The following is a 112,458-nucleotide window of genomic DNA, read 5'->3' on the forward strand; positions in this document are numbered from 1 at the left end:
ATCGACCCGGCGCGAGCGCGCGACCTGCACGACGTCGTCGAGCTGGGCGAGGCTCAAATCCGGCGCGATCTTGAGCAGCACCGGCGTGTCGCCGGCGCTCTCGCGCACCCGCTGGCGCGCGTCGATCACCCTGGCGAGGAGATCGTCGAGCAGCGCGCCTTCCTGCAGATTGCGCAGGCCCGGCGTGTTCGGCGAGGAGACGTTGACGGTGAAATAGCTCGCGACCGGCGCAAAGGTCTCGATCAGCTTGACGTAATCATTGACCCGATCGGGCGAATCCTTGTTGGCGCCGACATTGACGCCGACGATGCCGCCGTGCTGCGCGCGCGCCGCAAGCCGGCGCAGGGCTGTCTCCGCACCGTCATTGTTGAAGCCCATGCGGTTGATCACGGCCTCGTCGCGCTCCAGACGAAACAGCCGCGGTCGCGGATTGCCGCTTTGCGGCTTCGGCGTCACCGAGCCGATCTCGACGAAGCCGAAGCCGAGCCGCAGCAGCGCATCCGGCACTTCGGCGCTCTTGTCGAAGCCCGCGGCCATGCCGATCGGATTGGGGAAGTTGAGCCCGAACGCACGCACCGCAAGCTTGGGATCGTCAGCGTGCGGCTTGCCCGGCGGCAGGAAGCGCAGGCCCTGGATCGCGAGGCGATGCGCATCCTCCGGATCGAGCCAACGCAGCACCGGCAGCGAGAGAGCGTCGAAAGCGCGGATCACGGGGCAAGCTCCGGAACATCGTGGCCGCCGTCGGAGCGCGTGTTGAGGTTCATCACAGCCATCACCGCGCCGAGATCGAGCTCGCCATAGAGATGCGGAAACAGCTCCTCATTGCGCGAGCGCTCCCAGCGCAACGCGCTGCCGAGCGCATCGCCGTCGACCTCGACCAGGAACAGCGCGCGCTGCCCGACATAATGCTTCTGCAGGGTCTCGGGAACCTGGGCGGCGGTCGAGAAATGGATGAATCCGTCGCGCGAATCGTCCGCGCTGCCGCGATAAACGCCCTGCCGTTCCGCCTCGCGCCAGGCCGAGGCCGGACAGATTTTGTAGATCTTGACCACCGCTTACGCAGCCCTGTTTGCCCGGGGAGACAGCTCTTTGAGTCTCCTGGGGATTTTCGTCTCTCGTGGGTCGTTAAATCCCGGGCGGGACCGTAAAGGCCACCCCTGCCGAACTCAAGACTTAGACGCCGCCTCTTGCACCGAAAACGGAAAACCGATTGATTTGAGGATAGTTTTCCTGAGTTGCGACGGGCTGGACCTTCCATGGTCAGGCAGGCCAAAGCGCAGAGGATGCTCACCCACGACCAGATCTGGGGCGCGCTGGATCGGCTGGCGGCGCGTGCCGGCCTGTCGCCGTCCGGCCTCGCCAAGCGCGCCGGGCTCGATCCCACCACCTTCAACAAGTCCAAGCGCGTTACCTCCGACGGCCGCGAGCGTTGGCCCTCGACCGAATCGATCGCGAAAGCGCTGGCGGCGGCAGATTCGTCGATCGACATTTTTGCCAGGCTGGTCGGCGACGAGGCAGGCGGCGGCCGTTCGGTGCCGCTGCTCGGCTTCGCACTGGCGGGCGCGAGCGGCGCCTTCGACGAGTCCGGCTTTCCCGTCGGCAAGGGCTGGACCGAATTTGCCCTTCCCGCCTTCGAGGGCAACCATAGCTTCGCGCTGCAGATGTCCGGCGAAGCGCTTGCGCCCGCCTATCGCGACGGCGACATCATCCTGGTCGCGCCCGGCGCGCCGATCCACAAAGGCGATCGCGTGGTGGTGAAGACCAACGCGGGCGAGCTGACGGTGGCGACGCTGAAGCGCCGCACCGCAAAGGCTCTGGATTTGCAGCCGCTCGATGCGACGCAGGCCGAACGCAGGATGGCGGCGAGCGAGGTGGTGTGGATCGCGCGGATCGTGTGGGCAAGCCAGTGAGGCCTCGGTGTCGTCCTGGCGAAAGCCAGGACCCATTACCTCGGGAGAAGTTGTGGCACCAATTGGCCACTCCGAGTCTCCGTAACCACATCCGGCGGTGGCTATGGGTCCTGGCTTTCGCCAGGACGAATCGGGGAGATAGGTCGCGCCTACAACTCAGTTCCGTAGCCCTCACGCACTCCGCGCCAGCGCGCCGTCGATCATGTTGACCGCGTTCTGCACGCCATACACCGCGACAAAGGAGCCGAAGCGCGGGCCCTTTTCCTGGCCGAGCAGCACCTGGTAGAGCATGTTGAACCAGTCGAGCGTCACGCCCGGACGGCCGTCCTTGCCCTTCTTGACCTGGTCGAGGAACGGCTCGCGGCGGCCGATCTCGTAGACGACGTTCTGGATGTCCTCGGCCGAGGCGTCCTGCGGAAGCTGCGATAATGCATCCCGCAAATCCTGCAGCGCCGCGCGCTCGGTCTCGGTCGGTTCGCGGAACGTCTTCGTCGGCGCGACGAAGTCGCGATAATAGTTGATGGCATAGCCGACCATCGCGTCGAGCTTGGGATGCGTCTGCGGGCTCACACCGGGTCGGTAGCGACCAATGAAACCCCACAGTGTCTCGGCATTCTCCGCATTCGACGACGACACCAGCGTCAGCAGGAGCTGGAACGTGACGGGCATGTCGAACTTCGGCGGATGGCCATTGTGGACATGCCAGACCGGATTGCCGAGCTGCTGCCTGGCGTCCTGCTTCGCAAAGCCGTCGATGAACTGCTGGTAGTCGTCGACATTGCGCGGGATGACGTCGAAATACAGCCGCTTGGCCGCCTTCGGCTCGCGATACATGAACAGCGACAGCGATTCCGGCGAGGCGTAGCGCAGCCATTCGTCGATGGTCAGCCCATTGCCCTTCGACTTCGAGATCTTCTGGCCCTTGTCATCGAGGAAGAGCTCGTAGTTGAAGCCCTCCGGCGGCGTGGCGCCGAGCGCCCTGGCGATCGCGCCGGAGAGTTTGACCGAGTCGATCAGGTCCTTGCCGGCCATCTCGTAATCGACGCCGAGCGCGACCCAGCGCATCGCCCAATCGGCCTTCCATTGGCACTTGACGTTGCCGCCGGTGACCGGCGTCTCGACTTCCTGGTTGGTATCGGGATCGAGGTAGGTCACCGTGCCGGCCGCAACGTCGCGGCGGATCATCGGCACCTGCAGCACGACACCCGTGGTCTTGCTGATGGGGAGGAACGGCGAATAGGTCGCGCGGCGGTCGGGACCGAGCGTCGGCAGGATGATCGCCATCACCTTGTCGTAGGCCGCGAGCATTTTGAGCAGCGTCGCGTCGAAACGGCCGGACGTGTAATAGTCGGTCGAGCTCGCGAATTCGTAGTCGAAGCCGAAATGATCGAGGAAGGCGCGCAGCCGCGCATTGTTGTGGTGCCCGAACGACGGGTATTCGTTGGAGAACGGATCCGGCACCCGCGTCAGCGGCTTGCCGAGATGCGCGGCCAGCATCTCCTTGTTGGGGACGTTGTCGGGCACTTTCCGAAACCCGTCCATGTCGTCGGAGAACGCGAGCAGGCGGGTCTTGATCTTGTTCTCGGTCAGCACATGAAAAGCGTGCCGCACCATCGAGGTGCGCGCGACCTCGCCGAAGGTGCCGATATGCGGCAGGCCTGATGGCCCGTAGCCGGTCTCGAACAGCACCTCGTCCTTCGGGCTTTTCTTCAGCCGCGCGACAATGGCCTTCGCCTGCTCGAACGGCCAGGCGTTGGATTGTTCGGCGAGCGCACGCAGATCGCTCGGATTCGCGGCAAGATCGATAACAGACATCTAAGGGGCCTCCGGGCCGCGGAAAATAGCGATTTCCGGGCAGAATGCAATTTTGTGAGACCCTCATCCTGAGAGCTTGTGACGCTTTTGCTCGTTCGGAGCGCCTCCGCAGCGCATAAATGATAACTCATTGACGAACTCAGAGCCGCCATTTACCGCGATAAACAGCCCCACTCCGGCGGCAGCTAGAGGTCGGTGCCGTGCTTGGATTAACGAGCGCTCCATAGGAGCGGGTCTCGAAGGATGCCCGTGAAGGGCGGGCCGCGCTCCCCACCATGAGGGTCTTCTTGCGCCTCACGTCCCGCGCGGCTTGACCCGCCGGGTCGGCAGCGCATTCGCCGGATCTTCCGGCCAGGGATGGCGCGGGTAGCGGCCGCGCAAATCGGACCGCACGGCACTGTAGCTGCCGCGCCAGAAACCGGGGAGATCGCGCGTCACCTGCACCGGGCGCTGCGCCGGCGACAGCAGTTCCAGCACCAGCGGCACCTTGCCGGCGGCGATCGAGGGATGGGTGTTGAGGCCGAACAATTCCTGCAGCCGCACCGCGATGGTCGGCCCCTGCTCGGCTTCATAGTCGATCGCGAGCACGCTGCCGGTCGGGGCCTCGAAATGCGTCGGCGCCTCGCGGTCGAGCCGCGCGCGCATCTCCCACGGCAACAAAGCCATCAACGCGTCGGAGAGATCGCCGGCGGAAATATCCTTCAGCGCGATCATGTCGTAGAGCGCCGGCACCAGCCAATCGTCGCGCCGCGCGATCAATCCGTCGTCCGAGAGATCGGGCCAGCTGTCGCCTTCGGCCCTGCGCAAAAACATCACGCGATCGCGCCATTGTTTGGCTACCTTCGACCAGGGCAGCCGGTCGAGTCCGGCGGCGATCAACCCGTCGGCGAAGATGCGCGCAGTGTCCCCCGAGGGCGACACGGCGAGCGTCGCCTCGGAGAGCGTGATCGCGTGCAGCGCGCGCTTGCGCCGCGCCCGCAGCGCCATCGCGCCGCGATCGAACGAGATCTCCTCGACGGATTCGATATGCTCGGCGAAATGCCGCTCGATCTCGTCCTGCGAGATTTGCGCCGCGAGCAGAATGCGCCCGCTCGCCGCCGTGCCGGTCATCTCGCCGACCGCGATATAAGGCGTGCGCGCGAGCGACGAGGTCTGATCCACCGCAGCACCCCGGCCGTTGGCGAGCACGAAGCTGCCATTGCCGCGGTTGCGCGCGACGCGATCCGGGAAGGCGTAGGCGAGCATCAGGCCGGTCGAGAGGTCACCTTCTGCGGTCGCCGCCTTCTCTGACGCCGCCACCTGCGAAGCCCAGCGCCGGGCGAGGTCGCGCGCGCTTGCGGCACGCGGGGAACGGTCGCGGCGGAACTGATCGCGCCGGTGCTCGAGATCGACGCTGTCGCCGCCGAGCCCGCGCTCGGTGATGATGGCCGCGATCTCGGCGGCGGCCTCGCCTTCGCCGGCACGGTGCGAATCCACGATCATGCGCGCGAGCCGCGGCGGCAGCGCCAGCGCGCGCAGGCTCTTGCCCTCCGCGGTGATGCGGCCATCGCCATCGAGCGCGTTGAGCTCGGAGAGCAGGCTTTTTGCTTCCTTCCAGGCCGGCTGCGGCGGCGGGTCGAGAAACGACAGCGCGGCAGGATCGGCGACGCCCCATTGCGCGAGATCGAGCACCAGCGAGGACAGATCGGCGCTGAGGATCTCGGGCTGGGTGTAGGGCGCTAGCGAGGCTGTCTGAGGTTCGTCCCAGAGCCGGTAGCAGACACCGGGCTCGGTGCGGCCGGCGCGGCCGCGGCGCTGGTCCGCCGCCGCGCGGGAGACGCGCACGGTCTCGAGCCGGGTCAAGCCGATGTCGGGCTCGTAGCGCGGCACGCGGGCGAGACCGGAATCGACCACGATGCGCACGCCCTCGATGGTGAGCGAGGTCTCCGCGATCGAGGTCGCCAGCACCACCTTGCGCGTGCCCTTGGGCGCCGGCGAGATGGCACGATCCTGCACGGCGGCGTCGAGCGCGCCAAACAGCGGCACGATTTCAATGCTGGAATCGTGTATGCGTTCGGCGAGGAAATTCTGGGTGCGGCGGATTTCGGCGGCGCCCGGCAGGAACGCCAGCACCGAGCCGGCATCGGCCCGCAGCGCCGAGGCGATCGCATCCGCCATCTGCCGCTCGATCGGCGCGTCAGCCTTGCGGCCGAGATAGCGCGTCTCGACCGGAAAGGCGCGGCCCTCGCTTTCGACGACGGGCGCTTCGCCCAGCAATTTTGCCACGCGGGCGCCATCGAGCGTTGCCGACATCACGAGGATGCGCAAATCCTCGCGCAAGCCCAGCTGCGCGTCGCGCGCCAGCGCCAGGCCCATGTCGGCATCGAGCGAGCGCTCGTGGAATTCGTCGAACAGCACGGCGGCGATGCCCGACAGTTCGGGATCGTCGAGAATCTGGCGGGTGAAGATGCCCTCCGTCACCACCTCGATGCGGGTCGCGCGCGAGATCTTCGAGCCGAAGCGGACGCGATAGCCGACAGTCTCGCCGGCGCGTTCGCCGAGTGATTTGGCCATGCGGTCGGCGCTGGCGCGCGCCGCGATGCGCCGCGGCTCCAGCACGATGATCTTCTTGCCTTTGGCCCAGGGGGCATCGAGCAGCGCCAGTGGCACGCGCGTGGTCTTGCCGGCGCCAGGAGGGGCCACCAGCACGGCGGCATGATGCGCCTCCAGCGTGCGCGAGAGGTCGTCGAGCACGGCATCGATCGGGAGGGGCGTGTCGAAACTGAGGGGCAAGGCCTGTCCATTCGTCACGCCCGAGCAAAAAGCGCGAAGCGCGTCTTCGCACGGAAGTCGCCGGGCATCCACGTCGTCACACTAGAAAACAGACGTGGATGGCCGGGACAAGCCCGGCCATGACGGAATCGTTGCGAGGTCGGATCGCTAGCCCTGCACCGGCGGCCGTCCAACACTCTCATAGACGAAGCCGGCCGCAGCCATCTCCTCGGGGCGGTAGATGTTGCGCAAGTCGACAATGACGGGCTGTGCCATGGTTGCCTTCAGCCGGTCGAGGTCGAGCGCACGGAACTGCACCCATTCGGTGACGATCACGATCGCATCGGCGCCTTCCGCGCAGGAATAGGCGTCTTCGCAATAAGTGATGCTGGGCAGCTCAGTCTTCGCCTGCTCCATGCCGACGGGATCGAAGGCCTTCACCTTCGCGCCCATGTCGATCAGGCCGGTCACCAGCGGGATCGACGGCGCGTCGCGCATGTCGTCGGTGTCGGGCTTGAAGGTGAGCCCGAGCACGGCGATGGTCTTGCCGCGCAGCGAACCGCCGAGCGCCTGGCTCACTTTTCGCGCCATCGCCCGCTTGCGGTTCTCGTTGACCGCGAGCACGGATTCGACGATGCGCAAGCTCACGTCGTAGTCCTGCGCGATCTTGATCAGCGCCTTGGTGTCCTTTGGGAAGCAGGAGCCGCCGAAGCCCGGACCGGCGTGCAGGAACTTGGTGCCGATGCGGTTGTCCAGGCCAATGCCGCGCGCGACCTCCTGCACGTTGGCGCCGACCTTTTCGGAGAGGTCCGCGATCTCGTTGATGAAGGTGATCTTGGTCGCGAGGAAGGCGTTGGCGGCGTATTTGATCATCTCGGCGGTGCGGCGTTCCGTGAACATCAGCGGCGCCTGGTTCAGCGACAGCGGACGATAGATATCGCTCATCACCTTGCGGCCGCGCTCGTCGGAGGTGCCGACGACGATGCGGTCGGGGAATTTGAAGTCGCGGATCGCCGCGCCCTCGCGCAGGAATTCGGGATTCGAGGCGACGACGACGTCGGCTTTGGGATTGGTCTCGCCGATGATGCGCTCGACCTCGTCGCCGGTGCCGACCGGAACGGTCGACTTGGTCACGACGACGGTGAAGCCGGACAGCGACTGCGCGATCTCTTTCGCAGCGGCATAGACGTAGGACAGATCAGCATGGCCGTCGCCGCGGCGCGACGGCGTGCCGACCGCGATGAAGACAGCATCGGCATCCGCAACCGGCTTGGACAAATCGGTGGTGAACTCCAGCCGCTTGGCCTTGACGTTGGTCGCCACCAGCTCGTCGAGCCCAGGCTCGTAGATCGGGATCTCGCCGCGATGAAGGGCCGCGATCTTCTTCTCGTCCTTGTCGACGCAGATGACGTCGTGGCCGAAATCCGCAAAGCAGGCTCCGGACACCAGTCCCACATAGCCCGTGCCGATCATAGCAATGCGCATGAAAAACCCTGTTTGGCTTGGTTAACAAAACCCCAATTCCACGGCGGTTTAGCATTTTCCCGGGGTGAGGGAACAGCCCGCGTGCAAAAAACGGCACAGCAATTGTACCAGTAAAGAAATCGTAAGCCGCAAGGCGGCAAACTGCTCCGCGTTCACACAGATGCTGGCGGAACACGCCTCGAAAAGAGACACCATGGCACCATCAGGCACAATCGCCGCGAGCGGGGGACTCAAGGCCCCGGCTGCTGCGCGCGTCGATTGGGTCGATTACGCCAAGGGCATCTGCATCGTCATGGTCGTGATGATGCATTCGGTGCTGGGGGTCGAGCTTGCCGCCGGCGAGACCGGTTTCATGCATGTTTTGGTGGCCTTCGCGAAGCCATTCCGGATGCCGGATTTCTTCCTGATTTCGGGTCTGTTCCTGTCACTGGTGATCGACCGGGACTGGCGAACCTATCTCGACCGCAAGATGGTGCATTTCGCCTATTTCTATGTCGTCTGGGTGACAATCCAGTTCGGCTTCAAGGCCCCCGCATTCGCAGCGGAAACGAGCTGGCGCGACGCCGGATTGCTATATCTGGAATCCTTCGTCGAGCCGTTCGGCACGCTATGGTTCATCTACCTCCTGCCGATCTTCTTCGTCGTCACAAAACTGACACGGCGCATGCCGCAGCCCGCGATATGGCTCGTCGCGGCCGCGCTGGAGACGGCGCGCATTTCGACCGGCTGGACCGCGATCGACGAGTTCTGCGCGCGCTTCATCTATTTCTATTCGGGCTATCTGTTCGCGCCCTACGTGTTCGCGCTGTCGGACCGCGCGCGCAATCATCCCGCATGGGCGCTGACAGCGCTCGCGACATGGGTGCTGGTCAATGCCGGCCTCGTTGCGCTCGGCGCCAGCGAATGGAAAATCGTATCGCTCGTGCTCGGCTTCGCCGGCGCCTGCGCCATCATCACGATGGGCACGCTGCTCGCGCGCGTGCAATGGCTGAATGTCTTCCGCTTCTGCGGCGAGCATTCGATCGTGATCTATCTCGCCTTCTTCCTGCCGATGGCGGCGACACGGACGCTGCTCTTGCGCACGGGCATCATTCCCGACATCGGTGCGGTGTCGCTGATCGTGACCATCGCCGGCGTGATCGGCTCGCTCGCAATCTGGCAGATCGCACTGCGCCTTGGGGGCAACTTCCTGTTCGAGCGGCCCGATGCGTTCTGGATCGCGCCGAAGAAGACAAGCGCGGTGTTGCAGGCGGCGGAGTGATACTCTGCTGTCATCCCCGCGAAGGCGGGGATCCAGTATTCCAGAGGGCAGCAGTCGTATACGGAGAAGCCGCAGCGTACTGGATTCCCCGCCTTCGCGGGGAATGACAGCGGGGGATGCGGGAAATGACAGTGGGGATAGCGGCATCCGCAAGCCAAAAATCCACCTCCCAAGGCTGTCAAATCCCGCAAAAATTCATACATTGCGGCCATGCCCAAGAGCTCCCCAAAGACCACCGCCCAAGCTGACACCAAGGCTGCCGCGCCCAAGGCCGCCGAAACCAAGCCCGCTGCTGCGACAGCTGCTGCCAAGCCCGTTGCCGCGAAGGCGGCCGGCAAGGGCGATCATGTCTTCCTGGTCGACGGTTCCGGCTACATCTTCCGCGCCTACCATGCGCTGCCGCCGATGAACCGCAAGTCCGACGGCTTGCAGGTCAATGCCGTGCTCGGCTTCTGCAACATGCTGTGGAAGCTGTTGCGCGAGATGCCCGAGGACAACCGGCCGACCCATCTGGCGATCATTTTCGACAAGTCGGAAATCACCTTCCGCAACAAGATCTATCCTGAGTACAAGGCACACCGGCAGCCGGCCCCGGACGATCTGATCCCGCAATTTTCGCTGATCCGCGAGGCGGTGCGCGCCTTCGACCTGCCTTGCCTGGAACAGGTGGGCTTCGAGGCCGACGATTTGATTGCGACCTATGTACGGCAAGCCTGCGAGCGCGGCGCAAGCGCGACAATCGTGTCCTCCGACAAGGACCTGATGCAGCTCGTCACCGACTGCGTCACCATGTACGACACCATGAAGGACCGCCGCATTGGCATCCCCGAGGTGATCGAGAAGTTTGGCGTGCCGCCGGAGAAGGTGGTGGAAGTGCAGGCGCTGGCCGGCGATTCCACCGACAACGTTCCTGGCGTGCCCGGCATCGGCATCAAGACCGCGGCGCAGCTGATCGTCGAATATGGCGATCTCGAGCAATTGCTGTTCCGCGCCACCGAAATCAAGCAGCCGAAGCGGCGCGAGGCGCTGATCGAGAACGCCGAGAAGGCGCGCATCTCGCGGCAGCTCGTATTGCTCGACGACAAGGTCGACCTCGACGTCCCGTTGGACGATCTCGCCGTCCACGAGCCCGATGCGCGCAAGCTGATCGCGTTCCTGAAGGCGATGGAGTTTTCCACGCTGACGCGCCGCGTCGCCGAATTCTCGCAGATTGACCCGGCCAACGTCGATGCAGATCCCGGCTATTCCAGCGGCGCCAGCGTCTTCTCGCCGCTGCCGCCTTCGGACGTCGTGCCGGCCCCGGGACCCGGCGCGCCGGCGCAAGTTCCGGTGGGCCAGCGCAACCCTTCGGCGAGCAAGGAGGACAAGGCCGCGAGTCCGAAGGGCGCGCCGATTTCGCTCGCCGCCGCGCGGGAAGAGGCTTTGCGCAAGCTTCCGGTCGACCGCAGCAAGTACCAGGCCATCAAGACGCTCGCGGAATTGAACGCGTTCATCGCGCGCATTCACGATGCCGGCCATGTCGCGGTCGAGATCCGGGGAAACTCGATCGATCCGATGCAGGCCGACCTCTGCGGTATCGCGCTGGCGCTGGCGCCGAACGAGGCCTGCTACGTGCCGCTGGCGCACAAGCAGTCCGGCGGCGGCGCCGGCCTGTTCGACGCGGGCCTCGCGCCCGACCAGGTCAAGCACACTGATGCGATCGAAGCGTTGCGGCCGGTGCTGGAATCACCAGGCATTCTCAAGATCGGCTTCGAAGTCAAATTCACCGCGGTGATGCTGGCGCAGCACGGCATCACACTGCGCAACACCGATGATGCGCAGCTGATCTCCTACGTGCTCGATGCCGGCCGCGGCTCGCACGCGCTGGAGCAACTGTCCGAGCGCTGGTTCGGTCACGCGATGCTCAAAGACAACGAGCTGCTCGGCAGCGGCAAGGGCAAGATCACGTTCGACCAGGTGCCGATCGACAAGGCCGCGTCGCTGTCGGCGGAAGGCGCCGACGTGACCTTGCGCGTCTGGCGCGTGCTGAAGCCGCGCCTCATCGCCGAGCACATGACCACGGTCTACGAGACGCTGGAACGCCCGCTGGTCGCGGTGCTCGCACGCATGGAGCGGCGCGGCATCTCGATCGATCGTCAGGTGCTGTCGCGTCTCTCCGGCGACTTCGCCCAGACTGCGGCCCGTGTCGAAGCCGAGATCCAGCAGATCGCGGGCGAGCCGGTCAATGTCGGCAGCCCGAAGCAGATCGGCGACATCCTGTTCGGCAAGATGGGACTGTCGGGCGGCACCAAGACCAAGACCGGCGCGTGGTCGACCACCGCTCAGGTGCTCGACGAACTCGCCGAGCAGGGCCACGAGCTCCCGCGGAAGATCCTGGAGTGGCGCCAGGTCTCTAAGCTGAAATCGACCTACACCGACGCGCTGCCGACCTACGTCAATCCCCAGACCCACCGCGTCCACACGACCTACGCGCTGGCCGCGACCACGACGGGCCGACTGTCGTCGAACGAGCCGAATTTGCAGAACATTCCGGTGCGCACTGAGGACGGGCGCAAGATCCGGCGCGCCTTCATCGCAACGCCAGGGCACAAGCTGGTCTCCGCCGACTATTCACAGATCGAGCTGCGGCTGCTCGCCGAGATCGCCGACATTCCCGTGCTGCAGCAGGCGTTTCGCGACGGTCTGGACATTCACGCCATGACGGCATCGGAAATGTTCGGCGTGCCGATCAAGGGCATGCCGAGCGAAATCCGGCGCCGGGCCAAGGCGATCAATTTCGGCATCATCTACGGCATTTCGGCATTCGGCCTTGCCAACCAGCTCGGCATCGCGCGCGAAGAGGCCTCCGCCTACATCAAGAAATACTTCGAACGCTTCCCCGGCATCCGCGCCTACATGGACGAGACGCGCGACTTCTGCCGGAACCACGGCTACGTCACCACGCTGTTCGGACGGAAGATGTACTATCCCGACATCAAGGCTTCGAACGCCTCGGTGCGCGCCTTCAACGAGCGCGCCGCGATCAACGCCCGGCTCCAGGGCACCGCCGCCGACATCATCCGCCGCGCCATGACGCGGATGGAGGATGCCCTGGTCCTGAAGAAACTGTCTGCGCAGATGCTGCTGCAGGTGCATGACGAATTGATCTTCGAGGTACCGGACGCGGAGGTCGAGGCGACGCTCCCCGTCGTGCAGCACGTGATGCAGGACGCGCCGTTCCCGGCCGTGCTGCTCTCGGTGCCGCTGCATGTCGATGCACGCGCAGCGAACAATTGGGACGAGGCGCATTGATCGGACGGTACCGCCCCGGCGAAGGCACACGCACAAGCTGAATTGTCCTCCGAGCAATTGCGCGATGGCCCCACTGCGCCACGCATATTAGAACCGTGCCGTCTCCCGCACCGGTTCAGCCATGCCCCACGCCTCCGCCCTGCTCGGCTTCGCTCTCGTCTGCCTCGGCCTCGTGCTCACGCCCGGGCCGAACATGATCTACCTGATCTCGCGTTCGATCACGCAAGGGCCTGCGGCGGGCATCGTCTCGCTCGGCGGCGTGGCGCTCGGCTTCTTGTTCTACATGCTGTGCGCGGCATTCGGCATCACGGCGCTGCTGCTCGCCGTTCCCTTCGCCTATGACGCGCTGCGCTTTGCCGGCGCGGGTTATCTGTTGTGGCTGGCCTGGCAGGCAGTGAAGCCGGGCGGGCGCTCGCCGTTCCAGGTGAAGCAGCTTGCGATCGACAGCCCGCGCAAATTGTTCGCGATGGGGTTCGTCACCAATCTGCTCAACCCGAAGATCGCGATGCTTTACCTCGCGCTGCTGCCGCAGTTCATCGATCCCACCGCCGGCAGCGTGCTGGCGCAGTCAGTGGTGCTCGGCGCGATCCAGATCGCGATCAGTGTCAGCGTGAATGCGATGATCGCGCTCGCGGCCGGGTCGATCGCGCTGTTTCTCGCAAGCCGGCCAAGCTGGATGCTGGTCCAGCGTTGGCTGATGGGCACGGTGCTGGCCGGGCTTGCGGTGCGGATGGCGGTGGAAGCGCGGAAGGTGTGATTTTCCCCTCTCCCCGCTTGCGGGGAGAGGGAGAGAAAGATCAATCTAGCTTCGCCTCCATGCCCCGCTTCACCGCCGGGCGGGCCATCAGGGCCTCGTACCAGCGCTTGACGTTGGGAAAGTCGGCCAGGTCAACCTTGTGGCGAGGGTGACGCCAGGCCCAGCCCAGGATGGCAAAATCGGCGATCGAGAGCTCGCCGGCGACGAAATCGCTGGACTCCAGCCGGCGGTCGAGGACGCCGTAGAGCCGTCGCGTCTCGGCCATGTAGCGCTTGAGGCCGTAGGCGCGGTCCTGCTCGTTCTCGAGCGCGATGAAATGGTGCACCTGGCCCGGCATCGGCCCGAAACCGCCCATCTGCCACATCAACCATTCATAAACGGGAATGCGGCCCGAAAGCGATTTCGGCAGAAATTTGCCGGTCTTTTCGCCGAGATACAGCAGGATCGCACCCGACTCGAAGATGCTGACGGGCTTGCCGTCCGGGCCATCAGGATCGACGATCGCGGGGATCTTGTTGTTGGGTGAGAGCTTCAGGAACTCCGGCGCCATCTGTTCGCCCTTGCTGATATTCACCGGGATCCCCTTGTAGGGCAGCCCCATCTCCTCCAGCGCGACCGAGATCTTGCGGCCGTTCGGCGTGTTCCAGGTGTGCAGCTCGATGGTCATTTGTCGCGTGTCCTTGCCCAGCCTTCTTGCAGGTTTTCTTGCCCGAGATATCCGGCATCCACCTACCCCAGAACGTTGCACCCCCACAACCGGCCGCCCGGGATGGCCGATCCCTGTTGACGGGGGAAGCCCCCTCTGGAATGTCGAGGCCGTCGCGGATAAATTCCGCCACCTCCAAAAATGCTCCCGAGGGCCCGCCGTGTCTAAATCAGCCTCCCGCGCCCGCCTGTTCGAGATCATCCGCCGGCGCTCCTTCGGCCGCGGCGAGGTGACGCTCGCGTCGGGCCGCAAGAGCGACTTCTACTTCAACCTCAAGCCGACCATGCTCGACCCGGAGGGTGCGACCCTGCTCGCCGAGTTGACCTATGAGGCGCTGAAGGATGACCAGCTCGATTTCATCGGCGGGCTTGAGATGGGCGCGGTGCCGCTGGCCGGCGCGCTGGCGCAGATCTCCTGGATCAAGGGCCATCCCATCGCGGCCTTCTTCGTGCGCAAGAAGCCGAAGGAGCATGGCGCGAAGCTTGCGATCGAGGGGCTGCCCAGGGGCGAGACGCTGGAGGGCAAGCGCGTCGTGATCGTCGAGGATGTCACCACCACCGGCGGCTCGGCGATGAAGGCCGTGGAAGCGGTGCGCGAGACCGGCGCGGAAGTGGTGCTGGTGCTGACCATGGTCGACCGCGAGGAAGGCGCCGACGACACCTTTGGCGCGGCCGGGCTGCCGTTCCGCTCGCTGTACAAGGCGTCGGAGTTCTTGAAGGCTTGAGCGGCTAGACTTTTTCCGCCGTCGTGCCCGGGCTTGACCGGGCATCCACGTCTTTGCCGCACCAGAGATCCTGGATGGCCGGGACAAGCCCGGCCATGGACGAGGTCCACCCGTCCGGCGACACCGCTCCTCCCCCCTCAACCGCTCATTTACCATCCCGCCTTATGGTGAATCATGTGCTGAGACCTGATGGTCCCGGCCGGTTGGGTAGCGCCGGGTGGAGTAAGCGTTTGCGTACAGTCATGTCCCATGCGCGCCGGTGGCGTCGCGCGATGCTCGTAGCCGCCACATTGGCAGCACCGCTGGTTGCGGCTCCGGCCCCGGTTTCGGCCGAAGGCCTGTTCGACTTCTTCTTCGGCGGAATGCAGCAGCAGCAGCGGCCGCAGCGTGAGGTGCCGCAGCAGCCGAGCTCCTACGCCGATCCATTCACCGGCCAGCAGAACGGCGCAAGTCCGCCATACGTGCCGCCGACACGTTCGGCTGCGGCCGGCGGCTCGGGACCGGCGTTCTGCGTGCGCAGCTGCGACGGCAAATATTTTCCGCTGATGCGCGGTCTCACCTCGCCCGCGCAGATGTGTCAGGCGTTCTGTCCTGCAAGCGCCACCAAGATCTATTTCGGCTCCTCGATCGACGGCGCGGCGTCGCAGACCGGCGAGCGCTATGCCGATAGCGAGAACGCGTTCGCCTATCGCAAGGCGCTGCGCGCCGACTGCACCTGCAACGGCCGCGAGCCGGTCGGCCTTGCTCCGGTCGATCTGGCGCTGGACTCGTCGCTAAAGCCCGGCGACGTGATCGCCACCAGCGACGGTCTCGTCGCCTATACCGGGATCCGCGTCGGCAACGACCAGGCCGCGGACTTCACCCCGGTCGCCTCCTATCCCGGTCTCACCGCGCAGGTCCGCGCACGGCTCGGCGAGATGAAGGTGGCGCCGGTGCGCGCCGACACGGTGGCGGCGGATGCCCCTGCCGCGGAGATCGTGCGCGAGACGCTCCCCGACGTGACGGTGCCGAAAACGCAAAAGCCGGCGAAGCGGGCTGGGCTGGACTAGCTCAGGCTCGTCTGTAGCCAAGCCGTCATTGCGAGCGACTTGTCCGCCGAAGCTCGAAGAGCGAAGGCGGAAGCGAAGCAATCCAGTCTGGCTCCGTGGAGGCACTCTGGATTGCTTCGTCGCAAGAGGCTCCTCGCAATGACGGAGGATGGTGGGTCACCGTCCGATGATCACGCCGATCACGTTCGGCGCCGCCAGATATTTCTCCTCGATCGCCGCGCGCGCGGCGGCGCGGTTGTCTGCCGTGAGCAGGCCGCGCTTCTCGGCTAAAATCATCCAGCAAAAACCCCACCAGTCGGTGAGCATGCCTTGGTCGTCGACGAGATCATAACCCTGCTCGGCGGCGAAGATGCGCGCATGCGCTTCGTCAAGCGTGTCGAGGAACAGATGGTCCTGCGCCGAAAACAGATCGTCGCTGACGTCGTCGATGGTGTAGCCCCAGATCGACTGGCACACCGCGTTGAACTCGCGGTCGAACTGGTCGTCGTCGACCGCGTGGCGCCGCGCCGCCTGATGCAGCCGCGACAGCGAGCGCGCGAAATCGGCGATCCTGGTGAGGGCAAATTGATCGAAGGCAATGGTGGACATGTAGTCCTCGCGAAGTCTGGCAGACGCTAGATATGGTGTCGGCAACACGCCGAATCACAATGATATCAAAGACTTGCTAAAGTGTTCTTAATTTGTTCTGATGTTAGGCGCGATTGTTGGAGAGCGTCGTCCTGGCGAAAGCCAGGACCCATTACCCCGGTCAGTGTTGCTTTTGCGGGTTGGGCCATGAGCACGAGCAGCTACTTCGTCTACATTCTCGCAAGCCGCCATCACGACACGATCTATATCGGAATCACCAACGACGTCCGCGCGCGGCTTGAGCTACATCGTTCGGGTCGCGGCTCGAAGTTCGTGCACAAGTATAAAATCTTCCGCCTCGTTCATGTCGAAGCCTACGCAACACTGCAGGAGGCGATCGCGCGCGAGAAGCAGCTCAAGTTCTGGAAGCGGGACTGGAAGATCAAGCTGATCGAGGAAGAAATCCCGATTGGAATGATCGGTCAGGCCTCATCTGACAGGCGGGTAATGGGTCCTGGCTTCCGCCAGGACGACACCTTCTTCGTTGCACCAGCCCCTGCTCAATTCGCCGCTGACATCAACTTATCCCCGCACGCGCTTGCGTAAAATTTGCCGCCGCATTGGCGCTTGATGGCGGCGCAGCGGGCGGCGGAGGATGCGTTTTGCGGAAGCGTGACGGCGCAGCTCAGGCCGTCGGCGCTGCGGCCGATCTTGCCGGCGGCGAAGGCGGCGCTGGACGCGGTGATGCAGACGACGAGGAAGGTGGCGGCGGCGATTTCGATCAGCCGTCGCGTCACAGGTCTCATCAGAGAGTTCATCGGGCGCCTCCTCCACACTGATGGCTGAATTGGCCGCCATTCTAGCACCAAATCCACGTTTCCCCGTATGCGTCCGGGTTCCCAAATCGGCCCGTTCCTTGCATAATTTTACGCCAAACGCAGTGCACGGTCGCACCAGCAATGGTTCCGTACAGAGGCAAGATGCGTAGGGTCAGTAGTGTTCTCGCGACCAGGAAGTGACGACTTTGCAAGATTCATCGTTCCAGCCCAATTTCTCCGCCCCCAACCAGCCCATCGACGAACTCGCTCTGGCTGAGATCAAGGGCGCGATCCTGGCGAAGCTGCGCCTTGCCATCGGCAAGGATGCGGGCATGGCCACCAAGCACGACTGGTACCAGGCCGCGGCGCTGGCGCTGCGCGATCGCATCGTGCATCGCTGGCTCACGGCCGAGAAGCACAGCTACGATGCGGGGCGCAAGCGGGTCTATTATCTCTCGCTCGAATTCCTGATCGGCCGCCTCTTCAGCGACGCGCTGAACAATATGGGGCTATTGAAGATCTTCGAGGTCGCGCTCGGCGATCTCGGCGTTTCCTTGCCTGAGCTGCGCAAATGCGAGCCGGACGCGGCGCTCGGCAATGGCGGCTTGGGCCGTCTCGCCGCCTGCTTCATGGAAAGCATGGCGACGCTGTCGATCCCTGCGATCGGCTACGGCATCCGTTATGATTACGGCCTGTTCCGTCAGATCATCAATCAGGGCTGGCAGCAGGAATATCCGGACGAATGGCTCGGCTTCGGCAACCCTTGGGAATTGCAGCGGCCCGAAGTGATCTATGACATTCGCTTCGGCGGCGGTGTCGAGCATGTCGAAGACAAGGGCCGCGATCGCGCGATCTGGCATCCGTCCGAGACCGTGCAGGCGATGGCCTATGACACGCCGATCGTCGGCTGGCGCGGCCAGCACGTCAACGCGCTGCGGCTGTGGTCGGCACGCTCGCCCGATCCGTTGAAGCTCGATGCCTTCAACACCGGCGACTATGTCAGCGCCAGCGCCGAGCAGTCGCGCGCGGAAGCGATCTGTAAATTCCTCTACCCGAACGACGAGAGCCCGGCGGGCCGCGAGCTGCGCCTGCGCCAGGAATATTTCTTCGTCTCGGCTTCGCTGCAGGACCTGATCAAGCGGCACCTTGCGTCGGACGGCCAGCTTCGCAGCCTGTCGAGCAAGGTCGCGGTGCAGCTCAACGACACCCATCCGAGCCTGGCCGTCACCGAGCTGATGCGGATCCTGATCGACGACCACAATTTCCGCTGGGACGAGGCCTGGAAGATCACGGTCGCCACGCTGTCCTACACCAACCACACGCTGCTGCCTGAGGCGCTGGAGACCTGGCCGGTCGAGCTGTTCGAACGGCTGTTGCCGCGGCATCTCGAGATCATCTACCGCATCAACGTGCAGCATCTCGCGCTCGCAGAGGCGCGCGCCCCCGGCGACATCGACTTCCGCGCCTCGGTGTCGCTGATCGACGAGCGGAGCGGCCGGCGCGTGCGCATGGGCCAGCTCGCCTTCGTCGGCTCCCACCGCATCAACGGCGTCTCGGCGATGCATTCGGACCTGATGCGGGAGACCGTGTTCCACGACCTCAACCATCTCTACCCCGGCCGCATCACCAACAAGACCAACGGCATCACCTTCCGCCGCTGGCTGATGCTGGCGAACCCGAAACTGACCGATCTGTTGCGCGAGACCTGTGGCGACGCCGTGCTCGATGATCCGACGCAGCTCAGCCTGATCGAGGCCCGCGCCAGCGACGTCGAATTCCAGAAGAGGTTCCGCGCAGTCAAGCTTCACAACAAGACGGCGCTGGCGCGCCTGATCGGCGAGCGCCTCGGCATCAAGGTCGACCCGAACGCGCTGTTCGACGTGCAGATCAAGCGCATCCACGAATACAAGCGCCAGCTTCTCAATGTCATCGAGACGGTCGCGCTGTACCAGGCGATCAAGGACGACCCCAACGGCAACTGGGTGCCGCGGGTGAAGATCTTTGCGGGCAAGGCGGCGGCGAGCTACCGCTACGCCAAGCTGATCATCAAGCTGATCAACGACGTTGCGGAAGTCGTCAACAACGACCCCGCGATCGGCGGCAAGCTCAAGGTCGTCTTCCTGCCCGACTACAATGTCAGCCTCGCCGAGGTGATCATTCCCGCGGCCGACCTCTCCGAGCAGATCTCGACGGCCGGCATGGAAGCCTCCGGCACCGGCAACATGAAGCTGTCGCTCAATGGCGCCCTCACGATCGGCACGCTCGACGGCGCCAACATCGAGATCCGCGACCATGTCGGCGCGGAGAACATCGCGATCTTCGGCATGGAAGCCGGCGATGTCATGATCCGGCGCAAGCAGGGGCTGGACGCCTCCGACGTGATCCGCAATTCGCCGAAGCTCCAGCGCGCCATCAATGCGATCGGCGCCGGCGAATTCTCGCCCGGCGATCCCGGCCGCTTCGAATCGATCGCGCATGCGCTGCGCTATCTCGACCATTACATGGTCAGCGCCGACTTCGATTCTTATTACGAGGCGCAGCGCAGCGTCGATGCGCGCTGGCAGGTGGCGCCGGCCTGGACCCGCGCCTCGATCCTCAACGTCGCGCGCATGGCGTGGTTCTCCTCCGACCGCACCATTCGCGAATACGCCGAGGAGATCTGGAACGTGCCGGTCAACCCCACCACGCCGCTGCTGCCGACCTTGCGCGACGTCGCGGGCTGAATTTCCGCGACGTGAAATCGGTTACTCACGAGGTAATTGCACAAGCCGGCGGCGGACGTGATATGACGTCCGTCATTGAACGCCGGATCGAATAATGCACGCCAAGCTCCCGCACCCTTTCGACGACGCCACCCGCGTCACCGCCGGTGACTCCAGCTGGCAGGGACACACCAGCGACGATTACTGGGCCTTTGTCGGCCCGTTCGGCGGCGCCACCGCCGCGACTATCCTGCGTGCGCTGATCGAGCATCCGGAACGTGCCGGCGACCCGCTGGCGCTCACCGTGAATTACTGCGCGCCGATCGCGAAGGGGCCGTTCGATCTCGACGTGCGGCTGGTGAAGGCTAATCGCTCCAGCCAGCACTGGAGCGTCGAACTGTCGCAAGGCGGCGGCGAGGTCGCAACGCTCGCCACCGCCGTGTTCGCCGAACGCCGGCCGTCCTGGGAGCACAGGGTGGCGCAATATCCCGATGCAAAGCCGTTCGAAGAGACGATGCCGTTCCCGAAGATCGCGGCGTCCTGGGCCAACCAGTACGAATTCCGCTTCGTCGAGGGCGAGATGCGGATCGGCCCGCTCAAGCCCGAGCTCGCCAGCACTTACTCAAAGCTCTGGATCAGTGATCGCGAACCGCGCAAGCTCGACATGCCGTCGCTGATGTCGATGTCGGACGCCTTCTTCGGCCGCATCTTCCACGCGCGACGCGAGCTGGTTCCGTTCGGCACGGTGTCGCTGACGACGTATTTCCACACTGACAGCGAAGAGCTCGCCGCCGAGGACATCACGCGCGTGCTGGCGACGGCCGATTCAAAGATCATGCACAAGAGCTACGCCGACCAGAACGCCGAGCTGTGGTCGCCGAACGGAAGACTGCTCGCGACCACGACGCAGATCGCCTATTTCAAGGCGTAGCTGCTTCCGCGAGTTCGCCATCAATCCAGACTGTTTCCGCGGAGGGATTCTGGATTGCTTCGCTGCGCTCGCAATGACGGTGGAGAGACATCTTGAAAAGCAAAAGGGCGGCCTCGCGGCCGCCCTTTCGAATTTCAAACGACGCAAGCTTACTCCGCCGCGAGCTTCACGTCCGGTGCAGCGGCGCGGACCTCGGCGTCGACCTGGGCTTCGAACTTGGCAAAGTTCTTCTGGAACATGCCGACCAGCGCGCGGGCGGTCTTGTCGAACTCGTCCTTGTCCTTCCAGGTGTTGACCGGGTTGAGGATCTCGCTCGGCACGCCCGGCAGCGCGGTCGGGACCGCGAAGCCGAAATATTTATCGGTGCGGAATTCGACGTTGCGAAGCGAGCCGTCGAGGGCCGCGGTCAGCAGCGCGCGCGTCACCTTGATCGGCATGCGCGAGCCGGTACCGTACTTGCCGCCGGTCCATCCCGTGTTGACCAGCCAGCAGTCGACATTGTGCTGGGCGATCAGGTCGCGCAGCATGTTGCCGTAGACGGAGGGGTCGAGCGGCAGGAAGGGCGAGCCGAAGCAGGTCGAGAATTCCGGCTGCGGCTCATTGCCGAGACCGCGCTCGGTGCCAGCGACCTTGGCGGTGTAGCCCGACAGGAAGTGATACATCGCCTGCGCCGGCGAGAGCTTGGCGATCGGCGGCAGCACGCCGAAGGCGTCGGCGGCGAGCATCACCACGTTCTTCGGCTGCGGTGCGCGGCCGGTGCGCGAGGCGTTCGGGATGAACTCGAGCGGATAGGCCGAGCGCGTATTCTCGGTCTTGGAGCCGTCGTCGAAATCGACCACGCGGGTGTCTTCGTCCAACACGCAGTTCTCGAGCACCGCGCCGAAGCGGGTCGAGGCGGCATAGATCTCGGGCTCGGCTTCCTGCGACAGCTTGATGCACTTGGCGTAGCAGCCGCCTTCGAAGTTGAAGACGCCGTTCGGGCCCCAGCCGTGCTCGTCATCGCCGATCAGCGTGCGGTTCGGATCGGCTGACAGCGTGGTCTTGCCGGTGCCGGACAGGCCGAAGAAGATCGCCGCATCGCCCTTGGCGCCGACATTGGCCGAGCAATGCATCGGCATCACGCCGCGCTCGGGCAGATAGTAGTTCAGCGTGGTGAAGACCGACTTCTTCATCTCGCCGGCATAGTAAGACCCGCCGATCAGCACGATCTTGCGGGCGAAATCGATCGCGACGACATTCTCCGACTTGCAGCCATGGCGCTTCGGATCGGCGCGGAAGCTCGGCATGTCGATGATGGTGAGCTCGGGCACGAACGCCGAGAGCTCGATCGCCTCGGGACGGATCAGCAGCGTGCGGATGAACAGCGAGTGCCAGGCGAGCTCGGTGAAGACGCGGGTCTTGATGCGATAAGCCGGATCGGCGCCGCCATAGAGGTCCTGTGCGAACAGCGACTTGCCTTCGGCGTGCTTGAGGAAGTCCTGGTAGAGCGTCTCGAACTGCTCTGCGGTGATCGACTGGTTGCCGGCCCACCACATCTTCTTGTCGGTGGTGGCGTCACGCACCGTGAATTTGTCCTTGGGGCTGCGGCCGGTGAACTCGCCGGTGTCGGCGCAGAGCGCGCCATCGGCCGACAGCACCGCCTCGCCCGCGGAGAGCGCGTATTGATAGAGTTGCGGCGCACCGAGGTTCCAGTGAACCTGCTTGAGATTCTTTAAGCCGAATTTGTCGGCGCCGAAGGCACCGTTGCGCACGCCCGTCTCTTGCACGAAAAATCCTCCTAGAACCCACTCAGCGCGATCATGCTTGGCGCCGCCGCGGTCACCGTGATTACAGGCCGTTCGGCCTCGGTTGGAACGACCTAATACTGATGAACGCTGGCGTTGCCAAGCTGATCCCTTAGGATTTGGTTTATTCAAGGACCGCGCCAAACGTCGCGCATGTCAGCTCTGAGCAGGCGCATCAAAAAATCGACAATGATCGCGCAACCAAATGTGCGTTTCGGCGTTTCCTGAGGTTATTGCAACGCACAATGTCCAAGACAGCTGAAGGACAATCGCAGCCCGCCCTATCGTACCGCGCCTTCGCCGATGAGCGCGAAGGGCCCCCACATCGCTGGATAGGCGTTGCGCGGAGACGAGGTGTCGTCAACGTAGGTTAACATCGCGCGGCGCAAGGCTTCGGCACGCCCGATTTGTGGTTCGTTTTTGAGCAGCTCGAAAGTCATCGTGGTCAGGCGGGTGGCAGCTTCCGAATCCACGGCCCAATGCGAGACCAGGAGCGCGCGCGCACCGGCGTAGAAGAACGAGCGCGCCAGTCCCGACAGGGCCTCGGCGCCGGGCTTGTCGCCCGCGATGGTGTTGCAGGCCGACAGTACAACCCAATCCGCATTGAGCTTGAGCTGAGCGACTTCACTCGCGGTGAGTAGACCGTCGTCGAGTTCAGTGGGCTGATCGGGAATGGAGAGCGCGAGCGAGGGCTCACCCAGTCCCTTGATGTCGCCGGCAACGAGGCCGTGGGTGGCAAAGTAGATGATGCCGTATTGAGCAAGCGCTGCACGCTTGAGCGTCGTCTCGCTGGCGTCGCGGCCGAGATGAATGTCGGCCTCGGAAGCCCCGACATCCCTGGCCACCGCGTTCAACTCATCGGCGGTGTCGGGCAGTTGCGGCAGCGCCTGCGCAAGCCGCGCGCGATCGACGCCGGCACCGCGCCAGAAATCACTATAGGCGATGGTCGCGATGCTGCGCGCGGCGACCTTGCCGTTCGCGGCGCGCCGCTCGGCGGGCCCTTCCAGTGCAGGATTGAACACGGGATCGCCGAAGCCGGTCATCGGCTTCACGCTTTGATCCCGACGCGCGAAGGCCCGCAGCGATTTCAGACTGCCCACCGACGGCAGCACCGAGACGGCCTGGCGCCGCAGCAGCCAGGCGGCGCCGCGATAGCCTTCGAGCGTGTCCGGGATCGCAGCCTGCGGCTTCTCCGTGACGAGCAGATGAAACGGCAATGCGGTCAGCGCAGCCGACGGCACCACCAGCAGGCTGTGCTTGTGCTTTGTCAACGCCTCGACCGGACCGAGCAGCGCGACATGGAGCTCGTTGGCGAGCGCCAGATCGAACAATCCGGATTTGCCGGAGGCGTCGCGCGCTTTGCCGACGTCGAGTCCCTTGCGGAATGCCGTCACCTTCTGCGTCAGCGCATCCGCGCCGAGTGGGATGGCCTTCCAGTCGACGCCCTCGCGCGTGATCGCGATGACACAGCTCTGCTTGTCGACGACGGAATAGAGCACCATCGCCTCGTCGGCCGACAGCAGCAGCCGGATGTCCTTTGCCGTCAACGGCAGCGGATTGGAGAGTGACGCGTAGTCGGGAAACTCGACCGCGAGCGTCTTCTGCAAGCCCGCACGCTCGTTGGCAATCATTGCAATCCGCGCGCGGCTGCGCTGTTCGGTTGCGAGATCGCGCTGCGCGGATTGCTTCGACACTGCGGCAACGATCGCCTTGTCGAGTGCCTCTGACTCAGCCGCGAGATCCTGATCCCGGCGCACCAGCTCGGCGAGCCGGTCGCTGCCGGCGGCAAGCCGAACCGCGAGCTTGTTCACGGCGGATGCGGCGGAGGATTGCGTGCCGCGCTGGATCGCGGCGAGGGCCTCGTCGAGCGCCTTGTCGCCGGACAGCAGATCTTGTTGGCGCGCGGCGAACAGGACCGGCAAGACGATGCGCAACTGGGCGCGATCGCCCCGAAGAGTCCTTTCCGCGAAAGGCAATGCGTCCGCGGCGCGCCCGGCCACGTAGAGGAAATAAGCCAGATTGCCGGTCGAGGTCATGACCTCGGGATGATCGGGCCCGAGTGCATTTTCGCGGATGACCAGCGCGCGACGATAGAGCGGCTCGGCGTCACCGTAGCGCTGCTGGTGCTCGTAGAGGCCGGCGAGATTGTTCAGCGAGCGGGCGACGTCGGGATGATCCGGTCCCAGCACCTTATCCCGGATCGCGAGCGAGCGCTTGATCGGCGCTTCCGCGTCCGCATCGCGATTGAGATCGCGATAGACCTGGCCGAGATTGTTCAGGACGGTGGCCACCGCCGGATGCTCGGAGCCGCCAGCCTTCTGGTAGATCGCGAGCGCCCGCTGAAACAGCGGCTCGGCTTCGGCATAGTGCTGCTGCTTCACATAGAGCGTGGCGAGATTATTGAGTGACTGGCCGACATCGGGATGCTCGCGCGACAATCCCTTCTCGCGAACGGCGAGCGCGCGCTTGAACAGCGGCTCAGCCTCGGCGTAGCGGCTCTGCCGCTGGTAGAGCGCGGCGAGGTTGCTCAGTTCGGCTCCGATCAACGGGGTTTCGAGACCGAGCGACTTTTCCATCAGCATGATGGCGCGCTTGTAGAGCGGCTCCGCCAGATCGTCGTGGCCCTGACCGGCATGAACCTGGCCGAGGTTGTTCAGCGCGGCGGCGAGTTCGCGACCTGTGTCGCTCTTCTCCAGGTTCGCGACCATACCTTGCGCCAAAGGCAGTGCTTCCGAATATCTGCCGGCGCTCATGAGGGTGTTGATCCGCGCGCTCTCCGCGGCGAGACCTTTCTGGGCGACGCTAGGCGTGACAAGCGATGCGGTGATCGCGAGCGTCAAACCCGCAACCAGCGTCCGTCTATTCCATTCTGTCATGACGCTCTCGCCGCCGCCTTCTGACCGGTAACGAACTTGGGTCGCGGCGATGGGCAGCAGCGTTCAATGTGTTGCGCTCTGGTTCATCCTGGTGCGCGCTTCGCCGGCGAGGCGAACCAGCATCTTGCGCAGCGCCGTGCCATCAGCCACCCGCTCCGGAAAATCCAGCCGCAAGACGGTCTGGCCGTCCTGCATGTCGAGGCCCTCCGGGTCGCAGCCGGTGCAGCGCCAGTCGCCCGCGGCAGCACCGAGCAGTTTTGTTGCATAGAGGCCCATGGCCTCGCGGTGGTCGGCATTCATGTGCTCCACCGCGCCCTCCTCCGCCGTCAGCAAGTCCTCGGCCCCCGTGAGGTCGGTCAGGAATTGCTCCGGCTTGAGGTCGACGATCCGGCCGAAGCCGGCGACCAGATGGGTTCCCGTAGGCCGGATCCGAAAGAAAGAGAAATCTTTAAAGGAAACAAAGGCTCCCGCTGAGGGATGAGCATTGAGATACCGTCGCCGGAGCAGATCCTTGTCGGCATCGGCCGGCTCGGCATGGCCGGACAGCATGATCCGGGCACCTTCCAGCGGATCGCCCGCCGCCCGCTCGTCCAGCATCAAGGACACCCGGCTGTCGGCCAGGATGTTCCTGGTGTGCACGGCCAATCCTGAGATCAGCAGGATCGGAGAGCCATCCGGATGGCTCGCCAGATTGACCAGGGAACAATAAGGATCGCCGCTGCCGGCCATCAATGTCGCCAAGGCCCCCTGCCGTGACCGCCGCAGCAGCGATTTGGCGAGCTTTCCGGGGTCGAAGTCGGGGGTCGGTTGCATCGGCTTTCTCGGGTCAGGTGGTTGCATGGAGGGCCTTTTTTCGGGTAAACCGGGGCCCGGTTATGGGTCGAGATGCGGCGAATCTGCCGTGTTTCGTGGAACTTGGTCACACTTCAGCCTAGCTTGCATTGCTCGGTGACAAGGTTCGAATGCCAACATCGGCACCCATGTATGCGGCGCATCAGTGGATTGCTCGCCGTTTTCAAGCCACGACCCAAACGGAAAGCAGAAAGCAGAGGCTCATGCCCACAATCGCTTTGGTCGACGACGACCGCAACATTCTCACATCCGTCTCGATCGCGCTGGAGGCCGAAGGCTATCGCATCATGACCTATACCGACGGCGCCTCAGCGCTCGACGGTTTCCGCACCACCCAGCCCGATCTTGCCATCCTCGACATCAAGATGCCGCGCATGGACGGCATGGAGACGTTGCGCCGGCTGCGGCAGAAATCCGACCTGCCGGTGATCTTCCTGACCTCGAAGGACGAAGAGATCGACGAGCTGTTCGGCCTCAAGATGGGCGCCGACGACTTCATCCGCAAACCGTTCTCGCAGCGCCTGCTGGTCGAGCGCGTCAAGGCGGTGCTGCGCCGTTCGGCGCCGAAGGACCCGACCGTCACGCCGAAGGAGAACGACGCCAAGGCGCTCGACCGCGGCCTGCTGCGCATGGATCCTGAACGGCACACCTGCACCTGGAAAAACGAGCCGGTGACGCTGACCGTCACCGAATTCCTGATCCTGCAGGCGCTCGCGACCCGGCCCGGCGTGGTGAAGAGCCGCAACGCGCTGATGGACGCCGCCTATGACGACCAGGTCTATGTCGACGACCGCACCATCGACAGCCACATCAAGCGGCTGCGCAAGAAGTTCAAGGTGGTCGACAACGAGTTCGAGATGATCGAGACGCTCTACGGCGTCGGCTACCGCTTCAAGGAAGCCTGAGGCGCACGCGCCTCCACGAAAGACCGAGAGCATCGCCGGTTCTGATTCCATCGGGACCGGGATGGCTCTAGGATGCGGGGACCTTCGCACGAGCTGTCCTAACGCGGGCGTGAGCATTGCTTGACCGAACGCAGCCTGACGAGAACCAGAACGCCGAGGACGTCACCGCCCACGGCGCTCCGGATCAATTGGCTGAGGACAAGCTGGCCGTGCGGGGCTGGCGTCCACTGAACTGGTTGAAGCGCGCCGGGCAGTTCTTCTTCGCGCTGTCCTTCTCGAGCCTGACCCGCCGCATCGTCTCGCTCAACCTCGCCGGCCTGGTCGCGCTGGTGGCGAGCATCCTCTATCTGTCGCAATTCCGCGCCGGCCTGATCGACGCGCGCGCGCAGAGCCTGCTGGTGCAGGCGGAGATCATCGCCGGCGCGATCGCGGCGTCCGCGACGGTGCAGACCAACGCCATCACCATCGACCCCGACCGGTTGCTCGACCTCAAGCCGGGCGAGACCTATGGCGGCTCGGACGAGTATTCCCCGCTGGATTTTCCGATCAATCCGGAGCGCGTGGCACCGGTGCTGCGCACGCTGATCTCGCCGACCAAGACGCGCGCCCGCATCTACGACCCGAACGGCAGCCTGCTGGTCGATAGCCGCAGCCTCGATACCGTGGTGCGCTTCCCCCTGCCGTCAGTGTCCGCCGAGAAGCCTGGCATGGTCGAACGCGGCATGGTCGCGGTCCGTACTTGGCTCAATCGCGGCGACCTGCCGCTCTATCGCGAGCTCGGCCCCGAGAACGGCAATGGCTATGCGGAGGTCGGCGACGCGCTCCAGGGCCAGAAGCGCTCGATGGTGCGGGTCAATGCGCGCGGCGAGGTGATCGTCTCTGTCGCGGTCCCCGTGCTGCGCTCGCGCGCCATCCATGGCGCGCTGATGCTGTCGACGCAGGGCGACGACATCGACCAGATGGTCACCGCCGAGCGCCTCGCCATCCTCAAAGTGGGCGGCGTCGCCGCCGCGGTCATGATCATGCTGTCGCTGCTGCTCGCCAGCACGATCGCAGGTCCGGTCCGCCGGCTCGCCGATAGCGCCGAGCTGATCCGCCGCCGGATCAGGACCCGCGTCGAAATTCCCGACTTCACCCGTCGTCGCGACGAGATCGGCCATCTCTCCGGTGCGCTGCGCGACATGACCAGTGCACTCTACAGCCGCATCGAAGCGATCGAGATGTTCGCCGCCGACGTCGCGCACGAATTGAAGAACCCGTTGACCTCGTTGCGCTCCGCGGTCGAGACGTTGCCGCTGGCGCGCAACGAGAACAGCCGCGCGCGCCTGCTCGAGGTGATCGAGCATGACGTCAAGCGGCTCGACCGGCTGATCTCGGACATCTCCGACGCCAGCCGTCTCGATGCAGAACTGCAGCGCCAGGATGCGATTCCGGTCGACCTGCGCCGCCTGCTGACGACGCTCGTCTCCGTCGCCAATGAAACCAAGCTCGGCCATGACGTCGCGGTCGAAATGCGTTTCGAGGGCCGCAGCCCGACCGACAATTTCGCCGTGACCGGCCACGATTCGCGACTCGGACAAGTGGTCTCCAACCTGCTCTCGAACGCACAGTCCTTCTCCGAGCCCGGCAACAAGGTGCGCCTCACCTGCCGCCGCGTACGCGGAGAGATCGAGATCGTGGTCGACGACGACGGCCCCGGAATCCGCGACGACGCGCTGGAGCGCATCTTCGAGCGCTTCTACACCGACCGCCCTCATCAGGGCTTTGGCCAGAACTCCGGCCTTGGCCTGTCGATCTCCAAGCAGATCGTCGACGCACATGGCGGACGCATCTGGGCGGAGAACCGCCTCGGCCCGGCGGACGAGGACGGCGCGCCCAGTGTTGTCGGCGCGCGTTTCGTGGTGAGGCTGCCGGCGCTATGAGCGACGGTGGCCCCAGCGTTCACGCCTCGGCGGTCAAGGTTGGAGATCTGGCGGTGCTGATCCGCGGGCCCTCGGGCTCCGGCAAGTCGCGCCTTGCCTTCGATTTGATCATGGCAGGACGCAGCGGCGTGCTCGAAACGGCCGTTCTGGTCGGTGATGACCGTGTCCATCTGGCGACAGTCGGCCGCGAAATTGAGGTCCGCCCCGCCCCGGTTCTGGCCGGCCTGATCGAGATCCGGGGGCTGGGAATCCGCCGCTGCGACTTTGTGGAGCATGCGACCGTCGGCCTCGTGGTCGATCTGGACGCCGCGGATGCGGAGCGGCTGCCGCCGGCCCAATCCCTGAAAACAGCCATTTTAGGTGTCGAAATACCACGAATCCCAGTCGGCCGCGACTATTTGCCCCTTCCTCTGGTTGTCGCGGCCTTGACCACTACCAAGAGTTCATCTCCCGTTAACCCTTCAGGCGATTGTTTGAAGGGAAATGGTAACCATATGAACCCCACACTCGCGACCGAATAGACCGGCGCAGCTCCCCTTATCCATCCGTCTAGATTCAGGGAGATACGCAACATCCCCTCTTGCGCGGGGGCTCTGGATGGTCAAAGTGGCGCGTTCGTGCGGTGCACCAAAAGCGCCCGCGAGGAGTTTTCCGATGATTGGTCTAGTACTTGTGACCCACGGGCGCCTTGCCGACGAATTCAAGGCAGCGCTTGAACATGTCATGGGCCCACAAAAGCAAATCGAAGCGATCACGATCGGCGCCGAAGATGATTCCGATCTCTGTCGAAGCGACATTATCGAGGCGGTTAACCGCGTCGATTCCGGCGACGGCGTCGCGATCCTCACCGACATGTTCGGCGGCACGCCGTCCAATTTGGCAATATCCTGCATGAGCCGGCCGAAGGTCGAAGTGCTCGCGGGCATCAACCTTCCCATGCTGGTGAAGCTCGCCAAGGTGCGCGAGGAGCGTCCGCTCCCCGACGCGATCGCGATGGCCCAGGAAGCCGGCCGCAAATACGTCACCATCGCCAGCCGCGTCCTCGCCGGCAAATGAGCGACGAGGCGCCGCAAGCCGGGACGGGCGTGCCCGCGGGCGCGATCTCCAAGGACCTCCTGATCATCAACAAGCGCGGCCTGCACGCGCGGGCCTCCGCCAAGTTCGTTCAGGCCGTCGAGCGTTTCAGCGCGCAGGTCTGGGTGACGCGCGGCGGCGAAACCGTCGGCGGCACCTCGATCATGGGCCTGATGATGCTCGCCGCCGGTCCCGGCACCACCATCACGGTCGCCGCGTCCGGCGATGATGCCGAGGCCGCGCTCGCGGCGATCACCGAACTCGTTGAAAGCAAATTCAACGAGGAAGGGATTTAGGCGGATTCGCTTCGATCAATTCCCCGGCGGCGCGATGTAGATGTTCCAGCTCATCGACGGACCGGCTTTGCCGTGAGTGAAACGGCGCGTCGTCATTACGATGCGCTCGGCCTTCGGCGCAACTTCGGACACCCATTTTTCGAACGCCGGCAGGCGACCATCGGCCGGGTCGAACACGCCGATGAAGCCGTATCGCTTGACGTCATCGGGCGAAATCAATCCGGACCCCCAGGCCTCGAGCGGCGTGAACGCGGCCGGATGATCCGGGCTGTAGAACACCATCGGCTGGATCGATTCCATGGTGCCGGCGACGACCGCCCAGTGCGAGGCGAAGCGCGCGTGCCAGGCCTGCGTCAGCTCGCGCGCGAGATCCGAGCGCGCGCCGTAAGTCGCCGTATTGCCGGCATTGGCCGCCATCTCGCGGGCGGCGATCCAGGGCGAGGCAATGAGCGTGGCAACGCTGAGCACGAGCCAGATCGCGACAATGTTGAACAGCGCAGCGCTCTGCACCCGCAACGCCGGGATCGCGACCAGCGCCAAGGGCACCAGGAAGAACAGCGAGATGCCCCAATCGGTCTTCATGTAGATGCTGAAGGCCAGCGCGCCGAGCGCGGGGCCGACCGCGACGATGATCTGGATGAGCCAGACGTTGCGCGCCTGCGAAAGGTTCACGCTGGAATTCGCGCCGCGCGCCCAGTCCCGCGTGACGATGCGCAAGGGCGCACGCAGGAGCAGCCTGAACCAAGGTGGCACCAGCGCCATCGCCAGCGCGGCCAGCGCCACCGGCAATGCCAGCAGCGCGACATTATGCAGGGCATAGCCGGTCACGAGCTGATGCACCTGGCCGCTGTCCTCGAGGCTGTAGGTATCGCCGGCATAGGTCAGCGGCACGAAATGCGCGTCCGCCAGCCACACGATGTGCGGGATCATCGCCACCACCATCGTCGCGATCGCAACCCACGGTGCCGGCGACGACAGGAATCTCATTCGCTCCGGATGGATCAGCGCGGCAAGCCCGATGGCGCCGATCATGGTCAGCACCCAGTATTTGGTCATCAGCGCCAGCGCGCCGGCAAGGCCGAGCAACACTCCGGACTGCCAGCTCCGCTTCTCGAACGCATTGAGATAAGCGAGCACGAGGAGCGGCAAGGTGACGAGCTGGAGCAGGTCGGGATTGTACTTGAAACCCTTGAAATTGAAGATCGGGTAGAGCGCGACCATCACCACGACCAGGAACGCGCGCCGCGCATCCACGACGCGCAGCGCGATGAGCCAGCAGATCACCATACCGGTGCCGACGGTCGCCATCGCCAGCGCATAGGTCGCCCAGTCCGTCGGCGGGAACACTGTGAACCAGAGGCCGGCGACCCAGCCCGACAGCGGCGGGTGCTTGCCATAGCCCCAGAGGAATTTCTGCCCCCAGCCCCAGGCTTCCGCGACGTCCATGTGAACGTCCTGCGCTGCCTTGAGATTGATCAGGATGAAGGTCCAGAGCACCGCATGCAGGATGGCGAGCTGGATCACCAGCCAGAGGCGCGCCTCGGGGCGGGTCGCGCTGGCAACCAGCCAGGCGCGAAAGCGGGCATAGCTCACCCGGGTCTTCGCGCGCGCTCGGGCAGACGGGATCGAGGTCGTCGTCATGGGCCTGGACATCAGGCGTTGCGTAGCGCGTTTCGGGCCTTCGTGGAATCAGCTTGGCGTGAACAAAGGCCCTGAAATTACAGCAATATGGTTGCCGCACGGGGGTGTGAGTGGTATCCCGCGCCCATGACGACCGTCCCCATTTCCAACATCCGCAATTTCTCCATCGTCGCCCATATCGACCATGGCAAATCGACGCTGGCCGACCGCCTGATCCAGATGACCGGCGGCCTCACCGACCGGGAAATGGCGGGCAAGGAGCAGGTGCTCGATTCCATGGATATCGAGCGCGAGCGCGGCATCACCATCAAGGCGCAGACAGTGCGCCTCGCCTACCGCGCCAAGGACGGCAAGGATTACATCTTCAACCTGATGGACACGCCCGGCCATGTCGACTTCGCCTACGAAGTGTCGCGGTCGCTGGCGGCCTGCGAGGGTTCCCTGCTGGTGGTCGACGCCAGCCAGGGCGTGGAGGCACAGACGCTCGCCAACGTCTACCACGCGCTCGATGCGGGGCATGAGATCGTTCCGGTCCTGAACAAGGTCGACCTTCCCGCCGCAGAGCCGGAGAAGGTCAAGCAGCAGATCGAGGACGTCATCGGCATCGACGCCTCCGAGTCCGTGATGATCTCGGCCAAGACCGGCCTCGGCGTGCCCGATGTGCTGGAAGCGATCGTCACCCGCCTGCCGCCGCCGAAGGGTGATCGCGAAGCGACGCTGAAGGCGTTGCTCGTCGACAGCTGGTACGACGTCTATCTCGGCGTGGTGGTGCTGATCCGCGTCGTCGACGGCGTCATGAAGAAGGGCAGCCGGGTCCGCATGATGGGCACGGGCGCGGCCTATGACATCGAGCGCGTCGGCTTCTTTACCCCGAAGATGACGCAGGTCGACGAGCTCGGCCCCGGCGAGATCGGCTTCATCACCGCCGCGATCAAGGAAGTGGCCGACACCCGTGTCGGCGATACCATCACGGACGACAAGAAGCCGGTCACCGAGATGCTGGCGGGCTTCAAGCCGGCCATTCCCGTGGTGTTCTGCGGCCTGTTCCCCGCCGACGCCGACGACTTCGAGACCTTGCGCGCGGCGATGGGCAAGCTGCGCCTCAACGATGCCAGCTTCTCCTACGAGATGGAGACCTCGGCCGCACTCGGCTTCGGCTTCCGCTGCGGCTTCCTCGGGCTGTTGCACCTGGAGATCATCCAGGAGCGTCTGTCGCGCGAATTCGATCTCAACCTGATCGCGACCGCGCCGAGCGTGATCTACAAGATGAGCCTGACCGACGGACAGGAAATCTCGATTCACAATCCCGTCGACATGCCTGATGTGGTCAAGATCGCGGAGATCCAGGAGCCCTGGATCGAGGCCACGATCCTCACCCCCGACGAATATCTCGGCAGCGTGCTGAAGCTGTGCCAGGACCGCCGCGGCTCGCAGAAGGAGCTGACCTATGTCGGCTCCCGCGCCATGGTGAAATACGATCTGCCGCTCAACGAGGTCGTGTTCGACTTCTACGACCGCCTGAAGTCGGTCTCCAAGGGCTACGCCTCGTTCGACTATCATCTCACCGACTACAAGCCGGCCGATCTGGTCAAGATGCAGATCCTGGTCAACAACGAGCCGGTCGACGCACTCTCGATGCTGGTGCATCGCACCCGCGCCGAGGGGCGCGGCCGCGCCATGGTTGAGAAGATGAAGGATTTGATCCCGCCGCACATGTTCCAGATCCCGATCCAGGCGGCGATCGGCGGCAAGGTGATCGCGCGAGAGACGGTGCGCGCGCTGCGCAAGGACGTCACCGCAAAGTGCTACGGCGGCGACATCACGCGTAAGCGCAAACTTCTGGAGAAGCAGAAGGAAGGCAAGAAGAAGATGCGGCAGTTCGGCAAGGTCGACATCCCGCAGGAAGCCTTCATCGCCGCGTTGAAGGTGGACAGCTGAGGCGACGGCTTTAGGCCGCCGCGAGCGCGGCGAGACAGGTCCGGTCCGCGCTTTTCGGGACCGAAAACAAAAAAACGCGAAAACAACCCCATGCACAGTAGCGAGGGGCTTGTTCGGATTGAACTTTTGATTTTCAGAATTTCGTTTGACTCGTCGGGCAAAACAGGGGCATGATGGCATCATGCAGCACGTGGCAATGCCGTGCGCATGAGAGGCAGCATCGGCCTCCCGACGCTTTGGGAAGATGTGGGCTTCAGGCGAATTGCTTCTACGCCGGTGGAAGCATCACTCCCGTCAACTCGCCCAGCCTGTCCAGAAGCCGCTCCTGAAAATCGGGATCAACTGCTTCGTGCGCCGGCTCTTGTTGCCGGAGGTCATGCCAGTAACGACCGCTGACCAGGGCGGCGGGATCATCGCTCACAGCGAGCCAGGTCTGCGTCCGTTGTCCGGTGGCCACGCCGACCGGCGCTCCGGCACCGCCCATTTTGGTGCGCGCCCAGCCGGGATCGACGGCGTTGCTCAGCACCTGCGGCCAACGCCGCGCCAAGGCAAAGGCCAGTGCGACCATGTGCAGTTTGCTCTCCGCGTACGCCTTGGCCGGATCCCAGGTTCGCCTCGTCCAGTCGAGATCGCTCAACGATCCCTCTCCGCCGCGATGTAGTCCGCTGCTGAGATACACCAGCCGATCGGGGCGCTTCATCAGGGCGGTGAGCAAATAGGGCGCGAGCGTGTTGATTGCCAGGGTGGTGGCGTGGCCTTCGGGCGTCGGGCCGCGGCTGCGCTCGGTATAGACCCCGGCGTTGTGGATGACCGCGTCCATTCGTCCGATTGCGTTGACCTGATCTGCCACGTGTCTCGTCTGGGCGGCGCTCTTGAGATCGCCGATCACGACCCGTGCGGAATGCGATTCAAGCTCGGAGATTGCGGTCGCACGTTCCGCTGATCGTGCGTGCAGGACGACCTGGTGGCCCTGTTCGAGCAGAGACTGGGCAGCTGCGCGGCCCAGACCGTCCGTGCTGCCGGTGATGAAGACGATTGCCATTGCCGCTCCTGTTCGACCCCCGCTTCGGCGCCTGCGTCGAAACCTCAAGGAGAATGCAACATGTTCGACTGATCATGCCGTGGCGCAAGGAGCGCCGAACGAAGACATCACAACCGAACAATCTTCCGGGATGCGCATTAACATCCGATAAGTTGGGAATGACCGCATGTCGAATTTCGTCATGCTGCTGGTCGAGGACGACTCACTCCAGCGCGAAGTTCTGTCCGACCTTCTCAAGGACGAAGGGTTCGAAGTCGTCGAGTGCGCCACTGCGGAAGCCGCGGAGCTTATCGTGGCCTCGACGGGCACGGAGCTGCGGGCGCTCATCACCGATCACAACCTCGCAGGGAGAATGACCGGGCTTGAGCTCGCAGAATACGCTCGCAGTGCTCATCCGGGGCTCAACATCGTGCTGATGTCCGGGACGGTGATGGCGCCGCTGCCGCCCAACACGACCTTTTTGCGCAAGCCGTTTGCGCCCGCCCATTTGCTGGCGGCCGTGTAGAACCAGGATGCTCTCGAAGGTCATCCGCCCGAATTTTCTGCGCCGACGGTGTTCTCGCTCTCCGGCACCGTTAGCCGGACGGAATGACCCTGCCGCATGGCGAGCGATGCCGCGGCCACAGCCGCCTCGAAAGCGGCTTCCTTGGTCTGGTAAGTGTTCCGGATTTCGCCATCGTGGTCGACGTGCCAGGCACCGTCCCTGCCAACAATATCATAGGCTGCGAGGCCCATAGTCTATCCCTCCTTCATGCGTCCGGTGTTGCCTTGGACGCCTGGGTGCTGCTCACCGGGTCCGACGCCGGGAAACTGTCCTTCAAGCCCTTGTCCAGCTCGTCGTCCCTGGCCTTGTCGCGTCGGATGCCACGCTTGAGATCTTCCGCGTTCTTGTCCGGCGGTGCCGGATCGAATTTCTCGGTCATGCAAGTGTCCTTTCGCTACCTCAAACGCCTTGAGCTCCTGACCGTTCCTTCAGAGGAACCAACGCTGTCCGGTTTGGTGTTGAATGGAAAACCAGAGGGCGCCCGCAGCGCGGGTCTCTTTCATTCAGGTTGCGCCTCCAGCTATAATGCATCCTGAGATAGTATACGCATCGTTCCATCAGGAGAATGCAATGAAAGCGTCGGTTCTTGCGTTAGGGGGCTTGCTGATTTTGTCGATCACATCAGCGAACGCAGCACCCAAAGCCACTGTCGCCCCGACCACGGCGGCCAGTTCGGTCGCATGTTCCACCTCGGGTGGCGGCTTTGGGAGCTATCCGTCAGGCTGCCGAAACGGAGCTAACTTCAAGACCTACAATGAATGCAAGGAATCAGGCGTCAAGCGCGGCTGGAGACACGAAGACATGGCGTGGTACTGCAGCGGTCTGGGACTGCAATAGCGAGCGGTCTTTGTGCTTTTCACGCCGCGAACTGGAGTGGCCCATGGAATGCACAATCCGTCCTGCACTTGAAGATGACGCCGCTCATATCAGCGCGGTCATCGTGCGTGCACTGCGGGAAACCAACGCGAAGGATTATCCGAACGAGGTCATCGAAAGGATCGTGCGCGGCTTCAGTCCGGACGCTGTGCGGCAGCTCATTGGGCAACGCACCGTTTTTGTCGCTACCATCCGCAGCCGCATCGTCGGGACCGCGAGCCTCGACGGGTCCGTCGTCCGCACTGTCTTCGTCGCTCCACACGTTCAGGCCCGCGGCATCGGCAAGCTGCTGATGGCCGAGATCGAGCGTACCGCACGCGAGCGCAACATCCCTTCGCTGACCCTTTCTTCCTCAATCACCGCTGAAACCTTCTACGCCGGCCTTGGATTCAGGGCGGCGCGCGACAGCTATCATGGTGACGAACGCACGATCGTCATGGAGCGATTGCTCGATGGCAGTTCGTAAGATGGGCTTGGCGCTTGCGAAACCCATCGCCCCTCATTGATCCTCCCCGCCAAATCCGCCACGATAGTGCCTCTCGCACTCGCGATGGAATGGAGCAAGGAAAGGCAAATGTCCGAGCTTCCTAGAGCTGGCCTGACTGAGCCGCCGGCGTCGACCATGCAGATGCTCGCGCACGCGCCCATGAGCGACGTCATCGATGCCTTGGCCGGCAGACGGATCACCGCGAGAGCGCTGGCGGAATTCTATCTCGCGCGCATCGCGGCCTATGACCGCGACGGGCCTAAGCTCAACTCGGTCCGTGCACTCAATCCCGATGCGCTCGCCGGCACGAGGCCGTCGGCCCAGCGGCCGCTGGCGGGCGTCCCTATCCTACTCAAGGACAATATCGCGACCGGAGACGAACAGCCGACCACGGCGGGCTCGCTGGCGCTGGAGGGCGCGCGCGCCAGGGATGATGCCACCATCGTCAAGCTGCTGCGGAGCGCCGGCGCGGTGATCCTGGGCAAGGCGAACCTGACGGAGTTCGCCAACATGCTCGCGATCGACATGCCCTCGGGCTATTCATCGCTGGGCGGGCAGGTAAGAACCCCTACGCACCAGGGCTGATGGACGAGCACGGCATCCCGGTTCTGACCCCAGGGGGCTCAAGCTCGGGTTCGGCGGTCGCGGTGGCGGCCGGACTGTGCGCGGCCTCGATCGGTACCGAAACCTCGGGCTCGCTGCTGCACCCCGCCAGCCTGAACGGCCTCGTCACCGTGAAACCGAGCGTCGGGCTGATCAGCCGCGCCGGCATCCTGCCGCTTGCGCACAGCCAGGACACCGCCGGTCCGATGACGCGCACGGTGCGCGATGCCGCGATGTTGCTGAATGTGCTGGCTGCCAAGGACCCGCTCGACCCAGCGACGCAAGAGCAGCGGCGGCCGGCCGACTACACCGCCGGCCTCGTCGCCGACGCGATGAAGGGCGCGCGCATCGGCGTGCCGAGCGACCCCGCTGACCCGCTGAACGATTGCTATTACGGCAAGCTGCCGGCGAAGTCGGCCAAGCTGATGGCTGAGGTGATCAAGGTGCTGGAGGATCTCGGCGCCGTCATCGTGCGCGCCAGCATGCCCACACTTGGCTGGATCGGTGGGCCGGGCACGACCATGGCTGTGCTCAACCGCAATCCGCTCAGCGCCCACAAAGGCACGGTCGCAAGGCCGCCGGTCGTCTTTCTGTACGAGCTGAAGCACGATCTCAATCTCTACCTGAGGGATTGGGCGACCAACACTGACATCAAGACCATGGCCGACATCGTGGCCTTCAACGCAGCAAACGCCGACAATGCGCTGCGTTTCGGACAGGACCACTTCCTCGCCGCTGACTTGACCAGGGGCGATCTGAGCGAGCCCGAGTACAAGTCCGCACGTGCCATGGACCTGCTCTCCGCCAGGACGCGCGGCATGGACGCCTATATGAACCAGCACGAGCTCGACGCGGTGCTATTCCCCGGCGCCTATGGCGCCGCAATCGCCGCCAAGGCAGGTTATCCCAGCGTCATGGTGCCCGGCGGATTCGTCTCGGGGACAGACGACGGCAAAGACACGCCCGACTATCCGCTCGGCGTCACTTTCGCAGGGCGCGCCTGGAGCGAGCACAAGCTGCTGCGTCTGGCGTATGCCTTCGAGCAAGCAGCCAACGCACGCAGGCCGCCGTCGGGTCTGCCCGAGCTGTGATGTCGCCCGTGTCAGCGCGAGCTGGCGAGACCGACGCTAGGACCAGCTTGATCCTCCCCGCCGGATAGACCACGATTGCCTCCTTACCGCTCACACCAAGAATGGGCGAGGAAACGCGCATGAACGCAACTTCCGGATACCAAAGCCGGTATCGCTACCGCCGCGCGGCGAGCACGTTCGAAGGAGGGGTTTGCAACGCTGCGCGCCTCTCGCTGAGCGCATGATCGAACAGTTCGAGCACCAGGCCGAAGGCTGCCAGCTCCTCTTCCTCGATGGCGCCGTCATCGTAGCAGCCAAGTGTTTCGACGATGATGGCGTCGACCTCCTGCTGCATGGCCAATAGCTCGTGGTCGAATTCCGCGGTGCGCACCTTGGAAACCAGCGCCAGAATTCTGTTGCGATGGCCAGTGTTCTCGTCGCGTTCATCCCGATTCAGATATTGACGCAGCCAGGCGCCGGCCGAGCCAATGCCGGAGAGAAGCAGGAGCGCAAACCAGAAGTAGTCGCCATATCTGTCGAGGAAGGTGCGCTCGGTCCCGTCGATCACGGCCGCCGCTCCCCGATGAACCGGCAGCTCGGCTTCCTTCTCGGTGTCCGGCTTGGTGATTTGCGCAGCGCCAGGCACCTGCCTGGCAATCGCCTGCCGGAGGGCAAATTGCTGGCGGTAAAACGCTGACACTGTCGTTTCGGACAAGGCTTTCCGGGCGACGATCAAATGGCTGACACTGACGGTCTCCACCTTGTCATCGGGCCAGGCTGGATTCGCATTGAAAATGCTTGGCGGAATTTCCTCCGATTCATAACGCGGATGCTTCAGGGCGATGGCTTCCGATGCGTCGATCGCGAGAAATTTCGGCTCGCCACGCGCCCGGGCGGTCGCGGCGACGGCGTCGGCAGTTATCTTGCTGTCGAGCGGACCGACAGCCATGAAGGCGTCGAGGCTCGGGTCACGCGCCAGCTCCTCGAGCTGGCCAGTGCCGAATTGAGTGACCGTGACCTTGTCCGGCTCCACACCGGCGGCGCTCAGGATGACTCTCAGCAACGCGGCGTTCGCCGGGGTCGCGCCGATCACCCCCACCCTGCGCCCTGCGAGATCGGCGACCTCCTTGATTTTGGGCGCCGGCTTTCGCTTGGAGCCCTTGCCCGCCGGTCCCGAAGAAGACCACAGCACGACGAAGTTCTTGCGCAAGATGACGACTGTTTGCGCGTCGGCCGGCATTTCCAGATCGCCCCGACCGACCGCAAGGTCGGCCTTGCCGGCACCGAGCAGAGCGAGAGCTTCGGCCGCTCCGGCGGTCGCGATCGGAGACAACCTCACCGTCCTGCTTTCGTTGGCAAAGGCCTCGGTCATCGCCTCGATCACCTTGTGATCGTTGCTTCCCGGCGGTCCGACGGCAATCCGAAGCGTTATCGGCCGCAGCGCGTAATACAACGTGCCCGCAGCGGCACCGAAAACGAGAAATCCGATGGCTAAAATCAGCAATAGGGTCTTCGTCTGTCTCCGCCCTCTGCGGGCTGCGTCACTGCGTTTCATCGGAGCATCAGACGAGGACATTTGCCGCTGCCGGTTGGAGGCCAAAATCGCTGCCTGTTTCGGAACAGTATCATGCTCTTCTGGAAAACGATAATGTCGGAGCAGCCCCAAAAGTTTCTTGGCCCGGCGTGAGCCTTTCGAGCTTGCGCGATCATCTCTGATTCCGCACTTCACGTGGCGATGGCCGGATTGACGCCACACCAACTTGATCCCCCTCGCCAAATAGATCACCATCGTGCGATTGACCGCTCACGGTAGAATGGGCGAGGAAACGCGCATGAACGCAACTTCCGGATTTGGCCTCGTCGAGCGGGCACGGGCTATTGCGCCGCTGATCGCGCGCGAAGCCGACGAGATCGAGCGGACGCGGCGACTGACCGATCCCGTCGTCGGCGCGCTGATCGAGAACGGGCTCTATCGCGCGCTGCTGCCGCAGAACCTTTGTGGCGCCGAAGCGCCGCCGGAAGCCTTCATGCAGATGCTGGAGGAGATCGCGAAAGCGGATGCCTCCACCGCCTGGTGCCTCGGCCAATGCACGGTCTGCGCCATGATCGCGGCCTCGCTCGACCACGACACCGCGCAGGAGATCTTCAACACGGCGCCGGGCATCCTCGCCTGGGGCGCGATCGCGCATGAGGCGCGGGCGGTCGAAGGCGGCTATCGCGTCACGGCGCGCTGGGATTTTGCCTCCGGCTCGCGGCAGGCGAGCTGGCTCGGCGCGCATGTCCGCATCGTCGGAGCCGACGGCGCGCCGCGGAAAAATGCCGACGGCTCGGCGGAGGTGCGCACCATCCTGTTTCCGGTCGCGAGCGGCGTGCTGCACGACGTCTGGCAGGCGATCGGGCTCGCCGGCACCGGCACCGATTCCTACGAGGTCGCCGACCTGTTCATCCCCGAGCGCTTCACCGCGTTTCGTGACGTGCCGTCCGCGCTACGCGAGCAGGGTCCTCTTTACAGGATCGGCACCGGCTCGACGTTCAGCCTCGGCTTTGCCGCGGTGTCGCTCGGCGTGGCGCGCGCCACGCTGGATGCCGCGATCGCGCTGGCGCGCGGCAAGCATCAGTCGCTGGCGGCAAGCGCCATGCGCGACAACCAGGCGGTCCAGGGCCTGATCGGCCGCACCGAGGGCGACCTGCGGGCCGCGCGCGCCTATCTCTATGCGACGGCAAGTGCGATGTGGCGCGATCTCTGTACGACCGGCGAATTCAGCGCGGCACATCGGGGCTCGGTTCGCCTCGCCGCGACCTGGACCATCCACCAATCGGCCAAAGTGGTCGACACCGCCTATCACATGGCCGGCGCGACCGCCGTATTCCGCAGCAATCCGTTCGAGCGCCGCTTTCGCGACATGCACGCCATCGCTCAGCAGATCCAGGCGCGCGACACGCATTACGAGGATGTCGGTAAGATGATCCTTTCAGGGGACCGCTGACGTCGAGCAGTTACGAAAGTGCACGCACGCTGACCTATATTGAGTTGCCCTCCGGCGTCTTCGTCGCTGAACCTTCGTGAATTTTCTCCGACTAATTTCCATAGCTATAGGAACGACAGCTTTTCCGCTGTAACCGCGCCGACCACATGGAAGTGATGATTCCGAATTCTTCTTAGCGCGCTGGATTTGCGCAAGAGAGGTCCGTTATGGGCCGAACAGCTGGCAGGAAAGTCAGTTGCCATGCCATTCAGGGGCGTTCGCCGGGATGGCACCATGGTGGCATTCTCATTATCGCCATCCTCTGCATCGCATGCACTTTCCTGTTTGCGAGCGAGGCCGTGGCTCAATGCTCGGCGCGAGACGTCCTGCGGAATCACCTGAAGCTCAAGCAAGCGCCGTCTGGGCCGCAAATCCCAATCAAATCCGCCGTCGATGTCCCTGCGTGGAAGACGATCAGGATCGGGACGTTTGCAAACTTCTTCGCCCTCAGTAACGCTTTGGATGCGGCAGGTTGTGGCATCGGAAACTCGGCCGGCGAAATTCTCGCGCGGCCGACGTTTAACGTGAGCGCCACGACAACGAGCGTAGAGCTTTTCACGGTGTCGGCAGCCGAACTGGGCTTTCGGACCGACACTGCGTTGCTGGCAGACATCTACGCGCGCGCCAAACAATTGGGTTTCGGCCTGGCGGCTGCAGAAGTCGGACCACAACTGAGGCTTCAATATTTCGACCAGCCGATCGGTGAGTTTCTCATCATCGGAATGGAGCCAATCAGGACCTGGCAGGGCGCCCCCGTCATCTTGAATGTAGCCAATGGCGGCGCGGGACTTATCCTCATCGGCCAGGATGGCAGCGCCGACGCACAGATCCCCGCGGCATCCCGTTTTGTATTCGTGCGGTCCCATGAAACCGCTCCTGCCGAGGCCGTAACACTTGTCGGCCACTGAATTTCCGGGTTTGTGCATCTCGAGACGCAAGACAACAGGTCAGCACCTTAACCCTAGGCCACCAGCGCGGCGTCCTCGCCTACGCCGTCGATGCCGCGCTGCGCGGCGAGCAGGCTGATGATCTGCGCATTCGGCCGGGCCTTGCTGAACAGAAAGCCCTGGCCTTCGTCGCAGCCCTCAGTGCGGAGGCAGCTCAGCTCGGCTTCGGTCTCGACGCCTTCGGCGGTGATGGTGACGCCGAGGCCTTTGCCGAGGCTGACGATCGAGCGAATGATCGCCTGTGCCTCGCGATTGGCGCCGAGATCGCGCACGAAGGACTGGTCGATCTTGATCTTGTCGAACGGGAAGCTGCGCAGATAGCTCAGGCTGGAATAGCCGGTGCCGAAATCGTCCATTGAGATGCGCACGCCGAGCGCGCGCAGCGCGTGCAGCGTCGCCAGCACCTGGGCGCTTTTCTCCAGCAGCAGCGTCTCCGTGATCTCGAGTTCGAGCCGCCGCGGCGGCAGGCCGGAATGCTTCAGCGCATCCGTCACCACCGAAAGCAGATTGCCGCTGCGGAACTGGAGCGGCGACAGGTTGACGGCGACGCGGACGTCGTCCGGCCAGGTCGCGGCATCGTGACAGGCCCGGCGCAGCATCAGGCCGCCGAGCGGATTGATCAGCCCGGTTTCTTCCGCGACCGGAATGAACTCGGCCGGCGAGACCATGCCGCGCTCGGCATGCGGCCAGCGCACCAGCGCCTCGAAGCCGGTGATGCGGCCGCTCTGGAGGTCGATCAGCGGCTGATAGTACGGCCGCAGCACGTCGTTCTGAATGGCGTCGCGCAGCTCGACCTCGATCTTGCGGCGGGTCTGCGCTTTCGCATCGAGCGCCGCCTCGAAGAACGCGAACGATCCGCGCGCATCCAGCTTGGCGCGCGACAGCGCCATGTCGGCGCTCTTGAGCAGCTTTTCGGAATCGTCGCCGTCGCCCGGCGCCATCGCGATGCCGATGGAGGCACCGACCACCACGGAATGGCCGTCGAGCAGATAGGGATCGGCGATGGCTTCGAGCAGGCGCTTGGCCAGCAGCACCGCATCCTCGGGACGCGTCAGGCCGCTCTGCACGATGGCGAACTCGTCCGAGTTCAGCCGCGCCAGCGCGTCGTTCTCGCGCAAGGTCGAACGCAGCCGCTTGGCGACGCCACGCAGCAGCTTGTCGCCGACCGCGTGTCCCAGCGTGTCGTTGACCGCCTTGAAATTGTCGAGCCCCAGCATCAGCAGGGCGACCTTGTCGGTGCTGCGCCTCGTATGCAGCAGCATCTCGTCGACCTGCTGGCGCAGCAGATTGCGGTTTGGCAGACCGGTCAGCCCGTCATGCTGGGCCATGAAGGCGAGCCGCGCCTCGGCGCGCTTGCGCTCGGTGATGTCCATCAGCGCGAGCAGCACCGCGGGCCGCTCGGCATAGATCAGTTCGCGCGAATAGATCGCAAGGTCGATCAGGGCGCCGTCGGCCCTGACGTGCTTCCAGGTGCGTCCGGCCTGCTCCTCGCCGGCCGCATCGGCGGTCCAGGGCGGCTCACTGTCGAAAGCCTGAAGGGAACGGATCGTCAGCCGCTCGAACTCGGCGCGGCTGTAACCGTAATGGGCGACCGCGGCATCGTTGACGCCGAGGATGCGCTCATCGTCCAGCGCGCAGACGATCATTGGGACGGGATTGCCGTCGAACAGCAGGCGAAACGAGGCCTCGCGCTGCTTCAGCTCGGTGATGTCGACGCGCAGGCCGACGACGCCGCCGTCGTCGGTCAGCCGCTCGTCGATCAGGATGACGCGGCCGTCCGCCAGCTTCTGTTCGTGGCGCGCGCCGGGCTGATAGAGCCTTTGCAGCCGCTCGGCGATCCATTCTTCCTCATGGCCGGCAGCCTCGGGATAGTCGCCGCGGGCGACGCCGATGCGCAGCGTGTCCTCGAGGCGCGCGCCTTCCTCGAACAGATCGGCGGTCTTGCTGTAGATCTCCGCGTATTGCTTGTTCCAGAGGACGTAGCGGCCCTCGGCGTCGAGAAACACGATGCCTTGCGGCAGGATCTCGATGGCCTGGCGCAGGCGCTCATGGGATTTGCGCGCTTCCGCGATCGCGGCCTCAGCCTCGGCACGGCTGCGCAGAACTTCGTCGCGTTCGGACGGAAGATGAGGGGGGCGCGCAAAGCGCGGCTTGCGCGGGTGCAGGCCGCCGAGCACGCTGCCCATTCGCTTTTTCGGCTTTCGAAACCCCAAACTCAACTTCACTCGTCCCAGTCGCACCCAGCCCCGCAACTCTTGGGGCAAGTGTCTGAAAAAAAGGTAATCCTGGGTGGCATGGCGATGGGACGCACGGTCTGGCAGTCTCGACAAAACAGCCCTCATTGCCCGTTTGCAAGGCGCGGCCGTGCCGATGGGCGCTCCAAGCGCATCGCATTGTCGTCATCGGAGAACGAGATGGCGCAAAATTGCGCGCTGCCTTGAATCATTTCCGGGATCCCGCGCGCTTGCATGCAGAAGGGGGTGAGTACGCGTCCCACGCACGAATTTTGGTCAATGCATGAGAGGGTTATCGCATTGTTAAAAACCGGCCGGCCGACGCACCGGGAACTACGACTTCGAGACGATATTTCAGCGGAAGGACTGTTCCTTAACCCTGACGCTGTGTTGGGTTATAAGAATGTCAACATGAGTCCCCGCCGCCTCGCCCCTCTCCTGCTCGTCATGACGCTCCTGGCCGCCGGCGACGCGCTGGCCCAGGACAAGGGCAGCGTCAACCCAAAGCCGCTGCCGCCGCTCGCCAATCCAAACGATCCCACTATCGGCGCCAAGGAGCTGTTCGCGCGAAAGCTGCTGCCGTCGAAGGGACCGGCGCACGTCATCGGCTCCTATGTGAAGGGCTGCATCGGCGGCGCCGAGCAGATGCCGCTCAACGGCGACAATTGGCAGGTGATGCGGCTGTCGCGCAACCGCAGCTATGGTCACCCCGCGATGATCGCGCTGATCAAGCGGCTTGCGGCAAGAGCGCACAAGGACGCGGGATGGCCGGGCATCCTGGTCGGCGACATCGCCCAGCCGCGCGGCGGGCCGGCGCTGTCCGGCCATGCCAGCCACCAGATCGGCCTCGATGCCGACATCTGGCTGACGCCGATGCCTGACCATCGCTTATCGCGCGAGGAGCGCGAGGACATGTCGGCGGTGATGATGGTGCGCCCGGACCGGCTCGACATCGATCCGAAGGTGTTCACGCCGGGCCATGTGCTGGTGCTGCGCGACGCGGCGCAGGAGCCGGCGGTGCAGCGCATCTTCGTCAATGCCGCGATCAAGAAGGCGCTGTGCCGCGAGGCCAAGGGCGACCGTTCCTGGCTGTCGAAGATCCGGCCGTGGTGGGGCCACGACTATCACTTCCACATCCGCATGCACTGCCCGGCGGGCGCGAGCGACTGCGAGGGCCAGCCGTCGCAATCCGAGGACGAAGGCTGCAAGCCCTCCGATCTCGCCTATTGGTTCAGCGACGGCGTGCTGCACCCCAAACCCCCGCCGGAGCCCCCGAAGCCGAAACCGCCGATGACGCTGGCGCAGATGCCGGCGGCGTGCAAGGCCGTGCTGCACGCGGGCAATGCGAAGCCGTAAAACTCTCCGCCAGGATGACGAATTCCTGGTTGGCGCTATGCGAACCGTCGCCTTTGACCTGTTCCGCCACCCTGTTATGATGACCCAGCGATCGCTTGCCGGACCGTAAGTCCGTCGGGCCTGCCGGAACAGCGCTTCCGCCGGTCGCAAGCCTCATTCAACCCACGCCGTCTTGCGCGCGCCGCCTTGCGTGCCCTGAGCGCGCGCATGGAGCGCTGCCGATGTCCCGCCTTTCCGTGCTTTTTTCAGCTTTATTCCTTCTGGCCGCGGGCCTTTCGCCTGCTGGAGCCGAGGACAAGACCATCACCGTGTTCGCGGCCGCCTCGATGAAGAACGCGCTCGACGAGGTCGACGCCGCCTACACCGCCAGGACCGGCGTCAAATTCATCGTCAGCTATGCCGCAAGCTCCGTGCTCGCCAGGCAGATCGAGCAGGGCGCGCCGGCCGATGTATTCGTCTCCGCCGACACCGACTGGATGGATTACGCGATCTCCAAGAAGACTATCAACGAGCCGACCCGGGTCAATCTGCTCGGCAACAGCATCGTGCTGATTGCGCCGAAGGATTCCAGGCTCGACAACGTCCCCATCGGGCAGGGGTTCGACCTCGCAAAACTCGCCGGCGACGGCAGGATCGCGACCGGCGACGTCAAGTCCGTACCAGTCGGGAAATATGCCAAGGCGGCGCTGACGAGCCTGGGCGCCTGGCAGGCGGCGGAGCCGAAATTCGCGATGGCCGAGAGCGTGCGTGCCGCGCTGACGCTGGTCGCGCGTGGCGAGGCCAACCTCGGCATCGTCTATTCCACCGATGCCAAGGTCGAGCCCGGCGTGAAGATCGTCGGCACCTTCCCGGCGGATTCGCATCCGCCGATCATCTATCCCGTCGCTGCGACCGCGACGGCAAAGGGCGACACAAGCGACTATCTCGCCTTCCTGCGCTCGACCGCCGCCAAGACCATTCTCGAAAAATACGGTTTCAAGTTCCTGATCAGCCCCTCTACTTAATTTGCGATTTGATGCTCGACATCTCTCCCGCCGAATGGACCGCGATCCTGCTCTCGCTCAGGGTTGCCGTGATCGCGACGCTGGTGGCAACGCCGTTCGGCATTGCGCTGGCATGGCTGCTCGCGCGGCGTGATTTCTGGGGCAAGTCGGTGCTCGATGCGCTGGTGCATCTCCCGCTGGTGCTGCCGCCGGTCGTCACGGGTTATCTGCTGCTGCTCACTTTCGGCCGCCGCGGACTCGTCGGCGCTTTCCTGGCGGACCATCTCGGCATCGTATTCGCCTTCCGCTGGACCGGTGCCGCGCTTGCCTGCGGCCTGATGGCGTTTCCGCTGCTGGTGCGCCCGATGCGGTTGTCGATCGAGGCGATCGACCGCCGGCTCGAGCAGGCCTCCGAGACCCTCGGCGCCACTCCTTTCAAAGTGTTCTTCACGGTGACGCTGCCCTTGGCGCTGCCCGGCGTGCTCGCCGGCATGGTGCTTGGCTTTGCCAAGGCGATCGGCGAGTTCGGCGCGACCATCACCTTCGTCTCCAACATTCCCGGAGAGACCCAGACGATTTCGTCCGCGATCTATTCGCTGATCCAGACCCCGGACGGCGACGCCGCCGCGGGACGGCTCGTGATCGTCTCGATCGTGCTGGCGCTCGGCGCGCTGATCGCGGCCGAATGGTTCGCCCGCCGCGCCACCGCGCGCCTGCACGGGAATTGACCATGCTGCGCGTCGACATCGAAAAGCAGCTCGGCGAGTTCTCGCTGTCCGCGTCCTTCGCGAGCGAAGGCCGCGTCATCGGACTGTTCGGAGCGTCGGGCGCCGGCAAGACCTCGCTGGTCAACATGATCGCGGGGCTGCTGCGGCCCGACCGCGGCACCATCGTGATCGACGGCGAGACGGTCGACGACAGCGCGGCCGGCATTCATGTGCCGACCTGGCGCCGCCGCATCGGCTATGTGTTCCAGGATGCGCGGCTGTTTCCGCATCTCAACGTCGCGCAAAATCTCGACTATGGCAGGCGGATGAACCACCTCGCGCCCGATCCGGCGCAGCACAAGCGCGTCATCGAGCTGCTCGACATCGGCGCGCTGCAGGGTCGCCGCCCCGGAAAGCTCTCCGGCGGCGAGCGCCAGCGCGTCGCGCTCGGTCGCGCGCTGCTGTCGCGGCCGCGCCTGCTGCTGCTCGACGAGCCGCTCGGCGCGCTCGACGAGGGCCGCAAGCTGGAGATCCTGCCCTATCTGGTGCGGCTGCGCGATGAGGCCAACGTCCCCATGGTCTATGTCAGCCACGACGTCGCCGAGCTGCGCCAGCTCGCGACGCAGATCGTGATGCTGAAGCAGGGCCGCGTGACGTCGTTCGGCGGGGTGAAGGTGCTGACGTGAGGGGTCCGTTGAGCAGGCAACGGATGAGGCAAGCCGCCGGCCCACCCTCCGCCGTCGTCCTGGCGAAAGCCAGGACCCATACCGCGTGATCTATCAGCGGCAGGTGGTGTGCGTACCAGCGAAGAAAACGTAACTGCCGGTGTTCGCAAAACTACTCCCCGGGGTAATGGATCGTACCGCGAGCGGCGATCGCGCTGCATTGGATGGTGGCGGTGCCGGCCGAGTGATCCTCGCCGACACCGCTACCGAGACCCGCCACTACCAGCCGCGATCGACGTTGCGCACCTCACCCGTTCGCGCGTCCACATCGACCTCCATCCAGCGGCCGGCGCGATCACGGCCTTCGATCTGCCATTCGTCGCCGAGGAACTCGGTGTGCGAGACGGTCATGACGCCGATGTCGGTGGCGACGTCGAGCGCGACCTGCATCGAGATCTGATCGCCGGTGTCATAGGCCATCGCGGGCGCGGCCGATCCGAGCCCGATCGCGACGATGGCCGGCAAGATGAGCTTTCGCATGGATTACTCCTGTCGGATGCGTTTACGCCGCTAAGAACGAGCGGCATCGCGGAGCGTTCCGGGAGCAGCGGTCACGAAGACGCGCAAATCTTCGGCGGTTGCGGCGATTTGGGGGCGGTTCCAGCGTTGTCGCGATCGCTCTCCGCCGTCGTCCGGCGAAAGCCAGGACCCATTACCCCAGAGAGGAGAGTGGGTGGGCCAGATCGTCACCACCAGCCTTCGCAAAACAGCTGACGGTGGGTATGGGTCCTGGCGCCTGTGCGCAATTGCGCACTAGGCCAGGACGACGAAGAAGCAGACGTGCGCTTCATCAATGACCGCCAACGCGGATGTGGCGTTAAACCCCAGCCACCGAGCTCCACAGATCCGCCAGCTTGCGCCGCAGGACCTGCCTGCGCGTCAGCGGCGCGGGCGTTTCCTCGTCTTCCGGCAGGCGCAGGCCGACGACGTTGACTCGGCCACCGGAGATGGAGCGCGCCACGAGCACGATCGGATCCAGCACGAGCTCCGCGCCCTCTTTCGGCGCGCGGTCGAGATGGACGTCGAAATAATCAGCGAGCGTGTGCCCGCGCTCGTCCTCGCCGACCTCCACGCCGTAGATCTCCGCGAGCTCGGCGAGCGTGTGCTCGCCGGAGACCATGAAGTCGCCCAGCAGATGCGGGTCCGGCGCTGAGCTCGGCTGCATGTCGACGAAGAAGCGGTCAAGCGATTCGGCCTTTTCCGGCGGCGCCAGCAGATAGATGTAATCGCCGAGCGCGATCGGCTCGGCTTCCGCCGGCGTCAAAATGTTCTCCTTGCGGATCACCAGCGTCGGCTTCGACCAGGACGGGATCAGGCCGCGGCGAAAATACAGGCTCTTGGACCGCACCGGATAGCCGACGAGCTGCTGCTCGAGCTGGCCGGGCAAGTCCAATTCGACACGGCGCGGGCCGCGTTCGGCGCGCGGCAGCGCCACGTGCAGCTTGCGCGCGGCCGGCCCCAGGGTCCAGCCTTGCAGGAGGAGCGAGATGATGACGACGACGAAGGCGACGTCGAAATAGAGATAGGCCTTCGACAGCCCGACCAGCATCGGGATCGAGGCCAGGAAGATCGCGACCGCGCCGCGCAGGCCGGTCCAGGCGATGAAGATCTTTTCGCGCCAGTTGAAGCGGAACGGCGCCAGGCAGACGAACACGGCGATCGGCCGCGCCAGCAGCATCAGGACGAATGCGATCCCGACCGCCGGCAGCACGCTGCCGCCGAGCCGGCTCGGCGAGACCAGCAGGCCGAGCAGGACGAACATCACGATCTGCGCCAGCCAGGTCGCGGCGTCCAGGAAGGCCACCACCGAATTATGCGCGCGGGTCGGGCGGTTGCCGATGATGATCCCGGCGAGATAGACCGCGAGGAAGCCTGAGGCATGCATGATCTGCGAGCCGCCGAAGATGACGAGCGCGGCGGTGGTGACAAACGGCGCATGGAGGCCCTGCGGCAGCGCGACCTTATTGAGCGCGATGACGACCAGACGCCCGCCGATCACCCCGACGACGGCGCCCAGCACGGCCTCCTGGGCGAACTCCATCAGCACATGCGCGGCCGTGCCTGTTCCCAGCGAGATGTACTCGACCAGCATCAGGGTCAGGAAGATCGCGAAGGGATCGTTGGTGCCGGATTCCACCTCCAGCGTCGCGCCGACGCGCGGGCGCAGGCGCAGGCCCTGGGTATGCACCAGCAGGAACACTGCGGCCGCGTCAGTCGAGGCCACCACGGCGCCGACCAGCAGCGACTCCGTCCAGTTGAGGTCGAGCGCATATTTCGCGAACGGCGCCGTGATCAGCGAGGTCAGCAGCACGCCGACGGTCGCGAGCACCATGGAAGGCGCGAGCACGGTGCGGATGCTGGCAAAGCGGGTCCGCAAGCCGCCGTCGAACAGAATCAGGGCGAGCGCGACCGAGCCGACCAGATAGGTGGTTCGGACGTCGTCGAACTGCAGCTGTCCGGGACCGGAATCGCCCGCGAGCATGCCGATCGCGAGGAAGACGAGCAGAAGGGGCGCGCCGAAGCGCAGCGCAAGCAGGCTTGACAGGATCCCGGCCAACACCAGGACGGCACCGAGCAATATGGCGAGGCTGACACTGTCGAGGGAAGCCATCCACCTTCCGGGTACGAAATCGCTGGAATTGCATCCTTATCGTCGGCGGACTCCCACGCCAACCCATTTTCTCCCGCTCGCGGCAATCTGCCCGCATTTTGCGGCCTTAACGCACTTCACTTGGCGGTGTATCGGTGGTCCGGCCGCGCCCTTTGTGGGATTCTCCGGCGCGCTCGAATCAACGCCTCCCGCCCGCTCCCCGACGAGACCGATAGACATGGACCTCAAAGACTTCATGGAGTTCGTGCAGACCACCGCGCGCAGCGTCGGGGCGGAAATCTCCTCGCCCTGGTTCTACCTGCAATTCGGGCTCATTCTGGCCGCGGCCGGCATCGCCTATGCCGCGGAAGCCGCCGTTCGCAGCCGCGTCGACATGACCTCGCTGGCGATGCGCTGGCCGCTGCCGCTCCGGCACTTCGTCCGGGTGATGGTCTCCAGCGCCTCGACGGCGGTTTTCACCCTGCTCGTGATCGTCTCCCGCGTGGTCATGTACCACGCGACCTGGCCGAGCCGCAGCTATCTCCTGATGGTCGCCGCCAAGCTGGGGCTGGCCTGGCTCGCGATCCGGCTCTTGACCTCGGTGCTGCGCAACGCCTTCATCGTCAAGCTGGTGTCGATCACGGCCTGGTTCGTCGCGGCGCTCTCGATCCTCGGCCAGCTCGATGCGACGGTCGACCTGCTCGACTCTTTCGCCATCGTGCTCGGCGGCCTGCGGCTGACGCCGTTGCTCGTGATCAAGGCGGGTGCGCTGCTGCTCATCGCGCTCTGGCTCACCAACATCGCCAGCAATTTCGCCGAGAGCCGGATCAACTCGACCACAGATCTGACGCCATCGGTGCAGGTGCTGCTGGTCAAGATCATCCGCATCGGCCTGCTTGCGGTCGCGATCGTGATCGCGCTCGGCACGGTCGGCATCGATCTCTCGGCGCTCGCGGTGTTCTCCGGCGCGGTCGGCGTTGGCATCGGTATCGGCCTGCAGAAGATCGTCGCCAATTTCATCTCGGGGATCATCCTGCTCGCCGACAAATCGGTGAAGCCCGGTGATCTCGTCACCATCGGCGACAACACCGGGCGGATCAGCGCGATGAAGACGCGCTATATTTCCGTCGCCGCCGGCGATGGCCGCGAATTCCTGGTGCCGAACGAGGATCTGGTGACGCAGAAGGTCGTCAACTGGACCTACACCGACAAGAACACGCTGGTGAAGATCGCCTTCGGCACCAATTACGACGCCGACCCGCGGCTGGTCTGCAAGCTCGCCGCCGAGACCGCGGCCGCTCACCCGCGCGCGCAGAAGGGCAAGCCGCCGAATTCCATCCTGACCGAGTTCGCCGAAGCCGGGATGAAGTTCTCGCTCACCTTCTGGATTGCCGACCCCGACGGCATGGACAACGTCAAGAGCGACGTGATGCTGGCGCTGTGGGACGCCTTCAAGCGCGAAGGCATCCGGGTTCCCTACCCGGTTCGCGAAATCCGCGTCCGCGGCGGCGCCCTGCCGGTGGAAACCATCATGGAAGTCCCGAATTAGGCCCGCTTTCAGGCGCAAGGCAGGGCAGGCCTGACTTGCATGAAGGCGCGCAATCATTAAATTGGGCGCGAAATCAAGCCTTTCCGCCGATATCGAGCCCACCCCAGAAGATTGCGCCCGCATGAGCTACGTCGAAGCTACCGATACCTCGCTCCGCAAGACCGGGCAGATCAAGCTGCATGGACCAAGCGCCTTTGCCGGCATGCGCAAGGCGGGAGCGCTGGTGGCGAAGTGCCTCGACGAGCTCACCGACATCGTCGGGCCCGGCGTTCCGACCGACCGCATCGACCAGTTCGTCCGCGACTTCGCGTTCAGCAACAATGCCTATCCGGCGACGCTGATGTATCGCGGCTACCGCTATTCAACCTGCACCTCGCTCAACCACGTGGTCTGCCACGGCATGCCCGGCGACCGTCCGCTGAAAGAGGGCGACATCGTCAACATCGACGTCACCTTCATCGTCGACGGCTGGTACGGTGATTCCAGCCGGATGTATGCAGTCGGCCCGATCGCACGCAAGGCGGAGCGGCTGATCGAGGTGACCTATGAGGCCATGATGCGCGGCATCGCCGCGGTGAAGCCCGGCGCCACCACCGGCGACATCGGCCACGCCATCCAGAGTTTCGTCGAGCCGCAAGCCATGAGCGTGGTGCGCGATTTCTGCGGCCATGGCCTCGGGCGCATGTTCCACGACGAGCCGAACATCATCCATATCGGCCGGCCCGGCGAGGGCGTGCAGCTCAAGCCCGGCATGTTCTTCACAATCGAGCCGATGATCAATCTCGGCAAGCCGCATGTGAAGATCCTCTCCGACGGCTGGACCGCCGTGACTCGCGACCGCTCGCTATCGGCGCAGTTCGAGCATTCGGTAGGCGTCACCGCCACCGGCGTCGAGATTTTCACGCTGTCGGAGCGGCACGGCGAGAAGCAGATCGGGTGATCCCGGCGGCTGACGTTCGCATTCGCCGGCTGGCGTGAAACGGATTTGCCGCCGCAATTGACGGTTGCAAAAACGGTTATCCGCGGCAATGCTGGCGGCCGATGCCCGCCAAGACCGACCACGACAAGAGCAAGCCCGAAGAAGCGCCGCACTATCTCGGCCATCGCGAACGGCTGCGCGAGCGCTTCTACAGCGCGGGTGCGGACGCGCTCAGCGACTACGAGCTGCTGGAGATGGCACTGTTTTCGGCGCTGCCGCGGCGTGACACCAAGCCGCTGGCGAAGTCGCTGATCAAAATTTTTGGCTCGTTCGCCGAGGTCGTGCACGCGCCGGTGGCGCGCCTGCGCGAGGTAGACGGTGTCGGCGAGTCCGCGATCCACCAGCTCAAGCTGCTCGCGGCGGCGGCGCATCGCGTCGCCAAGGGCGGGGTCAACAGCCGCAACGCGCTGTCGTCCTGGAACGAAGTGATCGACTATTGCCGCACCAGCATGGCGTTCGCCGACAAAGAGCAGTTTCGCCTGCTGTTCCTCGACAAGCGCAACCAGCTCATCGCCGACGAGGTGCAGCAGACCGGCACCGTCGATCACACCCCGGTCTATCCGCGAGAGGTGATCAAGCGCGCGCTGGAATTGTCCGCGACCGCGCTGATCCTGGTGCACAACCACCCCTCAGGCGATCCCTCGCCCTCGCAGGCCGACATCCAGATGACCAAGGCGATCATCGACATCGCAAAACCGCTCGGCATCGCCGTGCACGACCACATCATCGTCGGCAAGAGCGGGCATGCGAGTTTGCGCGGGATGCGGCTGATCTAGTAGCAATATCGCGGATCGACCGGGACATAGGAGCCGTCCCGGCGCTGCGCGTAGCAGCCGCGCTGATAGGCGTAATAGCCGGAGCGGCGGCGTTCGCCCTCGGAGGCGATCGCAGCGCCCGTGCCGGCACCGACGACGGCGCCGATGGCGGCGCCGCGGCCTCCGCCGATGGCGCCACCCACGATCGCTCCACCGACGCCACCGAGGATGGCACCGCCAATGGCGTCCTGCGCCGCCGCCTCATGAGCCGGCATCGCGATCACGACCGCCAGACATGCCGCGATAGCGAAACTTCCAATGCGAAGACCTCGAAGCATGCTCGCCCTCCCCTGTGGTCAGACGAGTCATAGCGCCGCAGCCGGATTCGGACCAGAAAAATCACCATTTCGGGACCCGGCGCGTCACGCTATGGCGTCGGAGGCTCGGATCGAAGGCGGCTCAGACCATGGCGCATGCGCAGCACGGGCCGGCCGCTTCATCTCATGCATCGACCCAGCGCTGCACGGCCTCGGCGGTGTCGGCTGGCGTGGTGTTGAAGCAGATCGCGGCGTCGGGCGCCAGGCGGTGGACGAGGTTGAGCACCTTCTCGAACAGCAGCAGACGCTCCCGAGGCTCGCGCAGCCCCGCGCCGATCACGATGCAGTCGAAATTCTCCTCGCGCAACGCTACCGTGACGGCGGCTTCCGCCGCGGCATCGAGATCGATCAGGCAACTCGTGACCTCGTAACCGAGATCGCGCAGGCGCAGCAGCTGCGCATCGATATAGTTGCGCACGAGCTCCGGCGTGAGCTGCGGGAATGCGCTGTAGTCCGCGTTGCCGGGTTCGATGCCGATCGCGAGGACGCGCGTGGTCATGTTGGACTCCCTGGCCAGACTGCCTCGCGTCGCTAACGGGGCAGCGGCCCTGCCGGTTCCGTCGCGGACCGCCGCCCTGATCCCGGTCCTGCCGCTCATTTTCCCGGCGAGGTTGTAACCCACTTCACACGCGGCGCCCCGGCGGCCTGCCAGACTTGCAGGAGATCACGCTGGCCTCACGCCCTGATCACGGCACCTGGTTCATTTCGACTGACGCGCAGTTGCGAAAACTCATTCATTGCGGGAGCGGAAAATGATTTCATTCGAGAGTCTGAAAAGCGAATACGAGCGTAATTGGGCCAATCTCGAGATCCGGCCTTCGCGCCTCTCCGACGCGAACGCGATCGCGCGCAAAGCCATCAACGGCAAGGCGACCTATCAGCAGATCGAGCGGTTGACCGGCGTGCCCTGGTATTTCGCTGCCCTCTGCCACTACCGCGAATCCAATTTCGATTTCGACACCTATCTCGGCAACGGGGAAACGCTCCATCGCGCGACGACGCTCGTTCCGAAAGGACGCGGTCCGTTTGCCACGTTCGTGGACGGCGCCGTGGACGCCTTCAGAATCGAGAATTTTGTCGGCGCTCACGACTGGGGGATCGCGCGGATTCTGTTCCGGCTCGAAGCGTTCAACGGCTTCGGCTATCACGCCAAGGGCTGCAACTCGCCCTATCTCTATGGCGGTTCGACGCTGTATGGCCCGCCCGAGGCAAGGGCCGGAAAATTCGTCCGCGATCATGTGTTCGATTCGAACCACGTCGATTCCCAGCTCGGCACCGCGGTGATCCTGCATGCGATGATGTCGCTGGATTCCTCGATCACCCTCGACGGCAGCCCGCAATTCGCAAGCCGCGCCGAGCCGGAGGACGACGCGGCGTCGACGATCGTCCTCATGCAGCAGGCGCTCAACAAGCTCGGCGCCAATCCGCCGCTCGCGGAGGACGGCATCAGCGGGCCGAAGACCAGGGCCGCGGTCTCGCAGTTTCAGCAGCAGAACGGCCTGAGAGATACCGGACTTCTCGACGGCGCCACCGTCGGCGCCCTCACGCGCGCGGCGCAGTCGGGCCCCACCGGACCGACCGGCGATGTCTCCCGGATCATGAAGCGGCTGGAGGACCTCGCGCAATTGCTGCGGCCGCCGGTCGGCGGTGTGACGCCGGCAACGACGACATCGGGCAATACGCTGCCCGCCACCAATGATCCGATCAGCCTGTTCGAACGGCTCTTTTCCCTCGTCAACAAGTCAGCCCCCATGCCAGGACCAGTCACCCTCACCCCAACCAGCCCCGCTCCCGTCGACCAGTTGAAGCAGGTCGTCGACCTGCTCGGCACCTTGCTCAACCGGGACGGCAAGCCCGTCCTCGGCCAGGTCAATGGCGCGCTCGGCGAGACCATCGGCAAGATGCTCGACGGCAAGAAGACTGCGCTCGGCATCGGCGGCTCGCTGATCACGGCGCTGCTGTCGTCGGTGACGGCGAGCCCCAATGCGGGAGGCCTTGCCGGGCTGCTCGGGACGCTCGTGTCGGCGGTGCCGGGCCTCGGCCAGTTCGCGATGCCGATCTCGCTGGCGCTCACAGCCTGGGGCGTGCTCGGCAAGATGGAGAAGTGGGCCCAAGGCACAGCGCCGCCGCCCAAGCCGACGACGTAGCCTGCCACCATCCTTCGAGACGCCCGCCTATGGCGGGGCCCTCAGGACGAGATTGCGTTTCGCGGCGCTACTGCCGCAGCATGATCAGGGGATCGGCGGTATCGGGGACGCGCCGCCATTGCGCGTTGTCGTCGGCCTCGAACTGCCAGGCCTCGCCGGCCTTCGACAGCAGGATGATCTGGCCGCGGTCTAGCCGCCATTGCGTCGGGTTGAACTGCGCGATGGCCGCATCGCATTTCGGCTTGAGGAAGACCTGGAAATTGTCCGGCCCGGCTTCCGTGTTGGTCAGCGTTAGCCCGCAGACAGGCTGGCCGTTGCCGCGCACGATCGACCAGTCGCCGATCATCTGGTCCATCGACTTCGCCATCGAGCGGGCGGCGGCGAGGTCTTGCAGGATGTAGACGCCCTCGCCCTGCCGCAGGCCCTCGAAGATGCCGGCCTCGACCTCGGTGAAGTCGATCACGGCCTCACCGCTCGCATCCTGCAAGCGGACGATGTCGAGACCCCTGACGCTCCAGGCGACGATGTCCTTGGTGAAAGGCAGCGCGGCCTTGCAGGCCGGCTCCAGCTCGAGCTTGAAGCCCTGCGCCGCGGCGTCGGCCTTGAGCGTGACGACGCAGGTCTTGCTGCGCTCGGTGGTCGAGAGCTCCCACTGCCCGGGCATCTCCTTCTTCAGGGTCGTCGTATCCTGCGCCTGCGCGATGCCGATCGCGGCCAAGCAGGCCACGACGGCGAATGTAACGACGCGAAGAACTCCCATCAGCGTCCCTTGAACGGCGTTTCGGCAACCGGCGTCAACGGCGCCTTGCCTGAGAACCAGGACTTGAGATTGTCGACCACGAGCTGATCCATCGCGTTGCGCGTCACCACCGAGGCCGAGCCGATATGCGGCAGCAGCACCACATTCTGCATGGCCTTGAGCTCGTCCGGCACGTTCGGTTCGGCCGCGAACACGTCGAGGCCGGCCGCGAGGATGGTGCCGGACTTGAGCGCCTGGACCAGCGCCGGTTCGTCGATCACCGAGCCGCGCGCAACGTTGACCAGCACCCCGCGCGGGCCGAGCGCCTTCAGCACCTCGGCGTTGATCATCTTGTTGGTCGAGGCGCCACCGGGCACGATCACCATCAGCGTGTCCACCGCCTTCGCCATCTCGATCAGGTCGGGGTAGTGCTTGTAGGAGACGTCCTTGGACGGGTTGCGGGTGTGATAGACCACCGGCACCAGCGAGGCATCGAGCCGGCGCGCGATCGCCTGTCCGATCCGGCCCATGCCGACGATGCCGACCTTGCGGTCGCGCAGCGAGCCGACGCTGAGCGGATAGTTCTGGGTCTGCCAGAGACCGGAGCGCACATAACGGTCGGCCTTGATGAACTCGCGCACCGTGGAGATCAGAAGCCCCATCGCGACGTCGGCGACCTCCTCGGTCAGCACGTCGGGCGTATTGGTGACGATGATGTTATGCTCGGCGGCGTATTTGGCATCGACGTGGTCGTAGCCGACGCCGAAGCTCGCCACCATCTCGATCTTGGGCAATTGCGACAGCGAATCCCGGTCGGCGCGCACGGTGTGATAGGTCACCGCCACGCCGCGGATCTTTTCGCGGATCGCCGGCGTCAGCCGCTCGAGATCGCCCCGCGTCTCCGCCTTGTGCACGACGAAATGATCGGAAAACCCGTTCTCGAGGATCGGCCGGACCGGCCCATAAATCAGAAGGTCGATCTTTTCGGACGAAATCGAACCGGTGGTCATCAGTTGTCCTTTCCAAGCGCGCTCTCGTGCCAGCGCCGTAAGACGAGGTGGGAAACTAGCGCCAGCACCCCATAGATGACAATCCCGGCCAGCGACAACAGCAGCAGCGCTGCGAACATGCGGGGTATGTTCAAGCGGTAGCCGGATTCTGCGATCCTGTAGGCGAGCCCGGAGCCGGCGCCGGCCGTTCCCGCCGCGATCTCGGCCACGACCGCGCCGATCAGCGACAGGCCGCCGGCAATGCGCAGGCCGCCGAGAATATAAGGCAGCGCCGCCGGCAGCTTGAGATAGCGCAGGGTCTGCTGTGGCGAGGCGCCATAGAGCTGGAACAGGCCCGCGAGGTTGCGATCGACCGAATTGAGCCCGAGCGTGGTATTGGACAGCACCGGGAAGAAGGCGACGATGAAGGCGCAGACCACGACCGCGGTCTGCTGCTCCAGATAGATCAGCAGCAGCGGCGCGATCGCGATGACCGGCGTGACCTGAAGCACCACGGCATAGGGGAATAGCGATGCTTCCACCCATTTGGACTGGTTGAACAGCAGCGCCAGCGCGATGCCGCCGACGCTGGCCGCGACAAAACCTTCAAGCGTGGTCAGCAGCGTCGCGGCAAGCGATTGCGACAGCACCGCCCAATCCTTGATCAGTGTCGCGAATATGACCGAGGGCGCCGGCAGCACGTAAGGCGGGATGTCCTTGATCCGGACCACGAGCTCCCAGGCGAGCAGTCCCGCCGCGAACACGATGACCGGTAGCGCGAAGCGCACCGCGCGTTGCGCGCCGGACGGCTTCGCAGTGACGGAAGCTTGCGCGTTCATAGCGTCGACTGCCCTGCATAGGACGGCGCCAGCGCCGCCGACACTTTCCGGCAATAATCGGAATAGGCGACTGAAGTGCGAAACTCCTCGCCACGCGGCTCGACCGTCTCGACGCGGAAGTCGGCCTGGATGCGGCCCGGCCGCGCGGTCATGACCACCACGCGCTGCGACAGATAGACGGATTCGAACACCGAATGCGTGACGAAGATGACGGTCTTGCCGAGCCTGCGCCACAGCGCGAGCAAATCGTCGTTGAGGCGGAAGCGCGTGATTTCGTCGAGCGCCGCGAACGGCTCATCCATCAGGAGGATATCAGGGTCTGTGACGAGCGCGCGCGCCAGCGACACCCGCATCTTCATGCCGCCGGAGAGCTCGCGCGGAAAGGCGTCGGCAAAATCGGCAAGCCCGACGCTTGCGAGCGCCTCATCGGCGCGCGCGCGCGATTCCGCCTTCGGAACGCCTGAGAGCTTCAGCGGCAACCGCACATTCTCGCGCACGCTGGTCCAGGGCATCAGGGTCGGTTCCTGAAACACGAAGCCGATGCCATGACCTGGGTGAACATGACCTGGCTGCGGTGTGCCCTCACGACGCGCCAGCCGGACGATTCCTGACGACGGCGCGCTGAGTTCGGCGATCAGCCGCAGCGCCGTCGACTTGCCGCAACCTGACGGCCCCAGCAGCGAGATGAACTCGCCCTTGCGCACCGCAAGATCGAGCGGGCCGAGCGCCATCAGGCCGTTGTCATAGGCCTTCGTCACGCCGCGCAGGCTGACAGCCAGAGCCGTCAGGCCGGTCTCGACCCCCGCCGACGTTTGGACTGATGACATCGGCCCTGCGCTACGGCTTGCTCGGGCGCAGCTCGGCGCCGACGCCCTTGTTGACGAAGCGCAGCGTATAGGATTTGCGGAAATCGAGGTCCGCCTTCACCACGCCCGCCTTCACCATCTTGTTGAAGAAGGAGGTGTAGCGCTCGTCGCTCATCGCGCCGATGCCGTTCTTCAGCGAATCGCCGGAATCGACGATGCCGTATTCCTTCATCTTGGCGACGGAATAGGCGAGCAGCTCGTCCGTCATCTCCGGATTGAGCTTCTTGATCATGGCGTTGCCCGCTGAATTGTCGCGGTAGATGTAATTGTACCAGCCGACCATGGAGGCATCGACGAAGCGCTGCACCAGGTCGGGCTTCTTCTCGACGACGTCGCGGCGGCTCTCGATCAGGGTCGAATAGGTGTTGAAGCCGTAATCGGCGAGCAGCAACACGTTGGGCTTGAAGCCCGCGGCCTTCTCGACCGCGAAGGGCTCCGAGGTGACGTAACCCTGCATCGCGCTCTTGGGATTGGCGATGAAGGGCTGCGGATTGAAATTGTAGGGGCGAACGTTCTTCTCGCTGAAGCCGTATTCGGACTTCAGCCACTGGAAATAGCTGGTCATGCCCTCCTTGGAGACGAACAGCGTCAGCGGCTTGAGGTCCTCGATCTTGGCGACCTTGGCATCGGGCTGCGTCAGCATCACCTGCGGATCCTTCTGGAACACCGCGGCGATGGTGACGACCGGGACGTTGTTGGCGACTGCGTCGAACGACATCAGCGTGTTCGCGGCCATGAAGAAATCGATCTTGCCGGCGATCAGCAGCATCCGGTTGTTCTCGTTGGGCCCGCCGGGCACGATGGTGACGTCCAGCCCGTATTTCTTGTAAGTGCCATCGGCGACGGCCTGGAAAAAGCCGCCATGCTCGGCCTCGGCGACCCAATTGGTGCCGAACATGACCTTGTCCAGGGTTTCGGCGCGGGCCGGGACGACCGAGACGAAAGCGGCCATCAGGCCCGCCGTTAAGGCTCGCCGCAGATGAGAGGGGCTCATGATGGGACTCCGTCGATCGCTTCTAGCCGATGTCCAAGCAACGCGATAAAACCGCAAGACATTCGGGGACGCGAGCCGGCCTGGCCCGCGTCCCCTGATACCCTAAATTACGCGACAAATTCGGGCAAAGAAACCTTGATGACGCCTTCCCGCGATTGGACCGAGATTCGCTGGGCCGATGCCAGCCTCGCGGAGGTTTCGCGCTGGATCGCGGTGCTGCCGCTGGCCGCGACCGAGCAGCACGGCCCGCATCTGCCGCTCGAGACCGACGTGCTGATCGCGGACGCCTATCTCGCGCGCGTGCGCGAGCTCCTGCCCGAGCGCGCTCCGGCCACTTTCCTGCCCGTTGAACCGATCGGGATTTCCACCGAGCATATCGACTATCCGGGCACGCAGACGCTGCCGACTGACATCGCGTTGAAAAAATGGACCGCGATTGGCGAGGACGTCGCGCGCCGCGGAGTGAAGAAGCTCGTCATCGTCACCAGCCATGGCGGCAACAGCGCGGCCATGATGCTGGTCGCGCAGGATCTTCGCGCGCATCGGAAACTGTTCGTGGTGACGACGTCGTGGTCGCGGCTGTCGGGCGCGGACAAGCTGTTCCCGGCCGACGAAGTGCGCCACGGCATCCACGGCGGCGCCATTGAAACCTCGATCATGCTGGCGCGCTATCCCGATCGGGTGCGCATGGATGCGATCGCGAATTTTCCCGCGAGCAGCATCGCGATGGAGCAGCAATATCGCTGGCTGTCGACGCAGCGACCCGCGCCGTTCGCCTGGCAGGCGCAGGATCTCCACGCGAGCGGCGCCGCCGGCAACGCGACGCTAGCCGTGGCCGCGAAGGGCGAGCAGCTGATCGACCAGGGCGCCCGCGCTTTTTGCGAGCTGCTTGCCGAGGTTGATAACTTCGACGTGAACAGGCTCGCAAAAGGCCCGCTCGGCTAGCGCTCATCCTTCTGGAATCATTCAGGAAAGAGCCAGACTCGAGCTCCGCCTTTGCCGAGTTCGAACCGGACGCGCGGAGCCTCCGTCCAACTCGGTACGCGGGCCACAAGGGACCGCCTCAACCCGGATGGAGTTTCACATGTCGATTAAGACCAAGATTTTCGCAGTTGCCCTCACCGCGCTCACCCTGACCGGCAGCGTCGTGGCCACCACCTCGCAGGCGCAAGCCAAGCCGCTCGGCTGGGGCGTCGGTGTCGGCCTGGGCATCGCCACCGCCGCCGTCGTCGGCTCCGCGATCGCCGCCAGCAACGATTCCTATTACAACGGCTATCACCGCTGCGGCTGGGCCGCCCAGTACAACGCCTTTGGCCAGTACGTCGGCCGCGTGCGTACCTGCTTCTGATTTGAGTCCCTGAGGCCGATCTCACGTGGATCCCGCGTCCGACACGGGCGCCTCATCCACCCCGTGTCGTGCCCCCGACCCCGCCCGGATGTCCCCCCGGGCGGGGTCAACCGTTTTGGACCTTGGAATTTGTTGCAGTCCCGTCACATCGCGGTGCGAACCATCTCCTGCGACAATCCGCACTAGTTGCTACTGCGAATTAATCGCAATAAGGTTTCCAGAGACTCAGGGGCTTGGGAAGAAATCGCGCCGGATCGAGATCATCTCGACCGATCGCGGAGCACCTAATCCTGATGACAGGGTCGCCGCGAATCGGCAGGGATAGTGCGGCGAGTGGACACACTCGCTTTGGGGGCGTGCGTTTTGACGTTGAGGGGTCACCGTTACAGGTATTTGCGAACGGCCGCGGCGATTGCCACGGGCGTCTTGACTTTGCCCGCCAGCAGCCGCGCGGCTGATCTGCCGCTGAAGGCACCGGCGCTGAAGGCCGTCTATGACTGGACCGGCCTCTACATCGGTGCGCATGCCGGCTACAGCCTCGGCTCGTCGCGCTTCGCGCTGAACGACGGCACAGGCATTAGCGACAGCGGCGTCTTCAGCGGCATGATCGGCGGCGTGCAGGCCGGCTACAATTACCGGCTCAATTCCGGCTGGCTCCTCGGCGTCGAAGGCGATTTTTCGTTTCCGAACTACATCACTTCCAACTCGATCGTGTCCTTCCTGGCGACACCCGCCAACACCGTCACGCAGCAATGGGACTACACTGCGAGCCTGCGCGGCCGCGTCGGCTACACCAGCGGTCCCTGGCTGGTCTACGCCACCGGCGGCTTTGCATGGATGGGCGAGCGCTATTTCGACACGCCGGCCGCAGGCGAAGCAGTCCCGAAAATCCTGAACACGCGGCCCGGCTGGATCGCGGGTGCCGGCATCGAATACGGCTTTGCGCCGCATTGGAGCGCACGGCTCGAATATCTCTATAGCCGCTTCGACGGCGCCAATGTCGCCTTCTCCACAGGTGCCCAATACAATTCGTCGTCGCTCGACTTCCAAACGATCCGGCTCGGCCTCAACCGCAAGGTCGATTGGCCGGGCATGCCGGGCTACAATCCCAAGAGCTTGGGGATCGGCTCGCTAATCGACACCGAATCGGATCGCTGGGAGATCCACGGCCAGAGCACTTATCTGCCGCAAGGCTACCCGTCGTTCCCCGCCCTCTACACCGGGCCGAATTCGCTCTCGCCATCAAGGCAGGCCAAGGCGACCTGGAGCAACAGCCTGTTCCTGAACGCAAAGCTGTGGGACGGCGGCGAGGTCTACTACAATCCCGAACTGCTGCAGGGATTTGGATTGAACGACACGGTCGGCGCGGCCGGTTTCCCCAACGGCGAGGCGCAGAAGTCGAACTTCCCCTATCCGCACTACAACACATCGCGCCTGTTCGTGCGCCAGACATTCGGCTTTGGCGGCGAGCAGGAAGAGCTCGCGAGCGGCCAGTTGCAGCTCGGACAGAAGGTCGACGTATCCAGGCTCACGGTGCAGGCCGGCAAATTCCCCGTGATCGACGTGTTCGACGGCAACGCCTACGCCAAGGACACCCGCAAGGACTTCATGAACTGGTCGCTGTGGGCGCCAGGCGCCTTCGACTATTCAGCCGACAAGGTCGGCCTCACCTACGGCGTCACCGCCGAGCTGAACCAGAAGCAGTGGGCGCTGCGCGGCGGCTACTTCCTGATGGTCGCCGAGTCCAATTCGAATCATTTCGACACCAGGGTCGGCGAGCGCGGCCAGTACGTGCTCGAGCTCGAAACGCGCTTCTCGCTCCTTGGCCAACCCGGCAAGCTCAGGACCATCGGCTGGCTCGACAGCGCCAATATGGGCAGCTTCCGCGAGACGCTGGACAATCCCGCGCTCAACCTTGACATCGCGCAGACCCGACGCGGCCGTCTGAAGTATGGCTACGTGCTCAACCTCGAGCAGGCGATCACCGACGATGTCGGTCTGTTCAGCCGCTGGAGCTGGAACGACGGCAAGACCGAGACGCTGGCCTTCACCGACATTCACCGCAGCCTGTCGGCGGGATTGTCGATCAAGGGCACGAAATGGGGCCGGCCGGATGACGTGATCGGCGTCGGCGGCGCCATCAATGCCATCTCGCAGGATTATCGCGACTTCCTGGCCGCCGGCGGCCTCGGTGTTCTCATCGGCGACGGCGCGCTCAACTACCGCCGCGAGCGCATCCTCGAAACCTATTACGCCTACGCGCTGAACAAGAGTCTCACCCTCACCGCCGACTACCAGCTGATCGTCAACCCCGCCTACAACGCCGATCGCGGCCCGGTGTCGGTATTTTCCGGGCGGCTACACGGCGAGTTCTGAGCGCTTCCGGCTACGTGACTTACGCAGCCCGGATCGCGTCCAGGAACTTCCCGACCTCGACCTTGAGGCGGCCGCTCTCGCCGGACAGCGACTTCGCTGACGCGAGCACGGTGGAGGAGGCCGATCCGGTCTGGCTCGCGCCGCGCTGCACGTCGACGATGCTGGCGGAGACCTGTTGGGTGCCGCATGCCGCCTGCTGCACGTTGCGGGAAATCTCCCGCGTCGCCGCGCCTTGCTGCTCGACCGCGGAGGCGATCGCCGATGCGATCTCGGACATGCGGGTGATGGTGTCGCCGATCGACTTGATGGCGCCGACGGAATCCTGCGTCGCGCTCTGGATTCCCGTGATCTGCTGGCTGATCTCGCCGGTGGCCTTGGCGGTCTGCTCGGCGAGCGCCTTGACCTCGGAGGCGACCACGGCGAAGCCGCGCCCGGCCTCGCCGGCGCGCGCCGCCTCGATCGTTGCATTGAGCGCCAGAAGATTGGTCTGGCCCGCGATCTGGCTGATGAGCTCGACCACGTCGCCGATCCGGCCGGCCGCCTTGGCGAGTTCGCCGACATAGTCGTTGGTACGCGCAGCCTGCTGCACCGCTTCGCCGGCCACCCGCGCGGAGTCCTGGACCTGCCGGCTGATCTCGTCGACCGAGGACGCCATTTCCTCCGCGGCCGCGGCGACGGTCTGCACGTTGCTGGAGGCCTGCTCGGAGGCGGCCGCAACGGTCGCGGTGACCTTTTCCGATTGATCGGCGGTGCTCGTCAGCGTTCCCGCCGACACTTCCAGCTCCGACGATGCCGACGACACGGTGTTGATGACGTCGCCGATCAACGCTTCGAAATCGCGTGCGATCTGGTCCATGCGCTGGCTGCGCCGGAGCTTCGCCTCGGCTTCCACCGCGGCGGCCTCATCGGCGGCCTTCTTGGCGGAGAGCGAATCTTTGAAGTGCTGGAGCGAGCCCGCCACCTGGCTGATCTCGTCATTGCGGCCGGTCACGGGAATCTCGACCTCGTGCTGCCCGGCGGCAAGAGTTGCGATCACGTCCGCGAGCCGGCTGAGCGGCGTCACCACGCGCCTGCGCAACATCATCGTCACGCCACCGAGTGTCCCCAGCAGCGCCAGCACCGCCACGCCCGCGAGCGCGAGCATCGCCAGCGCGCCGTCGCGCGCGGCCGAGGCGCGCTCGGCAGCTTCCGCCAGCGCGGCATCGCGGACGCCGTAGAACATCTGGATGGCGGGGACGATGATGTTGGCCAGCTCTTCGGCATTGATGCCGTACTTGCCGTCGCCACGCGCCGCGAGCATCTCCTTGTCCACGGCAGCGGCTGCTTTCCCGAAATAGGAATCCGTCGCCGCCTTCAGCGCGGTGGCGATCCGGGGCGGGCTTCCGAGCTGGTCGATGCCGGCCTCGATGCGCTCGCGGTCGGCCTCGACACGTCCCTGCATCCGATCCATCAGCGACAATTCGGCCGCCGTGAGCGGTCGGCGAGCGCTCAGCGCCGGCGACAGCGTGGCGGCGCGGCTGCCGGCCGAGACGCGCAGATCCTGCGCCGTTCGCGCCAGGCTCAACAGCGCCGCAAGCGAGGAATCGGCATTGATGACCTTGGCTTCAAGCCGGTTCATGATCGGCTCGATATTGCCGATGACCTCGGCAACGCCTGGAAGGAAGCCCTTGATTACAGCGCCGTCGCGCGTCGCCAGGGGCACGCTCATCGCGCGATCTGCCGCCGTGATGATATCCTTGAGCCGCCGCGCAGTACGGTCCAGGTTTTCGATCATCGCTCCGGAATCATCCAGCACCATGATGGCGCGCCTTGCCCCCTCGAACGCGCCATCGACCGCTTTCGCCGCCTTTGCGGCGGCTTCGATCTGGACCTGCGTCGCAGAATTCTCCTGGAAGATCGGGGAAATGTAGGGAGCACGAAGGCCGGCAACGTGCTGACTGACCATCAGGGTCGCACCGAAGGCCTCGACCGTCTTGATCGCATCGGAGCGGTTCGTGAAGATGCGCGCCTGGGGTATCAGCACCTCGGCGCCAAGGATGACTGCAAACACCGTCACCGTCAGCATCGACAGCGCAAAGAGCTTCCCGATCCGCATTCTGATCCCCGAATACATTCCTGCAAATGCCGAGACCTAGCTGGTGGCCGCTAAGAGCCCGTTAAGCAACGGCATGCCCGTAGTTCCGCGGGGTATTGGGGAGTGCCTTCGGGGACGGGGTCGCCGAAGTTCCTTCGCGATGCCCGATGGGACAGAATCATCGGCATTTCTTCCTCGAATACCTATATCAAGACCTGTGCGGCCATCCGCGCCACACTCCCTTACCTCGGAACATCAATGCTCTCCGCCGAACTCGCCATCGTCGTCGTCCTGATCGTCATCAACGGCTTGCTGTCCATGTCCGAGTTGGCCGTGGTCTCGTCGCGCCCGGCCCGGCTGTCGATGCTCGCCGCCAAGGGCGTCCGCGGCGCCGAGCGGGCGCTGACGCTCGCGGCCGATCCCGGCAAATTCCTCTCGACGGTGCAGATCGGGATCACGCTGGTCGGCGTGCTCTCCGGCGCGTTCTCGGGCGCGACGCTCGGACAGCGGCTGACGCAATGGCTGCTCGAGCTCGGCCTGTCCGCAGGAATTGCCGACATCGTCGGAGTGGGGCTGGTCGTCACGCTCATCACCTACGCCACCCTGATCGTCGGCGAGCTGGTGCCGAAGCAGGTGGCGCTGCGCGACCCCGAGAGCATCGCGGTCAGGGTTGCACCCGCGATGCACGTGCTTGCGAAGGTCTCGCTGCCGCTGGTCTTCCTGCTCGATCTCTCCGGCAAGCTGATCCTCACGCTGCTCGGCCATGGCGGCAAGTCTGAAGAAAAAGTGTCAGAAGATGAGATCCATCATCTCGTCAGCGAAGCCGAAAACGCAGGCGTGCTCGAGTCAGGTGAAAAGGAGATGATCGCGGGCGTGATGCGGCTCGGCGACCGGCCGGTCGGCGCGATTATGACGCCGCGCACGGAGGTCAACGAGATCGACCTGAACGATACGCCGGAAAGCATTCAAGCGACCATCGCCAAGAGTCCGCATTCGCGCTTTCCGGTGTCCGACGGCGACCGCGACAAGCCGATTGGCGTGCTTCAAGCCAAGGACCTGCTGGTGGCCTTCATGAACGAGCGCACGCCGGATTTGCGCGTGCTGGTCCGCGAGGCGCCCGGCATTCCCGCCTCGGCCGATGCCCGCGACGTGCTGGCGATCCTGAAGGCTGCACCGGTGCATGTCGGCCTCGTCTACGACGAATACGGCGCCTTCGAAGGCATCGTGACGACGGCTGACATTCTGGAATCCATTGTCGGTGCCTTCCATTCCGAGGAAGGCCCGCCGGAACCGGCCTACGTCAAGCGCGCGGACGATTCGCTGCTGGTCTCAGGCTGGATGCCGGTCGACGAATTCGGCGAGCTGCTCGGCATCGAACTGCCGCCGCACCGCTACAACACCGTCGCCGGCCTCGTGCTGCAACAGTTCAACGTGCTGCCTGATGTCGGCGACGCCTTCGACTTTGGCGATTGGCACATCGAGGTGGTCGATCTCGACGGGCGGAGGATCGACAAGATTCTGGCGAGCCGGCGGAGCGAAGTAGAGACGGGGTGAGCCACTCTCGTCGTCCCGGAAGCGCAGCGAAGCGGAGCGCAGATCCGGGACCCATAGCCACAGGATTGAGCTTGGCGAAGACTGGTAGTTGCGCGGTGCTGCTGTCTGCGCATGATCGACAGATCACGCGGTATGGGTCCCGGATCTGCGCTGGCGCTTGTCCGGGACGACGGCGGAGTTTGTGGTTAGAGCTTGCGCCAAACTCTAGACCCTCACCCGAACCTCACCCCGATCCGCTTTTCCTTGCGCCAGATCACGGTGCAGGCGAGATGTTTTCCGTCGGCCCGCACAAGCAGGCTGAAATGGTCGGGGATGCCGACGGGACTGCTGACGTCGAGCGCGGCGCCGGTATCTGACAGGTTGCGGATAGTGCAGTCGATCGCGCCGCCGCCGCCGAACTCGATCGTTCCGGCCTTCAGCACGCGATGCCTTGCCTTGTCGCGCCGCTCGTCCATGGGAACAATCTACACCCAAAGTTGAATCAAACGTTAAACGCACCCCCCTCGCGATGCTTTTGCGCGCGCGGCCGCGGCCCTGCAAGTGGACCGGCGTCCTACAGCGCCGGCTGGAACGTCTCCGTCCGTGCCATCCGCCAGGCGTCCCGGAAGCGTGGGTCTTCGGTGCCTTCGAGCAGTTCGCCCGGACGCAGCGACGGATAAAGCTGCGCGAAGGATTTCACGTCCGTCGTCGAGGTGCGCTGGGAGAAGTGGATCGGGCGCAGCTGCTGCGGATGTTCGAGACCGGCCGCGGCGATCAGCTCGGTCAGCGAGTGCAGCGTCGCCAGGTGATAATTGTGCACGCGGTCGATCTTGAGCGGCACATAGAGTGCGCGCGCCCGCGTCGGGTCCTGCGTCGCGACGCCGGTCGGGCAGCGGTCGGTGTGGCAGCTCAGCGACTGGATGCAGCCGAGCGAGAACATGAAGCCGCGCGCCGAATTGCAGTAGTCCGCGCCGATCGCCATGGCGCGCGCCATGTCGAACGCGGTGGCTATCTTGCCGGAGGCGCCGATCTTGATGCGGTCGCGCGCGTTGATGCCGATCAGCGCGTTGTGGACGAAACTGACGCCCTCGCGCATCGGCATGCCCAGATGGTCCATGAACTCCAGCGGCGCGGCGCCGGTGCCACCCTCGTTGCCGTCGACAACGATGAAGTCGGGATAGATGCCGGTCTCGATCATCGCCTTGCAGATCGCCAGGAATTCCCACGGATGACCGATGCACAGCTTGAAGCCCGTCGGCTTGCCGCCGGAGAGCTTTCGCATCTCGCCGATGAACTTCATCATGCCGACAGGCGTCGAGAAGGCGCGATGCGAGGCCGGCGAGATGCAATCCTCGCCCATGGCGACCCCGCGGATCTTGGAAATCTCCTCCGAGACTTTCGCCGCCGGCAGCACGCCGCCATGACCGGGCTTGGCGCCCTGGCTGATCTTGAGCTCGACCATCTTGATCTGGTCCTGGGTCGCGACGCGCGCGAAGGCTTCGGGATCGAAGGCGCCGTCGAGATGACGACAGCCGAAATAGCCCGAACCGATCTCCCAGATGATGTCGCCGCCCATCTCCGCGTGATAGGGGCTGAAGCCGCCCTCGCCGGTGTCGTGCGCGAAGCCGCCCTTCTTGGCGCCGGCATTCAGCGCGCGCACGGCGTTCGGGCTGAGCGCGCCAAAACTCATGGCGGAAATGTTGAATACCGAAGCCGAATACGGCTTGGCGCAATCCGGGCCGCCGATACTGACGCGGAATTTCTCCTCGGCATGCGTCTTCGGCGAGACCGAGTGATGCATCCACTCATAACCCTGGCGGTAGACGTCCTCCTGGGTACCGAACGGACGCTTGTCGAGCTGCATCTTGGCGCGCTGATAGACCACCGCACGGATGTCGCGCGAGAACGGCATGCCGTCCTTCTCGCTCTCGAAGAAATACTGCCGCATCTCCGGGCGTATCTCTTCGAGCAAAAAACGGATATGGGCCGAGATCGGGTAGTTGCGCAGAACGGCGTGGCCCTTCTGCATGAGGTCGCGGACGCCAAGCGCCGTCAGCGCGCCGAAGATCAGGATCGGGATCAGCAGAATGTCGAAGATCTTGCCATCGGCAAATCCGATGCCGGTCAGCAGCGCAGTGACCACCGCGCAGATCGTCAGGACGATGAAGCGCGGAGAGAATGGCAGCAGCAGGGTTTCCATGATCCCCTCTTCCGCCAGCGGCAGCCGTTTGACCGACGGGTTGGGCGATTCCTGCGTTTTGTTCTCGTCGGCCACGATTCCCATCCTCTCGCCAGCATGAGGCGGTACGATACGCCCGCGCCTGTCATACGGATATGACGCGGCGGTTGTTTCACGCTAGCGAATTCGGCGGGGACAAATCAATCAGCCCGATGGGCGGGCTGCTGCGGTGCAGCAGGGCTCGGGAGGGACGGGCATTAACCGGTCAAGGCGCTTTACTCAGGCAAGCGTCCTGGCTTTTGCCAGGACGAGACCGAGAGGGCCTACCGCTCGACGAACGCCTTTTCGATCACGAAATGGCCGGGCTTGTTGCCCGAGCCCTCGACGAAGTCGCGGCCTTCGAACATCAGTTTCAGCTCTTCGAGCATCGCCGGGCTGCCGCACATCATGATGCGGTCGGTCGCGATGTCGAGCGGACCCTGGCCGATGTCGTTGAAGATCTGCTCGGAGCTGATGAGGTCGGTGATGCGGCCGCGATTCTTGAACGGCTCGCGGGTCACGGTCGGGTAGTAGATGAGCTTGTCCGCGAGCAACTCCCCGAACAGTTCGTCCTCGCGAAGACCGGCGACGAGCTTCTCGCCATAGGCGAGCTCGGAGACCTGGCGGCAGCCGTGCACCAGCACGATGCTGTCGAACTGGTCGTAAACCTCGGGATCCTTGATCAGGCTGGCGAAGGGCGCGAGGCCGGTGCCGGTCGAGAGCAGCAGCAGCCGCTTGCCGGGAATGAGATTGTCCGTGATCAGCGTGCCGGTCGCCTTGCGGCCGACCAGGATGGTGTCGCCTTCCTTGATCTTCTGGAGACGCGACGTCAGCGGGCCGTCCTGAACCTTGATCGAGAAGAACTCGAGCTCTTCCTCGTGATTAGCGCTCGCCATGCTGTAGGCGCGGAGCAGCGGGCGGCCCTCAACCTCGAGGCCGATCATCGCGAACTGGCCGTTCTGGAAGCGGAAGCCGGAATCGCGGGTTGCGCGAAAGCTGAACAGGGTGTCGGTCCAGTGCTGGACGGAAAGAACCTTCTCTCGGTAAAACGCGCTCATGATTTTCGATATTCCGAATAATTGCGGTTTTAGGGCAAAAGCGTTGCCCGGCCCCTGAAAGCGGAGCGGACACCATTGCCATGGCGGAGGATTTCGCGAGTGTGATCTACGCCATTGAGACCAATAATCAACCTCGTTCCGGATGCAATTGATGCCGGTCAAACCGGCATTTGCGGCGGAAATGGTCACATCATTAATGGATCTGCTGTCCAGCGCATTCGGAAGGCAATTTCTTTTCCCTCCCAGGCTCGAATACAGCACTTAATTTCCGTAGCGCTCGCGAGAATTTCATTAAGAATAGCTCTGATTTCACCCCCGTTTAGCGTCGTTTCCCCGATTTTTGCGGCTTTTGGCGCCAAGATCGACCGGAACTGGCGACTAGGACCGGCGACAGAGACAGATGGCGAGCGGCGAGCGGATCTTCGTGCAGGCGATCAAGCGCTATTGCGTAACCCATGGCATCGCGCTCGATGTCCGCGCCGATGGCTGGCTGCTCGCGATGCGCCGGGGCGAGCAGCGCCACTTCGCGTTCGGCTACGACATCGGCCTCAACAGCGCCATCGCGCACCGCCTGGCCAATGACAAATCGGCCACCGCCGAGGTGCTGGCGCTCGAGGGCGTGCCCTGCATTCCCCATCGCCTGTTCCTCAATCCGAAGTTGGGCGAGAAGGTTGTCGGCGTTGGCTGGCGAGAGGCAATGCTGGCGCTGCTTGGCGACAATCCGCAAGGCGTGGTGGTGAAGCCGAACGAGGGGACGTCGGGACGATCCGTCTTCAGGGTCACGACGGAAACAGAGCTCGATCATGCGGTTGGCGAAGCCTTTTCGATGAGCGCCGGACTCGTGATCTCACCCTATGCCGTGATCGAGGACGAAGTACGCGTGGTCCTGCTCGATGATGTGCCACTCGTCGTCTACAGCAAGCAGCGTGGCTCGGGTTGGCGGCACAATCTCGATGCGGGCGCGAAGCCCGTGCTGATGCAGGACGGCGATCTTCGCACAGCCTGCGCAAAGCTCGCCATCAACGCCGCCAAGGCCATCGGCATCACCTTCGCCTCGATCGACCTCGTGCACGTCGACGGCGTCTGGCGCGTGCTCGAGATCAATTCCGGCGTGATGATGGAGGCGCTGGCGAAGCTGCATCCGGAGCTGGTGCAGACGACGTACGATGCGGCGCTGGATCGGGTGTTTGGGGACAAACACTGAGCGACACGCGCGCTGGCGGCTTCAACCAATCGCCAACCGATACGCAGCCTTCGCATTCACGCCGAACGCCTTCTCCCGCACCTGCGGCCCGAGCTTCATCAGGCAGGCCCCCAGCGCGCCCGTGATCTCACCATAGCTCCCCGCGAGCAAACATACCGGCCAGTCCGAGCCGAACATCAGGCGATCCTCGCCGAAGCATGTCGCGGCGTGCGCGACGAACGGAAACAGCCGTTCCGCATTCCAGTCGCTCCACACCGCTTCCGTCGCCAGCCCCGAGACCTTGCACCAGACATTGCCGCAGGCCGCGAGTGCCGCGATGCCGTTGGACCATCCAGTGCTTCCGCCATCGGCGATCGGCGGCTTGGCTGCGTGGTCGAGCACGAAGCGCGCCTGCGGGAACGCTTGCGCGGTTGCGATCGCGGCCGGCAGCTCGCGGGTGCGGACCAGGAAATCGTAGGCGAGATCGTGCGCGAACACGGCCGTGAGGCCGCGCTGAACGTCCTCGCGCAACAACCAATCCGAGTCGGCCTCGTCATGGACCTGGTGGCGGATGCCGACCAGCTTGTCGCCGCCGGGCGAAGCACGCAACTGCTCCAGCGTATCGCCAAGTGCAGCGTCGGTCAGATCGGCCCAGCCGACGACGCCGATCACCGAGGGCGTCGCATGCGCGATCCGCAGGAATTCCTCGGTCTCAGCCAGCGCGGAGCGGCACTGCACCAGGATGCTCGCGTCGATGCCGTTCGCGCTCAAAAGCGGCGCGAGATCGGCCGGACCGAAGGCACGCCGGATCGGCGTGAGCTCGGGCGCGTCCATCCAGGGATAGTCGGCGCGCGCCGGATCCCAGAAATGCTGGTGAGCGTCGACGATCATGCCTTACGCTCCGGCCGGCAATGGCGCGCGGGCGTCGACGAGTTTTCGCCCACGCAGCTCCTGCCAGAACGCCGCCGGCACCGCCATCTCCGACATCGCGATGTTGTCGGCAATTTCCGCGGCGTTGCGCGCGCCCGTCACGGCGACCGTGACTGCCGGATGGGCCATGCAGAACTGCAGCGCGGCGGCTTTCAGCTCGGTGCCGTGCTTGCGGCAGAGCTCGTCGAGCGTGAGCGCGCGGGCGACGAGTGCCGCATCGGCATCCTGATAATTGAACTTCGCGCCCGTGTGCGGATTGGCCAGGATGCCGCTGTTGTAGATGCCGCCGAGCAGGATGCCGATATTCTTCGCCGCGCAGACCGGGAACAGCGCATCCAGCGCGCCCTGGTCGAGCAGCGTGTAGCGGCCGGCGAGCAGGAAGCAGTCGACCGGAACGGCCTCTGCAAACCGGACCAGCATGTCCGACTGGTTCATGCCGGCACCGATCGCCTTGACGGTACCGTCCCCGCGCAGGCGCTGGAGCGCGCGGAAGGCGCCGGCGACGGCGTCGTCATAGTGATCGTCGGGATCATGCACGAGCAGGACATCGACGCGGTCGAGCCCAAGCCGCGCCAGGCTTTCCTCCACCGACCGCATCACGCCGTCATAACTGAAATCGAACACCGGCCGCTCGCGCGACGTGCCCTTGTAATGCTCGTCCTCGGCGGCAGCGCCATCGGGCGCACGCAGTAGACGGCCGACCTTGGTCGAGATCGCGTAGGAGTCACGGGGTTGTTGCCGCAGGAATGCGCCAAGGCGTCGCTCCGCGAGGCCAAAGCCGTAGAGCGGCGCGGTGTCGAAGAAGCGGATTCCGAGCGACCAGGCGCTTGCGATGGTCGCTTCCGCATCGGCATCGCTGACGGGGGTGAACAATCCGCCGAGCGGGGCAGAACCGAGGCCGAATGAGGTGACATCGAGCGAGCCGAGCCGCGACCTTTTCATTCCCATTGCCTCAACAGTCCTCCCCAACAGCCAAAATCATCTCTCCCGCTTGCGAAAATCGCAAGCGGGAGAGGCACGCAGGAGCGTGGGGCTGGCGACGCTCCTACTTCAACATCTGCGCAACGTTGTCCTTGGTCACGAGATCGAGGCCGGTATAAACGATCTCCGGCACCTTCTCGCCCCTCTTGATGGCGAGCAGCGTGTCCATCGCCTTCTCGCCCATCTCGAACGGACGCTGGCCGACCAGCGCATTGGCGTAGCCATCGCGCAACAGCTCGAGCTGCATCTTCAGCGTATCGGCCACGACAAGCGTGAACTTGCCGGAATCGATATCCTTCTTGTACCCGGACGCGAAGGCCTTGAAGCCTTCGGGGGCGAACATCGGCCAGCCGCCGATGGGAACGATTGCGGCGAGGTCGGGCGTCGCGGTACGCATGTCAGTCATCTGCTGAACCGCCAGCGCGGGATCGTCGTTGCAGAACGTTGGAGAGCCCGCGACCTCGGTCCATTTCGAGCCCTTCAGCGCCTCGCGCACGCCGTCAACGCGTTCGGCGAGGTTCTTGGCGCCGGGACCACCCGAAACCATGGCGTATTTGCCGCCGTCGGGCCGCAGCTTCAGGAGCTCCTTGCCGAGGGCGACGCCGAACTCCTTGTTGTTGGTGCCGATATAGGCGATGCGCTTGGCGCGGGGCGCATCGGCGTCGAAGGTGATGACAGGGATGCCGGCCGCGGTCGCCGCGTCGATCGACTTGGTCATCGCCGCGACGTCGGCAACCGAGATGGCGAGGCCGTCGACCTTCTGGGTGACGAAGTCCTGGATGATCTGGGCCTGCGTCGCCGGCTCGTGCTCGACCGGCCCCTTGTAGATGCACTCGATATTGCCGAGCTCCTTGGCACGCTTCAGGCAGCCGTCGCGCGCGAAGTCGAAGAACGGATTGTTCATCGCCTTGGGCACGATCACGAACCGGTAGTTTGCGGCAAACGCCGGCGTAGCCATCATCGCCACCGCGATGCCGGCAAGTAGAAATTTCCTCATCGTCTCCTCCACCCTTCTTTGGCGCCTGTCCTCTCAAGATCGTCCGGGAAGTGGACAGGCGGCATTTTCGTTGCCGTCCCGGAACGACGTCGTTTCAGATCATCCGCGAGCGGATGCGGTCGACCAATACGGCCAGGATGATGATCACGCCCACCAGCGTCTGCTGCCAGTAGGAGCTGACCTGGGCGAGCACGAGGCCGTTGCGGATCACCTCGAGCAGCACGCAGCCGACGATGGCGCCGAGTGGACCACCGATGCCGCCGGCGAGATTGGCACCGCCGATGACGGCCGCAGCGATCACGTTGAGCTCGTAGGACGTCGCCATGTTGGCCGGCGCCGATCCGAGCCAGCCCGAGATGATGATGCCCTGGAGGCCTGCGGCGAGCGCGCAGATCACATAAACCTCGATCTTCACCCGCACGACCGGGATGCCGGTGAGTTCGGCCGCCTTCTCGTTACCGCCGAGCGCGAACACGTGACGGCCGAACGAGCTGTGGTGCAGCACCACGGCCATCGCCAGCGCGAGGACGATCAGATAAATGAATGGCACGGGCACGCCGAGCACGTCGCCGGAGGTGAGCGCGTAGAAATAACCGGCATCCGGCCCACCGGGAAAGCTGCCCCGTCCGTTGGAGACGACATAGCCGAGCCCGCGCACGATCGAGAGCATGCCGAGGGTGGTGACGAACGGCGACAGGCCGAGCACCGCGATACAGAAGCCGTTGACGAGGCCGGCGAGCAGCGCGACGCCGAGGCCGGCGAGGAGCGAGACCACCAGGATCAGGCCAGGGACATTGGCGAGCACGGTCTTGCCGTCGGCCGCCATGTGCACGAACAGGGATCCCGCCGGCGAGCCGGGCGCCGACAGCTCGGTCATCACCATCGAGGTGATCATGGCGGAGAAGCACATCATCGAGCCGACCGACAGATCGATGCCGCCGGTGATGATCACGAAGGTGACGCCGAGGGTAGCGATAGCGATGAAGGAGAAATTCTTCGCCACGTTCTGCATGTTGCCCTCGGTGAAGAAGTACGGGCTGGCGAAATGCATGACCACCAGCAGCACCGCCAGCGCGAGCAGGACATAGCCGGTCTGGGACGCGAAAATGCCGCGCTGCCACCATCTAATCTTGCCGATGTTCGAGAAGGTGATCGGAGATTCCATGGGCATGGCCATCACGCCGCCTCCTTCGCGCCGGTGATCAGGGCGGTGACTTCCTCGGGGGAGGTCTGGTGGATGGGCTTGTCGGCCCGCTTTTCGCCGCGGCGCATGACGATGACGCGATCGCACACCGCGAACACGTCGGGCATGCGGTGCGAGATCAGCATCACGGCAACGCCCTGCTCCTTCAGCCGGTGAATCAGGCCGAGCACCTGCTCGACCTGGCGGACCGAGATCGCGGCCGTCGGCTCGTCCATCATCACCAGCTTCGCGTTGGAGAGCCGCGTCCGCGCGATCGCAACCGCCTGGCGCTGGCCGCCCGACATCTGCTTGACGAGATCGTCGGGGCGCGTCTCCGAGCGCAGCTCGCCGAACAGCTCCAGCGCACGCGCCGCCATTGCCTTGTGGTCGAGCAACGCGAACGGCCCGATCCTGCGCTTCAGCTCGCGCCCGAGAAACACGTTGGCCGCTGCGGTGAGATTGTCGGCGAGCGCAAGGTCCTGATAGACCACCTCGATGCCGACGCCGCGGGCATCGACGGGCCGGTTGAAATGGACGGCGCTGCCGGCGAAGCGGATTTCGCCGTGGCTGGGGCGGAAATTGCCGGCGATGATCTTGACCAGCGTCGACTTGCCCGCGCCGTTGTCGCCCATCAGGCCGACGACTTCGCCGGGGAGGACCTGCATGTCGACATCATGCAGCGCGCGGATCGCGCCGAACTCCTTGCCGATGCCGGTCAGCTCGAGGACCGGTGTCGCTTGTGCATTTGTCATCAGCGGCCTTCCTCAGACGTAGCGGTTGACGAGGGATTCCAGATATTCCTGCCGGCCCGAGCGCGGCTGCGGGTCAAAGCCCGGGCCGTGCGCGCGGTCGGCAAGTTCGGCAAGCGAGCGCTGGCCGCCGAGAATGGCGCGGCCTTCAGGCCCGGCCCATCCCTCGTAGCGTTTCGCGAGCGGCCCAGTGAGCACGCCGGCTTCGAGCATGTCCGCAGCGGCGAGCAACGCCCGCGCGCAGGCATCCATCGAGCCGACATGGGCATGGATCAGATCGTCGGGATCGATCGACTGGCGGCGGATCTTGGCGTCGAAATTGAGCCCGCCGGAGCTGAAGCCACCGCGGCTCAGGAGCTCGTGGAACACCAGGGCAAGCTCGGGCACGTTCATCGCGAACTGGTCAGTGTCCCAGCCGAGCAGATCGTCGCCGCGGTTGATGTCGAGCGAGCCGAACACACCCAGCGCCTCCGCCAGCGCGACCTCGTGATGGAAGGAGTGGCCGGCGAGGATGGCGTGGTTCTGCTCGATGTTGAGCTTGACGTCCTTCAGCAGGTCGTAACGCGCGAGGAAGCCGTAGCAGGTGGCGACGTCGAAATCATATTGGTGCTTGGTCGGCTCCTTCGGCTTCGGCTCGATCAGGATCGGTCCCTTGAAGCCGATCTTGTGCTTGTGCTCGACCACCAGCGAGACGAAGCGGCCGAGCTGGTCGAGCTCGCGCTTGAGATCGGTGTTGAGCAGCGTCTCGTAGCCCTCGCGCCCGCCCCACAGCACGTAGTTCTGGCCGCCGAGCCTGTGCGTCACCTCCAGCGCGGCGCGGACCTGGCCGGCGGCATAGGTGAATATCTCCGGGTCTGGATTGGTGGCCGCGCCCGCCATGTAGCGGCGATGCGTGAACAAATTGGCGGTGCCCCAGAGCAGGCGCACCTTGCTTGCGGCCATCTTCGCTTCGAACAGATCGGCGATGGCATTGAGGTTGGCAACAGATTCGCCAAGCGAGTTGCCTTCCGGCGCCGCATCGACGTCGTGGAAGGTGAAGAAGGGCACGTCGAGCAGGCGAAACAGCTCGAAGGCGACGTCGGCCTTCGCGCGCGCCTGCGCCATCGCATCGGCGCCGTGATGCCAGGGCCGCAGGAACGTCTCGCCGCCAAAGGGATCGCCGCCGGGCCAGCACAACGAGTGCCAATAGCAGACCGCAAAGCGCAGATGGTCTTCCATCCTGCGGCCATGGACGAGGCGGTCCTTGTCGTACCAGCGGAAGGCAGGCGTGTTGCCGGCATCTCCGCCGGCGAAGGCGACAGGTACGCTTGTATCGAAGAATTTCACTGACGCAGTCACTCAGGCACACTCCTTCAACGCGGGATAAAGTTCGCGCCAGCGGCGATAGGCCTCGTCATAGGCCGCGCTGACCGATGCGCGAGGCGTAAAGCTCGCGAGCCGCCGCGGACGGGTGCAAACCGCAGCCGCGTCTTCGCCGGTGGCGGCGAGCCGTCCGAGCCTGGCGGCGCCGAGCGCCGCTCCGACCTCGCCCTCCTCGACGCGGTGGACGGGGATGCCGAGCACATCGGCGCAGATCTGCGCCCACAGCGGCGAGCGCGAGCCGCCGCCGACGAGATCAACCTCGGGAAGCGGCCCGCCCGCCGCGCTCAGTGCCGCCAGATTGTCGCGCGCAGCGAAGGCGACGCCTTCGAGGACGGCCTGAACGATCTGGGAGCGCCCGGTCGCACCGCGCAGGCCGACGAAGGCACCGCTGGCGGCGGCATCGTTGTGCGGCGTGCGCTCGCCGTCGAGATAAGGCAGGAATTTGACCGGACTCGGTCCATCGACGCGCTCGCCGAGCGGCGCCAGCAGCGCTGGCGCCGGCGTCTCCATCACGCCCGCGAGCCAGGCCAGCGAAGCCGCCGCCGACAGCATCACGCCCATCTGATGCCAGCGGCCGGGCAGCGCGTGACAGAACGCATGGACCGCCGCGGCCGGCGCCGGTGCAAACCGATCGGTGACGCGGAACACCACGCCGGATGTGCCAAGCGACAGAAACGCATCGCCCGGCGCGATGGCGCCGAGCCCGATCGCGCTCGCGGCATTATCGCCGGCGCCGCCGGCGACCACGACATCCCTAGTCATGCCCCAGCGTTGAGCGTAGTCCGGCGCGAGCGTCGCGCTGACGTCGCTGCCCTCGACCAGGCGTGGCATGTGATGGAGATCGAGCCCGGTGGCATGCAGCAGCAGGGGCGACCAGCGGCGCAGACCGACGTCGAGCCATAGCGTGCCGGCCGCGTCCGACATGTCCTCGACCATCTCGCCGGTCAGGCGATAGCGGACATAGGCCTTCGGCAGCAGCACCTTTGCGACGCGCGCGAAGATTTTCGGCTCGTGCCTGGCGACCCAGAGCAGCTTCGGCGCGGTGAAGCCGGGCATGGCCAGATTGCCGGCGATCGTATGCAACGACGGGCAGCGCCGCTCCAGCGCGACGCATTCGGCATGCGAGCGACCGTCGTTCCAGAGGATCGCGGGACGCAGCGGCGCTCCGTCCTCGTCCAGCAGCGTCGCGCCATGCATCTGGCCGGATAGTCCGATGCCGCGCACCCGCGCGACCTCGCGGGGATGGCGGGCGGCAAGATCGTCGACCGCGCCGACCGCCGCATCGACCCAGGCATCGGGATCCTGCTCGGACCACAGCAGCGCCGGATGCGAGAGCGCAAGCTCGCGCGCCGCCGTCGCGACAACAGCGCCGGCTTCGCTGACGAGCACCGCTTTCACACCCGATGTGCCGATGTCGATTCCGAGATACACGCCGTCCTCCCTTTCGCCTGTTGCGGTGCGCGAACTCAAAGTCGCCTTGCCCGCAACGGGTCGTTTTGAATTCCACCTGCCGCTAAGGCAGATTGTCCCGCATCACGATGTCGATCCTGATCTTCTCCTGTTCGCGCAAGATCGGCTCGCCACGGGCGAGCGCGAGCAGCACACGTACGGCGGCGCGCGCTTCATGTCCGGGGTTCTGCGAAATCGCGGCATGCATCACGCCCTGCAGCAGCAGCCGACGCGTCAACGCGGTGAGGTCGTGTCCGACGAACACCGCCTGCTTGTCGCGACTGGCATCGCTCAACGCCTTTTCATTCAACACGTTGGCGACGCCTTGCGTACCGGCGCCGACATTATAAAGACCCACGATGTCGGCATGCCGGCTCAACAGCCGCGTCAACACCTGCTCCGAACGCGCGTCCTCGTCGCGCCCTTCGAGCACCGGCAGCACGGTGAGGCCGGGGAATTCCGACGCCATCACCTGGTTGAAGCCAAAAATGCGCTCGGCATGATCGCGCAGGCCCTGCGAGCCCGCGACGATCGCGACCTTGCCGGACTTTTGTCCGACCAGCCGCCCGACCAGCGCGCCGGCAGTCCGCCCCGCAGCAATGTTGTCGATGCCGACATAATGGTGCCGGCGCGACGACGGCACGTCCGAGACCAGCGTCACGACCTTGGCGCCGGCATCGACGAGATCGTCGATCGCGGCGCGGACCCTGGGATGATCCAGCGCCACCACAGCGACACCGTCGTAATCATCCGAGAGCCCTTCCAGGGATGCCGCGAGCATGGACGGATCGAACACGTCGGTCGCGACGGTCTCGACGCCAAGGCGGCGGGACGACAACCAGCCCGACATCTCGCCGAGATAATCCTGGATCTGCTGCATGAACGGGTTCGGCCCCGACGGCATCACGAAGGCGAAACGGCGGGCGCGGCCGCGGGCGAGCTCGGCGGCGGCCACGTGCGGCTGGAACGAATTGCGCTCGATCGCCTCCTTGACGCGCCGGACCGTATCCGGCCGCACGCCCGGCCGATTGTGCAGGACGCGGTCCACCGTCGCGAGGCTGACGCCGGCCTGGCGGGCGATGTCCTTCAGCGTCAGCGCGGTCGTGGTGAGCGTCTCGGCCATGGCTGAAGGCTAGCAGAGGTGTTTTGAGGTACGCAACTCATTTTGAGAGGCGGCAGCATTTTCCCGCAGCTCAGCCCAGGAACAGCCTTTCCCGTCCGCCGTTGCCGCCCTGTGCATAACGATATCACCCATGATCCGGGCGAGGGATTGAGCCCGACGCTCGAGCGCAACATCCAGGCTCTGGTCGAGCGCCGCCGCCGGGAGCAGCGCGCTGCCAAGGGTCAGGAAAAGCTTGCCGATGCGATCACGGCGTTCACCGGCAGCATGGCGTTCGTCTATCTCCATGTCGCTGTGTTCGGCTTCTGGATCATCGCCAATCTGCATTGGCTGCCGGGAATCCCGGCCTGGGACGAGAGCTTCGTAGTGCTGGCGATGATTGCTTCGGTCGAGGCGATCTTCCTGTCGACATTCGTGCTGATCTCGCAGAACCGCATGAGTGCAGCAGCGGACAAGCGCGCCGATCTCGATCTCCAGATCAGCCTTCTCGCCGAGCACGAATTGACCAAGGTTGCCCGCCTCCTTACGCAGATCGCCGAGCGGCTCGATGTCCAGCCCGACTCGAAACGGGATCTGGAGGAGGCAAGCCGCGACATCGCTCCCGAGCGCGTGCTCGACAGGATCGAGGAGACGCGCTCCTGAGCTATCGGCTGGCCGACAGGTCGAGGGTCAGGAACAGGCTGTTGGGATCCTCGACATAGCCCTCGAACGGGCCGCAGAGGACAAAGCCATGCGCCCGGTAGAGCGCGAGCGCCGGCTTGAAATAGTCCCACGAGCCGGTCTCGAGGCTGAGCCGCGCCATGCCGCGCGCGCGGGCTTCTGTGACGATGTGGCGGAGCATCTCACCGCCAAAGCCGCGCCGCCGCGTGGTCTGGAGCGTGTGCATCGACTTCACCTCGCCGTGCTCGGCTGACAGCGTCTTCAGCGCACCGACGGCGACCAGCGTCTCGCCGTCCCAGCCGGTCCAGAACGCGATGTCGGGCGCGCGCAGTCCGGAGAGATCGAGCGCATGGGCGCTGCCCGGCGCGGTCTGCGCCCGCGCCGCCGTGACGTGATGATCGAGCAGCGCGATGACGCGCGGATCAAAGGTGTCGCCGGTGCGGATCTGCATCGTCACGGTCTCACATCTTGCCGTAGGACGCGCCGCGGCGCGTGATGATGACGTAGCGCGCGTCCTGTCTGGTCTCGTTCTCGAAGATCACCGCGCGCATCACATCGAAGTCGAGACAGTCGCCTTCGCGCAGGCGAACCGCCTTGGCGTCGATGTGCACGGCGATCGCGCCCTCCAGCATCAGGAGCTGCTGGGTGAAGGCATTGCGGCCCCAAGGGCTGTATGGCACCCGCGCACCGGCCGGCAAATCGACGACGATGATCTCGATGCCGCTCGCCGCGTCCGTGGGCGACGCGTGACGGCGGCGATAGCCGCTGTCGGGATCGCGCCAGTGCGGCTGGTCGGCGAGCCGCACCAGCCGCTCCGGCGGCTTTTCGGCCAGCGCGACGACGTCGCTGAGCGACACGTCGAGCGCGGCGCAGAGTTTTCCCAGCAGCGCAGCCGTCGCGCTGCTCTGCGCCCGCTCCACCCGCCCGATCATCGCCCGGCTGACGCCGGAGCGGCCTGCGAGCTCATTCAGCGTCATGCCGGCCTGCGTCCGCAGCGTCTTCAAGCGACGACCGATCGCGCGATCGAGTTTCTGCTGGTCCATTTTCTTTACAGGTCCTGGTCTCTGATCCGAACATTGCCGACACGAGGACCGCACCCATCAGGGCCGCGAGAAGCTTAAGCTGGGCGATGCGTGCGTGCCGGAAGCGAGGGGCCAATATATTAGAAACTTTGCGGAGCCTATAGGGCCGACTAGGATAGACCCAACGACGATGACCGGGAGGCGGCGACATGGGCGAACCGACGCAGCGGACGATCAAGGCCAACGGCATCAGCCTCAACGTCGCCGAGCAGGGCAAGGGGCCGATGGTGCTGCTCTGCCACGGCTTTCCGGAAGGTTGGTACTCCTGGCGTCACCAACTCGAGGCGCTGGGGGCAGCCGGTTTCCACGCGGTCGCCCCTGACATGCGCGGCTACGGCAAGAGCGACCGGCCCGAAGCGATCGACCAGTACACGATCCTCCACATGGTCGGCGACCTCGTCGGCGTGCTCGACGCTTTCGAGGCGAAGGACGCCGTCATCGTCGGGCACGACTGGGGCGCGACGATCGCCTGGCACACGGCGCGCCTGCGGCCCGACCGCTTCCGCGCCGCCGCCATTCTTAGCGTGCCCTATCGACCACGCAGTCCGGTGCGGCCGACGAGCGTAATGCCACAGACGGCGGATGCGCAGTTCTATCAACTGTATTTCCAGGAGCCGGGTGTCGCCGAAGCAGAATTCGAAAGGGATACGCGCGCAACGCTCGGCGCGATGCTCTATGGCGGTTCCGGCGAAGGCGCGGCGGTGATCCGCGCCAATGCCGAGCGTCAAGGGCGGACCGCCGGTGTCGGCATGGTCTCTCGCAAGGACGGCATGCTGCCGAAGGTGCAGGTGCCGCTGCCGTCGTGGCTGAGCAGCGCGGACCTCGACTATTACGGCGCCGAATTTGCCCATAGTGGGTTTCGCGGACCGCTCAACTACTATCGCAACATCGATCGCAACTGGGAGCTGAAGGGCGCCTTCGAGGGCGTCAAGGTGGTCGTGCCCTCGCTCTTCATCGCCGGCGACTACGACATGGTCATGGCCTTCCCTGGCGCCGCCGAGCACGTTGCCAACATGAAGCAATGGGTGCCGCAATTACGCGAGATCAAGATGCTACCGGGGTGCGGACACTGGACGCAGCAGGAACGGCCGGCGGAGGTGAACGCGGCGATCGTGGAATTTCTGCGGAGCCTGCCGAACTAAAGGATGGAGCGGGCGAAGGGAATCGAACCCTCGTATGCAGCTTGGGAAGCTGCCGTTCTACCATTGAACTACGCCCGCGGATGCGCAGCTTGCGCCCGCTCTGATTAGCCGAGACGGCGCATCTCGCCAAGCGCTTTGGCGCAGCCCGCCCGCCCCTTCTTAAGTTTCCGGTACGATTTTGGGTGCGGCGGATTGTGGCGGTGTTATGGTCGCGGTCTGGGGAGAGCGTACGTTGCGTGGGGGCGTGTGTATGGTGGGGCATGGCTACGCGATATTCGACACGACCATAGGGCGCTGCGGCATCATCTGGAGCAGCACCGGGGTCGTCGCCGTGCAGTTGCCGGAGGCGCGGGAGATCGACACCCGCCGCCGGATTTTCCAGATCCATCCCGAGGCACGCGAGCAGCGGCCTTCCGCGAACGCCGAGTTCGCGATCGAGGGCATCGTGAGCTTGCTGCAGGGCAGCGATGCTGATTTTTCCGAGGTCAGCCTGGACGCGAGCGGGGTGCCCGGCTTCAACCGGCGGGTCTACGAGGCGGCCTGCGCCATCCCGCGCGGGGAGACGCGCACCTATCACGAGATCGCCAAGGCGCTGGGCGCCTCCGGCGCCGCGCATTCGGTGGCACAGGCGATCGCGAAAAATCCCTACATGCTGATCGTGCCCTGCCACCGGGTGCTGGAGGCCGGCAATTACACCGACCGGCTCTCGCCCTATGGCGGCGTAATCTCCAAGCGGCGGCTGCTGTCGCTGGAGGGCACCCATCCGATCGCCAGCAAGACGCTGTTCGACGTCCTGCTGCCCGTTGCCCCACCGAGACCCTCCACCTAGATAGGGAGGATGGATGCAACAACGCTGCTGACCACCCCCTCGATGACCGTCTCCGAGTTTCGCTGCGACGCGGGACCGGACGACAGCCCGTTTGCGGAGTGCCGCACCGGCCATTCCATCGCCTATGTCCGCGCCGGCAGCTTTGGCTGTCATTGCCGCGCCGGCTTCTTCGAGCTGGTGGCGGGCTCGATGCTGGTCGGCGCGCCAGGCGAGGAATACACCTGCACACATGAGCACGTCGCCGGCGACGTCTGCCTGTCCTTTTTCCTCAGCGAGGATCTGGTCGACGCGCTCGGCGGCCGGAGCGACGTCTGGCAGGTCGGCGCGACGCCACCGTTGCCCGAGCTGATGGTGCTGGGCGAGCTCGCCCAGACGGCGGCAGATGGCAACAGCGACCTCGGTCTCGACGAGGTCGGGCAGATCCTCACCGGTCGTTTCGTCGATGTCGTGTCGGGCAAGGCGCGCAAGCCGACGACACCGACGGCGCGTGATCGCCGCCGCGCCGTGGAAGCCGCGCTCTGGATCGACGCCAACTCGCATGCCGAGGTCGACCTCGAACAGGCGGCACGGCAGGCAGGCCTCAGCCCCTTCCACTTCCTGCGGCTGTTCTCCGCCGTGCTCGGCGTCACTCCGCATCAATATCTGGTGCGCTCGCGGCTGCGGCATGCGGCGCGGCTGCTGACTGACGACGACATCGCAGTCACCGACATCGCCTACGACGTCGGCTTCGGCGATCTCTCCAACTTCGTCCGCACCTTCCACCGCGCCGCTGGTGTATCGCCGACCAAGTTCCGCCAGGCTTCGAAGGGAGAGCGCAAGATTCTCCAAGAGCAGCTTGCCCTCAACTGACTAGGTTCGTCTCCGGCGCGCGCCGATTGTGGCGCGCTTTGGCAATGGAGACGACCATGTACGACCATATCGGATTGCGCGTTGCCGACCTCGACGCCGCCACGCGCTTCTACACCGCGGTGCTGGCGCCGCTCGGTTATGTCGTGTGCTCGAGTGGCGATGGTTATGCCGGCTTCGGGCCGAAGGGCGAGCCGGCGCTGTGGCTGCACCTGAACAAGGGGCGCAAAGCCGATGGCGTGCACATCGCGTTTCGCGCGGGGGATCATGACGCGGTCAAGGCATTCCACAGCGAGGGCTTGAAGAGCGGTGGCCGCGACAATGGCGGCGCCGGCCCGCGCAAGGATTACAGCCCGACTTACTACGCGTCGTTTTTGATCGATCCCGATGGCAACAATGTTGAGGCGGTCTGTGTGTGAACGCGGCAGCCCTCACCACACACACACGCTGTCATCCCCCGGCTTGACCGGGGTATCCAGTACGCCGCAGCTCCTCGATTCAATCACAGCGGCCTCTGGAATACTGGATCGCCCGATGGAGTCGGGCGATGACAGCTGGGATGACGGCGCTATCGCTCGCTTCTCTACATCAAGGAACTCAACCAGGATTGCATCATGGCCTCCATCCACAACGACATTCCCCTCAACGCCCCAGCGCGCGACGTCTGGGATGCCGTGCGCGATTTCGGCGCGCTGCATCGGCGGTTGGCGCCGGGCTTCGTCACGGCCTGCACGCTCGACGGCGACACGCGCATCGTCACCTTCGCCAACGGATCGGTGGCGCGCGAGGTGCTGGTCGATTGCGACGATGCGCGGCAGCGGCTGGTCTACGCGATCAACAACGAGCGGCTGAAGCATTACAGCGCCTCGGTGCAGGTGATCGCCGAGGGCGAGGCGAGATGCCGCCTGGTCTGGATCATCGACATGCTGCCGAACGAGCTCGCGCCCTATGTGCAGGGACAGACCAAGGACGCCGTCGCCGCCATACACCGCGCGTTTCCGGCCGCAGCTGCGTGATCTTTCTCACAGAGCCCAGCCCTCGTCCGCAATAACGATGGCGCCGTGCGTCCGGTTGGCTCCGCTCTCCCGGCGGCGCCACGCACGCGAGGAGCAGGCCATGAGAGGTGCGGACAAGGTGATCTGCCAGGCGGCCGCCGTGCTGCTGATGTTTTCGATTTCGAGCGCGCCGGCAAAGGCGCAGTTCTTCGGCGGCGGCGGTGCCGGCGGCGAGGACATAATGACCCAGATGGCGCCGATGCTCGAGATGATGAAGGCCAAGATGGGCAAGCGCCGCTTCGGCATGATGATGCAGACCATGGGCCCGATGATGAGCCGCATGATGGAGAATGGCGGTGGTGGTCTTGGCATGATGGGCGGCGGTGGCATTGGCGGCCTCGGCGCCGGCAACCTCGGCGGCGGTTTCGGCGCGCCCAATTACGGCGGCTACGCGCCGATGGGTGGAGGCGGCACCATGCCGGCCGGAATGGGCGGCATCGGCGGCGGCGATATCATGGGCATGCTCGGCGGCGCCGGTGGCGGCGACATGATGGCGATGATTCCGCAACTGATGCGGCTTGCCAATGTCGGCGGTGGTGGCGGCCATCGCCGCCACAGGCACCGCTAGTCCGCGGCGGCCGACAGAGCCGGCCTGATCGCAGGTTTGGTTTGGCGCGGTCCCCAGCGTGTCAGCACCACGCTGGAGCACGAGAGCAGGCCGAGCACGACCATCGAGCTCGCCGCCAGCCAGAAGAAGCTTTGCGCGGTGGCATCATGCGTCGACAGCCACCAGCCGACAGCCGAGATGTAGATCAGCCGCGCGGTCTGCGCCAGCACCGGGCCGATCACCTTCGCAGCGCCCTGCGACGAGAAATACATCGTCGAGGCGAGGCCGATGAAGGCGTAGAACGGCGCCACTGTCGACAAATATTGGTGGCTGGTGGCGCGCACGGTCGCGCTGTCCGTGAAGATGTTCACCCAGAGATCGGGGAAGGCCGCGACCAGGCACGCCGGTGCACCGACGGCGACGAAGGCGCTCGCCGCTGCGATCCAGGCGATGCGCCGGGCGCGGGCGATGCGGCCGGCGCCGACCGCCATGCCGATCATCGGCACCGAGGCGATGCCGAACGAGAACGCGATCGAGGTCAGCAGGAATTCCAGCCGCGCACCGATGCCGTAGCCGGCCAGGATCGCGGTGCCGAATTTCGCAAGCATGTGAGTGAAGATCGAGATCGTCAGCACCGATTGCAGCGGCGAGAAGCAGGCGATGGCGCCCACTTTGAGGATGTCGAAAAACATCGCCCATTGGATGCGAAGTCCGCGCAGCTTCGGCGTCACGCGGGCGCGGCCGGAGAACAGGTACCAGCCCATCACGCCGATATTCATGCAATAGGCAATCAGCGCGCCGGCGGCGACCCCGCGCATGCCGAATTGCGGCACCGGACCGAGGCCGAGGCCAAGCGTGCCACCGAGCACGATCTGCCAGGCCGCGGAATTGAGGATCAACAGCGACGGCAGCTTCATGTTGCCGGTGCCGCGCAGGACGCCGGCCATGGTGTTGAGCAGCCAGGGCAGCACGGCGCCGCCGAAAAACACCTGGGTGTAGGCGATCGCATGCGTCAGCACGTCGCCGCGGCCGCCGAGCATCTCAAGCACCTTGGGCCCGAAGATCAGCATGCCCAGCATGAAGACGAGGCCGAAGCTGATGCCGATCAGCAGCGCGTGCGCGGCGAGCGTCCCGGCACGCTCGCGATCGCCCGCGCCGAGCGCGCGCGCGATGGCGGAGGCCACCGCGCCGCCCATCGCACCGCCTGACATGGTCATGGTCAGGATCACTGTCGGAAACACCAGCGCCATCGCGGCCAGCGCTTCCACGCCGAGCCGTCCGATATAGGAGGTCTCCGCAATCACGGTGCAGGTGCCGGCTGAGAGCGCGACCACGTTGGGCCAGGCCAGCCCGAGCAGCGTGCGCAGGATCGGCCCGTCCATCAGCGCGCTCCTCACGGGGCGCGGAGGCGGCGGCAGCGGACGCTCTTGTTCATCGACCGGGATTTCGGCGATGTCTGACATGTCCTCTCCGGGCAAAGCGCCATTTCCGGCGCAGCAATGCTTGGGTGTGCCAATGAATTGGTTCGCGCAGGGCGCAACAAGAGGCTTGTTAGCACGACGCGCAGCGATTCCTCCTGCGCTAGGTGCAGGCGTGCCCTGCGGCAGCGCGGTGACGCCGTCGTCTACCCAATCGTCCAGAGCAATGGCGGACGACCGCTCGGTGTCGGGGACAGGTGCACGCCGATGTGCCGGCCGCACCCGGCCGCAAGCCCCTCGAACAACCCCGCCAGCACCTTGGCGCAAGCGGAGTGGTTATCGGCGCCGTCTTCCATCAACCTCCAGCTCTGCTGACGGATTTCGAACGTGCCCTCGGATTGCGTCGTCTCAGCCGCATCGTCCTGCGCGACAAACAGCGCGTTGAGGAACGTCGCGAATTCGCTCGCACCGCCGCGGCCCATCGACAGCGCCGCAGCGACCTCATCGAAATATTGCATCCCGATCAGCTTGCCCGTGAGGTGCAGGAGATAGCCCGCATCCTCCGGACCGAACAGCTGCACCATCACGGGCGCGGCGGTGCGCACATATTCCATCGCATAGTTGCGATAGGCTTTTTCCAGTCTCGGCCTTGGCCAGCTTGCGACCGGCAACGCCGGAGCCGCGGCTGCATCGAACAGCGGGGCTTCGAGGTGCCGCGCGAACACGAGGCGCTGGTCGAGCTCGAGGGGCTGGTCATATTGATAATAGTAGCCTTCGAGCCCGTCCTGGCCGTCGACGCTCTGCTTGGTGCAGACGAACCCCAATCTGGTATCGCCGAGCGCCACGCCGTTGTTGGCGTGCCAGCCGCGCAGCATCGCGCGCGAGACTTCGCCCGGCACGCCGCAGATGGCAGTGCCTTTCCAGATCCAGCGCGGCGGCGGATAGCGGATCCAGGCTTTGCGGTCGCTCTCATACATGTATTCGACGTGCACGCCGCCGATCCAGTTCGAGAGATAGTGATATTGCGCGGCTGCCACGGCGGGCGGCAGATGGCTCAGCCCGAGCTTCTCCAGCCCCGGCAGGAAGCGCTCCTGCTGCTGGCGGCGGAACACGCGAAAGACGAACTCCGCAGCATCTGCCGTGCCGCGACGCGTGACCACGGTGAGGATCAGACCGGTGAAGTAGGCGTGATAGAGATCGGCAACCGCGCGCCAGCGTTTCCATTGAGCTTCCTGCGCGGGGTCTGGTGCGGTCATGTTCGCTCCCGATCGTTGTTCTGATCGAGTGTGTCACTGCATCCGGTGACGGACAAGCTGAGCCGCACGCAGGGAGCCCTGCACGCCGGCGCGCCAATTCCGCATCACGAATTTTGCGCAGGCTTAGTTTGCGAGGCTTTGGCGGCACGCTCGCGCTCGACGCGCTCGGTGACGTCGCGTGCCATCGCCACCGATCCCTGCACCACTCCAGCGGCGTCCCGCACCAGCGCAAAGGTCATCTCGATGTAGAGCTTGCGTCCGTCCTTGTGCAGCGCGCGGGTCAGTGTCGGCTTGCCCGCAAGCTTCATCGCGCCGCTGGCAAGCGCGGCCTCAAAACCTTTCCAGTGCGCGGCGCGCAGATGTTCGGGAATGATCAGGTCGAGATTCTGGCCCAGCGCTTCGTCCGCCGAGAAGCCGAACAGTGCGGACGATGCGCGGTTCCAGCGCATGATCGTGCCGGAGCGATCCGAATAGATCAGCGCGTCGGCGACGTCGTCGAGGATTCTTGCGTCGAGTTCGGATTGATCTGTCATTTCGCCACCTCGGACGTAGCCCGGATTCACTTCCCATCTTGACACAGATTCGGTGTCATCGCCCGACTTGATCGGGCGATCCAGTATTCCAGAGGCGGATGTGATCGAACCAATAGGCTACGGCGTACTGGATGCCCCGGTCAAGCCGAGGCATGACAGCGGAAGGTGAGGCTATCCCTACACCCGGAAATGCTTGCTCAGCTTCAGGCCCTGCGCCTGGTAGTTCGAGCCGATGCGCTGGCCGTACATCGCGTCGGGGCGGGCCAGCATCTTCTCGTAGACGAGGCGGCCGACGATCTGGCCGTGCTCGAGGATGAACGGCACCTCGCGCGAGCGCACTTCGAGCACGGCGCGCGAGCCTAGCCCGCCGGCGCCGGCATAGCCGAAGCCGGGATCGAAGAATCCGGCATAATGCACGCGGAACTCGCCGACCAGCGGATCGAACGGCACCATCTCCGCGGCGTAATCGGGCGGCACCTGCACCGCCTCTTTCGACGCGAGGATATAGAACTCGCCGGGATCGAGGATCAGGCTGCCGTCGGGACGGGCCGAGATCGGCTCCCAGAAGTCCTCGACGGAATAGCCGGCGCGGCGATCGACGTCGATGACGCCGGTGTGGCGCTTGGCGCGGTAGCCGACGAAGCCGCCGCTCTTCTCGCCGGAGAGATCAACAGAGACGGCGACGCCGCCGGTGAGGTCGGCATCGTCGATATCGACGAGACGCTCGGTCGCGTGCAGCGCCTCGAGGTCGTCGATGTTGAGGATGGCATCGCCGGTGCGGAAGCGCACCTGGCTCAGGCGCGAGCCCTCGCTGACCAGCACCGGAAACGTCTTCGGGCTGATCTCGGCATAGAGCGGGCCGTGATAGCCGGCACCGATCATGTCGAAGCGGCGGGTGCCGTCGGCGATCACGCGGGTGAAGACGTCGAGCCGGCCGGTCGAGCTCTTCGGGTTGGCGGCCGCGACGATTTCCGGCGGCAGCGCGAGGCTTTCAAGCAGCGGCACGATGTAGACGCAGTTGGTCTCCAGCACCGCGCCGTCGGCGAGGCTGAACTCGTGCAGCTTCAACTCGTCGATGCGCTCGGCGACCGTGGCGCCGGGACCGGGCAGGAAGCTGGCGCGAACGCGATAGGCGATATCGCCAAGACGCAAATCGAGGCTCGCCGGCTGGATCTGGCTTTCGACGAAGTCGTAAGCGGGCAGGATGAGACCGCCCTCCGCCATCGCCGCGATCATGCGGTCGGGCAGGATACCATTGGCGTCGGCGGCGACCGTGAACGTCAACCCGGGGTCCTCATCAGGGATCAAACACATCCCGACATGCGGGAAATATGAGCGTTTTACGGCTATCCGATGGACGTCTTGACGGAAAGGGCATTGCGGAATATGAGCATGACTTATCCCGTGGTGATTTGAGCCGGCCGGCTTGCAGCCACGTTAAATAAGTCGCTAAACAGGCCGGGGACCTCTGTGATCCCGGCCCGTGGAGATATTCCAGGCCGGTTTTTTTGTGACCATTCTCGATGGTCACTTCAGGAGGTCCTATGTCGAAGTCCCCGGCGCCAACCGCCCACTACCGTCCCGAAACTCGCCTGGTTCATTCCGGCACCTTACGCTCGCAATATGGCGAGACGTCGGAGTCGCTGTTCCTGACCCAGGGCTACGTCTACAACAGCGCTGAGGAGTGCGAGGCGCGGTTCAAGGGCGAGGACCCCGGCTTCATCTATTCACGCTACTCCAATCCGACCATCTCGATGTTCGAGCGCCGCATGATCGAGCTCGAAGGCGCCGAAGCGGCACGTTCGGCCGCGACCGGCATGGCCGCGGTGACGACCGCGATCCTGGCGCCGCTCAAGGCCGGCGATCACGTCGTGGCCTCGCGCGCGCTGTTCGGCTCGTGTCTCTACGTCGTGCAGGATTTACTGCCGCGCTACGGCATCGAGACCACGCTGGTCGACGGCCTCGATCTCGACCAGTGGCAGCGCGCCATGAAGCCGAACACCAAGACGTTCTTCCTGGAGAGCCCGACCAATCCGACGCTCGACGTGCTCGACATTCCCGGCATTGCCGAGATCGCGCATAGTGGCGGCGCGCGGCTCGTCGTCGACAACGTGTTCGCCACCCCGATCTGGCAGAGCCCGCTCGCGCTCGGCGCCGACGTCGTGGTCTATTCCGCGACCAAGCACATCGACGGCCAGGGCCGCTGTCTCGGCGGCATCATCCTGTCCTCGGAAGCGTTCATCGCCGAGCACATCCACAATTTCATGCGCCAGACCGGCCCGTCGATCTCGCCGTTCAACGCCTGGGTCCTGCTCAAGGGGCTGGAGACGCTCGCCGTGCGCGTGCGCGCGCAGACCGAGACGGCGGCGCGCATCGCGGACGTGCTGGCGAGCCATCCGAAGATTTCGCGGCTGGTGTTTCCCGGCCGCGCCGATCATCCGCAGGCTGCATTGGTGAAGAAGCAGATGCGCGGCGGCTCGACGCTGGTCGGCCTCGAGGTCAAGGGCGGCAAGCAGGCGGCGTTCCGCGTGCTCAACGAGCTCAAGCTCGCCAAGATCTCGAACAATCTCGGCGACGCCAAGAGCCTCGTCACCCATCCCGCGACCACGACGCATCAGCGTTTGAAGCCGGAGGACCGCGCCGCGCTCGGCATCAGCGAAGGATTCATCCGCTTCTCGGCAGGCCTCGAGCACGCGGACGATCTGATCGAGGATCTGACCGCGGCGCTGGAGAAGGCGTGAGTTATTGTCGTCCCGGCCTAGTGCGCAATTGCGCATGGGGGCCGGGACGACAAGTCACATTGGCCGGTACGTCCGCACGTCCGCGGGCACGTTCACGCCGAGCTTGATCTGGCCGACGGAGCGAATGATGTCGTCGCCGAGGAGCTGGGCGAAGCAGGCATAGCCCCAATCGTTCATGTGCAGTCCGTCGGCGATCACGAAACTCTCGACCGGAAGCGATTGCTTCTCGTGCCAGTCGCGCATCACCTCGAAGCGCGGGAAGATGCCGACGTGACGGAGCTCGGCGACCTTGCCGAGCAGCTTCACCATCTTGCCGGCGCTCTCGGCGCGCTGGTTGACGGCGGGCGAATATTGCGGATCGACCAGCACGATGTCGGTGCCGCCGGTGGCCTGGATGCGAGCGATGCCGTCCTCGACCAGTTTGGCGGTCTCGCCAGGATCGAGATTGCGCAGCACGGCATTGGTGCCGACCTGCCAGATCACCAGATCCGGATGCACGTCGATCACCTCTTTCTGGAGACGCTTCATCATCTCGGGCGCATCCTCGCCGCCGACGCCGGCATTGATGACGGTGATGTCGGCGGTCGGATAGTGCCGGTGCAGCTGCGCGGCAAGGCGATTGGGATAGTTGAACTCCGGCGAGCTCGCGCCGAATCCCGCGGTCGACGACGAGCCGAACGCGACGATGACGACGGGCTGGCCGGCGACGAGCTTGCCCGCGACATGCGGCAGCGAGCCCATCGCCTTCGAGCCGCCCTTCGGCGACAGGCAGGGCACGCGGCTAAAGATGTCGCCGGCGGATTTCGCGACCTGCTTCACCTTGTCGATGGCGCGCGCCGTGATGCCGCGCTGGTCGGGGGACGTCGCTGCGACGGTGGTCTGGGACGGTGAAGCGGGAGCCGGATCAGCCGACTGCTGCGGGGCCGGTGTTGCCTGCGCGGCCTGCGTCTGCGCGTGGGACTGCGAGGCCGGACTCAGCAACAGCAGCACCGCTGCTGCGGGCACAGCCAGCCATGCCGTCAGGCAAAAAGGGCGGAGAGAACTCATTAACGCTAGACCTCAATTTTGCTGCTGGGCCGGCTCCAGATGGGCAGCGTCGATCAGGAACTGTGCCAACGCCCGGCCAAGGCAATCATGGACCTGCTTCGCCAACTCGGGCCCGCGCGACGGGCTGAATAGGTCGAACTGGCCCTGATCATTCCACTGCCGCATGATCGCGAACCGATCGAACAGCGGAATATCGTGCTCCTGCGCCACCACCCGCATATTGTCGAGGTATGGCGGCACCGAGATCATGGTTTCGGTACGCGGACTGTACTGCAAATTCATCAAGACGACGTCAGCCCCTGCCTTTTGCAACGCAACAACCCCTTCGGTCACCGCGCCACGAAAATCATCGGGATCGATGGCTCGGATAGCATCGACAGTCCCGGTCTGCCAGATGACCAAAGTAGGCGTTTTTGCTTCCATCAGCTTAACGAAGCTGGCAGCCGCCTCCTCGGCCGTTTTCTTGCTCTGTATTTCTACGGAGACGTGCACAGTCTCGGACGGCGGCAGCTTGTCCTTCAGGATGGCCTGCATCCGCGCCGGATAAGAGGCGTCCTCGGAAGCCGGAATCGTGGTCGAGCGACTGCCGATGACCAGGATTTCGAGCGGCTTGCCGGCCTTCACGGCATCGGCGACCTTGGGAAGCTGGCTTTCGCTGGTGAGCAGATAGGACGGCACTTCACAGGCTGCGGGCGCGGCTGAAGCAGCCGGCGCAGCATCGTCCGCGCGCGCCGGAGGCGCGGCGAGACCACCGCACAGCAGGATCAGGCTCAGGAAAACCTTCGCCTTCATCAGCCCCCTCCCGCCATATCGGCGCTGCCGACGGCGCTTTTGGTTTTCGAACCGCTCTTGTCAGCCACCCGCTTGTACCACGAAATCAGCCAGGCCATGGCCCACATGATCAGGATTCCGGAGAGACTTATTAGCGCATGCATGACCGGGCCGCCCGAGACTTCGGCCAGGATGAAATGGCCGGCAAAGGCGAGGAAGACGCCGAGACAGAATATCTCCAGGGAATGCGAGCCGCACAGGATCAGCGGCCGCAGCCAGGGCGATTTCAGGCCCGGCCAGTCCCGGGGCAGGACGCGCACGGTGAGCGCGGCCAGCGCCAGGAAATGCGTGAAGCGCAGCACGTCAAGGTCGGCCTTGTCGATCGGATACATCCACTGCTCGAGCCGCTTCGGCATGAAGTGGGAGAGCTGCGGCACATACCAGGTCAGCGTCACGTAGAATGCCGCAACCAGATAGGCGATCGCGATCCACATCGTCACCCGCGAAGCCAGAATGTGCGACATGCGTCGCGCACCCCCGAGCGCGCACCATGCCCCGAACACGAACAGCAATTGCCAGGCGAAGGGATTGAAGGCCCAGAAGCCGTTCGGATAGGCCGACAGATAGAGGTCGTATTCCCAGGTCACCGCGTAGAGCGCGACCGAGAGGCCGAGCGTCACGTCGGGGCGCCACTTCATCAGCCACAGGATCAAGGGCAGCGCCAGCATCAGCACGATGTAGAGCGGCAGCACGTCCATGTTGACCGGACGGAAGCGCAGCAGCAGCGCCTGCACGATCGTGACGTCGGGCTGCTTGAGGAAATCCATGATGCCCATCTCTTCGGTGTAGAGCGGGTTCTCGAACCTGGTCGCGACGTAGGAGATTTCGGCAAGGAAGATCGTGAACAGGAAGACGTGGGCGACATAGATCTGCCAGACGCGCCGCAGGATGCGCGCGGTGGCGACGACGATGCCGGACTCCAGCATCGCCCGACCGTAGACGAAGGCGGCGGTATAGCCGGAGATGAAGATGAAGATCTCGGTGGCGTCGCTGAAGCCGTAATTGCGGATCGTGAACCAGGTCAGAAGGCTCGGCGGCAAATGGTCGATGAAGATCAGCCACAGCGCAAGGCCGCGGAATAGGTCCAGCCGGAGCTCGCGCTCGCCGATGGCTGGCAGCGAAATGGCCGGCGCGGCCGCGCGCCGCTTCGCTCCCGCGGACTTGACCTCCACAGGTTTAGCGGTTCCCGCGATCGTCGATCCCGTCACTTGGTCGGCAATGGTCATCGGGGGCCTAAAAACCCTTCCGCAAATCGCGACGTGGCAAGGAGTGTACCGGTCCGGCCGTCATCTCGCAAAGCGACCGGATCACAAGCAAGTACATTTGCAAGCCCATTTGGACGTGTACTTCCCTGCGAATTCTGGCGGGACGATGTCGCCAAGGCGTCTCCGGCGTTTGGTTCCCGGGCGGTTTTCGGTATGATGGCAATCATGTACCGCGCCGTGACCCGCCAGATCGAAGTGACCGTCGAGCCGAACTTTGTTCCGGAGCAGTCGTCGGCTGACCGCTCCCGTTATTTCTGGGCCTATACCGTCGTCATCACCAATTCCGGCGACGAGACCGTGCAGCTCAAGACGCGGCACTGGATCATCACCGACGCCACGGGCCGGCAGCAGGAGGTGAAGGGCGAGGGCGTCGTCGGCGAGCAGCCGACGCTCGCGCCCGGCGAACGCTTCGAATACACCTCCGGCGTCCCGCTCACGACCGCCTCGGGCTTCATGACCGGCCGCTACCAGATGGTCAGCGCGACTGGCGAGCGCTTCGAAATTGACGTGCCGACGTTCTCGCTGGACAGCCCGGACAACAAGCGGGTGTTGAACTAGGGCAGGAGATGGTGGGCGCGCTCCGCTTTGGCCGACCCTATCGCACCTGCAGGCTAACGCCTTACGCGTCTTCCACGCCTGCTTCATCCGGCGTGAACTCGTACACCGAGCTGCAGAACTCGCAGGTCACGACGACCTTGTCGTCCTTGACCATCGCGGCACGGTCGTCAGACGAAAAGCTCTTTAGCATCGATGCCACCGCATCGCGCGAGCAGGAGCATTGCGCCTTCAAGGGCAGCGGATTGAACACGCGCACGCCGCGCTCGTGGAACAGGCGGTAGAGCAGCCGCTCCCCGGACAGCTCCGGATCGATCAGCTCAACGTCTTCGACGGTCTCGATCAGCGAGCGTGCCTCGACCCAGGCATCGTCTTCAGCGACGGCGTGCACTTCGACGCCTTCGGGCGCATCGCCGGGATGCAGATCGGCCTGCCGCGCACGCTCGGGCGCCTTCGGCAGGAACTGCATCAGCATGCCGCCAGCACGCCAGCGATGCTTGCCGCCGTCGTTCGAACGCCATTCCTCGCCGACAGCGAGACGCACGCGTGTCGGGATCTGCTCGGAGCGCAGGAAATATTCGTGAGCGGCGTCTTCGAGGCTGCCGCCGTCGAGCGCGACCAGGCCCTGGTAGCGGCTCATGTCGGGGCCTTGGTCGATGGTCATGGCGAGATGGCCGTGGCCCAGCAGCGCGCCGGAATGCGTGCCAGTATCTTTGGCCTCGCCGAGTCGCGCGGCGTCGTAGCGCGCATAGGCGCGCAGGCGATCCGGCGCCTGATAGTCCACGACCAGGAACGACACCGGACCGTCGGTCTGGGCCTGGAGAATGAAGCGGCCCTCGAACTTCAGCGAGGAGCCAAGCAGCGTGGTCAGCACGATGGCCTCGCCGAGCAGCTTGCCGACCGGCGCGGGATAATCGTGCTTGGTCAGGATTTCGTCGAGCGCCGGACCAAGCCGCACCAGCCGACCGCGCACATCGAGCGCGTCGACCTCGTAAGGCAGCACGGCGTCATCGATCGGAACCGCGGATGGCGCGCGAACCGGGCCTTCAGGCCCGGTTTTCATATCAGGGGATTGGGAAACCATGGCGCTTTATCTGGGGTCGGAAGGCGGAATTGGAAGGGGTGAGGGCTGCATCCAGAATGCAGCACGGATCGTACGCAAGCACGGCAAATTCGGTGTCGTCCTGGCGAAGGCCAGGACGACGATGAAGACCTACTTCGCCGGCACGGCGGATACCGGCCCGGATTACTTCACCGCGTCGAAGCACCAGGCCAGAATGCCCTTTTGCGCGTGCAGGCGGTTTTCGGCCTCGTCGAACACGACGGATTGTGGACCGTCGATCACCTCGTCGGTGACCTCCTCGCCGCGATGGGCGGGCAGGCAGTGCATGAATAGCGCATCCGGCTTGGCAAGCGACATCAGCTGCGCATTGACCTGATAGGGCTTGAGCACGTTGTGGCGGTGCTTGCCTTCCTTGTCGCCCATCGACACCCAGGTGTCGGTCACGACACAATCGGCGCCGCGCACGGCGGCTTCGGCATCCGTGCCGAGCATGATCGGCGCGCCGGTCGCCTTGATGAAGTCGCGCATCGCCTTTTTCGGCGCGAGTTCCGGAGGCGTCGCGACATTGAGCTGGAACTTGAAGCGCTCGGCGGCGTGCGCCCAGGAGGCGAGCACGTTGTTGTCGTCGCCGGTCCAGGCCACGGTCTTGCCCTCGATCGGGCCGCGATGTTCCTCGTAGGTCATGAGGTCCGCCATCACCTGGCAGGGATGCGAGCGGCGCGTCAGGCCGTTGATGACGGGCACGGTGGCGTTCGCTGCAAGCTCCAGCAGGGCATCGTGATTGAGGATGCGGATCATGATGGCGTCGACATAGCGCGACAGCACGCGCGCGGTGTCGGCGATGGTCTCGCCGCGGCCGAGCTGCATTTCGGCGCCGGTGAGCATGATGGGCTCGCCGCCGAGCTGGCGCATGGCGACGTCGAAAGACACCCGCGTCCGCGTCGAGGGGCGCTCGAAGATCATCGCCAGGGTCTTGCCTTCGAGCGGCCTGACCGGCTGATGCGCCTTCTGCTTCGCCTTCATCGCGGAGGACGCAGCGAGCATGCGCTTGAGCTCCGACAGCGGCAGCTCGTTGATATCGAGGAAGTGCTTCGGTGTTTTATCGGGCGACTTGCTCATCAGCTTGCCGCCCGCTTGTTGCCGGACAACGCGGTGCAGGCGCGCTCGAGCCGCCCGACGCTGTCCTCGATCTCGGCTTCGGTGACGATCAAAGGCGGCAGGAAACGCACGACATTGTCGCCGGCACCGACGGTGAGCAGCTTTTGGTCGCGCAAGGCTGCAACGAGATCGCCGGAGGGCACCACGGCCTTGATGCCGATCAGGAGGCCCTCGCCGCGCACTTCGCTGACGACATCGCCGTGACGGTCGATCACGGAGGCGAGCTTCTGCTTGAGCAGCAGCGACATCCTCTGCACGTGGTCGAAGAAGCCGGGCTTGAGCATGACGTCGAGCACGGCGTTCGCAGCCGCGATCGCGAGCGGATTGCCCCCGAAGGTCGAGCCGTGCGAGCCCGGCGTCATGCCGGACGCCGCTTCGGCGGTCGCAAGGCAGGCGCCGATCGGGAAGCCGCCGCCGAGCGCCTTGGCCAGCGACATCACGTCGGGTTCGACGCCAAGGCGGCGGTACGCGAACAGATCGCCGGTGCGGCCCATGCCGGTCTGCACCTCGTCGAAGGCGAGCAACAGACCCTTCTCGTCGCAGAGCTGGCGCAACGCCCTCAGGAAGGCGGGCGTTGCCGAACGCACACCGCCCTCGCCCTGGATCGGCTCGATCAGGATGCCGGCGGTCTGCGGACCGATTGCCTTTTTCACGGCATCGAGATCGCCATGCGCAACCTGGTCGAAGCCCTCCATCGGAGGGCCGAAACCTTCGAGATATTTTGCCGATCCCGTTGCGGCCAGCGTCGCCAGCGTGCGGCCATGGAAGGCGCCTTCGAAGGTGATCATGCGATAGCGGTCGGGATGACCCTTTGCGGCGTGATAACGGCGCACGACCTTGATCACGCATTCCAGCGCTTCGGCGCCGGAATTGCAGAAGAACACGAAATCCGCGAAACTTTCATTGCACAGGCGCGCGGCGAGCTTTTCGCCGTCCGGGCTCTGGAACAGATTCGACATGTGCCAGAGCTTGGTGGCCTGCTCCTGCAACGCCGCGACCAGCGCCGGATGGGCATGGCCGAGCGCATTCACCGCCACCCCGGAGGTGAAATCGAGATAGCGCTCGCCATTGGTCGCGATCAGCCAGCAGCCTTCGCCACGCTCGAAACCAAGGTCGGACCTGGCGAAAACGGGGAGCAAATGCGGCGCTGCGCTGTTAGTCATGATGGTCACTTGAATGTTGCGGACGGAGTGAGCGTGCATTGCGCAACGCACCATCGACCGGCCCGGAAAACGAAACGTGCCGCCTCTTGAGGGCGGCACGTGCGACTATCTTAGGCCTGGTGAAACGGGTGTCAATGCCGCCCGGAAAGCCTCGCGAAACGCTGAATCCGTAGTCTTGCGGTGCCGATTTTGCGGGATTTGGCCACGGAACATGTGGAAGCGAGTCGGCGGACTCTTGCGCGGGAGTCACGCCATATTGTAGCGTTTGGATTGTCAGATACGACATCTCGTGCAGTGGTTCTGATCTTTAAGTCCTTATGTACCGGCGTAAACGTTCGGGCGTTCAAGACGCGCCCGGCGAGCCTTAAGGGATTCTGGCGGCACGGGTTTTTGAAGGCTTAGGCATTCGCTGCGAGGCCCCAGGATGGCTGGCGCGCAGCGAGGGAAAGGGTGCAATGACGGTTTTGACCTGGTCCGATGATCGCGTCGAGCAGCTGAAAAAGCTCTGGGAGGCCGGACTTTCGGCCAGCCAGATCGCGGCGGAGCTCGGCAATGTGACCCGCAATGCCGTGATCGGCAAAGTGCACAGGCTCGGCCTTTCGGGCCGCGCCAAGAGCCCATCATCGGCAGCGCCGCGGCCGCGCAAGGCGCGCCCCGCGCAGCACATGATGCGGGTGAGCCGCCCGATCTCGCGCGGCAACACCGCGCTGGCGCAGGCCTTCGAGGTCGAGGCTGAGCCGGATCCGGTCACCTACGACAACGTGGTGCCGATGAGCCAGCGGCTGTCGCTGCTGGAATTGAACGAGGCGACCTGCCACTGGCCGGTCGGCGATCCCTCGACCCCGGACTTCTTCTTCTGCGGTGGAAGGGCGCTGTCCGGACTGCCCTATTGCGCCCAGCACTCGCGCGTTGCGTACCAGCCCGCGTCGGATCGGCGCCGCGCACCGGTAAAGCCGGGTCCCCGTTAGTCGTCACGCGAAGACAGTTCAACAATTTCAGTGTCGTCCCGGCCTAGTGCGCAATTGCGCACGGGGGGCCGGGACCCATACTCCGAGCACGCAATAATCGTGCGGAAGGGGTCACTCCGAGTCTTCGCCAAACCACGTTCGGTGGTTATGGGTCCCGGATCAGCGCTCGCTTCGCTCGCTTGTCCGGGACGACGGCTGAGAATGCAGGGACAGCTCGCCAACAAACAAGCCTGCAACCCTACACCTGCTCCGCCTTCGCGAAGCGATCATCCAGCGCGTAGCCGGCGCCGCGGACGGTGCGGATCGGGTCCTGCTCGCGGCCGAGATTGAGCAGCTTGCGCAGGCGGCCGATATGCACGTCGACGGTGCGCTCGTCGATATAGATGTCGCGGCCCCAGACGCTGTCGAGCAGCTGCTCGCGCGAGAACACCCGTCCCGGATGCTCCAGGAAGAACTCCAGCAGGCGATATTCGGTCGGACCGAGATCGATCGGCCGGCCCGAGCGCGCCACGCGGCGCTTGTCACGGTCGAGCTCGATGTCGCCAAAAGCAAGGACGGTGGCGAGGCGCTCCGGGCTCGCGCGCCGCAGCAGGCCTTTCACGCGCGCCAGCAGCTCCGGCACCGAGAACGGCTTGACGATGTAATCGTCGGCGCCGGTCGCAAGACCCCGCACCCGCTCGCTCTCCTCGCCGCGCGCGGTGAGCATGATGATCGGGAGCTGCTTGGTCTCGGGACGGGTGCGAAGCCGCCGGCACAATTCGATGCCTGACAGGCCCGGCAGCATCCAGTCGAGCACGATCAGATCGGGGATGTGCTCCTTGAGGCGGGTGTCGGCGTCGTCGCCGCGCATCACCGTCTCGACGTCATAGCCGTCGCCTTCGAGGTTGTAGCGGAGAAGCTCGGTCAGGGCTTCCTCGTCCTCAACCACCATAATGCGTGCGCCCATCGGGTCGTCGCTCCTTAAGTCTTCAGGTGTTCGGTACCGTGTTGGCAAAGGTCGTCATGTCGCCCTTCGGCCGCTTGTCGGTGATCGCCTGGCCCTCGATCATGTAGAACACGGTCTCGGCGATATTGGTGGCGTGGTCGCCGATCCGCTCGATGTTCTTGGCGCAGAACATCAGATGGATGCAGAACGAGATATTGCGCGGATCCTCCATCATGTAGGTGAGGAGTTCGCGGAACAGCGAGGTGCAGATGGCGTCGACTTCCTCGTCGCCCTTCCACACCGCCATCGCCGCCGGCAAATCATGCGCGGCATAGGCGTCCAGCACCGACTTGACCTGCTGCTGCACGAGGTCGGTCATGTGCTCGAGGCCGCGGAACAGCTTGAGCGGATGGAAGTCCGTCTCCAGCGCCGCGACGCGCTTGCCCATGTTCTTGGCGAGGTCGCCGATGCGCTCGAGATCGGTCGCGACGCGCATGGCGCCGACGATCTCGCGCAGATCGACCGCCATCGGCTGGCGGCGGGCGATGGTGAGCACCGCACGCTCCTCGATGCGCTTCTGCAGCGCGTCGAGCTCGGTGTCGATGGCGACGACGCGCTGGCCGAGCGGGACGTCGCGGCGGATCAGCGCGTCGACGGACTCGACGATCATGCGCTCGGCGATGCCGCCCATCTCGGCGACCAGGCGAGTGAGTTCCTGGAGGTCGGTGTCGAAAGCCTTTGCGGTATGTTCAGAACCCATGTCGCGTCTCCTAGCCGAACCGGCCGGTGATGTAATCCTGCGTGCGCCGATCTGACGGCGACGTGAAGATCTTGCTGGTGTCGTCGAACTCTATCAGCTCGCCGAGATACATGAAGGCGGTCTTGTCGGAGACGCGCGCCGCCTGTTGCATGTTGTGGGTGACGATAGCGATCGTGTAATCCTCGGACAGCTCCTGGATCAGCTCCTCGACCTTGGCGGTCGAGATCGGGTCGAGCGCCGAACAGGGTTCGTCGAACAGGATCACCTCGGGCCGCACCGCGACGGTGCGGGCGATGCAGAGGCGCTGCTGCTGGCCGCCGGAGAGCGACAGGCCGGAGGCGTTGAGCTTGTCCTTGACCTCGTTCCACAGCGCGCCGCCGCGCAGCGCCTTCTCGACGCGGCCGTCCATCTCGGACTTCGAGATCTTCTCATAGAGACGGATGCCGAACGCGATGTTCTCGTAGATCGTCATCGGGAACGGCGTCGGCTTCTGGAACACCATGCCGACGCGGGCGCGCAGCAAATTGAGGTCCAGCCTGGGGTCGAGAATGTTGGTCTGATCGAGCATGAGCTGACCGGTGGCGCGCTGGCCGGGATAGAGGTCGTACATCCGGTTGAAGATGCGCAGCAGGGTCGACTTGCCGCAGCCCGACGGACCGATGAACGCCGTAACGCGGTTGGCGCCGAGCGTCAGGTTGATGTTCTTCAGCGCATGGTGCTCGCCGTAATAGAAGTCCAGGTTACGCACGGTCACCTTGGGGGGCGCCTCGGGCAGCACCGCCGCGTGCGGCAGTCCACCGGACGCGCTCATCGACACGGAAAGATCACTCATTTTGCGGTCCTCTCGGCGCCAAGGATGCGCGCGAAAATATTAAGGGCAAGAACGGTCAGGGTGATGAGCAGCGCCCCGCTCCAGGCCAACTGCTTCCAATAGGCATAGGGGCTCTGCACGAAGTTGTTGATGGTCACAGGCAGGTTCGCCATCGTCTTGTTCAGGCCGAGGCTGAAGAACTGGTTCGATAGCGCGGTGAACAGCAGCGGCGCGGTTTCACCGGCGACGCGAGCGGTCGCGAGCAGCACGCCGGTGATGAGACCCGATCGGGCAGCACGATAAGCGATCCGCTGGATCACCAGCGAACGCGGCAGGCCGAGCGCCGAGGCCGCCTCGCGCAACGCGTTCGGCACCAGCAGCAGCATGTCCTCGGTCGTGCGCAGCACCACCGGGATCACGATGACCGCGAGGGCGAGCGAGCCTGCGATCGCCGAGAAGCCGCGCATCGGCACCACCACGGCGCCGTAGATGAACAGGCCGATGATGATCGAGGGCGCCGAGAGCAGGATGTCGTTGATGAAGCGGATCACCGAGGTCAGCCGGTCATTGCGGCCGTATTCGGCGAGATAGGTGCCGGCGAACATACCGAGCGGCGCGCCGATGCCGACGCCGATCACGGTCATGATCAGCGAGCCGACGATGGCGTTGAGCAGACCGCCCTCGTTCGATCCCGGTGGCGGCGTGTTCTCGGTGAACAGCTGGACATTGAGTCCCGCCAGCCCGTTGTAGAGCAGCGTGATCAGGATCAGCGCGAGCCAGGTGACGCCGAAGGCGGTTGCGGCGATGCAGAGCCCGCGGACGACGATGTCCTTGCGGCGTCGGCGTGAATAGATCGGATTCATGGCGCTAATTCCCCGCCTTCTTTTCCAGCCGCATCAGCATCAGCCGCGCCGCTGCGAGCACGAAGAAGGTCAGAACGAACAGCAGGAGGCCGAGCAGGATCAGGCCGGATTGGTGCAGGCCGTCGCTCTCGGCGAACTCGGATGCGATCGCCGCCGAGATCGTGGTGCCCGGCGCAAAGATCGATGACGAGATCCGGAACGAGTTGCCGATGATGAAGGTCACCGCCATGGTCTCGCCGAGCGCGCGGCCCAGCGCCAGCATGATGCCGCCGATGACGCCGACCCGGGTGTAGGGGATCACCACGCTGCGGACGACTTCCCATGTGGTGCAGCCGACGCCGTAGGCGGCTTCCTTCAGGACCGGAGGCACCGTCTTGAACACGTCGACCGAGATCGAGGTGATGAAGGGCAGCACCATGATGGCAAGGATCAGCGCGGCATTGAACAGGCTGAGATAGGACGGGGGACCTGCGAAGATCGCGCCCAGCACGGGAACGCCGTCGAAGATCTTGATCATGAAGGGCTGGAACGTGTTGGCCAGGAACGGACCCAACACGAAGAAGCCCCACATGCCGTAGATGATCGAGGGAATACCGGCGAGCAGCTCGATTGCCATGCCGATCGGGCGGCGCAGCCATTGCGGGCAGAGCTCGGTGAGGAAGATCGCAATGCCGAGACCCACGGGAATGGCGATCAGCATCGCGATGAAGGAGGTGACGAGCGTGCCGTACATCGGCCCGAGCGCGCCGAGCACCGGCGGATCTGCGGAGGGCGCCCAGCGCTGCGTCCACAGGAAGGAGACGCCGTATTCTTTCATCGCCGGGAAAGCGCCGACGATCAGCGAAATGATGATGCCGCCGAGGATCAGAAGCACCGAGATCGCGGAGAGCCGCGTAATCCAGTAGAAGGTAACGTCGCCGAGCTTGAACGCGCTCAAGGCCTTGGCGCGGTCATACGGTCCGGCGTCGTCGATTACATCGCTCTGAACGGCCATCTCTGCCACGCCGATCCCCTGTACCAAATAGTATACGTTTTTTGTTGGTCCGTGCCCCGGATGCAGCGCAGCGCATCCGGGGCACGAGCGTCGCGAACCTAGCTCTTGATGTCGGCAGCCCAGGTCTTCTCGATCAGCTGAACGACCGGATCCGGCATCGGGATGTAGTCGAGCTCTTCAGCCGCCTTGCCGCCGCTCTTGAAGGCCCAGCGGAAGAACTTGATGGCTTCCTGCGAGGCCGCCTTGTCGGTGGCGTCCTTGTGCATGAGGATGAAGGTCGCCGCCGTGATCGGCCAGGATTTCTCGCCGGGCTGGTCGGTCAGGATGACGTAGTAGCCGGGAGCCTTGGCCCAGTCGGCGTTGGAGGCGGCCGCCTGGAAGGCTTCGACGGTGGGCTGCACAGGCTTGCCGGCCTTGTTGATGAGACCGGTGTAGGTCAGCTTGTTCTGCTTGGCATAGGCGTACTCGACATAGCCAATCGAGTTCTTGGTCTGGCTGATGTTGCCGGACACGCCTTCATTGCCCTTGGCGCCGACGCCGACCGGCCACTCGACCGCGGTACCCTCACCGACCTTGCTCTTCCAATCCGCGCTGGCCTTGGCGAGGTAGTTGGTGAAGTTGAAGGTGGTGCCCGAACCGTCCGAACGGCGGACCACGGTGATGGCCTCCGAGGGCAGCTTCACGTTCGGGTTGAGCTTCTTGATCGCGGCGTCGTCCCATTTGGTGATCTTGCCGAGATAGATGCTGGCCAGCGTCTCGCCGTCGAACACCAGTTCACCGGGCTTCACGCCCTCGATGTTGACGACGGGCACGATGGCACCCATCACCATCGGCCACTGGACGAGGCCGTCCTTCTCGAGCTGCTCGGCCTTGAGCGGCGCATCGCTGGCGCCGAAGGTCACGGTCTTGGCCTGGATCTGCTTAATGCCGCCGCCGGAGCCGATCGACTGGTAGTTCAGACCGTTGCCGGTCTCCTTCTTGTAGGCGTCGGCCCATTTGGAATAGATCGGGAACGGGAACGTCGCGCCGGCTCCGGTGATGTCGGCAGCAAAGGCCGCCGTCGTCGATGCGGCGACAATGCCAGCAGCGACGAGTGTTTTGAGGAAATTCATGCTGGTCTCCATACAGGGGAGCGAAGCGCCATCCGCGCCCGATCGCGCTCCCCGTGCCGCCCCTTTAGGAGCGGACAGCTGAGCTTTTACGAAGGTTTGGTGACAGTCGGATGACAGTGTTAAGCAGCTGAAATCGCTGGAATTTAGCTCAGAGCCGCAGGCTTGCCCTGGGGAAAACAGGCGGTGAAAGTGGCGCCCTGTTTGGGCACGCTTTCGATCAAAAGCCGGCCGCGATGACGGTTAAGCATATGTTTCACCAGCGACAATCCCAGGCCGGTGCCGCCCTGCGAGCGGCTGTCGCCGACATCGACCCGGTAGAAGCGCTCGGTCAGCCGCGGCAGGTGCTCCGGCGCGATGCCGGGGCCGAAATCCCGGACCAGCACCCGGATTTCCTGAGTTCCATCAGGGGCCGCGCCTGATATCAGCGACACGATAATGCGTCCACCGGAGGCGCCGTATTTGAGCGCGTTCTCGATCAAATTCTCGAACAGGCGGAGCAACTCCTCGCGGTCCCCCGCGATCAGCACCGGGGTCTCGGGCAGCTGGGTCTCGACCTCGACCTGGCGTTCCCGCGCCAGCGGCTCGAGCCCATCGGCGACCTGCAAGATGATCGGCAGCAGGTCGACCAGGGTGTCGGGCCGCACATGGGCCGACAGCTCCACCCGCGACAGCGACAAGAGATCGTCGATCAGGCGCGCCATCCGGGTGGCTTGGTTGTGCATGATGCCGAGGAAGCGCTCGCGCGCCTTGGGATCGTCCTTGGCCTGGCCCTGGAGCGTGTCGATGAAGCCGGACAGCGCGGCCAGCGGCGTGCGCAGCTCGTGGCTGGCATTGGCGACGAAATCGGCCCGCATTTCCTCGACCCGGCGCAGCGGCGTCTGGTCGTGAAAGGTCATCAGCATGCATTTGTCGGCGCCGCCAAAGGTGGTCGGCACCGGCACCGGCGTGATGGTCAGCTCCATCCAGCGATCGACCGGGACATGGTCGAGATAGGTCGCGCGCCGCGGCTCGGTGGTCGCGATCGACTCGCGCAGCGCCGTGATGATCTCGGGCGAGCGCAGCGCGAACTGGGCGAGCTCATTCCGGCGCAGTGCCGGCGCGAGCTGGGCGGCTGCGGCGTTGAGATGGATGACGCGGCCGGCGCGGTCGAGCAGCACCGCGGGATCGGGCATGCCGGCGACCACTGCGGCGACCGCCGCGCTCTCGACCGGGTTGACGCGGCGGGTCTCTTCGCGCGAGGCGGCGGTATCGTGCAGGCGCCACGGGATCAGCGCTGCGGCCGCGATGCAGAGGAACACCGCAATCGCATGCAGCGCCGATAATTCCCCCAGCGAGACCACCACGGATAGCGCGAGCGCCGCGGCGAGCAGGATGACGGTCGAGTGCCGCAGCCGGTCGGACCAGGGCGGGGAGGAGGGAGAAGTTGGGGCGTCGATCGCCATCGGGGCGGGCTTCTCCAAAAGGCCTTGCGCCGGTCAGGCGCCGCTGTCGCTGCGCTTTCTCACGTAAGCGGCTTCAGGCGCGGGGCCGGGGTCGAGCTTGAGCGCAGCCTGCTGCAGGCGCTTCGATCGTGCGCCGATGATAACTTCGCGAAACGTCAGCAAGATTACAGATATGACAAAAGGGGACAGATAATAGAGGACGCGGAACAGCAGCATCCCGCCCAGCAGCTCCTCGCGGTCCATCTGCCAGAGCCCGACCAGCATCGCCGCGTCGAACACGCCAAGGCCTCCGGGCGAATGGCTGGCAAAGCCGAGCAGCGTGGCCGAGACGAAGATCACCGCGACCACCACGAAACCGAGATTGGGCTCGTCAGGGACCAGCACGTACATCGCGAGCGCGCAGAAGCCGAGATCGATGATGCCGATCGCGATCTGGAGCAGCGTCAGCGGGCCGCCCGGCAGCATCACGGTCCAGGGCCCGCGGCCGACCATGCGCGGCTGGGTCCAGACCCAGACCACGTAAGCGACCAGTCCGACGATGATCATCATCGCCAGCATCCGGTTCAGCCAGGGCGGAAGCATGTCGATCGAGGCCGCGGCTTCCGGATGATAGGAGATGCCGAGGCCCAGCACCGCGGCATTGCCGAGCCAGAAGGTCAGGCCGGCGAGGAAGCAGATCTTTGCGACGTCGATCGCGTTCAGGCCATAGGCGGAATAGATGCGGTAGCGCACCGCGCCGCCGGTGAAGACGCTGGCGCCGACATTGTGGCCGATCGAATAGCTGGTGAAGGCAGCGAGCGCGTTAATCCGATAGGGCACGTGGGGATGGCCGATCGCGCGCACGGCGAACAGGTCGTAGAAGGTCAGCGTGAAATAGCCCGCAGCGACGAACAGCGCCGCCATCGCGATCTGGCTCGGCTCGGTGCTCTTGATCGCTTCGAGGACTTCGTTGACATCGATGCCGCGCAGCATGTGGTAGAGCACATAGCAAGCGATGCCGATGACCGCGACGCTGATCACAACTCCAAGCTTATGCAGGATTTGCTTCTGGCGCAGAAACGACATCGCCCTGCGTATGGCTTCCAGCATCTAAACCTCGAACAACGCTTCAGCGGCCAGGGTGGCCGGCGAACAGGCGGACGACACGCAGGCACCCGACGAATCCTCGCCGGCGGCTCCGGCATCGCGCATGCCCCCTGCCCCTCCACTAGCGCGTTTTGGGGCGGAGTGGAATTCGACAATTCGAACAAAAAGTCGTGGCTTCAAGGTTTTAGGCAGGTTGCGGGCTCCTGATGCACGGTTTGGCGCTTTCGGCGGCAAGCCTGACGCGAATCTCCATGGCCATCCTGGCGCAGACGCCATGAAGTTTTGATGATTTCGGCCGTACAATGTTCCGTCACGGCTTAAGTCGAAATCAATCTATGGGCGGGATTTCGCTGTTGAAAGAGGGTCGCGCCGCGCGCGGCCGCTGCGGCGCGCACGATTACGTGGCCGACGGCTCGCGCTCGATCATCCGGTTGCACTGCGACATCACAGACGTCATTGCGGCCGCCCGCCAGCGGCCGCGATGAGCACGTCGTTCGGAGGTAGCGTTCTGCTCAGGCCGCAAGCTGCGGGCGCACTGCCTCGATGCCCGCGATCCAGCCGGCGACGGAGCGCCCGATCGCCTCGGGGTGATCCTCCTGGAGGAAATGCAGGCCGGCGCCGAGACGAACCAGCGCGCAGTGCTTCAGGGAGGCTGCAAACCGTTCGGCAAATTCCGGTGAGACCAGAGCTCCGGGCTCGCCGGTGAACAGGAGCTTTGGATAGAACGACGCGGCCAGCGCTGCATGCGCGGACTGCAGAGCCTGATAAACGTCAGCGGGCTCGCCTGCGATCGGCAGTTCGCGCGAAAGTGCAAGAACGGGCCGGCGGCTCTCTGGTGTTGGAAACGGCGCGCGATAGGGCGCCATCTCGTCATCGCTGAGCTTGCGGACCATGCCGCCGGGTAGCACGCGCTCGACGAAGGCATTCGCCTCGAGGATCATCGCCTCGCCCTCGCCCGGCGTCCTGAATTTACGGAAGGCCGCCCGCGCCGCCTCGGCATGCTCCTGCTCTGCGGCAACCTCGGTGTCGTGGAAGTCCTGCCAGGTCGGCATCGGACGAATGAATTCCATGAAGGCAAGGCCGCGCACGAAATCCGGCCGGCGCGCCGCAAGATGAAATGCGAGCGCCGTGCCCCAATCCTGCGCGACCAGATAGGCCGACGTAATGCCGCGCTGTTCGATGAAGGCATCGAGATAGCGGACGTGGTCGAAGAAGCGATAGGCGATGTTGGGCTTGCCGGACTGACCGAAGCCGATGTTGTCGGGCGCGAGGCAATGCGCGACCGGTGACACCAGGGGCATGATGTTGCGCCAGATGTGCGAGGACGTCGGATTGCCGTGCAGGAAGAGCGCGACCGGCGCGTTCTGCGCGCCTGCCTCACGATAGGCCATGCCGCTTCCGAGGACGGACGCTTTGCGAAGCTTGATGTCGATCTGCTTGGTCATGTCAGCTCCTTGAACACGGTTTGGAATGCGATGCTCTTGAAACGTTCGAGCGCTTTGGGATTGCGGTCGACCTTCATGCGCAGGATCGCGCCCTGCCAGGACGCGAGCAGGAAGTCTGCGAGCTCCTCGGGCTCGAAATCGGATGCGATCTCGCCGCTGGTTTGGGCATCCCTGATGCAGGCGGCGAACGGCATGCGCCATTCAGCAAAGATGGCCGCAAGGCGCGCGCGCAGCATCTCGCTGCTGCCGGTCGCCTCCAGACTGAGATCGCCGATCAGACAGCCGCGGCCGTAGCCGTCCGCTTCGAGCCGGCCAATGATGATGTCCAGGTAGCGCTTCAGCCGAGCCCGCGGGGTCAGCGAGGTGTCGTCGAGCGCCTCGGCGACCAGCCCCCTTGTGATCTCGAAGTAGCGGTCGAGCACCTCGGAGGCGAACGCTTCCTTGGAGCGGAAATGATTGGTGAAGGACCCCTGCGGCGCGCCCGCAGCAGTGGTGACGTCGCGCACGCTGGTGCCGTGATAGCCGGTCCGAAACATGACCTTCAGGCCGGCGTCGAGAATGGCGTCTTTGAGCGAGGGCTTGGGCATAGCGTTATAATACGTACGTACGTATTATTGTCAAGCGCGCTTTGTCGCCCTGGAAATCTGATGGCAGCGCAAGTTGATGAGCGCGATAGCGGGCGCGCGTTTGCCTCTCAGCTCAGCCGCTCAGGCCGGTGGCATGCTGCGCGCGACCACACGGTCGCGCAGCCAGGCGCCGATGCCGCCGCCGACGAGGTAGCAGGCGAACATGACCAGGCCGAGGTCGAGCCAGTAGCCGAA

Annotated in this window: 105 protein-coding genes, 1 tRNA gene, 1 pseudogene and 1 riboswitch (2 of these 108 cut by a window edge); of the genes and pseudogenes, 45 read left to right on the forward strand and 62 right to left on the reverse strand. The window is 64.7% G+C overall.

Going from position 1 to position 112,458, the window contains the following annotated elements; genetic code table 11:
- Together IVB36_RS29015 and IVB36_RS29020 are read right to left on the reverse strand one after the other, a co-directional pair.
- On the reverse strand, positions 1-711 hold the 5' portion of the coding sequence (locus tag IVB36_RS29015; protein WP_018460036.1) for a quinone-dependent dihydroorotate dehydrogenase. The gene continues 387 nt to the left of window position 1, outside the view; 711 of the gene's 1,098 nt are visible here — the first part of the coding sequence; the start codon lies at positions 709-711; the stop codon falls past the left edge of the window.
- On the reverse strand, positions 708-1,052 hold the full coding sequence (locus IVB36_RS29020) for a DUF952 domain-containing protein (protein WP_018460037.1): 345 nt from the start codon (positions 1,050-1,052) through the stop codon (positions 708-710). The genes IVB36_RS29015 and IVB36_RS29020 overlap by 4 nt, the downstream gene beginning before the upstream one ends.
- A 204-nt stretch (positions 1,053-1,256) precedes the next feature.
- Between IVB36_RS29020 and IVB36_RS29025 the strand changes: the two genes are divergently transcribed.
- Entirely contained in the window at positions 1,257-1,910 is a 654-nt protein-coding gene (locus tag IVB36_RS29025; protein ID WP_018460038.1) for a helix-turn-helix transcriptional regulator, read from the forward strand.
- A gap of 171 nt (positions 1,911-2,081) precedes the next feature.
- On the opposite strand, the gene IVB36_RS29030 is transcribed toward IVB36_RS29025, so the two are convergent.
- The 3 genes from IVB36_RS29030 to IVB36_RS29040 all read right to left on the reverse strand — a co-directional run bounded on the left by IVB36_RS29030 (position 2,082) and on the right by IVB36_RS29040 (position 7,961).
- A complete protein-coding gene (locus tag IVB36_RS29030; protein WP_018460039.1) occupies positions 2,082-3,725 on the reverse strand; it encodes a lysine--tRNA ligase in 1,644 nt (547 codons plus the stop codon).
- Positions 3,726-4,019: 294 nt separating this feature from the next.
- A complete protein-coding gene (gene hrpB / locus IVB36_RS29035) occupies positions 4,020-6,497 on the reverse strand; it encodes an ATP-dependent helicase HrpB (protein WP_026233929.1) in 2,478 nt (825 codons plus the stop codon).
- A 147-nt stretch (positions 6,498-6,644) separates the two neighbouring features.
- Complete coding sequence (locus IVB36_RS29040; protein WP_018460041.1) at positions 6,645-7,961, reverse strand: UDP-glucose/GDP-mannose dehydrogenase family protein; 1,317 nt, start codon at positions 7,959-7,961, stop codon at positions 6,645-6,647.
- Positions 7,962-8,154: 193 nt separating this feature from the next.
- On the opposite strand from IVB36_RS29040, the gene IVB36_RS29045 reads away from it, so the two are divergent.
- From IVB36_RS29045 to IVB36_RS29055, 3 genes are all read left to right on the forward strand, one after another.
- Positions 8,155-9,222: an acyltransferase family protein gene (locus tag IVB36_RS29045; RefSeq protein ID WP_026233930.1), complete on the forward strand. Its 1,068-nt coding sequence runs from the start codon at positions 8,155-8,157 to the stop codon at positions 9,220-9,222.
- 210 nt (positions 9,223-9,432) lie between these two features.
- Positions 9,433-12,513, forward strand: coding sequence for a DNA polymerase I (polA, locus tag IVB36_RS29050; RefSeq protein ID WP_018460043.1), 3,081 nt, complete (start codon positions 9,433-9,435; stop codon positions 12,511-12,513).
- 121 nt (positions 12,514-12,634) lie between these two features.
- Entirely contained in the window at positions 12,635-13,270 is a 636-nt protein-coding gene (locus tag IVB36_RS29055) for a LysE family translocator (protein WP_018460044.1), read from the forward strand.
- Positions 13,271-13,310: 40 nt separating this feature from the next.
- On the opposite strand, the gene IVB36_RS29060 is transcribed toward IVB36_RS29055, so the two are convergent.
- The gene (locus tag IVB36_RS29060) at positions 13,311-13,937 is read right to left on the reverse strand and encodes a glutathione S-transferase family protein (RefSeq protein WP_018460045.1); all 627 of its coding nucleotides are present in this window, start codon (positions 13,935-13,937) and stop codon (positions 13,311-13,313) included.
- Positions 13,938-14,136: 199 nt separating this feature from the next.
- Between IVB36_RS29060 and pyrE the strand changes: the two genes are divergently transcribed.
- Together pyrE and IVB36_RS29070 are read left to right on the forward strand one after the other, a co-directional pair.
- Positions 14,137-14,700 (forward strand): orotate phosphoribosyltransferase, encoded by a 564-nt coding sequence (gene pyrE, locus IVB36_RS29065; RefSeq protein WP_018460046.1) that lies wholly within the window; start codon positions 14,137-14,139, stop codon positions 14,698-14,700.
- A gap of 272 nt (positions 14,701-14,972) precedes the next feature.
- Entirely contained in the window at positions 14,973-15,749 is a 777-nt protein-coding gene (locus IVB36_RS29070; RefSeq protein WP_083926594.1) for a DUF2865 domain-containing protein, read from the forward strand.
- Between the two features lie 156 nt (positions 15,750-15,905).
- Here IVB36_RS29070 and IVB36_RS29075 read toward each other — a convergent pair whose 3' ends face one another.
- Positions 15,906-16,337 carry a hypothetical protein gene (locus IVB36_RS29075; protein WP_018460048.1) on the reverse strand — a complete coding sequence of 144 codons (432 nt, stop codon included), beginning with the start codon at positions 16,335-16,337 and terminating at the stop codon, positions 15,906-15,908.
- A gap of 186 nt (positions 16,338-16,523) precedes the next feature.
- On the opposite strand from IVB36_RS29075, the pseudogene IVB36_RS29080 reads away from it, so the two are divergent.
- Positions 16,524-16,813, forward strand: a pseudogene (locus IVB36_RS29080) (GIY-YIG nuclease family protein).
- 63 nt (positions 16,814-16,876) lie between these two features.
- Here IVB36_RS29080 and IVB36_RS29085 read toward each other — a convergent pair.
- Entirely contained in the window at positions 16,877-17,122 is a 246-nt protein-coding gene (locus IVB36_RS29085) for a hypothetical protein (RefSeq protein ID WP_240544159.1), read from the reverse strand.
- 218 nt (positions 17,123-17,340) lie between these two features.
- On the opposite strand from IVB36_RS29085, the gene IVB36_RS29090 reads away from it, so the two are divergent.
- Complete coding sequence (locus tag IVB36_RS29090; protein WP_085384957.1) at positions 17,341-19,857, forward strand: glycogen/starch/alpha-glucan phosphorylase; 2,517 nt, start codon at positions 17,341-17,343, stop codon at positions 19,855-19,857.
- Between the two features lie 94 nt (positions 19,858-19,951).
- The gene (locus tag IVB36_RS29095) at positions 19,952-20,767 is read left to right on the forward strand and encodes a thioesterase family protein (RefSeq protein ID WP_018460051.1); all 816 of its coding nucleotides are present in this window, start codon (positions 19,952-19,954) and stop codon (positions 20,765-20,767) included.
- A 149-nt stretch (positions 20,768-20,916) separates the two neighbouring features.
- Here IVB36_RS29095 and IVB36_RS29100 read toward each other — a convergent pair whose 3' ends face one another.
- From IVB36_RS29100 to IVB36_RS29110, 3 genes are all read right to left on the reverse strand, one after another.
- Entirely contained in the window at positions 20,917-22,533 is a 1,617-nt protein-coding gene (locus IVB36_RS29100; protein WP_018460052.1) for a phosphoenolpyruvate carboxykinase, read from the reverse strand.
- 299 nt (positions 22,534-22,832) lie between these two features.
- Complete coding sequence (locus IVB36_RS29105; protein WP_026233933.1) at positions 22,833-25,427, reverse strand: CHAT domain-containing tetratricopeptide repeat protein; 2,595 nt, start codon at positions 25,425-25,427, stop codon at positions 22,833-22,835.
- 63 nt (positions 25,428-25,490) lie between these two features.
- Positions 25,491-26,240 (reverse strand): DUF2470 domain-containing protein, encoded by a 750-nt coding sequence (locus tag IVB36_RS29110; RefSeq protein WP_026233934.1) that lies wholly within the window; start codon positions 26,238-26,240, stop codon positions 25,491-25,493.
- A 242-nt stretch (positions 26,241-26,482) separates the two neighbouring features.
- Between IVB36_RS29110 and IVB36_RS29115 the strand changes: the two genes are divergently transcribed.
- The 5 genes from IVB36_RS29115 (at position 26,483) to IVB36_RS29135 (ending at position 30,476) form a co-directional block, all read left to right on the forward strand.
- Positions 26,483-27,184, forward strand: a complete 702-nt coding sequence (locus IVB36_RS29115) for a response regulator transcription factor (RefSeq protein ID WP_007597749.1) — start codon at positions 26,483-26,485, stop codon at positions 27,182-27,184.
- 116 nt (positions 27,185-27,300) lie between these two features.
- Entirely contained in the window at positions 27,301-29,106 is a 1,806-nt protein-coding gene (locus IVB36_RS29120; protein ID WP_018460056.1) for a sensor histidine kinase, read from the forward strand.
- Positions 29,103-29,627 carry an HPr kinase/phosphatase C-terminal domain-containing protein gene (locus IVB36_RS29125; RefSeq protein WP_018460057.1) on the forward strand — a complete coding sequence of 175 codons (525 nt, stop codon included), beginning with the start codon at positions 29,103-29,105 and terminating at the stop codon, positions 29,625-29,627. The genes IVB36_RS29120 and IVB36_RS29125 overlap by 4 nt, the downstream gene beginning before the upstream one ends.
- A gap of 133 nt (positions 29,628-29,760) precedes the next feature.
- Positions 29,761-30,162 (forward strand): PTS sugar transporter subunit IIA, encoded by a 402-nt coding sequence (locus IVB36_RS29130; RefSeq protein ID WP_007597752.1) that lies wholly within the window; start codon positions 29,761-29,763, stop codon positions 30,160-30,162.
- Positions 30,159-30,476 (forward strand): HPr family phosphocarrier protein, encoded by a 318-nt coding sequence (locus IVB36_RS29135; RefSeq protein WP_018460059.1) that lies wholly within the window; start codon positions 30,159-30,161, stop codon positions 30,474-30,476. The genes IVB36_RS29130 and IVB36_RS29135 overlap by 4 nt, the downstream gene beginning before the upstream one ends.
- Before the next feature lie 15 nt (positions 30,477-30,491).
- Here IVB36_RS29135 and IVB36_RS29140 read toward each other — a convergent pair whose 3' ends face one another.
- Positions 30,492-32,117, reverse strand: coding sequence for a glycosyltransferase family 39 protein (locus IVB36_RS29140; RefSeq protein WP_026233935.1), 1,626 nt, complete (start codon positions 32,115-32,117; stop codon positions 30,492-30,494).
- Positions 32,118-32,243: 126 nt separating this feature from the next.
- Here IVB36_RS29140 and lepA point away from each other — a divergent pair, with 126 nt between their 5' ends.
- Complete coding sequence (gene lepA / locus IVB36_RS29145) at positions 32,244-34,055, forward strand: translation elongation factor 4 (protein WP_018460061.1); 1,812 nt, start codon at positions 32,244-32,246, stop codon at positions 34,053-34,055.
- A 268-nt stretch (positions 34,056-34,323) separates the two neighbouring features.
- On the opposite strand, the gene IVB36_RS29150 is transcribed toward lepA, so the two are convergent.
- Positions 34,324-35,097: an SDR family NAD(P)-dependent oxidoreductase gene (locus IVB36_RS29150; RefSeq protein WP_018460062.1), complete on the reverse strand. Its 774-nt coding sequence runs from the start codon at positions 35,095-35,097 to the stop codon at positions 34,324-34,326.
- Between the two features lie 181 nt (positions 35,098-35,278).
- On the opposite strand from IVB36_RS29150, the gene IVB36_RS29155 reads away from it, so the two are divergent.
- Complete coding sequence (locus IVB36_RS29155) at positions 35,279-35,602, forward strand: response regulator (protein ID WP_245288562.1); 324 nt, start codon at positions 35,279-35,281, stop codon at positions 35,600-35,602.
- A gap of 20 nt (positions 35,603-35,622) precedes the next feature.
- On the opposite strand, the gene IVB36_RS29160 is transcribed toward IVB36_RS29155, so the two are convergent.
- On the reverse strand, positions 35,623-35,832 hold the full coding sequence (locus IVB36_RS29160; protein WP_085352004.1) for a hypothetical protein: 210 nt from the start codon (positions 35,830-35,832) through the stop codon (positions 35,623-35,625).
- Positions 35,833-35,846: 14 nt separating this feature from the next.
- On the reverse strand, positions 35,847-36,020 hold the full coding sequence (locus IVB36_RS29165; RefSeq protein ID WP_007604975.1) for a hypothetical protein: 174 nt from the start codon (positions 36,018-36,020) through the stop codon (positions 35,847-35,849).
- A 501-nt stretch (positions 36,021-36,521) separates the two neighbouring features.
- Here IVB36_RS29165 and IVB36_RS29170 point away from each other — a divergent pair.
- The 3 genes from IVB36_RS29170 to IVB36_RS29175 all read left to right on the forward strand — a co-directional run bounded on the left by IVB36_RS29170 (position 36,522) and on the right by IVB36_RS29175 (position 38,698).
- Positions 36,522-36,983 (forward strand): GNAT family N-acetyltransferase, encoded by a 462-nt coding sequence (locus IVB36_RS29170; RefSeq protein ID WP_018460065.1) that lies wholly within the window; start codon positions 36,522-36,524, stop codon positions 36,981-36,983.
- A 108-nt stretch (positions 36,984-37,091) separates the two neighbouring features.
- On the forward strand, positions 37,092-37,589 hold the full coding sequence (locus tag IVB36_RS40045; protein ID WP_253075158.1) for an amidase family protein: 498 nt from the start codon (positions 37,092-37,094) through the stop codon (positions 37,587-37,589).
- Positions 37,589-38,698, forward strand: coding sequence for an amidase family protein (locus tag IVB36_RS29175; protein WP_253075226.1), 1,110 nt, complete (start codon positions 37,589-37,591; stop codon positions 38,696-38,698). The genes IVB36_RS40045 and IVB36_RS29175 overlap by 1 nt, the downstream gene beginning before the upstream one ends.
- A 154-nt stretch (positions 38,699-38,852) precedes the next feature.
- Here the strand turns inward: IVB36_RS29175 and IVB36_RS29180 are convergent, their stop codons facing one another.
- Positions 38,853-40,232 carry a TAXI family TRAP transporter solute-binding subunit gene (locus tag IVB36_RS29180; protein ID WP_051113073.1) on the reverse strand — a complete coding sequence of 460 codons (1,380 nt, stop codon included), beginning with the start codon at positions 40,230-40,232 and terminating at the stop codon, positions 38,853-38,855.
- Positions 40,233-40,509: 277 nt separating this feature from the next.
- Here IVB36_RS29180 and IVB36_RS29185 point away from each other — a divergent pair, with 277 nt between their 5' ends.
- Entirely contained in the window at positions 40,510-41,664 is a 1,155-nt protein-coding gene (locus tag IVB36_RS29185) for an acyl-CoA dehydrogenase family protein (protein ID WP_247393987.1), read from the forward strand.
- A 206-nt stretch (positions 41,665-41,870) separates the two neighbouring features.
- A complete protein-coding gene (locus tag IVB36_RS29190) occupies positions 41,871-42,611 on the forward strand; it encodes a hypothetical protein (protein ID WP_247393990.1) in 741 nt (246 codons plus the stop codon).
- A gap of 53 nt (positions 42,612-42,664) precedes the next feature.
- Here IVB36_RS29190 and IVB36_RS29195 read toward each other — a convergent pair whose 3' ends face one another.
- Positions 42,665-44,836: an EAL domain-containing protein gene (locus IVB36_RS29195; RefSeq protein ID WP_018460069.1), complete on the reverse strand. Its 2,172-nt coding sequence runs from the start codon at positions 44,834-44,836 to the stop codon at positions 42,665-42,667.
- A gap of 459 nt (positions 44,837-45,295) precedes the next feature.
- Here IVB36_RS29195 and mepA point away from each other — a divergent pair, with 459 nt between their 5' ends.
- From mepA to modC, 4 genes are all read left to right on the forward strand, one after another.
- Positions 45,296-46,240 carry a penicillin-insensitive murein endopeptidase gene (gene mepA / locus IVB36_RS29200; RefSeq protein ID WP_026233938.1) on the forward strand — a complete coding sequence of 315 codons (945 nt, stop codon included), beginning with the start codon at positions 45,296-45,298 and terminating at the stop codon, positions 46,238-46,240.
- Between the two features lie 221 nt (positions 46,241-46,461).
- Positions 46,462-47,244 carry a molybdate ABC transporter substrate-binding protein gene (gene modA, locus IVB36_RS29205; RefSeq protein ID WP_018460072.1) on the forward strand — a complete coding sequence of 261 codons (783 nt, stop codon included), beginning with the start codon at positions 46,462-46,464 and terminating at the stop codon, positions 47,242-47,244.
- A gap of 11 nt (positions 47,245-47,255) precedes the next feature.
- Positions 47,256-47,951, forward strand: coding sequence for a molybdate ABC transporter permease subunit (modB, locus tag IVB36_RS29210; RefSeq protein WP_018460073.1), 696 nt, complete (start codon positions 47,256-47,258; stop codon positions 47,949-47,951).
- 2 nt (positions 47,952-47,953) lie between these two features.
- Positions 47,954-48,616, forward strand: coding sequence for a molybdenum ABC transporter ATP-binding protein (modC, locus tag IVB36_RS29215; protein WP_018460074.1), 663 nt, complete (start codon positions 47,954-47,956; stop codon positions 48,614-48,616).
- Between the two features lie 258 nt (positions 48,617-48,874).
- Here the strand turns inward: modC and IVB36_RS29220 are convergent, their stop codons facing one another.
- Both IVB36_RS29220 and IVB36_RS29225 read right to left on the reverse strand, forming a co-directional pair.
- Positions 48,875-49,135, reverse strand: coding sequence for a PepSY domain-containing protein (locus IVB36_RS29220; protein WP_018460075.1), 261 nt, complete (start codon positions 49,133-49,135; stop codon positions 48,875-48,877).
- A gap of 337 nt (positions 49,136-49,472) precedes the next feature.
- A complete protein-coding gene (locus tag IVB36_RS29225; protein WP_247393993.1) occupies positions 49,473-51,266 on the reverse strand; it encodes a potassium/proton antiporter in 1,794 nt (597 codons plus the stop codon).
- A 211-nt stretch (positions 51,267-51,477) separates the two neighbouring features.
- On the opposite strand from IVB36_RS29225, the gene IVB36_RS29230 reads away from it, so the two are divergent.
- From IVB36_RS29230 to radC, 3 genes are all read left to right on the forward strand, one after another.
- Positions 51,478-52,794: a mechanosensitive ion channel domain-containing protein gene (locus tag IVB36_RS29230; RefSeq protein WP_026233939.1), complete on the forward strand. Its 1,317-nt coding sequence runs from the start codon at positions 51,478-51,480 to the stop codon at positions 52,792-52,794.
- A gap of 121 nt (positions 52,795-52,915) precedes the next feature.
- On the forward strand, positions 52,916-53,734 hold the full coding sequence (gene map, locus IVB36_RS29235; RefSeq protein ID WP_018460078.1) for a type I methionyl aminopeptidase: 819 nt from the start codon (positions 52,916-52,918) through the stop codon (positions 53,732-53,734).
- A gap of 101 nt (positions 53,735-53,835) precedes the next feature.
- Positions 53,836-54,549, forward strand: a complete 714-nt coding sequence (gene radC / locus IVB36_RS29240; RefSeq protein ID WP_018460079.1) for a DNA repair protein RadC — start codon at positions 53,836-53,838, stop codon at positions 54,547-54,549.
- On the opposite strand, the gene IVB36_RS29245 is transcribed toward radC, so the two are convergent.
- Both IVB36_RS29245 and IVB36_RS29250 read right to left on the reverse strand, forming a co-directional pair.
- Positions 54,546-54,866 carry a glycine zipper domain-containing protein gene (locus tag IVB36_RS29245; protein ID WP_026233940.1) on the reverse strand — a complete coding sequence of 107 codons (321 nt, stop codon included), beginning with the start codon at positions 54,864-54,866 and terminating at the stop codon, positions 54,546-54,548. The two genes, radC and IVB36_RS29245, sit on opposite strands and share 4 nt — an antisense overlap.
- 163 nt (positions 54,867-55,029) lie before the next feature.
- A complete protein-coding gene (locus IVB36_RS29250) occupies positions 55,030-55,404 on the reverse strand; it encodes a hypothetical protein (RefSeq protein WP_018460081.1) in 375 nt (124 codons plus the stop codon).
- Positions 55,405-55,657: 253 nt separating this feature from the next.
- On the opposite strand from IVB36_RS29250, the gene IVB36_RS29255 reads away from it, so the two are divergent.
- Positions 55,658-57,052 (forward strand): peptidoglycan-binding protein, encoded by a 1,395-nt coding sequence (locus IVB36_RS29255; RefSeq protein ID WP_018460083.1) that lies wholly within the window; start codon positions 55,658-55,660, stop codon positions 57,050-57,052.
- Between the two features lie 67 nt (positions 57,053-57,119).
- Here IVB36_RS29255 and IVB36_RS29260 read toward each other — a convergent pair whose 3' ends face one another.
- Genes IVB36_RS29260 through IVB36_RS29280 form a run of 5 tightly spaced genes read right to left on the reverse strand, consistent with a single transcriptional unit; the run spans position 57,120 to position 61,479 of the window.
- The gene (locus IVB36_RS29260; protein WP_026233941.1) at positions 57,120-57,812 is read right to left on the reverse strand and encodes an AprI/Inh family metalloprotease inhibitor; all 693 of its coding nucleotides are present in this window, start codon (positions 57,810-57,812) and stop codon (positions 57,120-57,122) included.
- A complete protein-coding gene (locus IVB36_RS29265) occupies positions 57,812-58,801 on the reverse strand; it encodes a 2-hydroxyacid dehydrogenase (RefSeq protein WP_018460085.1) in 990 nt (329 codons plus the stop codon). The genes IVB36_RS29260 and IVB36_RS29265 overlap by 1 nt, the downstream gene beginning before the upstream one ends.
- Positions 58,801-59,619 (reverse strand): ABC transporter permease, encoded by an 819-nt coding sequence (locus IVB36_RS29270; protein WP_018460086.1) that lies wholly within the window; start codon positions 59,617-59,619, stop codon positions 58,801-58,803. The genes IVB36_RS29265 and IVB36_RS29270 overlap by 1 nt, the downstream gene beginning before the upstream one ends.
- A complete protein-coding gene (locus IVB36_RS29275; protein WP_085358545.1) occupies positions 59,616-60,446 on the reverse strand; it encodes an ABC transporter ATP-binding protein in 831 nt (276 codons plus the stop codon). Before IVB36_RS29275 ends, IVB36_RS29270 begins: the two co-directional genes overlap by 4 nt.
- A gap of 10 nt (positions 60,447-60,456) precedes the next feature.
- Positions 60,457-61,479 carry an ABC transporter substrate-binding protein gene (locus tag IVB36_RS29280; protein WP_026233942.1) on the reverse strand — a complete coding sequence of 341 codons (1,023 nt, stop codon included), beginning with the start codon at positions 61,477-61,479 and terminating at the stop codon, positions 60,457-60,459.
- Positions 61,480-61,617: 138 nt separating this feature from the next.
- On the opposite strand from IVB36_RS29280, the gene IVB36_RS29285 reads away from it, so the two are divergent.
- The 3 genes from IVB36_RS29285 to IVB36_RS29295 all read left to right on the forward strand — a co-directional run bounded on the left by IVB36_RS29285 (position 61,618) and on the right by IVB36_RS29295 (position 65,203).
- Positions 61,618-62,424, forward strand: coding sequence for a creatininase family protein (locus IVB36_RS29285; protein WP_085358543.1), 807 nt, complete (start codon positions 61,618-61,620; stop codon positions 62,422-62,424).
- A gap of 139 nt (positions 62,425-62,563) precedes the next feature.
- Positions 62,564-62,827, forward strand: coding sequence for a hypothetical protein (locus tag IVB36_RS29290; protein WP_247393995.1), 264 nt, complete (start codon positions 62,564-62,566; stop codon positions 62,825-62,827).
- 393 nt (positions 62,828-63,220) lie between these two features.
- The gene (locus IVB36_RS29295; RefSeq protein WP_026233943.1) at positions 63,221-65,203 is read left to right on the forward strand and encodes a carbohydrate porin; all 1,983 of its coding nucleotides are present in this window, start codon (positions 63,221-63,223) and stop codon (positions 65,201-65,203) included.
- A gap of 19 nt (positions 65,204-65,222) precedes the next feature.
- Here the strand turns inward: IVB36_RS29295 and IVB36_RS29300 are convergent, their stop codons facing one another.
- Entirely contained in the window at positions 65,223-67,298 is a 2,076-nt protein-coding gene (locus IVB36_RS29300; protein ID WP_018460091.1) for a HAMP domain-containing methyl-accepting chemotaxis protein, read from the reverse strand.
- A 237-nt stretch (positions 67,299-67,535) separates the two neighbouring features.
- Between IVB36_RS29300 and IVB36_RS29305 the strand changes: the two genes are divergently transcribed.
- Positions 67,536-68,831 (forward strand): hemolysin family protein, encoded by a 1,296-nt coding sequence (locus tag IVB36_RS29305; protein WP_085349708.1) that lies wholly within the window; start codon positions 67,536-67,538, stop codon positions 68,829-68,831.
- A gap of 212 nt (positions 68,832-69,043) precedes the next feature.
- Here the strand turns inward: IVB36_RS29305 and IVB36_RS29310 are convergent, their stop codons facing one another.
- The 3 genes from IVB36_RS29310 to IVB36_RS29320 all read right to left on the reverse strand — a co-directional run bounded on the left by IVB36_RS29310 (position 69,044) and on the right by IVB36_RS29320 (position 72,086).
- Positions 69,044-69,286 carry a PilZ domain-containing protein gene (locus IVB36_RS29310; protein WP_018460093.1) on the reverse strand — a complete coding sequence of 81 codons (243 nt, stop codon included), beginning with the start codon at positions 69,284-69,286 and terminating at the stop codon, positions 69,044-69,046.
- Between the two features lie 98 nt (positions 69,287-69,384).
- Positions 69,385-71,094 (reverse strand): FMN-binding glutamate synthase family protein, encoded by a 1,710-nt coding sequence (locus IVB36_RS29315; protein WP_247393997.1) that lies wholly within the window; start codon positions 71,092-71,094, stop codon positions 69,385-69,387.
- Between the two features lie 218 nt (positions 71,095-71,312).
- Positions 71,313-72,086, reverse strand: a complete 774-nt coding sequence (locus IVB36_RS29320) for a ferredoxin--NADP reductase (protein ID WP_018460095.1) — start codon at positions 72,084-72,086, stop codon at positions 71,313-71,315.
- Positions 72,087-72,486: 400 nt separating this feature from the next.
- Here IVB36_RS29320 and IVB36_RS29325 point away from each other — a divergent pair, with 400 nt between their 5' ends.
- A complete protein-coding gene (locus tag IVB36_RS29325) occupies positions 72,487-73,290 on the forward strand; it encodes a RimK-like protein (protein WP_018460096.1) in 804 nt (267 codons plus the stop codon).
- 21 nt (positions 73,291-73,311) lie between these two features.
- On the opposite strand, the gene IVB36_RS29330 is transcribed toward IVB36_RS29325, so the two are convergent.
- From IVB36_RS29330 to IVB36_RS29365, 8 genes are all read right to left on the reverse strand, one after another.
- Positions 73,312-74,160, reverse strand: a complete 849-nt coding sequence (locus tag IVB36_RS29330; protein WP_018460097.1) for an amidohydrolase family protein — start codon at positions 74,158-74,160, stop codon at positions 73,312-73,314.
- Positions 74,161-74,163: 3 nt separating this feature from the next.
- A complete protein-coding gene (locus IVB36_RS29335) occupies positions 74,164-75,141 on the reverse strand; it encodes an aldo/keto reductase (RefSeq protein ID WP_018460098.1) in 978 nt (325 codons plus the stop codon).
- Between the two features lie 103 nt (positions 75,142-75,244).
- Positions 75,245-76,177, reverse strand: coding sequence for a sugar-binding protein (locus IVB36_RS29340; protein ID WP_247394002.1), 933 nt, complete (start codon positions 76,175-76,177; stop codon positions 75,245-75,247).
- 94 nt (positions 76,178-76,271) lie between these two features.
- Positions 76,272-77,354 carry an ABC transporter permease gene (locus tag IVB36_RS29345; RefSeq protein ID WP_018460100.1) on the reverse strand — a complete coding sequence of 361 codons (1,083 nt, stop codon included), beginning with the start codon at positions 77,352-77,354 and terminating at the stop codon, positions 76,272-76,274.
- Positions 77,354-78,112 carry an ATP-binding cassette domain-containing protein gene (locus IVB36_RS29350; protein ID WP_007597833.1) on the reverse strand — a complete coding sequence of 253 codons (759 nt, stop codon included), beginning with the start codon at positions 78,110-78,112 and terminating at the stop codon, positions 77,354-77,356. The genes IVB36_RS29345 and IVB36_RS29350 overlap by 1 nt, the downstream gene beginning before the upstream one ends.
- A 12-nt stretch (positions 78,113-78,124) precedes the next feature.
- Positions 78,125-79,447, reverse strand: a complete 1,323-nt coding sequence (xylA, locus tag IVB36_RS29355; RefSeq protein WP_247394008.1) for a xylose isomerase — start codon at positions 79,445-79,447, stop codon at positions 78,125-78,127.
- A complete protein-coding gene (xylB, locus tag IVB36_RS29360) occupies positions 79,448-80,902 on the reverse strand; it encodes a xylulokinase (protein ID WP_018460102.1) in 1,455 nt (484 codons plus the stop codon).
- A gap of 82 nt (positions 80,903-80,984) precedes the next feature.
- The gene (locus IVB36_RS29365) at positions 80,985-82,043 is read right to left on the reverse strand and encodes a LacI family DNA-binding transcriptional regulator (RefSeq protein ID WP_247394011.1); all 1,059 of its coding nucleotides are present in this window, start codon (positions 82,041-82,043) and stop codon (positions 80,985-80,987) included.
- Positions 82,044-82,154: 111 nt separating this feature from the next.
- Between IVB36_RS29365 and IVB36_RS29370 the strand changes: the two genes are divergently transcribed.
- Positions 82,155-82,682 carry a DUF1003 domain-containing protein gene (locus IVB36_RS29370; protein ID WP_018460104.1) on the forward strand — a complete coding sequence of 176 codons (528 nt, stop codon included), beginning with the start codon at positions 82,155-82,157 and terminating at the stop codon, positions 82,680-82,682.
- A gap of 1 nt (position 82,683) precedes the next feature.
- On the opposite strand, the gene IVB36_RS29375 is transcribed toward IVB36_RS29370, so the two are convergent.
- Both IVB36_RS29375 and IVB36_RS29380 read right to left on the reverse strand, forming a co-directional pair.
- Entirely contained in the window at positions 82,684-83,151 is a 468-nt protein-coding gene (locus IVB36_RS29375; protein ID WP_085384941.1) for a GNAT family N-acetyltransferase, read from the reverse strand.
- Between the two features lie 10 nt (positions 83,152-83,161).
- Positions 83,162-83,743, reverse strand: a complete 582-nt coding sequence (locus IVB36_RS29380; RefSeq protein ID WP_018460106.1) for an XRE family transcriptional regulator — start codon at positions 83,741-83,743, stop codon at positions 83,162-83,164.
- 188 nt (positions 83,744-83,931) lie between these two features.
- On the opposite strand from IVB36_RS29380, the gene IVB36_RS29385 reads away from it, so the two are divergent.
- On the forward strand, positions 83,932-84,924 hold the full coding sequence (locus IVB36_RS29385) for an alpha/beta hydrolase (RefSeq protein ID WP_247394012.1): 993 nt from the start codon (positions 83,932-83,934) through the stop codon (positions 84,922-84,924).
- Positions 84,925-84,928: 4 nt separating this feature from the next.
- On the opposite strand, the gene IVB36_RS29390 is transcribed toward IVB36_RS29385, so the two are convergent.
- Positions 84,929-85,002: transfer RNA gene (locus tag IVB36_RS29390), tRNA-Gly, on the reverse strand.
- Between the two features lie 172 nt (positions 85,003-85,174).
- Between IVB36_RS29390 and IVB36_RS29395 the strand changes: the two genes are divergently transcribed.
- The 5 genes from IVB36_RS29395 to IVB36_RS29415 all read left to right on the forward strand — a co-directional run bounded on the left by IVB36_RS29395 (position 85,175) and on the right by IVB36_RS29415 (position 88,222).
- Positions 85,175-85,753, forward strand: coding sequence for a methylated-DNA--[protein]-cysteine S-methyltransferase (locus tag IVB36_RS29395; RefSeq protein WP_018456084.1), 579 nt, complete (start codon positions 85,175-85,177; stop codon positions 85,751-85,753).
- A 9-nt stretch (positions 85,754-85,762) separates the two neighbouring features.
- Entirely contained in the window at positions 85,763-86,602 is an 840-nt protein-coding gene (locus tag IVB36_RS29400; RefSeq protein WP_018456083.1) for an AraC family transcriptional regulator, read from the forward strand.
- 56 nt (positions 86,603-86,658) lie between these two features.
- Positions 86,659-87,018 carry a VOC family protein gene (locus tag IVB36_RS29405; RefSeq protein WP_026233083.1) on the forward strand — a complete coding sequence of 120 codons (360 nt, stop codon included), beginning with the start codon at positions 86,659-86,661 and terminating at the stop codon, positions 87,016-87,018.
- A gap of 195 nt (positions 87,019-87,213) precedes the next feature.
- Positions 87,214-87,615, forward strand: a complete 402-nt coding sequence (locus tag IVB36_RS29410; RefSeq protein WP_018456081.1) for an SRPBCC family protein — start codon at positions 87,214-87,216, stop codon at positions 87,613-87,615.
- A gap of 100 nt (positions 87,616-87,715) precedes the next feature.
- A complete protein-coding gene (locus tag IVB36_RS29415) occupies positions 87,716-88,222 on the forward strand; it encodes a hypothetical protein (protein ID WP_026233082.1) in 507 nt (168 codons plus the stop codon).
- Here IVB36_RS29415 and IVB36_RS29420 read toward each other — a convergent pair.
- The 4 genes from IVB36_RS29420 to IVB36_RS29435 all read right to left on the reverse strand — a co-directional run bounded on the left by IVB36_RS29420 (position 88,219) and on the right by IVB36_RS29435 (position 92,692).
- Positions 88,219-89,664, reverse strand: a complete 1,446-nt coding sequence (locus IVB36_RS29420) for an MATE family efflux transporter (RefSeq protein ID WP_085349691.1) — start codon at positions 89,662-89,664, stop codon at positions 88,219-88,221. The two genes, IVB36_RS29415 and IVB36_RS29420, sit on opposite strands and share 4 nt — an antisense overlap.
- 161 nt (positions 89,665-89,825) lie before the next feature.
- The gene (locus tag IVB36_RS29425; protein WP_204513160.1) at positions 89,826-90,875 is read right to left on the reverse strand and encodes a hypothetical protein; all 1,050 of its coding nucleotides are present in this window, start codon (positions 90,873-90,875) and stop codon (positions 89,826-89,828) included.
- 104 nt (positions 90,876-90,979) lie between these two features.
- Positions 90,980-91,408 carry a PAS domain S-box protein gene (locus IVB36_RS29430; protein ID WP_018456077.1) on the reverse strand — a complete coding sequence of 143 codons (429 nt, stop codon included), beginning with the start codon at positions 91,406-91,408 and terminating at the stop codon, positions 90,980-90,982.
- Positions 91,409-91,585: 177 nt separating this feature from the next.
- On the reverse strand, positions 91,586-92,692 hold the full coding sequence (locus tag IVB36_RS29435; RefSeq protein ID WP_247295970.1) for a 2'-deoxycytidine 5'-triphosphate deaminase: 1,107 nt from the start codon (positions 92,690-92,692) through the stop codon (positions 91,586-91,588).
- Between the two features lie 110 nt (positions 92,693-92,802).
- A riboswitch (SAM riboswitch) is annotated at positions 92,803-92,882 on the forward strand.
- Between the two features lie 70 nt (positions 92,883-92,952).
- On the opposite strand from IVB36_RS29435, the gene IVB36_RS29440 reads away from it, so the two are divergent.
- The gene (locus tag IVB36_RS29440; protein WP_007615678.1) at positions 92,953-94,149 is read left to right on the forward strand and encodes an O-succinylhomoserine sulfhydrylase; all 1,197 of its coding nucleotides are present in this window, start codon (positions 92,953-92,955) and stop codon (positions 94,147-94,149) included.
- 54 nt (positions 94,150-94,203) lie between these two features.
- Here the strand turns inward: IVB36_RS29440 and IVB36_RS29445 are convergent, their stop codons facing one another.
- From IVB36_RS29445 to IVB36_RS29455, 3 genes are read right to left on the reverse strand one after another with little or no spacing between them, the layout of a single operon-like run.
- Complete coding sequence (locus tag IVB36_RS29445; RefSeq protein ID WP_247394015.1) at positions 94,204-95,196, reverse strand: SGNH/GDSL hydrolase family protein; 993 nt, start codon at positions 95,194-95,196, stop codon at positions 94,204-94,206.
- Between the two features lie 12 nt (positions 95,197-95,208).
- Positions 95,209-95,988 (reverse strand): lipolytic enzyme, encoded by a 780-nt coding sequence (locus tag IVB36_RS29450; RefSeq protein WP_018456073.1) that lies wholly within the window; start codon positions 95,986-95,988, stop codon positions 95,209-95,211.
- Complete coding sequence (locus tag IVB36_RS29455; RefSeq protein WP_085349686.1) at positions 95,988-97,253, reverse strand: OpgC domain-containing protein; 1,266 nt, start codon at positions 97,251-97,253, stop codon at positions 95,988-95,990. The genes IVB36_RS29450 and IVB36_RS29455 overlap by 1 nt, the downstream gene beginning before the upstream one ends.
- A gap of 204 nt (positions 97,254-97,457) precedes the next feature.
- Here IVB36_RS29455 and apaG point away from each other — a divergent pair, with 204 nt between their 5' ends.
- Positions 97,458-97,850: a Co2+/Mg2+ efflux protein ApaG gene (gene apaG, locus IVB36_RS29460; RefSeq protein ID WP_026233080.1), complete on the forward strand. Its 393-nt coding sequence runs from the start codon at positions 97,458-97,460 to the stop codon at positions 97,848-97,850.
- A gap of 61 nt (positions 97,851-97,911) precedes the next feature.
- Here the strand turns inward: apaG and IVB36_RS29465 are convergent, their stop codons facing one another.
- The 3 genes from IVB36_RS29465 to IVB36_RS29475 all read right to left on the reverse strand — a co-directional run bounded on the left by IVB36_RS29465 (position 97,912) and on the right by IVB36_RS29475 (position 101,231).
- Positions 97,912-98,931 (reverse strand): Hsp33 family molecular chaperone, encoded by a 1,020-nt coding sequence (locus tag IVB36_RS29465; RefSeq protein ID WP_026233079.1) that lies wholly within the window; start codon positions 98,929-98,931, stop codon positions 97,912-97,914.
- 162 nt (positions 98,932-99,093) lie between these two features.
- On the reverse strand, positions 99,094-100,029 hold the full coding sequence (gene argF, locus IVB36_RS29470) for an ornithine carbamoyltransferase (RefSeq protein WP_018456070.1): 936 nt from the start codon (positions 100,027-100,029) through the stop codon (positions 99,094-99,096).
- Positions 100,029-101,231, reverse strand: a complete 1,203-nt coding sequence (locus IVB36_RS29475) for an aspartate aminotransferase family protein (protein WP_026233078.1) — start codon at positions 101,229-101,231, stop codon at positions 100,029-100,031. Before IVB36_RS29475 ends, argF begins: the two co-directional genes overlap by 1 nt.
- A 455-nt stretch (positions 101,232-101,686) precedes the next feature.
- On the opposite strand from IVB36_RS29475, the gene IVB36_RS29480 reads away from it, so the two are divergent.
- A complete protein-coding gene (locus IVB36_RS29480; RefSeq protein WP_247394018.1) occupies positions 101,687-102,199 on the forward strand; it encodes a GcrA family cell cycle regulator in 513 nt (170 codons plus the stop codon).
- Positions 102,200-102,437: 238 nt separating this feature from the next.
- On the opposite strand, the gene phoB is transcribed toward IVB36_RS29480, so the two are convergent.
- The 8 genes from phoB to IVB36_RS29520 form a co-directional block, all read right to left on the reverse strand.
- Positions 102,438-103,145 carry a phosphate regulon transcriptional regulator PhoB gene (gene phoB / locus IVB36_RS29485; protein WP_007597871.1) on the reverse strand — a complete coding sequence of 236 codons (708 nt, stop codon included), beginning with the start codon at positions 103,143-103,145 and terminating at the stop codon, positions 102,438-102,440.
- 22 nt (positions 103,146-103,167) lie between these two features.
- Entirely contained in the window at positions 103,168-103,884 is a 717-nt protein-coding gene (gene phoU, locus IVB36_RS29490) for a phosphate signaling complex protein PhoU (RefSeq protein WP_018456067.1), read from the reverse strand.
- Positions 103,885-103,894: 10 nt separating this feature from the next.
- Positions 103,895-104,716, reverse strand: coding sequence for a phosphate ABC transporter ATP-binding protein PstB (gene pstB / locus IVB36_RS29495; protein ID WP_018456066.1), 822 nt, complete (start codon positions 104,714-104,716; stop codon positions 103,895-103,897).
- Entirely contained in the window at positions 104,713-105,558 is an 846-nt protein-coding gene (gene pstA, locus IVB36_RS29500; protein ID WP_247394020.1) for a phosphate ABC transporter permease PstA, read from the reverse strand. Before pstA ends, pstB begins: the two co-directional genes overlap by 4 nt.
- Positions 105,559-105,562: 4 nt before the next feature.
- Entirely contained in the window at positions 105,563-106,552 is a 990-nt protein-coding gene (gene pstC / locus IVB36_RS29505; protein WP_018456064.1) for a phosphate ABC transporter permease subunit PstC, read from the reverse strand.
- A gap of 98 nt (positions 106,553-106,650) precedes the next feature.
- Complete coding sequence (gene pstS / locus IVB36_RS29510; RefSeq protein WP_026233076.1) at positions 106,651-107,664, reverse strand: phosphate ABC transporter substrate-binding protein PstS; 1,014 nt, start codon at positions 107,662-107,664, stop codon at positions 106,651-106,653.
- A 143-nt stretch (positions 107,665-107,807) separates the two neighbouring features.
- Positions 107,808-109,106, reverse strand: a complete 1,299-nt coding sequence (locus IVB36_RS29515; RefSeq protein WP_247394022.1) for an ATP-binding protein — start codon at positions 109,104-109,106, stop codon at positions 107,808-107,810.
- Between the two features lie 33 nt (positions 109,107-109,139).
- Positions 109,140-110,195, reverse strand: a complete 1,056-nt coding sequence (locus tag IVB36_RS29520) for a lysylphosphatidylglycerol synthase domain-containing protein (RefSeq protein ID WP_018456061.1) — start codon at positions 110,193-110,195, stop codon at positions 109,140-109,142.
- Between the two features lie 332 nt (positions 110,196-110,527).
- On the opposite strand from IVB36_RS29520, the gene IVB36_RS29525 reads away from it, so the two are divergent.
- Positions 110,528-110,677: a hypothetical protein gene (locus IVB36_RS29525; protein WP_018456059.1), complete on the forward strand. Its 150-nt coding sequence runs from the start codon at positions 110,528-110,530 to the stop codon at positions 110,675-110,677.
- A gap of 27 nt (positions 110,678-110,704) precedes the next feature.
- On the opposite strand, the gene IVB36_RS29530 is transcribed toward IVB36_RS29525, so the two are convergent.
- The 3 genes from IVB36_RS29530 to IVB36_RS29540 form a co-directional block, all read right to left on the reverse strand.
- Positions 110,705-111,637, reverse strand: a complete 933-nt coding sequence (locus tag IVB36_RS29530) for a haloalkane dehalogenase (RefSeq protein WP_247394024.1) — start codon at positions 111,635-111,637, stop codon at positions 110,705-110,707.
- Entirely contained in the window at positions 111,634-112,224 is a 591-nt protein-coding gene (locus IVB36_RS29535; protein ID WP_018456057.1) for a TetR/AcrR family transcriptional regulator, read from the reverse strand. The genes IVB36_RS29530 and IVB36_RS29535 overlap by 4 nt, the downstream gene beginning before the upstream one ends.
- 120 nt (positions 112,225-112,344) lie before the next feature.
- Positions 112,345-112,458: the 3' portion of a membrane protein gene (locus IVB36_RS29540; RefSeq protein ID WP_018456056.1), read on the reverse strand. Its footprint extends 183 nt past the window's final position; 114 of the gene's 297 nt are visible here — the last part of the coding sequence; the start codon falls outside the window, past its right edge — the gene reads right to left on this strand; its stop codon occupies positions 112,345-112,347.

Origin of the sequence: Bradyrhizobium sp. 35, assembly GCF_023073215.1 — a bacterium.
Taxonomy (GTDB): domain Bacteria; phylum Pseudomonadota; class Alphaproteobacteria; order Rhizobiales; family Xanthobacteraceae; genus Bradyrhizobium; species Bradyrhizobium canariense_D.

What these genes read in the sequence shown, in the direction of transcription:
- IVB36_RS29310 (WP_018460093.1), bottom strand. Translation starts at nt 69,286, where the DNA reads ATGGACGAGCGGCGCGACAAGGCAAGGCATCGCGTGCTGAAGGCCGGA.
- IVB36_RS29265 (WP_018460085.1), bottom strand. Translation starts at nt 58,801, where the DNA reads ATGACCACCGGTTCGATTTCGTCCGAAAAGATCGACCTTCTGATTTAT.
- IVB36_RS29375 (WP_085384941.1), bottom strand. Translation starts at nt 83,151, where the DNA reads ATGCAGATCCGCACCGGCGACACCTTTGATCCGCGCGTCATCGCGCTG.
- IVB36_RS29395 (WP_018456084.1), top strand. Translation starts at nt 85,175, where the DNA reads ATGGTGGGGCATGGCTACGCGATATTCGACACGACCATAGGGCGCTGC.
- IVB36_RS29535 (WP_018456057.1), bottom strand. Translation starts at nt 112,224, where the DNA reads ATGCCCAAGCCCTCGCTCAAAGACGCCATTCTCGACGCCGGCCTGAAG.
- modB (WP_018460073.1), top strand. Translation starts at nt 47,256, where the DNA reads ATGCTCGACATCTCTCCCGCCGAATGGACCGCGATCCTGCTCTCGCTC.
- IVB36_RS29335 (WP_018460098.1), bottom strand. Translation starts at nt 75,141, where the DNA reads ATGAAAAGGTCGCGGCTCGGCTCGCTCGATGTCACCTCATTCGGCCTC.
- IVB36_RS29140 (WP_026233935.1), bottom strand. Translation starts at nt 32,117, where the DNA reads ATGACGACGACCTCGATCCCGTCTGCCCGAGCGCGCGCGAAGACCCGG.
- IVB36_RS29300 (WP_018460091.1), bottom strand. Translation starts at nt 67,298, where the DNA reads ATGCGGATCGGGAAGCTCTTTGCGCTGTCGATGCTGACGGTGACGGTG.
- IVB36_RS29365 (WP_247394011.1), bottom strand. Translation starts at nt 82,043, where the DNA reads ATGGCCGAGACGCTCACCACGACCGCGCTGACGCTGAAGGACATCGCC.
- IVB36_RS29285 (WP_085358543.1), top strand. Translation starts at nt 61,618, where the DNA reads ATGACGCCTTCCCGCGATTGGACCGAGATTCGCTGGGCCGATGCCAGC.
- radC (WP_018460079.1), top strand. Translation starts at nt 53,836, where the DNA reads ATGCCCGCCAAGACCGACCACGACAAGAGCAAGCCCGAAGAAGCGCCG.
- IVB36_RS29450 (WP_018456073.1), bottom strand. Translation starts at nt 95,988, where the DNA reads ATGAAGGCGAAGGTTTTCCTGAGCCTGATCCTGCTGTGCGGTGGTCTC.
- IVB36_RS29305 (WP_085349708.1), top strand. Translation starts at nt 67,536, where the DNA reads ATGCTCTCCGCCGAACTCGCCATCGTCGTCGTCCTGATCGTCATCAAC.
- IVB36_RS29195 (WP_018460069.1), bottom strand. Translation starts at nt 44,836, where the DNA reads ATGGGCAGCGTGCTCGGCGGCCTGCACCCGCGCAAGCCGCGCTTTGCG.
- IVB36_RS29085 (WP_240544159.1), bottom strand. Translation starts at nt 17,122, where the DNA reads ATGAGACCTGTGACGCGACGGCTGATCGAAATCGCCGCCGCCACCTTC.
- IVB36_RS29220 (WP_018460075.1), bottom strand. Translation starts at nt 49,135, where the DNA reads ATGCGAAAGCTCATCTTGCCGGCCATCGTCGCGATCGGGCTCGGATCG.
- map (WP_018460078.1), top strand. Translation starts at nt 52,916, where the DNA reads ATGAGCTACGTCGAAGCTACCGATACCTCGCTCCGCAAGACCGGGCAG.
- IVB36_RS29345 (WP_018460100.1), bottom strand. Translation starts at nt 77,354, where the DNA reads ATGGCCATGCCCATGGAATCTCCGATCACCTTCTCGAACATCGGCAAG.
- apaG (WP_026233080.1), top strand. Translation starts at nt 97,458, where the DNA reads ATGTACCGCGCCGTGACCCGCCAGATCGAAGTGACCGTCGAGCCGAAC.
- IVB36_RS29410 (WP_018456081.1), top strand. Translation starts at nt 87,214, where the DNA reads ATGGCCTCCATCCACAACGACATTCCCCTCAACGCCCCAGCGCGCGAC.
- IVB36_RS29465 (WP_026233079.1), bottom strand. Translation starts at nt 98,931, where the DNA reads ATGGTTTCCCAATCCCCTGATATGAAAACCGGGCCTGAAGGCCCGGTT.
- IVB36_RS29280 (WP_026233942.1), bottom strand. Translation starts at nt 61,479, where the DNA reads ATGAGCCCCTCTCATCTGCGGCGAGCCTTAACGGCGGGCCTGATGGCC.
- modC (WP_018460074.1), top strand. Translation starts at nt 47,954, where the DNA reads ATGCTGCGCGTCGACATCGAAAAGCAGCTCGGCGAGTTCTCGCTGTCC.
- IVB36_RS29520 (WP_018456061.1), bottom strand. Translation starts at nt 110,195, where the DNA reads ATGCTGGAAGCCATACGCAGGGCGATGTCGTTTCTGCGCCAGAAGCAA.
- IVB36_RS29425 (WP_204513160.1), bottom strand. Translation starts at nt 90,875, where the DNA reads ATGACCGCACCAGACCCCGCGCAGGAAGCTCAATGGAAACGCTGGCGC.
- IVB36_RS29530 (WP_247394024.1), bottom strand. Translation starts at nt 111,637, where the DNA reads ATGACCAAGCAGATCGACATCAAGCTTCGCAAAGCGTCCGTCCTCGGA.
- IVB36_RS29160 (WP_085352004.1), bottom strand. Translation starts at nt 35,832, where the DNA reads ATGGGCCTCGCAGCCTATGATATTGTTGGCAGGGACGGTGCCTGGCAC.
- IVB36_RS29165 (WP_007604975.1), bottom strand. Translation starts at nt 36,020, where the DNA reads ATGACCGAGAAATTCGATCCGGCACCGCCGGACAAGAACGCGGAAGAT.
- IVB36_RS29350 (WP_007597833.1), bottom strand. Translation starts at nt 78,112, where the DNA reads ATGACAAATGCACAAGCGACACCGGTCCTCGAGCTGACCGGCATCGGC.
- IVB36_RS29105 (WP_026233933.1), bottom strand. Translation starts at nt 25,427, where the DNA reads ATGACAGAATGGAATAGACGGACGCTGGTTGCGGGTTTGACGCTCGCG.
- IVB36_RS29430 (WP_018456077.1), bottom strand. Translation starts at nt 91,408, where the DNA reads ATGACAGATCAATCCGAACTCGACGCAAGAATCCTCGACGACGTCGCC.
- IVB36_RS29095 (WP_018460051.1), top strand. Translation starts at nt 19,952, where the DNA reads ATGCACGCCAAGCTCCCGCACCCTTTCGACGACGCCACCCGCGTCACC.
- IVB36_RS29030 (WP_018460039.1), bottom strand. Translation starts at nt 3,725, where the DNA reads ATGTCTGTTATCGATCTTGCCGCGAATCCGAGCGATCTGCGTGCGCTC.
- IVB36_RS29115 (WP_007597749.1), top strand. Translation starts at nt 26,483, where the DNA reads ATGCCCACAATCGCTTTGGTCGACGACGACCGCAACATTCTCACATCC.
- IVB36_RS29320 (WP_018460095.1), bottom strand. Translation starts at nt 72,086, where the DNA reads ATGAGCGCGTTTTACCGAGAGAAGGTTCTTTCCGTCCAGCACTGGACC.
- IVB36_RS29125 (WP_018460057.1), top strand. Translation starts at nt 29,103, where the DNA reads ATGAGCGACGGTGGCCCCAGCGTTCACGCCTCGGCGGTCAAGGTTGGA.
- IVB36_RS29135 (WP_018460059.1), top strand. Translation starts at nt 30,159, where the DNA reads ATGAGCGACGAGGCGCCGCAAGCCGGGACGGGCGTGCCCGCGGGCGCG.
- IVB36_RS29245 (WP_026233940.1), bottom strand. Translation starts at nt 54,866, where the DNA reads ATGCTTCGAGGTCTTCGCATTGGAAGTTTCGCTATCGCGGCATGTCTG.
- IVB36_RS29155 (WP_245288562.1), top strand. Translation starts at nt 35,279, where the DNA reads ATGCTGCTGGTCGAGGACGACTCACTCCAGCGCGAAGTTCTGTCCGAC.
- IVB36_RS29325 (WP_018460096.1), top strand. Translation starts at nt 72,487, where the DNA reads ATGGCGAGCGGCGAGCGGATCTTCGTGCAGGCGATCAAGCGCTATTGC.
- IVB36_RS29475 (WP_026233078.1), bottom strand. Translation starts at nt 101,231, where the DNA reads ATGACTAACAGCGCAGCGCCGCATTTGCTCCCCGTTTTCGCCAGGTCC.
- IVB36_RS29185 (WP_247393987.1), top strand. Translation starts at nt 40,510, where the DNA reads ATGAACGCAACTTCCGGATTTGGCCTCGTCGAGCGGGCACGGGCTATT.
- IVB36_RS29045 (WP_026233930.1), top strand. Translation starts at nt 8,155, where the DNA reads ATGGCACCATCAGGCACAATCGCCGCGAGCGGGGGACTCAAGGCCCCG.
- IVB36_RS29405 (WP_026233083.1), top strand. Translation starts at nt 86,659, where the DNA reads ATGTACGACCATATCGGATTGCGCGTTGCCGACCTCGACGCCGCCACG.
- IVB36_RS29255 (WP_018460083.1), top strand. Translation starts at nt 55,658, where the DNA reads ATGATTTCATTCGAGAGTCTGAAAAGCGAATACGAGCGTAATTGGGCC.
- IVB36_RS29330 (WP_018460097.1), bottom strand. Translation starts at nt 74,160, where the DNA reads ATGATCGTCGACGCTCACCAGCATTTCTGGGATCCGGCGCGCGCCGAC.
- IVB36_RS29130 (WP_007597752.1), top strand. Translation starts at nt 29,761, where the DNA reads ATGATTGGTCTAGTACTTGTGACCCACGGGCGCCTTGCCGACGAATTC.
- IVB36_RS29225 (WP_247393993.1), bottom strand. Translation starts at nt 51,266, where the DNA reads ATGGCTTCCCTCGACAGTGTCAGCCTCGCCATATTGCTCGGTGCCGTC.
- IVB36_RS29025 (WP_018460038.1), top strand. Translation starts at nt 1,257, where the DNA reads ATGGTCAGGCAGGCCAAAGCGCAGAGGATGCTCACCCACGACCAGATC.
- IVB36_RS29445 (WP_247394015.1), bottom strand. Translation starts at nt 95,196, where the DNA reads ATGAGTTCTCTCCGCCCTTTTTGCCTGACGGCATGGCTGGCTGTGCCC.
- phoB (WP_007597871.1), bottom strand. Translation starts at nt 103,145, where the DNA reads ATGGGCGCACGCATTATGGTGGTTGAGGACGAGGAAGCCCTGACCGAG.
- IVB36_RS29400 (WP_018456083.1), top strand. Translation starts at nt 85,763, where the DNA reads ATGGATGCAACAACGCTGCTGACCACCCCCTCGATGACCGTCTCCGAG.
- IVB36_RS29175 (WP_253075226.1), top strand. Translation starts at nt 37,589, where the DNA reads ATGGACGAGCACGGCATCCCGGTTCTGACCCCAGGGGGCTCAAGCTCG.
- IVB36_RS29380 (WP_018460106.1), bottom strand. Translation starts at nt 83,743, where the DNA reads ATGGACCAGCAGAAACTCGATCGCGCGATCGGTCGTCGCTTGAAGACG.
- mepA (WP_026233938.1), top strand. Translation starts at nt 45,296, where the DNA reads ATGAGTCCCCGCCGCCTCGCCCCTCTCCTGCTCGTCATGACGCTCCTG.
- pstB (WP_018456066.1), bottom strand. Translation starts at nt 104,716, where the DNA reads ATGAGTGATCTTTCCGTGTCGATGAGCGCGTCCGGTGGACTGCCGCAC.
- IVB36_RS29270 (WP_018460086.1), bottom strand. Translation starts at nt 59,619, where the DNA reads ATGAACGCGCAAGCTTCCGTCACTGCGAAGCCGTCCGGCGCGCAACGC.
- IVB36_RS29275 (WP_085358545.1), bottom strand. Translation starts at nt 60,446, where the DNA reads ATGTCATCAGTCCAAACGTCGGCGGGGGTCGAGACCGGCCTGACGGCT.
- IVB36_RS29340 (WP_247394002.1), bottom strand. Translation starts at nt 76,177, where the DNA reads ATGAGGAAATTTCTACTTGCCGGCATCGCGGTGGCGATGATGGCTACG.
- IVB36_RS29260 (WP_026233941.1), bottom strand. Translation starts at nt 57,812, where the DNA reads ATGGGAGTTCTTCGCGTCGTTACATTCGCCGTCGTGGCCTGCTTGGCC.
- IVB36_RS29385 (WP_247394012.1), top strand. Translation starts at nt 83,932, where the DNA reads ATGGGCGAACCGACGCAGCGGACGATCAAGGCCAACGGCATCAGCCTC.
- IVB36_RS29290 (WP_247393995.1), top strand. Translation starts at nt 62,564, where the DNA reads ATGTCGATTAAGACCAAGATTTTCGCAGTTGCCCTCACCGCGCTCACC.
- IVB36_RS29415 (WP_026233082.1), top strand. Translation starts at nt 87,716, where the DNA reads ATGAGAGGTGCGGACAAGGTGATCTGCCAGGCGGCCGCCGTGCTGCTG.
- IVB36_RS29040 (WP_018460041.1), bottom strand. Translation starts at nt 7,961, where the DNA reads ATGCGCATTGCTATGATCGGCACGGGCTATGTGGGACTGGTGTCCGGA.
- IVB36_RS29515 (WP_247394022.1), bottom strand. Translation starts at nt 109,106, where the DNA reads ATGGCGATCGACGCCCCAACTTCTCCCTCCTCCCCGCCCTGGTCCGAC.
- IVB36_RS29250 (WP_018460081.1), bottom strand. Translation starts at nt 55,404, where the DNA reads ATGACCACGCGCGTCCTCGCGATCGGCATCGAACCCGGCAACGCGGAC.
- IVB36_RS29190 (WP_247393990.1), top strand. Translation starts at nt 41,871, where the DNA reads ATGGGCCGAACAGCTGGCAGGAAAGTCAGTTGCCATGCCATTCAGGGG.
- IVB36_RS29315 (WP_247393997.1), bottom strand. Translation starts at nt 71,094, where the DNA reads ATGGGAATCGTGGCCGACGAGAACAAAACGCAGGAATCGCCCAACCCG.
- IVB36_RS29480 (WP_247394018.1), top strand. Translation starts at nt 101,687, where the DNA reads ATGACGGTTTTGACCTGGTCCGATGATCGCGTCGAGCAGCTGAAAAAG.
- pstC (WP_018456064.1), bottom strand. Translation starts at nt 106,552, where the DNA reads ATGGCCGTTCAGAGCGATGTAATCGACGACGCCGGACCGTATGACCGC.
- IVB36_RS29420 (WP_085349691.1), bottom strand. Translation starts at nt 89,664, where the DNA reads ATGTCAGACATCGCCGAAATCCCGGTCGATGAACAAGAGCGTCCGCTG.
- argF (WP_018456070.1), bottom strand. Translation starts at nt 100,029, where the DNA reads ATGAGCAAGTCGCCCGATAAAACACCGAAGCACTTCCTCGATATCAAC.
- IVB36_RS29170 (WP_018460065.1), top strand. Translation starts at nt 36,522, where the DNA reads ATGGAATGCACAATCCGTCCTGCACTTGAAGATGACGCCGCTCATATC.
- IVB36_RS29070 (WP_083926594.1), top strand. Translation starts at nt 14,973, where the DNA reads ATGCTCGTAGCCGCCACATTGGCAGCACCGCTGGTTGCGGCTCCGGCC.
- IVB36_RS40045 (WP_253075158.1), top strand. Translation starts at nt 37,092, where the DNA reads ATGTCCGAGCTTCCTAGAGCTGGCCTGACTGAGCCGCCGGCGTCGACC.
- IVB36_RS29110 (WP_026233934.1), bottom strand. Translation starts at nt 26,240, where the DNA reads ATGCAACCGACCCCCGACTTCGACCCCGGAAAGCTCGCCAAATCGCTG.
- IVB36_RS29455 (WP_085349686.1), bottom strand. Translation starts at nt 97,253, where the DNA reads ATGACCATTGCCGACCAAGTGACGGGATCGACGATCGCGGGAACCGCT.
- IVB36_RS29440 (WP_007615678.1), top strand. Translation starts at nt 92,953, where the DNA reads ATGTCGAAGTCCCCGGCGCCAACCGCCCACTACCGTCCCGAAACTCGC.
- pstS (WP_026233076.1), bottom strand. Translation starts at nt 107,664, where the DNA reads ATGAATTTCCTCAAAACACTCGTCGCTGCTGGCATTGTCGCCGCATCG.
- lepA (WP_018460061.1), top strand. Translation starts at nt 32,244, where the DNA reads ATGACGACCGTCCCCATTTCCAACATCCGCAATTTCTCCATCGTCGCC.
- modA (WP_018460072.1), top strand. Translation starts at nt 46,462, where the DNA reads ATGTCCCGCCTTTCCGTGCTTTTTTCAGCTTTATTCCTTCTGGCCGCG.
- pstA (WP_247394020.1), bottom strand. Translation starts at nt 105,558, where the DNA reads ATGAATCCGATCTATTCACGCCGACGCCGCAAGGACATCGTCGTCCGC.
- IVB36_RS29075 (WP_018460048.1), bottom strand. Translation starts at nt 16,337, where the DNA reads ATGTCCACCATTGCCTTCGATCAATTTGCCCTCACCAGGATCGCCGAT.
- phoU (WP_018456067.1), bottom strand. Translation starts at nt 103,884, where the DNA reads ATGGGTTCTGAACATACCGCAAAGGCTTTCGACACCGACCTCCAGGAA.
- IVB36_RS29055 (WP_018460044.1), top strand. Translation starts at nt 12,635, where the DNA reads ATGCCCCACGCCTCCGCCCTGCTCGGCTTCGCTCTCGTCTGCCTCGGC.
- polA (WP_018460043.1), top strand. Translation starts at nt 9,433, where the DNA reads ATGCCCAAGAGCTCCCCAAAGACCACCGCCCAAGCTGACACCAAGGCT.
- IVB36_RS29060 (WP_018460045.1), bottom strand. Translation starts at nt 13,937, where the DNA reads ATGACCATCGAGCTGCACACCTGGAACACGCCGAACGGCCGCAAGATC.
- IVB36_RS29525 (WP_018456059.1), top strand. Translation starts at nt 110,528, where the DNA reads ATGGGCGGGATTTCGCTGTTGAAAGAGGGTCGCGCCGCGCGCGGCCGC.
- IVB36_RS29150 (WP_018460062.1), bottom strand. Translation starts at nt 35,097, where the DNA reads ATGGCAATCGTCTTCATCACCGGCAGCACGGACGGTCTGGGCCGCGCA.
- IVB36_RS29180 (WP_051113073.1), bottom strand. Translation starts at nt 40,232, where the DNA reads ATGAAACGCAGTGACGCAGCCCGCAGAGGGCGGAGACAGACGAAGACC.